109 protein-coding genes, 1 tRNA gene, 2 pseudogenes and 2 riboswitches (2 of these 114 running past the window's edge) are annotated in these 111,965 nt (G+C 64.9%); of the genes and pseudogenes, 63 read left to right on the top strand and 49 right to left on the bottom strand.

What is annotated here, in order from left to right; genetic code table 11:
• Positions 1-661: the 3' portion of a tryptophan 2,3-dioxygenase gene (locus HGO92_RS08545; RefSeq protein WP_169993668.1), read on the top strand. Its footprint begins 197 nt before the window's first position; only the last 661 of its 858 coding nucleotides appear in the window; its start codon lies beyond the left edge, outside the window; the stop codon is at positions 659-661.
• A gap of 78 nt (positions 662-739) precedes the next feature.
• Here HGO92_RS08545 and HGO92_RS08540 read toward each other — a convergent pair whose 3' ends face one another.
• The gene (locus HGO92_RS08540) at positions 740-2,146 is read right to left on the bottom strand and encodes a M15 family metallopeptidase (RefSeq protein ID WP_169993666.1); all 1,407 of its coding nucleotides are present in this window, start codon (positions 2,144-2,146) and stop codon (positions 740-742) included.
• 142 nt (positions 2,147-2,288) lie between these two features.
• Here HGO92_RS08540 and dcd point away from each other — a divergent pair, with 142 nt between their 5' ends.
• Positions 2,289-2,870 carry a dCTP deaminase gene (gene dcd, locus HGO92_RS08535; RefSeq protein ID WP_139004498.1) on the top strand — a complete coding sequence of 194 codons (582 nt, stop codon included), beginning with the start codon at positions 2,289-2,291 and terminating at the stop codon, positions 2,868-2,870.
• Here the strand turns inward: dcd and HGO92_RS08530 are convergent, their stop codons facing one another.
• Positions 2,871-4,250, bottom strand: coding sequence for an MFS transporter (locus HGO92_RS08530; RefSeq protein ID WP_169993664.1), 1,380 nt, complete (start codon positions 4,248-4,250; stop codon positions 2,871-2,873).
• A gap of 206 nt (positions 4,251-4,456) precedes the next feature.
• Here HGO92_RS08530 and HGO92_RS08525 point away from each other — a divergent pair, with 206 nt between their 5' ends.
• The 6 genes and pseudogenes from HGO92_RS08525 to mnhG form a co-directional block, all read left to right on the top strand.
• Positions 4,457-7,459 carry a Na+/H+ antiporter subunit A gene (locus tag HGO92_RS08525; protein WP_169993663.1) on the top strand — a complete coding sequence of 1,001 codons (3,003 nt, stop codon included), beginning with the start codon at positions 4,457-4,459 and terminating at the stop codon, positions 7,457-7,459.
• The gene (locus tag HGO92_RS08520; protein ID WP_169993661.1) at positions 7,456-7,929 is read left to right on the top strand and encodes a Na(+)/H(+) antiporter subunit C; all 474 of its coding nucleotides are present in this window, start codon (positions 7,456-7,458) and stop codon (positions 7,927-7,929) included. The genes HGO92_RS08525 and HGO92_RS08520 overlap by 4 nt, the downstream gene beginning before the upstream one ends.
• Complete coding sequence (locus HGO92_RS08515; RefSeq protein ID WP_169993659.1) at positions 7,926-9,548, top strand: Na+/H+ antiporter subunit D; 1,623 nt, start codon at positions 7,926-7,928, stop codon at positions 9,546-9,548. Before HGO92_RS08520 ends, HGO92_RS08515 begins: the two co-directional genes overlap by 4 nt.
• Positions 9,545-10,111, top strand: a complete 567-nt coding sequence (locus HGO92_RS08510; protein WP_169993657.1) for a Na+/H+ antiporter subunit E — start codon at positions 9,545-9,547, stop codon at positions 10,109-10,111. Before HGO92_RS08515 ends, HGO92_RS08510 begins: the two co-directional genes overlap by 4 nt.
• Positions 10,112-10,122: 11 nt before the next feature.
• Positions 10,123-10,392 (top strand): MrpF/PhaF family protein, encoded by a 270-nt coding sequence (locus HGO92_RS08505; protein ID WP_074703262.1) that lies wholly within the window; start codon positions 10,123-10,125, stop codon positions 10,390-10,392.
• A pseudogene (gene mnhG, locus HGO92_RS23720) lies at positions 10,382-10,759 on the top strand (monovalent cation/H(+) antiporter subunit G); the annotation flags it as partial. The gene HGO92_RS08505 and the pseudogene mnhG, both read left to right, overlap by 11 nt.
• Before the next feature lie 182 nt (positions 10,760-10,941).
• Here the strand turns inward: mnhG and HGO92_RS08495 are convergent.
• Positions 10,942-11,202, bottom strand: a complete 261-nt coding sequence (locus HGO92_RS08495; protein ID WP_169993653.1) for a DUF4235 domain-containing protein — start codon at positions 11,200-11,202, stop codon at positions 10,942-10,944.
• A 109-nt stretch (positions 11,203-11,311) separates the two neighbouring features.
• A riboswitch (TPP riboswitch) is annotated at positions 11,312-11,450 on the top strand.
• A gap of 52 nt (positions 11,451-11,502) precedes the next feature.
• Between HGO92_RS08495 and HGO92_RS08490 the strand changes: the two genes are divergently transcribed.
• From HGO92_RS08490 to HGO92_RS08480, 3 genes are read left to right on the top strand one after another with little or no spacing between them, the layout of a single operon-like run.
• A complete protein-coding gene (locus HGO92_RS08490; RefSeq protein WP_169993651.1) occupies positions 11,503-12,117 on the top strand; it encodes an ECF transporter S component in 615 nt (204 codons plus the stop codon).
• A gap of 3 nt (positions 12,118-12,120) precedes the next feature.
• A complete protein-coding gene (locus tag HGO92_RS08485) occupies positions 12,121-13,683 on the top strand; it encodes an ABC transporter ATP-binding protein (RefSeq protein WP_169993649.1) in 1,563 nt (520 codons plus the stop codon).
• The gene (locus tag HGO92_RS08480; protein WP_169993648.1) at positions 13,680-14,477 is read left to right on the top strand and encodes an energy-coupling factor transporter transmembrane component T family protein; all 798 of its coding nucleotides are present in this window, start codon (positions 13,680-13,682) and stop codon (positions 14,475-14,477) included. Before HGO92_RS08485 ends, HGO92_RS08480 begins: the two co-directional genes overlap by 4 nt.
• Before the next feature lie 37 nt (positions 14,478-14,514).
• Here the strand turns inward: HGO92_RS08480 and HGO92_RS08475 are convergent, their stop codons facing one another.
• The 3 genes from HGO92_RS08475 to HGO92_RS08465 all read right to left on the bottom strand — a co-directional run bounded on the left by HGO92_RS08475 (position 14,515) and on the right by HGO92_RS08465 (position 17,309).
• Positions 14,515-15,759 (bottom strand): O-succinylhomoserine sulfhydrylase, encoded by a 1,245-nt coding sequence (locus HGO92_RS08475; protein WP_169993647.1) that lies wholly within the window; start codon positions 15,757-15,759, stop codon positions 14,515-14,517.
• A 3-nt stretch (positions 15,760-15,762) separates the two neighbouring features.
• Positions 15,763-16,128, bottom strand: coding sequence for a rhodanese-like domain-containing protein (locus HGO92_RS08470; RefSeq protein ID WP_169993645.1), 366 nt, complete (start codon positions 16,126-16,128; stop codon positions 15,763-15,765).
• Positions 16,129-16,188: 60 nt separating this feature from the next.
• Positions 16,189-16,303, bottom strand: a riboswitch (SAM riboswitch).
• Between the two features lie 133 nt (positions 16,304-16,436).
• Positions 16,437-17,309 (bottom strand): aminodeoxychorismate lyase, encoded by an 873-nt coding sequence (locus HGO92_RS08465; protein ID WP_169993643.1) that lies wholly within the window; start codon positions 17,307-17,309, stop codon positions 16,437-16,439.
• Positions 17,310-17,464: 155 nt separating this feature from the next.
• Here HGO92_RS08465 and cls point away from each other — a divergent pair, with 155 nt between their 5' ends.
• Positions 17,465-18,874, top strand: a complete 1,410-nt coding sequence (gene cls / locus HGO92_RS08460) for a cardiolipin synthase (RefSeq protein WP_169993749.1) — start codon at positions 17,465-17,467, stop codon at positions 18,872-18,874.
• A gap of 31 nt (positions 18,875-18,905) precedes the next feature.
• Here the strand turns inward: cls and HGO92_RS08455 are convergent, their stop codons facing one another.
• The 9 genes from HGO92_RS08455 to HGO92_RS08415 all read right to left on the bottom strand — a co-directional run bounded on the left by HGO92_RS08455 (position 18,906) and on the right by HGO92_RS08415 (position 26,291).
• Positions 18,906-20,081: an FAD-dependent oxidoreductase gene (locus HGO92_RS08455; protein WP_169993641.1), complete on the bottom strand. Its 1,176-nt coding sequence runs from the start codon at positions 20,079-20,081 to the stop codon at positions 18,906-18,908.
• Positions 20,078-20,677, bottom strand: coding sequence for a TetR/AcrR family transcriptional regulator (locus HGO92_RS08450; protein ID WP_169993639.1), 600 nt, complete (start codon positions 20,675-20,677; stop codon positions 20,078-20,080). The genes HGO92_RS08455 and HGO92_RS08450 overlap by 4 nt, the downstream gene beginning before the upstream one ends.
• 138 nt (positions 20,678-20,815) lie before the next feature.
• Positions 20,816-22,900 (bottom strand): aminodeoxychorismate synthase component I, encoded by a 2,085-nt coding sequence (pabB, locus tag HGO92_RS08445; protein WP_169993637.1) that lies wholly within the window; start codon positions 22,898-22,900, stop codon positions 20,816-20,818.
• Positions 22,887-23,384: a low molecular weight protein-tyrosine-phosphatase gene (locus HGO92_RS08440; protein WP_169993635.1), complete on the bottom strand. Its 498-nt coding sequence runs from the start codon at positions 23,382-23,384 to the stop codon at positions 22,887-22,889. The genes pabB and HGO92_RS08440 overlap by 14 nt, the downstream gene beginning before the upstream one ends.
• Positions 23,385-23,398: 14 nt before the next feature.
• Positions 23,399-24,019 (bottom strand): LysE family transporter, encoded by a 621-nt coding sequence (locus HGO92_RS08435; protein WP_169993633.1) that lies wholly within the window; start codon positions 24,017-24,019, stop codon positions 23,399-23,401.
• Between the two features lie 30 nt (positions 24,020-24,049).
• Positions 24,050-24,448, bottom strand: a complete 399-nt coding sequence (locus HGO92_RS08430) for a type II toxin-antitoxin system VapC family toxin (protein WP_169993631.1) — start codon at positions 24,446-24,448, stop codon at positions 24,050-24,052.
• Positions 24,424-24,660 (bottom strand): type II toxin-antitoxin system Phd/YefM family antitoxin, encoded by a 237-nt coding sequence (locus HGO92_RS08425; protein ID WP_169993629.1) that lies wholly within the window; start codon positions 24,658-24,660, stop codon positions 24,424-24,426. The genes HGO92_RS08430 and HGO92_RS08425 overlap by 25 nt, the downstream gene beginning before the upstream one ends.
• A gap of 140 nt (positions 24,661-24,800) precedes the next feature.
• Positions 24,801-25,607 carry a class I SAM-dependent methyltransferase gene (locus HGO92_RS08420; RefSeq protein ID WP_169993627.1) on the bottom strand — a complete coding sequence of 269 codons (807 nt, stop codon included), beginning with the start codon at positions 25,605-25,607 and terminating at the stop codon, positions 24,801-24,803.
• 114 nt (positions 25,608-25,721) lie between these two features.
• On the bottom strand, positions 25,722-26,291 hold the full coding sequence (locus tag HGO92_RS08415) for a DapH/DapD/GlmU-related protein (protein WP_169993625.1): 570 nt from the start codon (positions 26,289-26,291) through the stop codon (positions 25,722-25,724).
• A 73-nt stretch (positions 26,292-26,364) separates the two neighbouring features.
• On the opposite strand from HGO92_RS08415, the gene HGO92_RS08410 reads away from it, so the two are divergent.
• The 5 genes from HGO92_RS08410 (at position 26,365) to HGO92_RS08390 (ending at position 32,876) form a co-directional block, all read left to right on the top strand.
• Positions 26,365-28,548: an MMPL family transporter gene (locus tag HGO92_RS08410; protein WP_169993623.1), complete on the top strand. Its 2,184-nt coding sequence runs from the start codon at positions 26,365-26,367 to the stop codon at positions 28,546-28,548.
• A 255-nt stretch (positions 28,549-28,803) separates the two neighbouring features.
• Positions 28,804-30,681 (top strand): molecular chaperone DnaK, encoded by a 1,878-nt coding sequence (gene dnaK, locus HGO92_RS08405; protein ID WP_169993621.1) that lies wholly within the window; start codon positions 28,804-28,806, stop codon positions 30,679-30,681.
• A gap of 2 nt (positions 30,682-30,683) precedes the next feature.
• A complete protein-coding gene (locus HGO92_RS08400; RefSeq protein ID WP_169993619.1) occupies positions 30,684-31,355 on the top strand; it encodes a nucleotide exchange factor GrpE in 672 nt (223 codons plus the stop codon).
• A 96-nt stretch (positions 31,356-31,451) separates the two neighbouring features.
• Positions 31,452-32,429, top strand: coding sequence for a DnaJ C-terminal domain-containing protein (locus tag HGO92_RS08395; protein ID WP_169993617.1), 978 nt, complete (start codon positions 31,452-31,454; stop codon positions 32,427-32,429).
• 21 nt (positions 32,430-32,450) lie between these two features.
• On the top strand, positions 32,451-32,876 hold the full coding sequence (locus tag HGO92_RS08390) for a heat shock protein transcriptional repressor HspR (RefSeq protein WP_169993616.1): 426 nt from the start codon (positions 32,451-32,453) through the stop codon (positions 32,874-32,876).
• On the opposite strand, the gene HGO92_RS24725 is transcribed toward HGO92_RS08390, so the two are convergent.
• Together HGO92_RS24725 and HGO92_RS08385 are read right to left on the bottom strand one after the other, a co-directional pair.
• Entirely contained in the window at positions 32,806-33,141 is a 336-nt protein-coding gene (locus HGO92_RS24725; RefSeq protein WP_440915768.1) for a UPF0758 domain-containing protein, read from the bottom strand. The genes HGO92_RS08390 and HGO92_RS24725 overlap by 71 nt on opposite strands.
• A 373-nt stretch (positions 33,142-33,514) precedes the next feature.
• A complete protein-coding gene (locus tag HGO92_RS08385; RefSeq protein ID WP_169993614.1) occupies positions 33,515-34,060 on the bottom strand; it encodes a COG4315 family predicted lipoprotein in 546 nt (181 codons plus the stop codon).
• A 209-nt stretch (positions 34,061-34,269) separates the two neighbouring features.
• Here HGO92_RS08385 and HGO92_RS08380 point away from each other — a divergent pair, with 209 nt between their 5' ends.
• Positions 34,270-34,761 (top strand): sigma-70 family RNA polymerase sigma factor, encoded by a 492-nt coding sequence (locus HGO92_RS08380; RefSeq protein WP_169993612.1) that lies wholly within the window; start codon positions 34,270-34,272, stop codon positions 34,759-34,761.
• A complete protein-coding gene (locus tag HGO92_RS08375) occupies positions 34,758-35,417 on the top strand; it encodes an anti-sigma factor family protein (RefSeq protein ID WP_169993610.1) in 660 nt (219 codons plus the stop codon). The genes HGO92_RS08380 and HGO92_RS08375 overlap by 4 nt, the downstream gene beginning before the upstream one ends.
• 24 nt (positions 35,418-35,441) lie before the next feature.
• Here the strand turns inward: HGO92_RS08375 and trmB are convergent, their stop codons facing one another.
• Positions 35,442-36,383, bottom strand: a complete 942-nt coding sequence (gene trmB / locus HGO92_RS08370) for a tRNA (guanosine(46)-N7)-methyltransferase TrmB (protein WP_169993608.1) — start codon at positions 36,381-36,383, stop codon at positions 35,442-35,444.
• A gap of 252 nt (positions 36,384-36,635) precedes the next feature.
• On the opposite strand from trmB, the gene HGO92_RS08365 reads away from it, so the two are divergent.
• Positions 36,636-38,279: a DEAD/DEAH box helicase gene (locus tag HGO92_RS08365; protein ID WP_169993606.1), complete on the top strand. Its 1,644-nt coding sequence runs from the start codon at positions 36,636-36,638 to the stop codon at positions 38,277-38,279.
• 118 nt (positions 38,280-38,397) lie between these two features.
• Positions 38,398-38,847, top strand: coding sequence for a YccF domain-containing protein (locus HGO92_RS08360; RefSeq protein WP_169993604.1), 450 nt, complete (start codon positions 38,398-38,400; stop codon positions 38,845-38,847).
• 5 nt (positions 38,848-38,852) lie between these two features.
• On the opposite strand, the gene HGO92_RS08355 is transcribed toward HGO92_RS08360, so the two are convergent.
• Positions 38,853-39,323 (bottom strand): pyridoxamine 5'-phosphate oxidase family protein, encoded by a 471-nt coding sequence (locus HGO92_RS08355; protein ID WP_169993602.1) that lies wholly within the window; start codon positions 39,321-39,323, stop codon positions 38,853-38,855.
• 241 nt (positions 39,324-39,564) lie between these two features.
• Here HGO92_RS08355 and HGO92_RS08350 point away from each other — a divergent pair, with 241 nt between their 5' ends.
• Positions 39,565-40,122, top strand: coding sequence for a YceI family protein (locus HGO92_RS08350; RefSeq protein ID WP_169993600.1), 558 nt, complete (start codon positions 39,565-39,567; stop codon positions 40,120-40,122).
• A 6-nt stretch (positions 40,123-40,128) separates the two neighbouring features.
• Here HGO92_RS08350 and HGO92_RS08345 read toward each other — a convergent pair whose 3' ends face one another.
• Together HGO92_RS08345 and HGO92_RS08340 are read right to left on the bottom strand one after the other, a co-directional pair.
• Complete coding sequence (locus HGO92_RS08345; protein WP_169993598.1) at positions 40,129-40,731, bottom strand: HutD/Ves family protein; 603 nt, start codon at positions 40,729-40,731, stop codon at positions 40,129-40,131.
• A gap of 15 nt (positions 40,732-40,746) precedes the next feature.
• Positions 40,747-41,274, bottom strand: a complete 528-nt coding sequence (locus HGO92_RS08340) for a GNAT family N-acetyltransferase (RefSeq protein WP_169993596.1) — start codon at positions 41,272-41,274, stop codon at positions 40,747-40,749.
• Between the two features lie 241 nt (positions 41,275-41,515).
• Between HGO92_RS08340 and clpB the strand changes: the two genes are divergently transcribed.
• On the top strand, positions 41,516-44,116 hold the full coding sequence (gene clpB, locus HGO92_RS08335) for an ATP-dependent chaperone ClpB (protein ID WP_169993747.1): 2,601 nt from the start codon (positions 41,516-41,518) through the stop codon (positions 44,114-44,116).
• A gap of 60 nt (positions 44,117-44,176) precedes the next feature.
• Here the strand turns inward: clpB and HGO92_RS08330 are convergent, their stop codons facing one another.
• The gene (locus tag HGO92_RS08330; RefSeq protein WP_169993595.1) at positions 44,177-45,409 is read right to left on the bottom strand and encodes a septum formation family protein; all 1,233 of its coding nucleotides are present in this window, start codon (positions 45,407-45,409) and stop codon (positions 44,177-44,179) included.
• Between the two features lie 273 nt (positions 45,410-45,682).
• Here HGO92_RS08330 and HGO92_RS08325 point away from each other — a divergent pair, with 273 nt between their 5' ends.
• A complete protein-coding gene (locus HGO92_RS08325; protein WP_074701078.1) occupies positions 45,683-45,910 on the top strand; it encodes a DUF3073 domain-containing protein in 228 nt (75 codons plus the stop codon).
• 67 nt (positions 45,911-45,977) lie between these two features.
• Here HGO92_RS08325 and HGO92_RS08320 read toward each other — a convergent pair whose 3' ends face one another.
• From HGO92_RS08320 to HGO92_RS08295, 6 genes are all read right to left on the bottom strand, one after another.
• Positions 45,978-46,481: a 2'-5' RNA ligase family protein gene (locus HGO92_RS08320; RefSeq protein WP_169993593.1), complete on the bottom strand. Its 504-nt coding sequence runs from the start codon at positions 46,479-46,481 to the stop codon at positions 45,978-45,980.
• 33 nt (positions 46,482-46,514) lie between these two features.
• Positions 46,515-47,636 (bottom strand): phosphoribosylformylglycinamidine cyclo-ligase, encoded by a 1,122-nt coding sequence (gene purM, locus HGO92_RS08315; RefSeq protein WP_139004538.1) that lies wholly within the window; start codon positions 47,634-47,636, stop codon positions 46,515-46,517.
• Positions 47,633-49,189, bottom strand: a complete 1,557-nt coding sequence (purF, locus tag HGO92_RS08310; protein WP_169993591.1) for an amidophosphoribosyltransferase — start codon at positions 49,187-49,189, stop codon at positions 47,633-47,635. The genes purM and purF overlap by 4 nt, the downstream gene beginning before the upstream one ends.
• A 154-nt stretch (positions 49,190-49,343) precedes the next feature.
• Entirely contained in the window at positions 49,344-49,700 is a 357-nt protein-coding gene (locus tag HGO92_RS08305) for a hypothetical protein (protein WP_240974486.1), read from the bottom strand.
• Between the two features lie 9 nt (positions 49,701-49,709).
• Positions 49,710-50,096 (bottom strand): sterol carrier family protein, encoded by a 387-nt coding sequence (locus tag HGO92_RS08300; protein ID WP_169993589.1) that lies wholly within the window; start codon positions 50,094-50,096, stop codon positions 49,710-49,712.
• 22 nt (positions 50,097-50,118) lie between these two features.
• A complete protein-coding gene (locus HGO92_RS08295; RefSeq protein WP_169993587.1) occupies positions 50,119-51,123 on the bottom strand; it encodes an asparaginase in 1,005 nt (334 codons plus the stop codon).
• A gap of 79 nt (positions 51,124-51,202) precedes the next feature.
• Here HGO92_RS08295 and purD point away from each other — a divergent pair, with 79 nt between their 5' ends.
• Positions 51,203-52,513 (top strand): phosphoribosylamine--glycine ligase, encoded by a 1,311-nt coding sequence (gene purD / locus HGO92_RS08290; RefSeq protein ID WP_169993586.1) that lies wholly within the window; start codon positions 51,203-51,205, stop codon positions 52,511-52,513.
• Complete coding sequence (locus tag HGO92_RS08285; RefSeq protein ID WP_169993584.1) at positions 52,510-53,466, top strand: phosphoribosylaminoimidazolesuccinocarboxamide synthase; 957 nt, start codon at positions 52,510-52,512, stop codon at positions 53,464-53,466. Before purD ends, HGO92_RS08285 begins: the two co-directional genes overlap by 4 nt.
• Here the strand turns inward: HGO92_RS08285 and HGO92_RS08280 are convergent.
• The 5 genes from HGO92_RS08280 to HGO92_RS08260 all read right to left on the bottom strand — a co-directional run bounded on the left by HGO92_RS08280 (position 53,444) and on the right by HGO92_RS08260 (position 58,880).
• Positions 53,444-54,121 (bottom strand): hypothetical protein, encoded by a 678-nt coding sequence (locus HGO92_RS08280; RefSeq protein WP_169993582.1) that lies wholly within the window; start codon positions 54,119-54,121, stop codon positions 53,444-53,446. The genes HGO92_RS08285 and HGO92_RS08280 overlap by 23 nt on opposite strands.
• Positions 54,122-54,181: 60 nt before the next feature.
• Complete coding sequence (locus HGO92_RS08275) at positions 54,182-55,339, bottom strand: FAD-dependent monooxygenase (protein WP_169993580.1); 1,158 nt, start codon at positions 55,337-55,339, stop codon at positions 54,182-54,184.
• A gap of 102 nt (positions 55,340-55,441) precedes the next feature.
• Positions 55,442-55,515 (bottom strand) — tRNA-Pro (locus HGO92_RS08270).
• A 150-nt stretch (positions 55,516-55,665) separates the two neighbouring features.
• Positions 55,666-56,610 carry a metallophosphoesterase gene (locus tag HGO92_RS08265; RefSeq protein ID WP_169993579.1) on the bottom strand — a complete coding sequence of 315 codons (945 nt, stop codon included), beginning with the start codon at positions 56,608-56,610 and terminating at the stop codon, positions 55,666-55,668.
• Between the two features lie 2 nt (positions 56,611-56,612).
• On the bottom strand, positions 56,613-58,880 hold the full coding sequence (locus HGO92_RS08260) for a transglycosylase domain-containing protein (RefSeq protein WP_205834282.1): 2,268 nt from the start codon (positions 58,878-58,880) through the stop codon (positions 56,613-56,615).
• Positions 58,881-58,916: 36 nt separating this feature from the next.
• Between HGO92_RS08260 and sp36 the strand changes: the two genes are divergently transcribed.
• From sp36 to HGO92_RS08245, 3 genes are read left to right on the top strand one after another with little or no spacing between them, the layout of a single operon-like run.
• Positions 58,917-59,072, top strand: a complete 156-nt coding sequence (gene sp36, locus HGO92_RS08255) for a Sp36 family protein (protein ID WP_074701091.1) — start codon at positions 58,917-58,919, stop codon at positions 59,070-59,072.
• A 1-nt stretch (position 59,073) separates the two neighbouring features.
• Positions 59,074-59,568 carry a RidA family protein gene (locus tag HGO92_RS08250; protein WP_169993577.1) on the top strand — a complete coding sequence of 165 codons (495 nt, stop codon included), beginning with the start codon at positions 59,074-59,076 and terminating at the stop codon, positions 59,566-59,568.
• The gene (locus HGO92_RS08245) at positions 59,552-60,487 is read left to right on the top strand and encodes an NUDIX hydrolase (protein WP_169993575.1); all 936 of its coding nucleotides are present in this window, start codon (positions 59,552-59,554) and stop codon (positions 60,485-60,487) included. Before HGO92_RS08250 ends, HGO92_RS08245 begins: the two co-directional genes overlap by 17 nt.
• Positions 60,488-60,649: 162 nt before the next feature.
• Here the strand turns inward: HGO92_RS08245 and HGO92_RS08240 are convergent, their stop codons facing one another.
• Positions 60,650-61,327 carry a Crp/Fnr family transcriptional regulator gene (locus tag HGO92_RS08240; RefSeq protein WP_074701094.1) on the bottom strand — a complete coding sequence of 226 codons (678 nt, stop codon included), beginning with the start codon at positions 61,325-61,327 and terminating at the stop codon, positions 60,650-60,652.
• A gap of 258 nt (positions 61,328-61,585) precedes the next feature.
• Between HGO92_RS08240 and HGO92_RS08235 the strand changes: the two genes are divergently transcribed.
• Positions 61,586-62,773, top strand: a complete 1,188-nt coding sequence (locus HGO92_RS08235; protein ID WP_169993573.1) for a MarP family serine protease — start codon at positions 61,586-61,588, stop codon at positions 62,771-62,773.
• A 28-nt stretch (positions 62,774-62,801) separates the two neighbouring features.
• Here the strand turns inward: HGO92_RS08235 and HGO92_RS08230 are convergent.
• From HGO92_RS08230 to acs, 3 genes and pseudogenes are all read right to left on the bottom strand, one after another.
• Positions 62,802-63,755: pseudogene (locus tag HGO92_RS08230) on the bottom strand (DUF2332 domain-containing protein); the annotation flags it as partial.
• Positions 63,756-63,856: 101 nt separating this feature from the next.
• On the bottom strand, positions 63,857-64,315 hold the full coding sequence (gene aroQ / locus HGO92_RS08225; protein WP_169993571.1) for a type II 3-dehydroquinate dehydratase: 459 nt from the start codon (positions 64,313-64,315) through the stop codon (positions 63,857-63,859).
• A 134-nt stretch (positions 64,316-64,449) separates the two neighbouring features.
• Complete coding sequence (acs, locus tag HGO92_RS08220) at positions 64,450-66,423, bottom strand: acetate--CoA ligase (RefSeq protein ID WP_169993570.1); 1,974 nt, start codon at positions 66,421-66,423, stop codon at positions 64,450-64,452.
• A 277-nt stretch (positions 66,424-66,700) separates the two neighbouring features.
• Between acs and HGO92_RS08215 the strand changes: the two genes are divergently transcribed.
• The 3 genes from HGO92_RS08215 to HGO92_RS08205 are packed head-to-tail and all read left to right on the top strand — an operon-like array spanning position 66,701 to position 69,946.
• Positions 66,701-68,416: a hypothetical protein gene (locus HGO92_RS08215; protein ID WP_169993568.1), complete on the top strand. Its 1,716-nt coding sequence runs from the start codon at positions 66,701-66,703 to the stop codon at positions 68,414-68,416.
• Positions 68,403-69,230, top strand: a complete 828-nt coding sequence (gene nth, locus HGO92_RS08210) for an endonuclease III (RefSeq protein WP_205834281.1) — start codon at positions 68,403-68,405, stop codon at positions 69,228-69,230. Before HGO92_RS08215 ends, nth begins: the two co-directional genes overlap by 14 nt.
• On the top strand, positions 69,227-69,946 hold the full coding sequence (locus HGO92_RS08205; RefSeq protein WP_169993567.1) for an NUDIX hydrolase: 720 nt from the start codon (positions 69,227-69,229) through the stop codon (positions 69,944-69,946). Before nth ends, HGO92_RS08205 begins: the two co-directional genes overlap by 4 nt.
• Before the next feature lie 1,496 nt (positions 69,947-71,442).
• Here HGO92_RS08205 and HGO92_RS08200 read toward each other — a convergent pair.
• Positions 71,443-73,146 (bottom strand): bifunctional 3'-5' exonuclease/DNA polymerase, encoded by a 1,704-nt coding sequence (locus tag HGO92_RS08200; RefSeq protein ID WP_169993565.1) that lies wholly within the window; start codon positions 73,144-73,146, stop codon positions 71,443-71,445.
• A 175-nt stretch (positions 73,147-73,321) separates the two neighbouring features.
• On the opposite strand from HGO92_RS08200, the gene ssd reads away from it, so the two are divergent.
• From ssd to HGO92_RS08165, 7 genes are all read left to right on the top strand, one after another.
• Positions 73,322-74,416, top strand: a complete 1,095-nt coding sequence (gene ssd, locus HGO92_RS08195) for a septum site-determining protein Ssd (protein WP_169993564.1) — start codon at positions 73,322-73,324, stop codon at positions 74,414-74,416.
• Between the two features lie 2 nt (positions 74,417-74,418).
• Complete coding sequence (locus tag HGO92_RS08190; RefSeq protein WP_169993562.1) at positions 74,419-75,630, top strand: TadA family conjugal transfer-associated ATPase; 1,212 nt, start codon at positions 74,419-74,421, stop codon at positions 75,628-75,630.
• Positions 75,627-76,406: a type II secretion system F family protein gene (locus HGO92_RS08185; RefSeq protein ID WP_169993561.1), complete on the top strand. Its 780-nt coding sequence runs from the start codon at positions 75,627-75,629 to the stop codon at positions 76,404-76,406. Before HGO92_RS08190 ends, HGO92_RS08185 begins: the two co-directional genes overlap by 4 nt.
• A 218-nt stretch (positions 76,407-76,624) precedes the next feature.
• Entirely contained in the window at positions 76,625-77,056 is a 432-nt protein-coding gene (locus tag HGO92_RS08180; protein WP_169993560.1) for a type II secretion system F family protein, read from the top strand.
• Between the two features lie 142 nt (positions 77,057-77,198).
• A complete protein-coding gene (locus HGO92_RS08175) occupies positions 77,199-77,501 on the top strand; it encodes a DUF4244 domain-containing protein (RefSeq protein WP_169993558.1) in 303 nt (100 codons plus the stop codon).
• Positions 77,502-77,506: 5 nt separating this feature from the next.
• Positions 77,507-77,965, top strand: coding sequence for a TadE family type IV pilus minor pilin (locus HGO92_RS08170; RefSeq protein WP_169993556.1), 459 nt, complete (start codon positions 77,507-77,509; stop codon positions 77,963-77,965).
• Positions 77,962-78,348 (top strand): Rv3654c family TadE-like protein, encoded by a 387-nt coding sequence (locus tag HGO92_RS08165; protein ID WP_169993554.1) that lies wholly within the window; start codon positions 77,962-77,964, stop codon positions 78,346-78,348. Before HGO92_RS08170 ends, HGO92_RS08165 begins: the two co-directional genes overlap by 4 nt.
• A 4-nt stretch (positions 78,349-78,352) precedes the next feature.
• Here HGO92_RS08165 and HGO92_RS08160 read toward each other — a convergent pair whose 3' ends face one another.
• Both HGO92_RS08160 and HGO92_RS08155 read right to left on the bottom strand, forming a co-directional pair.
• Positions 78,353-80,695 carry a DEAD/DEAH box helicase gene (locus tag HGO92_RS08160; RefSeq protein ID WP_169993552.1) on the bottom strand — a complete coding sequence of 781 codons (2,343 nt, stop codon included), beginning with the start codon at positions 80,693-80,695 and terminating at the stop codon, positions 78,353-78,355.
• Positions 80,696-80,795: 100 nt separating this feature from the next.
• Positions 80,796-81,470 (bottom strand): GNAT family N-acetyltransferase, encoded by a 675-nt coding sequence (locus tag HGO92_RS08155; protein ID WP_169993550.1) that lies wholly within the window; start codon positions 81,468-81,470, stop codon positions 80,796-80,798.
• A gap of 98 nt (positions 81,471-81,568) precedes the next feature.
• Here HGO92_RS08155 and trhO point away from each other — a divergent pair, with 98 nt between their 5' ends.
• Positions 81,569-82,462: an oxygen-dependent tRNA uridine(34) hydroxylase TrhO gene (gene trhO / locus HGO92_RS08150; RefSeq protein WP_169993548.1), complete on the top strand. Its 894-nt coding sequence runs from the start codon at positions 81,569-81,571 to the stop codon at positions 82,460-82,462.
• Positions 82,463-82,526: 64 nt separating this feature from the next.
• On the opposite strand, the gene HGO92_RS08145 is transcribed toward trhO, so the two are convergent.
• Positions 82,527-83,144, bottom strand: coding sequence for a GNAT family N-acetyltransferase (locus HGO92_RS08145; protein WP_169993546.1), 618 nt, complete (start codon positions 83,142-83,144; stop codon positions 82,527-82,529).
• Between the two features lie 88 nt (positions 83,145-83,232).
• Here HGO92_RS08145 and HGO92_RS08140 point away from each other — a divergent pair, with 88 nt between their 5' ends.
• From HGO92_RS08140 to proC, 5 genes are all read left to right on the top strand, one after another.
• Positions 83,233-84,774: a DUF7059 domain-containing protein gene (locus HGO92_RS08140; RefSeq protein WP_169993737.1), complete on the top strand. Its 1,542-nt coding sequence runs from the start codon at positions 83,233-83,235 to the stop codon at positions 84,772-84,774.
• Between the two features lie 74 nt (positions 84,775-84,848).
• Positions 84,849-85,502 (top strand): ArsR/SmtB family transcription factor, encoded by a 654-nt coding sequence (locus tag HGO92_RS08135; RefSeq protein ID WP_169993544.1) that lies wholly within the window; start codon positions 84,849-84,851, stop codon positions 85,500-85,502.
• A 141-nt stretch (positions 85,503-85,643) separates the two neighbouring features.
• Positions 85,644-88,370, top strand: coding sequence for a type I DNA topoisomerase (gene topA, locus HGO92_RS08130; protein ID WP_169993542.1), 2,727 nt, complete (start codon positions 85,644-85,646; stop codon positions 88,368-88,370).
• Between the two features lie 39 nt (positions 88,371-88,409).
• Entirely contained in the window at positions 88,410-89,435 is a 1,026-nt protein-coding gene (locus HGO92_RS08125) for a Ppx/GppA phosphatase family protein (protein ID WP_169993539.1), read from the top strand.
• Positions 89,436-89,681: 246 nt separating this feature from the next.
• The gene (gene proC / locus HGO92_RS08120; protein WP_169993538.1) at positions 89,682-90,536 is read left to right on the top strand and encodes a pyrroline-5-carboxylate reductase; all 855 of its coding nucleotides are present in this window, start codon (positions 89,682-89,684) and stop codon (positions 90,534-90,536) included.
• Positions 90,537-90,539: 3 nt separating this feature from the next.
• Here the strand turns inward: proC and HGO92_RS08115 are convergent, their stop codons facing one another.
• Both HGO92_RS08115 and HGO92_RS08110 read right to left on the bottom strand, forming a co-directional pair.
• On the bottom strand, positions 90,540-91,178 hold the full coding sequence (locus HGO92_RS08115; protein WP_413542043.1) for a potassium channel family protein: 639 nt from the start codon (positions 91,176-91,178) through the stop codon (positions 90,540-90,542).
• Positions 91,179-91,215: 37 nt separating this feature from the next.
• Complete coding sequence (locus HGO92_RS08110; protein ID WP_169993536.1) at positions 91,216-92,628, bottom strand: TrkH family potassium uptake protein; 1,413 nt, start codon at positions 92,626-92,628, stop codon at positions 91,216-91,218.
• 136 nt (positions 92,629-92,764) lie between these two features.
• Here HGO92_RS08110 and HGO92_RS08105 point away from each other — a divergent pair, with 136 nt between their 5' ends.
• The 3 genes from HGO92_RS08105 (at position 92,765) to gdhA (ending at position 96,027) form a co-directional block, all read left to right on the top strand.
• Positions 92,765-93,967 (top strand): acetoin utilization protein AcuC, encoded by a 1,203-nt coding sequence (locus HGO92_RS08105; protein ID WP_240974485.1) that lies wholly within the window; start codon positions 92,765-92,767, stop codon positions 93,965-93,967.
• 80 nt (positions 93,968-94,047) lie between these two features.
• A complete protein-coding gene (locus HGO92_RS08100) occupies positions 94,048-94,512 on the top strand; it encodes an ArsR/SmtB family transcription factor (protein WP_169993534.1) in 465 nt (154 codons plus the stop codon).
• A gap of 174 nt (positions 94,513-94,686) precedes the next feature.
• Positions 94,687-96,027: an NADP-specific glutamate dehydrogenase gene (gdhA, locus tag HGO92_RS08095; RefSeq protein ID WP_169993532.1), complete on the top strand. Its 1,341-nt coding sequence runs from the start codon at positions 94,687-94,689 to the stop codon at positions 96,025-96,027.
• A 98-nt stretch (positions 96,028-96,125) separates the two neighbouring features.
• On the opposite strand, the gene HGO92_RS08090 is transcribed toward gdhA, so the two are convergent.
• Positions 96,126-97,364: an alpha-hydroxy acid oxidase gene (locus HGO92_RS08090; protein WP_169993530.1), complete on the bottom strand. Its 1,239-nt coding sequence runs from the start codon at positions 97,362-97,364 to the stop codon at positions 96,126-96,128.
• Between the two features lie 235 nt (positions 97,365-97,599).
• Between HGO92_RS08090 and HGO92_RS08085 the strand changes: the two genes are divergently transcribed.
• The 4 genes from HGO92_RS08085 to HGO92_RS08070 all read left to right on the top strand — a co-directional run bounded on the left by HGO92_RS08085 (position 97,600) and on the right by HGO92_RS08070 (position 100,487).
• A complete protein-coding gene (locus HGO92_RS08085) occupies positions 97,600-98,517 on the top strand; it encodes an N-acetylglucosamine kinase (protein ID WP_169993528.1) in 918 nt (305 codons plus the stop codon).
• Positions 98,518-98,739: 222 nt separating this feature from the next.
• Positions 98,740-99,852 (top strand): 3-deoxy-7-phosphoheptulonate synthase, encoded by a 1,113-nt coding sequence (locus HGO92_RS08080; RefSeq protein ID WP_169993526.1) that lies wholly within the window; start codon positions 98,740-98,742, stop codon positions 99,850-99,852.
• Between the two features lie 147 nt (positions 99,853-99,999).
• On the top strand, positions 100,000-100,212 hold the full coding sequence (locus HGO92_RS08075) for a helix-turn-helix domain-containing protein (RefSeq protein WP_139004577.1): 213 nt from the start codon (positions 100,000-100,002) through the stop codon (positions 100,210-100,212).
• Positions 100,213-100,388: 176 nt separating this feature from the next.
• Positions 100,389-100,487 carry a 30S ribosomal protein bS22 gene (locus HGO92_RS08070; RefSeq protein WP_003792170.1) on the top strand — a complete coding sequence of 33 codons (99 nt, stop codon included), beginning with the start codon at positions 100,389-100,391 and terminating at the stop codon, positions 100,485-100,487.
• Positions 100,488-100,604: 117 nt separating this feature from the next.
• On the opposite strand, the gene HGO92_RS08065 is transcribed toward HGO92_RS08070, so the two are convergent.
• Positions 100,605-101,423, bottom strand: coding sequence for an HAD family hydrolase (locus tag HGO92_RS08065; RefSeq protein WP_169993524.1), 819 nt, complete (start codon positions 101,421-101,423; stop codon positions 100,605-100,607).
• 105 nt (positions 101,424-101,528) lie between these two features.
• Here HGO92_RS08065 and HGO92_RS08060 point away from each other — a divergent pair, with 105 nt between their 5' ends.
• Both HGO92_RS08060 and HGO92_RS08055 read left to right on the top strand, forming a co-directional pair.
• Positions 101,529-101,792, top strand: a complete 264-nt coding sequence (locus HGO92_RS08060; RefSeq protein ID WP_169993522.1) for a glutaredoxin family protein — start codon at positions 101,529-101,531, stop codon at positions 101,790-101,792.
• A 76-nt stretch (positions 101,793-101,868) separates the two neighbouring features.
• Positions 101,869-102,582 (top strand): redox-sensing transcriptional repressor Rex, encoded by a 714-nt coding sequence (locus HGO92_RS08055; protein ID WP_440915766.1) that lies wholly within the window; start codon positions 101,869-101,871, stop codon positions 102,580-102,582.
• Positions 102,583-102,588: 6 nt separating this feature from the next.
• Here HGO92_RS08055 and HGO92_RS08050 read toward each other — a convergent pair whose 3' ends face one another.
• Entirely contained in the window at positions 102,589-103,389 is an 801-nt protein-coding gene (locus tag HGO92_RS08050; RefSeq protein WP_169993519.1) for a hypothetical protein, read from the bottom strand.
• Positions 103,390-103,581: 192 nt separating this feature from the next.
• Positions 103,582-104,127, bottom strand: a complete 546-nt coding sequence (locus HGO92_RS08045) for a YceI family protein (protein WP_169993517.1) — start codon at positions 104,125-104,127, stop codon at positions 103,582-103,584.
• A gap of 124 nt (positions 104,128-104,251) precedes the next feature.
• Between HGO92_RS08045 and HGO92_RS08040 the strand changes: the two genes are divergently transcribed.
• The 7 genes from HGO92_RS08040 to HGO92_RS08010 all read left to right on the top strand — a co-directional run bounded on the left by HGO92_RS08040 (position 104,252) and on the right by HGO92_RS08010 (position 110,912).
• A complete protein-coding gene (locus HGO92_RS08040) occupies positions 104,252-104,914 on the top strand; it encodes a histidine phosphatase family protein (RefSeq protein WP_169993516.1) in 663 nt (220 codons plus the stop codon).
• Between the two features lie 54 nt (positions 104,915-104,968).
• Positions 104,969-105,583, top strand: coding sequence for a redoxin domain-containing protein (locus HGO92_RS08035; protein ID WP_169993514.1), 615 nt, complete (start codon positions 104,969-104,971; stop codon positions 105,581-105,583).
• An 8-nt stretch (positions 105,584-105,591) separates the two neighbouring features.
• A complete protein-coding gene (locus HGO92_RS08030) occupies positions 105,592-106,374 on the top strand; it encodes a cytochrome c biogenesis CcdA family protein (protein ID WP_440915767.1) in 783 nt (260 codons plus the stop codon).
• A 128-nt stretch (positions 106,375-106,502) separates the two neighbouring features.
• Entirely contained in the window at positions 106,503-108,137 is a 1,635-nt protein-coding gene (gene resB / locus HGO92_RS08025; RefSeq protein WP_169993731.1) for a cytochrome c biogenesis protein ResB, read from the top strand.
• Positions 108,138-108,149: 12 nt separating this feature from the next.
• Positions 108,150-109,187 (top strand): c-type cytochrome biogenesis protein CcsB, encoded by a 1,038-nt coding sequence (gene ccsB / locus HGO92_RS08020; protein ID WP_169993512.1) that lies wholly within the window; start codon positions 108,150-108,152, stop codon positions 109,185-109,187.
• Positions 109,188-109,345: 158 nt separating this feature from the next.
• Complete coding sequence (locus HGO92_RS08015) at positions 109,346-109,837, top strand: hypothetical protein (RefSeq protein WP_169993510.1); 492 nt, start codon at positions 109,346-109,348, stop codon at positions 109,835-109,837.
• Positions 109,838-110,183: 346 nt separating this feature from the next.
• Entirely contained in the window at positions 110,184-110,912 is a 729-nt protein-coding gene (locus HGO92_RS08010; RefSeq protein ID WP_169993509.1) for an AAA family ATPase, read from the top strand.
• Here the strand turns inward: HGO92_RS08010 and HGO92_RS08005 are convergent.
• Both HGO92_RS08005 and HGO92_RS08000 read right to left on the bottom strand, forming a co-directional pair.
• The gene (locus HGO92_RS08005) at positions 110,892-111,263 is read right to left on the bottom strand and encodes a ribosomal maturation YjgA family protein (protein ID WP_346768891.1); all 372 of its coding nucleotides are present in this window, start codon (positions 111,261-111,263) and stop codon (positions 110,892-110,894) included. The two genes, HGO92_RS08010 and HGO92_RS08005, sit on opposite strands and share 21 nt — an antisense overlap.
• A 70-nt stretch (positions 111,264-111,333) precedes the next feature.
• Entirely contained in the window at positions 111,334-111,738 is a 405-nt protein-coding gene (locus HGO92_RS08000; RefSeq protein ID WP_169993507.1) for a PLD nuclease N-terminal domain-containing protein, read from the bottom strand.
• 106 nt (positions 111,739-111,844) lie between these two features.
• Here HGO92_RS08000 and HGO92_RS07995 point away from each other — a divergent pair, with 106 nt between their 5' ends.
• On the top strand, positions 111,845-111,965 hold the 5' portion of the coding sequence (locus HGO92_RS07995) for a DUF4229 domain-containing protein (RefSeq protein ID WP_169993505.1). The gene runs 215 nt beyond the window's last position; 121 of the gene's 336 nt are visible here — the first part of the coding sequence; its start codon is at positions 111,845-111,847; the stop codon falls past the right edge of the window.

The following is a 111,965-nucleotide window of genomic DNA, read 5'->3' as shown; positions in this document are numbered from 1 at the left end:
GCACGAGCTGCGCACCGTGCGGGAGAAACTGCAGGCCGATGACCTGCGGTTTGCGATGAAGGGCATTGCCCGGATCAAACACATCCAGCGCTCGCTGACGGAACAATGGTCCGTGCTCGCTACCCTCACCCCATCCGAGTACGCGGAATTCCGTGGCCAGCTGGGCTCGTCATCTGGCTTCCAGTCCTACCAGTACCGGGCGGTGGAGTTCCTGCTGGGCAACAAGAACCGGAGCATGCTCGACGTCTTCTCGGCGGATCCGAGCGCCCAGGCCCTGCTGGGGGACCTGCTGGGGAAGAGCAGTATCTACGACGAGTTCCTGGCGTTCCTGTCCCGCCGGGGCTACGCGGTGCCGCGGGAACTCCTGGAACGGGACGTCAGCGAAGCCCACGTGTTCAATGCCGAACTGGTGCAGACCTTTAAATATGTGTACGAGAACGCCCGAGAGAACTGGGATGTCTACGAGGCTTGTGAAGAACTGGTGGACCTGGAAGACAATTTCCAGCTCTGGCGTTTCCGCCACCTGAAGACGGTGGAACGCACCATCGGCATGAAACGCGGCACCGGCGGTTCATCCGGCGTCGGTTTTCTGCAAAAGGCCCTGGAGCTGACGTTTTTCCCGGAGCTCTACGCCGTCCGTACCGAGATCGGCCAGCCGTAAGACTGCCCACCTGCGGCCGAGGGAAAGGGCTGCCGGCGGTCGCCGTTCGTCTCGACCGCCGGCAGCGTCTGGGGAGCTCTACCGGAAGACGTTGTAGGAAGCGAAGCCTGTCCCCTCCTGGGTGCGTGTGCCGAAGCGGCCCTTGCTATAGGGGTAGTACTTCAAGGTTCCGTCGGTGAACTTCCCGATGAAGCCGGCGGATCCCGACGCGGTGTAGCCGTAGAGCGGGGTCACGGTCGAGACCTTGTGCCAGCCGCTCTTGCCAACCAGTTGGCGTGCGGAGGTGCTGATGCCGCCGGAGCCGTTTCCCGGGTAGAAGTAGAGCTCGCCGGTGTTTCGGATAGCGATCAGGTCCTGCTTTCCGTCCTGGTTCCAGTCCAACATCGTGGGACGGTAGCGCCCCCAGCCGCTGCTGACTGTCCTGCCAGCGGACAGGTAAGCCGCGGAGACGTTGCGGTAGTACAGCAGGGCGCCGTCCGACCAACGCTTGGCCACGACGCCCGGGTAGGTGTCCGCGGCGGCCCACCGTCCAACGGTGAGGTCGTACTTGGCGAAGCCGCGGCCAACCTCGCGGGGTGCCTGGAAGCCGCCGCCGGACCTGCCCAGGTTCACCAGCAGCCGGCCGTCCTTCATCTGGAGCAGCAGGTCGATGGTCCCGTCCTGGTTCCAGTCAACCGATGTGCCGGTCTTGACGCCGCCGTACGTATGGTCGATTTTCACCCGGGGATGCATCCTGCCTCCGCTGCCCGGGTAACGCCAGAGGTCACCGGCGGAATCGGCAGCCAGCACATCCGAGTAGCTGCGGATACTCGGCTTGCCCAGCACGTAGTAGTGCTCCATGGTCGGGATCTTCTTGGTCCGCATTTCGGTGGCCAAGGTGACGCCGACAAAGCGCAGATGCCAGGGTTCATAGGTGTAGCCGGTGGTGGCTTCGTGGCCCTTCGGATAGCGGATGATGAACCCGTGTTTGTAGGCGTTGGCGGCCACCCACTTGCCCGCCGCGGTATCGCCGAAACAGGCTTCCAGCCCGCAGGATCCACTGGCCAGGCCAACGTCCACCGCCAGTCCGGTCTGGTGTTCGCTATAACCAGGACGGGCGGAAATGCGGTCTGCGTAGGACTTGCCGTAGATCCTCACGTAGTAGTTGTAGAGGTCACGCTGTTCCGCATAGGAACGGTACGCACTGACGACGGCGATCGCATGGCCTGCGCTGTCGGCGCCGGCAAAAAGGCTGGAGAGTTGGGTGCTGACATCCGGCCGCATCCGGTAGCCCGTGCTCTTCCACCGCTCCAGTTTTGGAGTATAGGTAAGCGGGCTCAACGGGTGGGCTTTGTTGACCAGGACCTTGATGTTACTCGGGTCCCGGACAGGTTCGGCGGCTGAGGCGGGAGCGGCGGTTACGAGCGTGAAAAGCAGCGCCACGGCGGAGGCCATGACCATCATCAGCGCGAGCCGTGGGCGTTGCGAAGTGCTTCCGGTTTCCATAATTCCCCTGTTAATGAACTGGCGGCCAGCGCGGCCGTACCCTCTATGTTTCCACTGCGGCGCCGTGGGCAACAGAGCGGCGGCCGGTGGGTCCGCCGTCGGGAATTGAAGGCTCCTGCAGGCCATGCGTTATTTTTAGATGGTGCTGATCTCAGACCGCGATATCCGAGCCGAACTCGATGCCGAGCGAATTGTCCTGGACCCGTTTCTGCCCGAAATGATCCAGCCCTCCAGCGTGGACGTGCGGATTGACCGGTTCTTCCGGCTGTTCGACAACCACAAATATGCCCACATCGACCCGCAGCTGGAGCAGCCCGAACTGACCCGCCTCGTTGAGGTGGACCCCGATGAGCCGTTCATCCTGCACCCCGGCGAGTTCGTGCTGGGTTCCACTTACGAAACGGTGACCCTGCCGGAGGACATCGCCGCCCGGCTGGAAGGCAAGTCTTCGCTGGGCCGGCTGGGTCTGCTCACGCACTCCACGGCGGGCTTCATCGATCCCGGTTTCTCCGGCCATGTGACGCTGGAGCTGTCCAACATGGCCACCCTGCCGATCAAGCTCTGGCCGGGCTCGAAGATCGGCCAGCTGTGCTTCTTCCGCCTGACCTCACCGGCCGAACACGCCTATGGATCCGGCCAGTATGGCAACCGGTACCAGGGCCAGCGGGGCCCGACGGCGTCGCGCAGCTACCTTAACTTCCACCGCACCACGATCGAGCGATAGTCAGGCCGACGGCGTTTGGGCCGTCGGAACCTCGCGCGGCTCCTTGACCGGCAGAAGCGCCAGCAGCCCTGCCAGCAGCACGATGAGGATGCCTAAGATGCCGAAGCGCTGCGTGCCGAAGATGGTAATGCTCAGGCCAAAGAGCGTGGGTGCCAGGAAGCTGACCGCCCGGCCGGTGGTGGCGTAGAGGCCGAAGAACTCTCCCTCCTCGCCTCTGGGGGCCTGCCTCGCCAGATAGGCGCGGCTGGAGGACTGGGCGGGACCGACGAAGAGACACAGCATCAGCCCGAAGACCCAGAAAGTAGTGTCTCCGGTCAGGGTCATGCCGAAGACGCTGTGCGTGTTGGCGCCGAGCGCGAAGACCGTAGCGCCGGAGACGAGCAGCCCGATCAGGGAGCCGACGATGATCTTTTTCGGTCCGATCCGGTCATCAAGGATCCCGCCGGCGACGGCGCCAAGGGCGGCGACGACGTTCCCGGCGATGGCGAAGAAGATGACCTCGGTCAGGGTGAAGCCGAAGGTGCCGGCGGCAATCACACCGCCGAAGGTGAAGACGGCTGCCAGGCCATCCCGGAAGATCGCGCTGGCCAGCAGGAAGAAGATGGTGTGCGGGCTGGTCCGGTAGATGGCCTTGATCCGGCGGAACAACAGCCCGTAGGAGGCGAAGAATCCCAGCCGGGCGGCCTTCGGCTGGCGGGGAATTTCCGGCACGGTAAAAAGCACCGGCAGCGCAAAGATCAGGAACCAGACGGCTGAGAACACCGCGACCAGCCGGATGTTCAGCCCGTTTTCCGCGGTGGCGCCGAACCAGCCGGTCTCGGGGAGGACGAAGCCCATGAGCACCAGCGCCAGGGCAACGATGCCGCCGACATAGCCCATGGCCCAGCCGAAGCCACTGACCTTGCCGACGGTGGACGGCGTGGAGATCTGGCCGAGCATTGCGTAGTAGTTGACGTTGGCGAACTCGAAGAAAATGTTGGCCAGCGCGATCAGCGCGACGCCGACGAAGAGGAACTCGGGGGAGGGGTAGACAAAGAAGCACAGCGCCGTCAGCGCGACGACGGCCATGGTGTTGACCCCCAGCCAGTACCTCCGCCGCCCGCCGGAGTCCGAGCGCTGGCCGGTGATTGGAGCCAGGAGAGCGATGGCAATTCCGGACACGGCCAGACCGTACCCGAGGATCTGCGAGGCATAGTCTTTGCCGCCGAAGGGATCGCTCACCAGATAGACGGTAAAGACGAACGTCGTCATGATCGCGTTGATGGCGGCCGAGCCCCAGTCCCAGGAGGCCCACGCGAGCACGTGCTTCTTGTTGATTCTCTCTTCCGAGGGAGAGCCGGCGTTCGCGGATGGTGCCGGATTTCCTGACCAGTGGCTCATAACCGAATGCTAGCCGCTACGCACTTCATGAACAGCTTAAGCCGCTGACCAGTGGATGAATGCGCAGTAAAACAACGATTGGAGGGGCGCGGGTAAGGACGATTATGACGGGCAACGTCAGAGCCGGACGTATGCCACGGGTAGAATGCAATCAGGCTTTTGAGCCTTTTTACCGCCAATCCCAGAAGGAAGCCCCGGAGAATATAGTGCTTGTTGTGCTCACCCTGCTCTTCGTGGTGGCCTTCATCGCGCCCTGGATCTTCAGGAAACTCGGTCGTTCAACCTTCTACATTCTGGCCGCCGTGCCAGCCGGTTGCTTCATCTGGCTCCTGGTTACTTTCGACCGGTACACGGGGTCGGACCAAACTGTACTCTCCGGCGCACCGAATGCACCGCCGTCGGTCATCATCCCGTGGATTCCGGAGCTGAGGCTGGAGCTGGCCTTCCGGATGGATACCTTGTCCGCTGTGCTGGCGATCCTTATTCTCGGTGTCGGCGCCCTGGTCCTCTTTTACTGCGCACGCTACTTCAAGGCCGATGATCCCAACATCGGACCGTTCGGAGCGCAGCTGCTTGCCTTTGCCGGAGCCATGTTCGGTCTGGTGATCACTGATGACCTGCTCATGCTCTACGTCTTCTGGGAACTGACCACCGTCCTGTCCTACCTGCTGATCGGGTACGCGCGGCACCGTCTGGCGGCGCGGCGTTCGGCCCTGCAGGCCCTGATGGTGACGACGTTCGGCGGCCTGACCATGCTCGTCGGCCTGATCATGGTCGGGCAGACGGCGGGTACTTACCGCATCTCGGAAATCATGGCCGCGGCCCCGGAACTGATCCAGCACGGCATGTTGGTCGACGTGGCCATCCTGCTGATCCTGGTCGGCGCCATCAGCAAATCGGCACTGGTCCCGTTCCACTTCTGGCTGCCTGCCGCCATGGCCGCGCCCACTCCGGTCAGCGCCTACCTCCATGCTGCAGCCATGGTCAAGGCCGGCATCTACCTGGTGGCACGCTTCGCGCCGGGCTTCTCTGACACCCGGTACTGGGAGGGGACCGTGCTGGTCCTGGGCTTGGCGACCATGCTGGTCGGCGGGTGGCTGGCACTCAAACAGTTCGACTTGAAGCTCATCCTGGCCTACGGCACGGTCAGCCAACTGGGCTTCCTCACCATGGTGGTAGGGCTGGGCAGCCGCGACGGCGCGTTGGCAGGACTGGGACTGCTGCTGGCACACGGCTTCTTCAAGGCGACACTCTTCCTGGTGGTGGGTATCATCGACCATCAGTCCGGCACCCGCGACATCCGCCAGCTTTCGGGAATCTACCGGGCGGCGCCTGTCCTATTTACCGTGTCGCTGATCGGCGCCGCGTCCATGGCAGGGGTACCGCCGCTGCTGGGCTTCGTGGCGAAAGAGTCGGTCTACGAGACCTTCGTCCACCATGCTTCCGAAGGAGGCTGGACCGGACCAGTCCTGCTGGCCGGCGTCGTCATCGGTTCCATGTTGACCTTTGCCTACAGTGCACGGTTTGTCTGGGGCGGGTTTGCCTACAAGCCCAACGTCAAGAAGACCGCGTTCAAACGCATTCCCGGGGCGTTTATCGCATCGCCGATGCTGCTGACGGCAGCCACTGTGGTGTTCGGTCTCTGGCCCGCCCCGCTGGACTCGATTATCGCCCCCTATGTTTCACTGTTCCCCTCGGACGGCGAGCCAGACGGGCACCTGGCTCTGTGGCACGGCGTGACCCCGGCGCTCGGACTGACGGTGCTGACGCTGGCCGTGGGCACGCTGCTGTTCCTGTTCCGGACCCGGGTCACCGCGTTCCAGGACCGTTTCTCCGGTGGGCTTACCGGTGAACGCGCCTACCGCGGCGTTATCGGCGTGCTGGATGAGGTGGCCGTCTGGGTCACCGGCCGCACGCAGCGCGGCTCGCTGATTTTTTACCTCGTGGTCATTCTCATCGTTTCGATCGTCACTCCGATGAGCGCGGTGTTCCTGATGGACACGCCCTGGCCCGACAGCTGGATTGCTTTCGACTCTCCCGCGCAACTGCTCGCGGGGCTGGGCATCATCGTGGCGGCCATTCTCGCCATCAGGGCCAACAAGAGGTTCATGGCCGTGCTGATGGTCTCGGTCACCGGTTACGGCATTGCGCTGATCTTTGCGCTGCAGGGCGCGCCGGACCTGGCGTTGACCCAGATGCTGGTGGAGACCATTGTGCTGGTCGCGATTGTGCTGGCACTGCGCTCCCTGCCGGCGCGGCTCTGGCTGCGCACCCCCAGCAGTTTCAAATGGCTGCGGGCTGCGATCGGTGCGGCCTTCGGCCTGGCCATGGTGGTCATTGCCATGACATCCATGGCAGCGCGTACCCAGCTGCCGGTCTCGTTGGAATTCCCGCAGCTAGCGTACGACGGCGGCGGCGGAGCCAACATTGTCAACGTCACCTTGGTGGATATCCGCGCGTGGGACACCTACGGCGAGATCTCCGTCCTGGCCGTCGCTGCCACGGGCGTGGCCAGCCTGATCTTCGTCCGCAGCCGCGGAGACAAGCGCATGCGCGCCTCAAACGTCGCCTCCGGGTCCGTGGACCGCCTCGCCGAACTGCCCGAGCGCACCGGCCGGGATGCCGCCGCGTTGGTTACTGCCCGGCGCTTCGCAACCTCGGCCAGGGATGCTTGGCTGGTTGCCGGGCGGACTCTCGCCCCGGAGCGGCGTTCCATCATCTTCGAGGTCATCACCAGACTCCTGTTCCACTCATTGGTGATCTTCTCGATCTACCTGCTGCTGGCAGGACACAACCTGCCCGGCGGAGGCTTCGCCGGCGGACTTCTGGCAGGCATCGCCCTGGCGATCAGGTACCTGGCGGGCGGACGTGTGGAACTGGCCGAAGCCACCCCTGTCAGCGCCGGCTTCCTGCTCGGCGCCGGCCTGGGGATTGCTTCGTTGACCGCCATGGCACCGCTGTTCTTCGGCGGCGAGGTGTTCCAAAGCGCGATCATCCATTTCAGCCTGCCGGTATTCGGCGACCATAAATTCGTCACGTCAACGTTCTTCGATATCGGCGTTTATCTGGTGGTGGTGGGCCTGGTGCTCGACGTTCTGCGCAGCTTCGGTGCCGAAGTCGATGAGCGCAGCCAGGAGAGGGCACCGAAGCCGGATGAGGGCGTGCCGCAGCCGGCGCCGGACGCCATCGAGGAAGGAGTAGCACGATGACGGTGAACATCACGCTGCTCGTGGTCATGGGAGTTCTCGTGGCGGTGGGCGTCTATCTGATTCTCGAACGCAGCCTGACCCGGGTCATGCTCGGCTTGATGATGCTGGCCAACGGCGCCAACCTTCTGCTGCTGACCACCGGCGGCGCCGCCGGCCTCGCGCCGCTGTACGACGCGGATATTCCTGCAGCGGAATACAACGACCCACTTCCGCAGGCACTGATCCTGACCTCCATTGTGATTTCCTTCGCGGTGACCGCGTTCATGCTCGGCATCATCTACCGTTCGTGGGTGCTGGGACGCCAGGACGAAGTCCAGGACGATATTGAAGACCGTCGCGTCGCCAACCAGCCCAGCTTCGACGCCGAGGACGATACCGCTATCCCGGTAGAGACCACGGAATTCGTCACGCCCGAAGACGCCGATGAACGGCCGGCAGCACCGAAGACCAGAGTTCGGGGACAAGAATGAACGCCGCAAGCCTGGCCCCGCTGGCCGTTGTCCTTCCTTTCCTGGGCGCTGCTTTTGCCTTCATCCTGATCCGCCGGCCGGTTGCACAGCGAACAGTGGCCATCACCACTCTGGCCCTGACACTGTCCGTTGAGCTACTCATGCTGTGGTCGGCCTGGACCCAGGGCGTGCAGGCGGTGTTCCTTGGTGGCTGGGTTCCGCCGTTCGGAATTTCCCTGGTGGTGGACGAGCTTTCAGCCCTGATGCTCGTGATCTCCTCGGCCGTGAGCCTGGCCGTGCTGGTCTACGCCTCCGGCCAGGGCATGGCCGATGGGGACGAAGACGGTCCCATCTCGATTTTCCATCCCACCTACCTGATCCTCGTGGCGGGGGTGTCCAACGCTTTCCTCACCGGGGACCTGTTCAACCTCTACGTAGGTTTCGAGATTCTGTTGACCGCCAGTTATGTCCTGATGACCATGGGCGGGACAGGGCCACGCGTCCGGGCTGGTGTGACGTATGTGGTGGTCAGCGTTATTTCCTCGATGCTGTTCCTGCTATCCATCGCGATGATCTACGCCGCGACCGGCACCATCAACATGGCCGACCTGGCCGTGAAGCTGGGCGAGCTGGATGATTCCACGCAAATGATTCTGCACCTGATGCTGGTGGTGGCGTTCGGCATCAAGGCGGCGGTGTTCCCGCTGTCCTTCTGGCTGCCCGACTCGTATCCGACCGCGCCTGCCCCGGTGACTGCAGTATTTGCCGGCCTGCTGACCAAGGTGGGTGTCTACGCGCTGATCCGGACGGAGACGCTGCTTTTCCCCGGCGACCGCATCAACACTTTCCTGATGATCATCGCGCTGCTGACCATGGTGGTCGGCATCCTGGGGGCGCTGGCCCAGATCGACATCAAACGTATGCTCTCGTTCACGCTGGTCAGCCACATCGGCTACATGGTTTTCGGCTTGGCGATGAGTTCCGTGGTCGGACTGGGATCGACGATGTACTACGTGGCGCACCACATTACCGTCCAGACAAGCCTTTTCCTGGTGGCGGGTCTGATCGAACGCCGCGGCGGCACCTCCAACATGGACCGTCTGGGCGGAATGGCAAAACTCTCGCCATTGCTGGCGATCCTGTACTTTGTGCCGGCCATGAACCTGGCCGGCATCCCGCCCTTCTCCGGCTTCCTCGGCAAGCTCGGCCTGCTGCAAGGCGGCGTCGATCTTGCCACCCCGGTGTCGTACACACTGGTGATCGGCAGCGTTGTTACCTCCCTGCTGACCCTGATGGCCATGGCCCGCGTCTGGAACAGGGCCTTCTGGCGGACCCCGGAGGACGCCGAGCATCCGGATCCGGTGCTGCTGGCCAGCAAACCGGACGGTTCCACTCTGCGCACGTCCAAGTATGTGACGGACAAGCCCACCGGCCGGTTCTCCGGCAGGGGGACCATCCACTTGCTGCCGAAGAGCATGGTCGGAGCCACCACGGGCCTGGTGGCGCTCGGCGTGGCACTGACCGTCTTCGCCGGTCCGCTGTTCCAGCTCAGCGATCAGGGGGCCCGCGCTATGCTCGAGCGCACCCCTTATATCGAGGCCGTTCTTGGTACCGGCGCGGCACAGGGGGTTGAGCAATGACTCGTTCCCGGATCCCGCTGCTCGTCGAAGTTCCGCTGCTGGTCTGGCTGGTCATCCTTTGGGGAGCCCTCTGGCAGGACTTCAGCGCCGGCAACCTGATTTTCGGACTGCTCATCGCCCTCGCCGTCGTCAATATCTTTTACTTGCCGCCGGTAGAACTGGCCGGACGCCTGAATCTTTGGGCGGCAGCCGTGTTCGTGGCGGCGTTCCTGCTGAACGTGGCGAAGGCTAGTTTCGAGGTCTTCTGGATCGCCCTCACCCGGGGACCAAGGACCAAGAACGGAGTGTTAGCCGTGAAGTTGCGCAGCCATTCGGACCTGCTGGTCACCGCCACCGGTCATACAATCTCGCTGATTCCCGGAAGCCTCGTGGTGGACGTGGACCGGTCCACTTCGACGCTGTACCTGCACGTCCTGGACATTCCGGACCCGGATAAGGCGGACCGGTTCCGCGAGCAGGTCCGCAGGATCGAAGCCGGGCTGATCCGGGCGATCGGCAGTAAAGAGGAAGTCGCGATGGTCAAAGCGGAGGCAGCAAACCGACGGAACGGAGGAACCAGTTGAACAGCCCATTCATGGAAGTTGTCCTGGTGATCGTCACCGTCGTCCTGGCCTTCTCCGCCGCCGTCGCAATCTCCCGGATTGTCAAAGGCCCCTCCATTCTGGACCGGGTGATCGCTATCGATGTTTTGCTGGCCATCGTATGCGCGGGCTTGATAGCGGATATGGCCGTCAGGAAGCATCAGGCCAATCTGACCTTGGTAATCATCATCTCTTTGATCGGCTTCATCGGTTCAGTCACGGTGGCCCGCTTCGTCATCGACAGGCGGACCCATGAACACTGATCTTGTGCTGGAAATTGTCGCCGGATTCTGCCTGGTCCTCGGGGCATTGATGTCCTTGGCAGCCGCTATCGGGCTGCTCCGGTTTTCGGACCTGCTCTCGAGGATGCACGCGGCTACCAAGCCCCAGGTTTTCGGGCTGCTGCTGCTGCTGATCGGCCTGGCCCTCCAGCTTCGCAGCTGGGCAGCGGTGCCGGTGCTGATTGTCGCCTGGCTGTTCCAACTGCTGACGGTTCCGGTGTCGGCGCACATGGTGGGCCGTGCCGGTTACCGCACCAAGCACCTGCACCGGGAAACGCTGAGCGTGGATGATCTGGATGCCGTGGTCCAGAAAGCTGCGGCGGAAGAAGCCGAACGCCGGAAGGCGGATGCCGCGGAAGAGGCGGCGCTGGCTGCCGATCCCGAATTGGCGGCGGAACTGGCCGCCGACGGGGACGCTGGAAAAAAGCCCGCCGGAAAGTCCAAGAGCGCGCTGCGTACCAAGGAGCCAAAGGAAGCGGCGGCGAAGGCTTCCGCCAGACGCCGCCGCGAATCCTGAAACTGTTCTTAGGACTAGACCATGTCCCGGGTCCGGTTGAAGCGGTTGACCGCCTGCATGGTTCCGCGCTGGGAAAGCACGCGGATGATGGCGCTGACCGTACCGGAAATCGCGGCGAAGGCAATGGTGGCCCTTAGGCTGTTTTCCATGTCGTCGTCATGCTTGGGGGAGTCTTCGCCGGTGATGGCCTTCCACAGGATGTCGATGAGCTTGGCGCCGGCCAGTCCCGCCCCGATGCTCACCACTGTGCCTAGAAGTTTCAACACAATGTTCACTGCCACTGCCTTTCGTCGGTGATGTCATCTGCCACCCAGCCTAGCGTTTTCCGCCCCGGCTGCCACGCGCCGTCGTCAGTAGTACACTGAAAGTCGCTTGAAAAAGCACCAATGACGACAGGGGAGCGTCCGTCACGGAATCAACGGCAACCAGCCGTACCGGGTCGGGACGCTGAGAGTGCGGACAGCCGCAGACCCTCGAACCTGCTCCGGCTAGTACCGGCGAAGGGAGTCGAGATCTCAGGGTGTGCCCGGAAAAGCCGGGTTGCCCTCCCCTCCTGAACCTCAGGAGGATTTTCCATGAATACCGTTACACCTTCCGCGCAGGCTGCTGCGCGCAAACCCCGTTACACCTGGCGCGTCGTCGATATTGTGGTGGCGTCCGTGATCGGCGTGGCCATCGGGGTCATCTTCTGGGCGTGGTCCGCGGGCTATGCCGGCATCGCGGTGCTGACAGCGGCCTTCCCGCCTGTCGGCGGGCTGTACACCGGCGGCTGGCTCACGGCCGGCGTCCTGGGCGGGCTGCTCATCCGCAAGCCCGGCGCGGCGATCTACTGCGAGGTCCTCGCCGCCGCCGTGTCGAGCCTGCTGGGCACGCAGTTCGGCCTCACGGTGCTTCTCTCCGGCCTGATCCAGGGCGTCGGGGCCGAACTGGTCTTCCTGCTCTTCCTCTACAAGAAGTTCAACCTCGGCGTGTCGCTGCTGGCCGGGCTGGGTGCCGGTTTGGCGCTGGCCATCGGCGAGAACATCATGTGGAACGTGGAATGGGCAACCGACTGGAAGCTCTGGTACACACTCTTCGCAGCCGTTTCCGGCGTGGTCATCGCCGGCCTGCTGCCCTGGTTGGCCATGAGAGGACTGGCAAGGACCGGCGCGCTCTCGTCCTTTGCCGCCGGCCGGACAGCAGACGTATAGACCATGGAAACCATTCAAAGCACGACGGCGGAGCGCGGCCGCCCGGCGGCCGTCACCGCCGAGGGATACGGTTGGCGCCATGCCGGCCGCAAGGATCCCGCGGTCAGCGACGTGAGCTTCAGGATCGAGCCGGGGGAGCGCGTGCTGCTGCTCGGCGCTTCCGGTGCCGGCAAGTCCACGCTGCTGCATGCTATTGCGGGGGTGCTGGGCGACGACGGCGAAGGCGATGAAGCGGGCCGCCTGACTGTCGACGGCATGCACCCGGTCCAGTCCCGCGGCCGGACTGGACTGGTGCTCCAGGATCCGGAGTCCCAGGTGGTCATGGCGCGCGTGGGGGACGAGGTCGCCTTCGGCGCGGAGAACATGGCCCTGCCGCGGGATGAAATCTGGTCCCGGGTGCGCGAAAGCCTAGCGGACGTGGGACTCGAGGTCCCGCTGGACCACCCCACTACGGCGCTCTCCGGCGGGCAGAAGCAGCGGCTTGCGCTGGCGTCGGTCCTGGCCATGCGGCCGGGTGTCCTGTTGCTTGACGAGCCCACGGCGAACCTGGACCCGGACGGTGTGCTGGAGGTCCGGGACGCGGTGGTCGGGGTGCTTGAACGCACCGGCGCCACCCTGATCGTGGTGGAACATCGCGTGGCCGTCTGGGCAGACGTGGTGGACCGGGTCATCGTGCTGGCGGCCAGCGGCGGTGTTCTTGCCGACGGTCCGCCGGCGGAGGTTCTCAATGCCGCAGGGACCAGGGAACGCCTGATCGAAGCCGGTGTCTGGGTCCCCGGTTACACGCCCCGGCTGCACACCTCCTTGCCCACCGGCGGTGGCAACGGCAGCGACGGCGGCCACGGCACGCCGGGGGCGGACCTGCTCCGGGCGGCGGATCTGTCCGTTGCCCGGACCCGCAGGGCCGGACCGGTAGTCAATAAAGTCTCGCTGGAACTGGCGGCGGGCGAGGCGTTGAGCGTTACCGGCCCCAACGGCGCCGGCAAGTCGACCTTGGCGCTGACTCTGGCCGGGCTGCTGACCCCGGCGGGCGGCAGGCTTGAGGCCGCACCGGAGCTCCGGCGGGGTGCTCCCGGCACCGTGCACAAGTGGAAATCGGCTGAGCTGGTCACCCGGATCGGCACCGTCTTCCAGGAACCCGAGCACCAGTTCCTGACCCACCGGGTGATCGACGAACTCGAATTCGGTCCCCGGCGCGTCGCCCGGCTGCCGGAGGACGAGGTGCGGCGCCGCGTTGATGCCATCGCGGAGCGGTTGCGGCTGACCAAACTCCTGCAGGCCAACCCCTTTACCCTTTCGGGCGGGGAGAAGCGCAGGCTGTCCGTGGCAACCATGCTGGCCACTAGCCCGGACATCCTGGTCCTGGACGAACCGACGTTCGGGCAGGACGCGAACACCTGGGCGGAGCTGGTCTCCCTGCTCGGCGGCCTGATCGCCGACGGCCACTGCGTGGTGTCCGTGACACACGACGCCGACTTTACTGCGGCGCTTGGCGGCAACGTCCTGCGCGTGGCGGATGGAACAGCGCAGTTGCAGGCGCCGGTCGCGAGCGGGAGGGCGGCATGAGCCTGGACATCATGACCCCGCGGCTGACTGCCTCGCCGTTTACCCGCGCCAATCCGCTCTCGAAGCTTGCCGCCGTGGCCATGGTCACCGTGGTGGTGATGCTCAGTGTGGATTGGGTGAGCGCCGGCGTGGTGCTGGCCGCGGAACTGCTGTTGATGCCCGTGCTGGGGATCAGCGCCTGGGCGCTGTTCAAGCGCGGCTGGCCGCTGGTGGTGGCGGCACTGGTGGGCGCCTACGGAACGGCGCTGCTGGCGGAGAAAACCGGCGCGGTGGTCTTCGAAGCAGGCCCGTTGCTTTTCACCGAGGATTCCATCAACTCCGGTGTGGCCATCGGGCTGCGTTCCCTGGCAGTGGCACTGCCCGGGATCTTCCTGCTGCTGACCACCGACCCCACGGATCTGGCCGATGCGCTGGCCCAGAAGCTCAAGCTTCCGCACCGGTTTGTGCTCGGGGCCCTGGCCGGCCTCCGGCTGGTGGGCCTGCTGGTCGACGAATGGCGGACTCTGGGACTTGCCCGCCGTGCCCGCGGAGTCGGCGCCGAGAACAAGCCGCTGGCCAAATTCGCGGCGTTCCTTGGCCAGGCGTTCGGGCTGATCGTCCAGGCGATCCGGCGCGCAACCCGCCTGGCCGTGGCCATGGAGGCCCGCGGCTTCGGCGGGTCACAGCGCACCTGGGCCCGGGAATCGACCTTCAGCAGGGTCGATATCTGGGTCTTCCTGGGCGGTGCCCTGGTCTCGGCGGCGGCCGTTACCGCCGCCGTCTCCGCCGGGACCTGGAACTTCATCTTCGGCTAGACCGGCAGCCGTGCCGGACCTCAGCTGGTCCGGCCGGCTACGGCCCGGTCAATGCCCGGTCCAGGTCCTTGAGCAGGTCCTCGGTGGCTTCCAGTCCCACGGACAGCCGGACAAAACCGTCGCCGAGCCCGATTGCGGCCCGTCCGTCCGGTCCCATCGCGCGGTGCGTGGTGGTGGCCGGATGGGTGATCAAGGACTTGGCATCACCGAGGTTGTTCGAGATGTCCACCGTGGTCAGCGAGTTCAGCAGCCGGAACGCGGCGGCCTTGGCGTCCGCGCCGCTGGCAGCGTCAGGCTCGAGCTCGAACGTGACCACGGTTCCGCCGCCGCTCATCTGGCGTCGGGCCAGTTCGTACTGCGGATGCGATTCGAGGAACGGGTAGACCACGCGCCGCACCGCCGGCTGCGTTTGAAGCCAGCGGGCGATCTCCAGTGCGGACGCCGTCGAATAGTTCACGCGCAGGGACATCGTTTCCAGGCCCTTGAGCAGCGTCCAGGCGTTGAACGGGCTCAGCGCGGGCCCGGTGTGGCGCATCAGCTGCTTGACCGGGCCGTTGATGAAATCCGCGCGCCCCAGCACGGCACCGCCAAGGACGCGGCCCTGCCCGTCCATGTGTTTGGTGCCCGAATAAACAACGACGTCGGCGCCCAGTTCCGTAGCTTGCTGCAGCAGCGGGGTGGCGAAGACATTGTCCACCACCACCTGCGCACCCGCGGCGTGCGCCAGTTCCACGACCGCCCGGATGTCCACCAGTTCCTGCAGCGGGTTGGACGGCGATTCGAAGAACACGGCAGCGGCCGGGGTGGCGAGGGCATGCTCCCACTGGGCAAGGTCATGCCCGTCCACGAAGACCGTCTCCACGCCCCAGCGCGGCAGGATCTCGTTGAGAATGACAAAGCAGGAACCGAACAGGCTCCGCGCCGCAACCACCCGGTCACCGGCGGCGAGCAGGGCGCCCAGGGCGGTGAAGACGGCGCTCATGCCGCTGGCGGTGGCGAAGCAGGCCTCGGCGCCCTCGAGCAGCCGGAGCCGTTCCTGGAAGGCGGCGACGGTGGGGTTGCCGTAGCGGGAGTAAACGAAGCGTTCCACCTCGCCGTTGAAGGAGGCCTCGGCGGCTTCGGCGGAATCGAAAACGTAGCCGGAGGTCAGGAACAAGGCTTCGGAGGTTTCCTGGAAGCCCGTGCGGTCAAGGCCGCCGCGGACGGCCCGGGTCTGTGGGGCCCAACCGGCGAGCAGATCCTTCGGATCCGGCCCGGGACCGGCAGGCTCCGTGGGCACCATCGTCTAGCCCCGCTTCCAGGGCAGATCGCTCTGCTGCCAGCCGCCGGCGGCTTCGAAGCCACCCAGCACGTTGTACGCGGTGTGCCCGGCGGCGGTAGCGCTGATGGCGGCATCGATGGAGCGCCGTCCGGAGCGGCACAGCAGCAGCAGTTCCTTGCCGCGCAGCGACTGCAGTTCGTTGAGGAACCCAGTATTGCGGCTGCCGTCAATCCGGTTCCACTCGATGAACCGTGCGGGAGCGCCGTCGTCGTTCGTTACGGGCACGCCCACCTGCTGCCATTCGGGCTCGGTGCGGACATCCACGAGTACGGCACCGCCGCGCAGCTTCTCCACGGCTTCTTCAACCGTGAGGTCTCCGGCGTAGCTCATGCGCTGGTCCTGTCAACGGGAGACTGGACGGGTTGTTCCAAGGGGGGCATAGGGCACTCCTGATCACGCTTGCAAATGAACCAAATGAACACTGCCGAGTAGTCACCTGAGGCACCCCGCCGTGAAGAGGGTTGCCGGCCAGCACAGTCAGGGCTTGACGCTGGACCTCGTTACTCTGCTCAAGAAAGTAGCACGCTGCGGCCCACGGCACCCAAGCCCGGGCGCCGCCGTCGTCATCGTTGGTAACGGTTACGTAGGTTTACGACGGCGGAAGGCCGCCGCCCTCGCAGCCGCGAGAAGCGTTTGGGCTACTCCCGGCTGCCTTTGGCCAGCAGCGCCGTCAGTTCCTCGGTCATCTCATGTGACACCGGAACGGCCTGGCCGTCGATGGACTTGACCGGCGCCAGCAGCCGGATGCTGGAGACCAGCCAGACCGCGTCAGCGGCCAGCAGGTGGTGCGGTTCCAGCGGCCCGTAGCCCAGCTGCCAGCCGGCATCGGCGGCCGCGTTGAACAGGGCGCCCTGGGAGGTGCCGGGGAGGATGCCGTTTTCGAGCAGCGGCGTGGTGAGCTTCCGCACGCCGTCGCGCACGGTCGCCATCAGCACGGTGGAGGTGGGACCCTCCAGCACCAGGCCGTCGGTGGAGGTGAAGATGACATCGTCCGCGCCGTTGGCCTTGGCGTAGCGCAGGGCAGCCATGTTGACGGCGTAGGAGAGGGTCTTGGCGCCCAGCAGCAGCCAGGGCGCGCGCTCGGCGATGTTGCTGTCGTAGCCGCGGTCCAGAAGGAGCACATTGAGGCCCTCCTGCCGCTGCTCCCTGCCGGCGGAACCGGGAAGGGACGCCTGCACCCAAGCGGTGGGGCGCTCCGCACCTTCCACGCCGCGCGTGACCAGCAGCTTGAGCACCAGTTCTTCGGCCGGGGCGTGTTCGGCGACGGCGGTGGCGATGGCGCGCTCCCAGGCATCGGCTGGCGGGATGTCCAGATCCATGATGCGGGCCGAGGACGCCAGCCGGTCCAGGTGCGCCTGCACCTTGCGGGGAACCCCGTCCACGGCGAGGAGCGATTCAAAAATGCCGTCGCCGCGGGTGGCGCCCAGATCGGTTGCCATCAGCTGCGGCTTCGTGGCATCGGCGATGCGCCCATTCTCCAGGGCAGGGTCGAGAAACACCAAAACTGTCATGGGATCAGCATAGATTGCCGCTCGGGCACATTAGGCTGTACAAGGACAGCGCCGTGGACCGGCGGGAAAGGGAGGAGTTCGCTGCCGTGTTGTGGTCGCTTGCGGGTCTGGGCACGTTCCCGGACTGGGTTGTCGTGGTGGCTTCGATACTGGACATGGGAATCCGGATTGCGGCGTTGGGCATTGTGCCGGGCAACCGCCGCCCCACCACCGCCATGGCGTGGCTGTTGGCCATCTTCTTCATTCCGCTGGTCGGCCTGGCCCTGTTCTTCATGTTCGGCAGTTTCCGGCTTTCGGACCGCCGGATCGCCAAGCAGACCGAGATCAACCGGAAAGTCTGGGCAGCCACGCAGGACCTGGCAGAGCCACCCAGCGAACGCGATGCACCCGCCTGGGTCCATTCGGCCGCCGAACTGAACCGTTCGCTCGGATCATTTCCCATGGTGGACAGCAACCACGTGGAGCTGTATCCGGACTACGAGGGCTCCATCGCCGCGATGGCCGCAGCCGTCCGCAAGGCGCAGGAATTCGTCAACATCCAGTTCTACATCATGGCGAAGGACGAGGTCACCGAGGAGCTCTTCGTGGCGCTGGAAGACGCCGCGGCCCGCGGTGTCCGGGTCCGCCTGCTCTTCGACCACCTCGGCACCATGCGGATCAAGGGCTACCGAAAGTTCCGGCGCTGGCTGCAGGGCAGCGGGATTGAGTGGCAGCGCATGCTCCCGCTGCTGCCCGTGCGGGGCCAATGGCGCCGCATCGACCTGCGCAACCACCGCAAGATCCTCGTGGTGGACGGACGCGTTGCCTTCACCGGATCGCAGAACCTGATCGAGCCCGGTTACCACCGTGCCTCCAGCGAGCGCACGGGCCGGCAATGGGTGGAGCTGATGGCCCGCTATGAGGGCCCCATCGTCACCGCGCTCAACGTGGTGTTTGCTACTGACTGGTCCAGCGAAACGGACGATACCCTCGGCAGCGAGCTCTTCACGCCGGCACCGGTCCGCGAACCGGGCCCCATGACGTGCCAGGTGGTTCCGAGCGGGCCGGGCTTTGCCACGGAGAACAATCTGCGCCTGTTCAATACGTTGATCTACGCGGCAGTAGAGCGGTTGTCCATCTGCAGCCCGTACTTCGTGCCGGATGATTCGCTGCTCTATGCGATTACGACGGCGGCACAGCGCGGCGTCGACGTCGAGCTTTTCGTCTCGGAACAGGGGGACCAGTTCCTGGTCCATCATGCCCAGCGTTCCTACTACCAGGCCCTGCTGGAAGCCGGCGTGCGCATCTACCTGTATCCGAAACCCCTGGTGCTGCACGCGAAGCACTTCACCGTGGACGACGAGGTCGGTGTCCTGGGCTCCAGCAACATGGACATGCGCTCCTTCTCGTTGAACCTGGAGGTGTCGGTCATGCACCTCGGCGGCGACATCGTCGGCAAGATGCGCGAAATCCAGCAAAGTTACCGCGAGGTTTCCCGGGAGATCACGTTGGACGAGTGGCGCCAGCGCACCCGGTGGGAGCGGTATGTCGATAACGTGGCCCGCCTGACCGCGACCCTCCAATAGTTCCGGCACTGCTGGAGCTGGGACGGGTTGCTCAGAGTGCAGCCCCGATTTTACCGACGACGGCGCCGCTGACCAGCCTGCTGACGCCCGGCACCTTGATCAGCCGCATCGAGAGCCGCCGCATGAGCAGGGCGCGGCGGTCCGCTGGAACGAACCATTTTGCTGCGGACTCACCGGCTTTCTGCTGCTCGGCGACGTACGGGCGCCAGCGTGCCTCGAAGGCGGCGAGGGCGGCCGGCACCTGGTCATGTTTGGCCAGTTCGTCGGCGAGCACATAGGCGCCGGCCATGCCCAGCGACGCGCCCTGGCCGGCCAGCAACGAGACCGCGGCAGCGGCATCTCCCAGCAGGACCACCCTGCCCCGGTACCAGCGCGGCATCCGGATCTGCGCCACCTGGTCATAGTAGAAGGACTCGGGGCAATGCTCCAACGCCAGCGGACACAGCCACCCCAGAGACCGGTAGCGCTCGCGGAATTCCTGCTGGATATCGCCCGGGCGCTCCTGCCTGTCGGTGCGGTGGACGCCCAGCGCCGAAATGCTGCCGTCACGCAGCCGGTAGAAGAACATGGCCTCGCCGCAGGTGTCCGTAATGGCATACCGGTTGGCCAGAATGTCCTTTACCCGGTTGTCCCGAAACGAATACGCTCCGACGTGGAACCCCAGGAATTTGAAGTAGTCGGCTTCGGGCCCGAAGACCTTGCCGCGGACGTCCGAATGGATCCCGTCTGCCCCGATCAGCAGGTCGGCGGTAAGTCGCCGGCCGTCCGAGAGCTCCACATCCACCTTTCCGCCGGACCCGGTGGCGGCAGCGGACGAGTCATGGATCGAGCTGATCGTGGTGGAATAGAGCAACTCCACCGAGTCCGGCAGCACTTCGCGGATAGCCTGTTCCAGATCGGGGCGCAGGATGCTGCGCAACTGATCGCCGACCACCTTGGTGAAGCTCTCGTAACCCAGATGGGCCGTGCTTCGGCCGCTGCGGTCCACGTAGTCAATCCGGTTAACGTCGTATCCGAGTTCACGGATTCTGCCGATAACGCCCATGTGGGTTGCCGCCTGCCAGCCGGAGCCGAAGAAATCGATCATGTAGCCATCGGGCCGCGGCCCGGCCGAGCGTTCCACGAGGGTGACTTCCCAGCCTTTGGCGCTGAGGAAATTGGCGGCAGATAAACCGGTGATGCCGGCGCCGCAGATTATGGCTTTCATGGGGAACTTCCTTCCGTTGCAGCAGTAATGCCCAAGGCCCTGCGCAGCACCGGGAACGCGACGTCGGCAGTGAGCCCGGGGTCAAGCGCCCGGTGCAGCATCAGCCCGTCGACAGCCGCGGCCAGAACGGCGGCCGTGGCGTCGGCGTCGCCGTCGAAACCCACTCGCTCCAGCCAACGGGCTGTGCGGGTGCGGAAATCCAGGAGCACTTGTGCCAGTTCATCCCGCAGCACCCCGCCGCGCGCCGCCGCCAGGAATGTTTCGACGAACAGCAGATTGACGGGTTCGTCCGGCGCGAACTCGTCCAGCGCGGCGAGGAACATGTGCAGTCCTTCATCAAGACTGATGCCGGACTCCAGTTGGCGGCTCGGAAATTCAAGCGCCTCACGAACGGCGCCCACGGCCGCTTCGGCGAGCAGGGCTTCCAGGGAATCGAAATGGTAGTGGATGATGCCCGGCCGCACACCCGCGTGCCCGGCGAGGACCCGGGCCGTGACCGCGGACCAGCCCAGCCGCGGGATCAGCACGACGGCGGACTCCAGCATCCGGTCCCGGGTCCGGGTACCCTTGGCAGTTTTCAGATGGGCGGTTGTCATTGCAGACCTCGAATCTTTTGGACGCTCGTCCAAATACTTCGATTTCCGGTCTACCACGCGCCACTGTCCAAAAAACAGCCCCGCAGCAGGTTTCTTTGCAGAAGGCGTCGGCTGGCCGGTGCGTGGTTCGCGTCGGCTTTAGTCGGGAAAGACGCTGCCGAGCGCCGAGAGCACGCCGAAGGCTTTGGCCCGGACCTCGTCCCATTCGGCTTCCGGATCGGAGTCGGCGGTGATGGCACCGCCGACGCCCAACGTCAGCTGGTCGCCCTGCCGGACCAGGGTCCGGATCACCACGGACAGGTCAGCGGCACCGTTGAGCGAGAAGTAGCCTACCGCCCCCGAATAGACGCCGCGTGCTCCCGACTCCAACCGGTCCAGGATATCCATCGTGCTGATTTTCGGGGCGCCGGTCATCGAACCGGCGGGGAACGCGGCAGCAATGGCCTCCGCACGGGACGCGTCCGGACGCAAGCTCGCGTCAATGGTGGAAACCATCTGGTGCACCGTGGCATAGCTTTCGATCGCGCATAAGCGGCTGACACGCAGCGAACCGGGCACGGCAAAATGGCTCAGGTCATTGCGCAGCAGATCCACGATCATGATGTTCTCGGCGCGGTCCTTGAGGCTGGTTGCCAGCTCCGCTTTCAGCGCTGCGTCCGCCGCCGGATCCGCGACCCGCCGCCGGGTACCCTTGATCGGTTCGGCACGCAGCGCGCCATCGGCGGCCAAGCTCATGAACCGCTCCGGCGAGGTACTGGCGACGGTCAAACTGCCAAAGTGCAGGTAGTTGGCGAACGGTGCGGGATTACGACGGCGCAGGGACAGGTATGTTTCCAGCGGATCCGACCCTGCGGCAGCGGTGGCGGACAGCTCCGTGGTCAGGCAGATTTCGTAGGAGTTACCTTCGTGGATTTCCGCTTGCGCCTGGCGGACCTTGAGCAGGTACTGGTCCTTGCTGTCCCGCACCGTGAAGGCCGGGCCACCGGATGCCGCCGGAACCGACCCAGCGGTTTCGGAGCAGGGCATCCCATGCGGTCCGGGGGCAGACATGCCGGACGCGGCGGAGCCGTCCCCGGCCGCCGCCACTTCGACGGCGGTCCGGGTCCGGGCGAACCAGTCGCGGGCTTCGTCCCTGGATGCGTCGCTGGCCAAGGCCAGGAGATAGGTGCACCGGCGCGCATGGTCGAGCACGACGCCGCGGCCGGCAAAGATCAAGGCCGCATCGGGGGTGGCAGCCGCGACGTCACTGCCACCGCATTCGCGCTTGAGCTCATAGCCCAGGTACCCCAGCCAGCCCAAGGCGAATCCGCCGGGAACCTCAACCGGGCCGGTGACAGCGGGAGTGCCCCACACTCCATCCAGCCAGCGGAAGAAGGGCGAGCGGATCCGGGTAGTAACAGCGCCGTCGGCCACCGAAGTGACGCCCGAGCGATGTTCGGCATAGCGGCCGAAGGCCCCGGCGTCGTCGGCCATGATGCTGTATTCGTTGCGGTCCGGCACCGCCGTGGCTCCGGCATTGGAGCTGTCCAGCCAGACCGCGCGGTCCGAGGCTGCATAAAGGGCACGGAAGAGATCAGCTCCGTCGGGCAGGGCATCAATCCGCTCGGTCAGCAGTAGAGGAGCAACACCATGGGAACGCTCCACCGAAAGCAGTGCGTCCAACTGCGGGAGCGAGGCCAGGGCCTTCAGCACCCCGGCAGCCGCAGTGGCGCCGGTTTGGCCACGGAGCAGCAGGTCTGCGGCGCGGGGGACATCGTCGCCGTCAAGCCAGGCTTCTTCCTGCGCCGCCCACACGTCCCAGAAGGACTCGTAGCCGGCACCGTCACGGGCAATGGCCCGGGTCCGGCGGTCCACCGCTTCGGCCTGGATCCAGATAGCGACGTCGGTGAGTTCCCGTGCGGCGGCGTGGGCGGCACCAACTCCTTCCACCACGACGATCTCGGCCGGTTCCGTGTAACGGCGCTCGCCGTCGTCGTTCTGCTCCCAGTCCCAAGCCGTCCACGTTGCGCGCTCGCCGCGGGCAAGCGGCTGCAGCACCGTTTCCAGGTAGCGCTGCTGCCCGTCGGCCAGGCCATGCCAGCCCGGATAAATGTCTTCCAGATGGAACAGCGAAACGGTGTGGTGCTCACGCAGGAGGGCGGCCAGCTCCACCGCCAAAGTGGTCTTTCCCGCCCCGGAACGTCCGTCCACGGCGATGATGACCGGTTTGTCAGTGGGTGGCAAGCTGCGCCCTGACGTGTTCCACGATGCCCGGGACCGCTGCGCTGATCAGGTTCCAACTGACATCGAAGTCGGCTTCGTCGCCGAACCACGGGTCGTAGATGCCCTGCTCGGCGGGACCGCCGTCCGCGACTTTGGGATCAAAAGAGCGGAGCATGCGGACCTTGTTCCGGGCGCCATCGTCCGGAGCGTCGTCACGCAGTTGTTCATAGTGGTCCACATCCAGGGCCAGGATCAGGTCCCGGTCCGCATACCAGGCGGGTTCGAACTGCCGGGCACGATGGTCTGCGGTGAGCAGGTGGGCTTGCTTGAGGCGGGCGGCGGCGCGCTCATCGATGGGACGGCCGGTCTCCCACCCGGTAGTGCCTGCCGAGTCCACGGACACCTCGTCGGACAGGCCGGCATCTTCGAAGGCCTTGGTCAGGATGTACTGGGCCATAGGGGAGCGGCAGATATTGCCTGTGCAGACAGTGATTATCCGGTACATAGCCACGAGTCTAACTAGAAGAAGGCCAGCAGCAGGCTGACACCGATGAAGAGGACACCAAAAACGTAACCGAGCATGCGCTGCCCGCGTTCAGTCCTGGTGAACCGGTGGAAGGACCGTGCCGCTGCGGCAAAGAAGAACCACATGACCAGGATGTCGATAATGACAATGGTGCAGGCCAGGACAACGTACTGCGGTGCCAGCGGCTGCTCGGGGCGGATGAAGCCGGGCATGAACGCCAGGAAGAACACGATCGCCTTCGGATTGAGCAGATTGACCCACAGGCCGCGCCGGAACATCGACCAAGCAGGCTCGTTCCGTTGCGCCTGGATAATTTCCTGGTCCGCCGAGGGCTTGGCCAGCAGTTGCCGGATGCCCAGATAAACAAGGTAGGCCGCGCCGGCGTACTTGATGACATAGAAAGCCGTCGGGGAACTGGCTACCAGCAGGCCAACGCCAAGGGCCACGATCAGGATGTGGATGATCAGCGCCGCCTGCTGCCCGAGGATGCCCCACAGGGAACGGCGGAAGCCCGCGTTGAGGGCGTTGCTCATGGTGTTGACGGCACCCGCGCCCGGGGTGAAACTGATGACGGTGCCGGCGCCAACCAGCGCCAGCCACAGGGAAATCTGCACCAGATGATATTACGCGCCGCAGGCCTCGCTTCACCACACTGTCTGAAGGAGCTCGAAATCGTGCAACGCCGTATCCGCGGTGATGACTGCGAGGCCCTCCACGATCGCCTGTGCCGCGATCATCCGGTCGAAGGGGTCACGGTGCGGCCATTCGAGCTGTGCTGCTTCCAGCGCATGCACGCCGCTGAGCGGAATTTCCTCGCTTACCAGTTCAAGAACGTGCCTGCGGTAGCCGACAAAGAGCGCTTCTATGCCGGGTAGTTTGCCCAGTCGGTGTTTGTGGCCGAGTTCGAAGGCGGTGACAGCCGAGACGCAGAGGGTATTGCCTCGGTTACGGATGATGCTTCTGGCCTTTTGCGAGAGCTTCTTGGGCTCGAACAGCGCCCAGAGGAGGACATGGCTGTCTAAAAGGTAAGTGGTTGTTCCCATGCGTCCAGCTCCTCCTTGTCCATCGGTTCGAGGACATCCGGGGGAACGGTCCCTTTGAGGAAACCGAGCCGCCGCTGCGTGGGCGGATCGATTTTGACCAGGCGCGCAACGGGTTTGCCCGCCTTGGCAATCACGACGTCTTCCCCGTGTTGAACCAGGTTCAACAGCTCTGAAAAGCGGGTCTTCGCATCCTGCACGTTGTACTGTCCCATATTGACCAAGTCTAGTTGGTCAACCTCCGCCGTATGGGTCACCGTGGGCCACAAAGTCCGTGCCAGCCGCCCGGTGCGGCGGTAGAAGTCGCCGAAAGCGGAGAAATCCGCAGCGGCCCGGCCCAGCCAAGTGGTTGCTCTTACGGTTTGCGGGCGAGGATTTCGCCGTTGGGAATCAGGAACCAGCCGTCCGCGGCCATCGCCCACTCCCGCCAGCCCTGCGCAATGCGGTCCAAACCTGCCTGGTCGGTGATGCCGCGTTCGAGCGCTTGTTCCGCGTAGGCCGAATGCAGCACCCGCTCCGACCAGACGTTGCCCTGCCATGCGCGCTGCTCGTCCGTAGCGTAGAGCCAGTTGGATGAGTACGGCGTGATATCGCGGAACCCGGCGGCCATGGCCCAGGAAATCAGATGCCTGCCGGCGTTCGGCTCCGCGTGGTTCCCGCGGGCGATCTGCTGGTACGTGTCCATCCAGTCATCCAGCTCCGGCAGCTGCGGGAACCAGCTCATGCCGTGGAAGTCCGCGTCCCGCACGGCCACAAGTCCGCCGGGTTTGGTGACGCGACGCATCTCGTACAGGGCCGCAACCGGATCCGTCAGGTGCTGGAGGACCTGGTGGGCGTGGACCACATCGAACGTGTCGTCGTCGTAATCAAGGTCGTAAATGTTGCCGCTGACGAAGGTGACGTTCTCCAGCCCCCGCAGCGCGGCCAGCTCGGCGGCCTGTGTGAGCACGTCATCCGAGCGGTCAAGCCCGATGACCTCGCCCGGGGCCACCAGCTCGGCCAGGTCTGCGGTGATACTGCCGGGGCCGCAGCCGACGTCGAGCAGTTTCAGGCCGGGCTTGAGATGGGGGAGCAGATAGGCTGCGCAGTCCTCGGCGGTGCGGACTGCGTGCGCGTTGACAACGCTCTGGTGGTGGCCGTGGGAGTACACCTCATCCTTCATAGTGGGCAGACTACTCTGAATCGGCCTCCTCGAGACAGCGACGTGCCAGTTCTATTGCGCAAGGTGTCGCCGTCCGTGATCTGCCCGATCCAATTGAGGCTGAAACAGTGCGGTTCAGTTGGGAACTGAGCGCACCACGCGTGCAGGCGAGCCCACAACAATGGACTTTGCCGGTACGTCCTTCGTAACCACGGATGCGGCCGCTACGACGGCATCATCACCGATGGTCACGCCCGGCAGGATGGTGGCGTTGGAGCCGATCCAGACATTGCGGCCGACGACGATGGGGGACGGGTGCATGTCCGCGCGGCGGCTCGGCGCGAGGTCGTGGTTGAGCGTGGCAAACACCGTGTTGTGCCCGATCAGGCAGTCGTCCCCGATGACCACACCGCCCTGGTCCTGAAACTTGCACCCGGAATTGATGAAGATCCGCTCCCCAAGGGTGATGTTCTTCCCGAAGTCGGAGTAGAAGGGCGGAAATACCGTCACCGTTTCATCAACTGGCTTGCCGGTCAGCTGGGCTAGCAGCTCCCGCACCCGTGCCGGTTCCTGGTAACCGCCGTTGAGTTCACCGGTGATGCGCAAGGCATCCTGGCTGACGCGGTGCATGACCTCGTGCAGCGGCGAATCCCCGGTAATGGTCTGTCCCGCGTTCAGTGCATCAAGGAGGTCGTCGAGTTCCATGCCCTCCTTTCTACCAAAGCCGGGCGGTCCGCCCCGCTGGGAGCCAAGTGGGAACGAACGAACTATCTCGATCATGGAAATAGTTTATAGTGGAGAGGACTTTTCCTCCCCTCAAAGGAACGAATTGAAGCGCTGGCTTAGAACCTTGTTCCCTGTGTTGATCGTCCTCGTTTGGCTGGCCGCGGCGGGCGCCGGCGGACCTGCTTTCGGCAAGCTCTCGGATGTCTCCACCAATGATCAGGCCGGGTTTCTGCCGCAAAGTGCCGAGTCCACCGAAGCCGGCGAGTGGCAGGAGAGGTTTCTCGATTCCGACGCCGTGCCCGCCGTCGTCGTTATTGAGTTCGACCAGGCAATCGAGCCTCAGGAGCTCCGGAGCTATGTCCCGCTGGCTGACAAACTCGGCGAGGCGGCAGGGGTGACCGCGGCGTCTGAGAGCCAGGTTGCCGGCCCGATTCCCGCAGAAGACTTCAAAGCGATCGAGTTCATTGTCCCGATCGCGGGAGACGCGGGAGAAGCGGTCGAGGAACTGCGGACAGTGCTCCAGGCTGAACTGCCTGCGGAGGCCACCGCGTACGTCACCGGACCGGCAGGGTTCATCGCCGATCTGGTTGAGGCCTTCGCCGGAATCGACGGCCTGCTGCTCGGAGTGGCGCTGCTGGCGGTCTTCGTCATTCTCCTGATTGTCTACCGGGCGCTGCTGTTGCCCTTCCTGGTCCTGCTGACATCCGTCTTCGCCCTTTGCGGCGCGATCTTGGTGATCTATTGGTTTGCGCTGATGGACTGGATCCAGTTGAGCGGGCAGAGCCAAGGCATCCTGTTCATCCTGGTGATCGGCGCCGCGACGGATTATGCCCTCCTGTTGGTTTCCCGGTTCCGCGAGGCGCTGGGGGAGCAGGACTCCAAGTGGGCTGCAATGAAGACGGCGTACCGGGGCTCGCTGGAACCGATTGCGGCTTCCGGCGCCACCGTGGTCCTGGCGCTGCTGTGCCTGTTGTTCTCGGATCTTAACTCCAATCGCAGTCTCGGCCCCATCGCAGCCATCGGGATTGTTTTCTCCGTCCTTGCCTCGCTCTCCCTGCTGCCGGCTCTGCTGCTGATCTTCGGCCGCGCTGCCTTTTGGCCGATTGTCCCGCGGCCTGGACAACACGCGCACCGTGGGGAAATCGGAACGGTGCCGGCCGGCGCGGAGGGTCTGCGCGGTACCTGGCGCCTTGTAGCCAGGCTGATTGCCAAGCGTCCCCGGGCCACCTGGCTCGTCTCGCTGTTCGTCCTCGTGGCGGGATCCCTGGGCGTCCTGCAGTTGCAGGCACACGGCGTTCCACAGTCCGAACTGGTGATGGTGCAGACGGACTCGGCGGACGGGCAGGAGGCGCTCGCCCGCCATTTCGACGCCGGCTCCGGCTCTCCGGCCGTGATTGTGGCCGATAGTTCGGCACGGGACGATGTGCTCGACGCCGTGCGTGAACATGATGGCGTTGCCGAAGCCGATTTCTTCAGCGAAGACGGCGAAGTTGTTGAACTGGACGGGCGCGTGATGGTCAACGCGACGCTGGAGAAGGCCGCCGACTCGGAAGGCGCGGAGAACGATGTTGCCGATCTCCGGGCGGACCTGGACGCCGTGGATGAAACCGCGCTGGTAGGCGGGGTCACCGCCGTCGCGCTGGATACCAACGTGACCGCCCAGGCTGACCTGCTCAAGATCACGCCCATCGTGCTGCTGGTCATCCTGGTCATCCTGATGCTGCTCCTGCGCGCCGTGGTGGCGCCGGTGCTGCTGATCCTGAGTGTTGTCCTGTCCTACCTGACGGCACTCGGCGTTTCCGCGCTGGTGTTCAACCACATCTTCGGCTTCCCCGGCGCCGATGCTTCCGTGCCCCTCTACGGTTTTGTCTTCCTGGTGGCACTCGGCGTGGATTACAACATTTTCCTCATGACCCGGGTGCGGGAAGAATCCCTGAAAATCGGCACCCGCCCCGGGGTCCTGCGCGGACTGGGGGCCACCGGTGGCGTCATCACCTCGGCCGGCATCGTCCTGGCGGCTACCTTTGCGGCTCTGGGAGTCATTCCGATCCTGTTCCTGGGGCAGCTGGCCTTCATCGTGGCCTTCGGAGTCCTGCTGGATACGGTGCTGGTGCGCTCGCTGCTGGTACCCGCGCTGTCGTACGATCTGGGGCGGCGCATCTGGTGGCCAGGCAAGCTCTCGCGGACTTCGCCGAGCGCTGAATCCGCGGCACATATGGTGGAGGCCAACGTCTGAGGTTCAGGCCGGACACCGCGCGCTGGCGGTCTTCCGCCTGAACTATGATGCTTGTCCCTTTGGGGCAAACCTGAGTCGGCTTGGCTCAAGTTGAATTGACATCGTTTCGAGTCTGAGTAAACTTGAGTGCAGAACGCTCAATATGGTTCAGGTCCTGCAATGCCAGGGCTCCGCCGGTCCGGTCCTCAGGGACACGGCCGGCAGCGGGACCACTATTTCGGGCCGGTATTCGGTTCATCATGAAAGGACAAGCGTATGTCTCGTGCAGTAGGTATTGACCTCGGTACCACCAACTCCGTGGTTTCCGTGCTGGAAGGTGGCGAGCCCACCGTCATCGCGAACGCCGAGGGTGGCCGCACCACCCCGTCGGTCGTGGCATTCTCCAAGTCCGGCGAGGTCCTCGTCGGCGAAATCGCCAAGCGCCAGGCCGTCAACAACATCGAGCGCACCATCGCTTCGGTCAAGCGCCACATGGGCACCGACTGGAAGGTCGAGGTCGACGGCAAGAACTACACCGCGCAGGAAATCTCCGCCCGCGTGCTGCAGAAGCTCAAGCACGACGCCGAGTCCTACCTGGGCGAGAAGGTCACCGACGCTGTGATCACCGTGCCGGCATACTTCAACGATGCCGAGCGCCAGTCCACCAAGGAAGCCGGCGAAATTGCCGGCCTGAACGTCCTGCGTATTGTCAACGAGCCGACGGCTGCCGCACTGGCCTACGGCCTTGACAAGGGCAAGGAAGACGAACTCATCCTGGTCTTCGACCTTGGCGGCGGCACCTTCGACGTCTCGTTGCTCGAAGTTGGCAAGGATGAAGATGACTTCTCCACCATCCAGGTCCGTTCCACCTCGGGCGACAACCGCCTCGGCGGCGACGATTGGGACCAGCGCGTTGTGGACTTCCTGCTCCAGCAGGCCAAGTCCAAGGGCGCGGACCTGTCCAAGGACAAGATTGCCCTGCAGCGTCTGAAGGAAGCTGCCGAGCAGGCCAAGAAGGAACTGTCCTCGGCTTCCTCCACCAACATCTCGCTGCAGTACCTCTCGGTGACCCCGGAAGGGCCGGTCCACCTGGACGAGCACCTCAGCCGTGCCAAGTTCCAGGAACTGACCAAGGACCTGCTGGACCGGACCAAGAAGCCGTTCCACGACGTCATCAAGGAAGCCGGCATCAAGGTTTCCGACATCGACCACATCGTTCTGGTCGGCGGTTCCACGCGTATGCCCGCAGTGGTCGACCTGGTCAAGGAAATGGCCGGCGGCAAGGAGCCGAACAAGGGCGTGAACCCGGACGAGGTCGTCGCCGTGGGCGCTGCACTGCAGGCCGGTGTGCTGAAGGGTGAGCGTAAGGACGTGCTGCTCATCGACGTCACCCCGCTGTCCCTCGGCATCGAGACCAAGGGCGGCATCATGACGCACCTGATCGAGCGCAACACCGCGATCCCGACCAAACGGAGCGAGACCTTCACCACGGCGGATGACAACCAGCCGTCGGTGGCCATCCAGGTCTTCCAGGGCGAGCGCGAGTTCACCCGGGACAATAAGCCGCTGGGCACCTTCGAGCTGACCGGCATCGCGCCGGCTCCGCGCGGCGTGCCTCAGGTCGAGGTCACCTTCGACATCGACGCCAACGGTATCGTCCACGTGTCCGCCAAGGACAAGGGCACCGGCGCCGAGCAGTCCATGACCATCACGGGCGGTACCGCGCTGTCCAAGGATGACATCGACCGCATGGTGCGCGAGGCCGAGGAACACGCGGCCGAGGACAAGAAGCGCCGCGAGGCCGCAGACGTCCGAAACTCGGCCGAACAGCTGGCCTACTCCGTGGACAAGCTGCTCGCCGACAACGACGACAAGCTGCCCGAAGAGGTCAAGACCGAGGTCAAGGCCGACGTCGATGCCCTGAAGTCCGCACTGGAGAAGCAGGACAACGACGACGAGGTGAAGTCCGCGTTCGAGAAGCTGCAGGCTTCCCAGACGAAGCTCGGCGAGGCCATCTACTCGCAGGCCCAGGCCTCCGGCGCAGCCGGCGAGGGTGCACCCGGAGCAGACGGCGCTGATGGACAAGGCTCTGCCAACGCTGACGAGGACATCGTCGACGCCGAGGTTGTCGACGAGGAAGAAGAGAAGAAGTAACTATGCCCCACCACGGTAACGAGCACGAGCACGAGTCAGAGCCGGTGAGCTTCCGCGACAACCGTAAGATTGACCCGGAGACGGGCAAGGTCCGTGGCCAGGAAGCACCTGCCGATGCGGAGGCAGCCGAGGAGGTTGCCGCCGCGGAGGCACCCGCATCGGAGGATGTTGAGGGTGACGCTCTGTCCCAGGCCGAGGCTATCTTGAACAGCACCGACGTTCCCGCCGGGGAATCGGTAGCCCAAGGTGCGGACTCGGAACAGGCGGCAGAGCTGAGGAATGACCTGCTGCGCCTTCAGGCGGAGTACGTCAATTACCGCAAGCGGGTGGAACGGGACCGCGCGGTGGCTGGCCAGATGGCCATCATCGGCGTTCTCAACTCACTGCTTCCGGTACTTGACGACATCGATGCCGCACGCCAGCACGGCGACCTCGAGGACGGACCCTTCGCCGCAATCGCGGCGAAGCTGGAAAACGTCCTGAAGGTCTACGGTCTGGAACCGATCTCCGAGACGGACGTGGAGTTCGATCCGAATATCCACGAAGCGCTGATGCAGCAGCAAAGCGCGGATGTCCAGGTCGATTCGGTCAGCCAGATCCTGCGGACTGGATACAAGTCCGGGGAGCGTGTCCTGCGCGCTGCCCAGGTGATCGTGGCTGTACCGGCTGAGTAGCCCCGAACGAGGCCGGGGACGTCGTGAAGGCGTCCCCGGCTCTCATGGGCTCTCGGGCCACCATAGACTTTGAACTACATGAAGGGAGGCGCCTGAATGGCTAGCCAGGATTGGGTCGAGAAGGACTTCTACAAGATCCTTGGTGTCTCCAAGGACGCGTCGGATGCCGACATCAAGAAGGCATACCGCAAACTTGCCCGGAAGTACCATCCGGACACGAACTCCTCTGACGCCACGGCTGAAAAGATGTTCAAGGACGTCTCCGAAGCATATTCGGTGCTCTCCGATCCGGAAGAGCGCCAGCAGTACGACGCCATCCGGGCGATGGGCAGTGGAGCCCGCTTTACCGCTGGCGGAGCGGGCACACCCGGCGGCGGCGGGTTTGAGGACATCTTCGGCAATATGTTCGGCCAGGGCACGCGCAGCCGTTCAGCCGGCGGATTCGGCAACGGGAATATCCCGCCCGAGTTTGCCGACCTATTCGGCGGCGGGTTCGGGGGCGGGTTCCAGCCGCCGCAGGCGCCCCCGCGCAAAGGTGCGGACCGGACCGCCTCCACCAGCATTTCCTTTGCCGGTTCCATCAAGGGAACCACCATCGGGCTGCGCGAGCCTTCCGGCGAAGTCATTGACGTCCGTATTCCCGCCGGTATTAAGGACGGTCAAAAGGTCCGCGTCCGCGGCAAAGGCCAGCCCGGCCCTGCCGGCAGCGGCGACCTGATGGTTACCGTGAATGTCCAGCCCCATAGCTTCTACACACGCGACGGTGACAATCTTCGGATCCATGTCCCGGTGACCTTCGACGAAGCGGCGTTGGGCGCGCAGATCGAGGTTCCGACCATGAACGGCGAAGCGGTGAAGGTAAAGGTGCCTGCCGGCACGCCATCAGGACGGACGCTGCGGGTCAAGGGACGCGGTGTTAAGACGGCCAAGGCGACGGGGGATCTGCTGGTAACGATCGACGTCGTTGTTCCACAAAACCTGAACAAAGAAGCTGAAGAAGCCGTCAAGGCATTCGCCGCGGCCACTGGGGATGCGAATCCCCGCGCCAACCTGGCAACCAAGGCCAGGCTTTAGGCGGCAGATATGGAGAGAGCAATGGGTATTGACCGCAACGCGCCTATCTTTGTGATCTCCGTAGCTGCAGAGCTCGCGGAGATGCATCCGCAAACCCTGCGCCAGTACGACAGGCTGGGCCTGGTCTCACCGTCCCGGCAGCGTGGCCGCCAGCGGCGCTATTCGCAACGCGACGTGGACACCCTGCGGGAAGTCCAGCGGTTGTCGCAGGAAGGCGTGTCGCTTGAGGGCATTAAGCGGATCCTGGAGCTGGAGAACCAGGTGAACGCCCTGCGCTCCCGGGTGCAGGAACTGACCGCCGAGCTTGAAAGCACGCGGCGGCAGAGCGGAACGGAAGCCAGGCGGGTGTTCGCCGCCGGGCTGGCCGGAGACGTTGTTACCCTGGCCCGTGGGAAGCGTCCGCGGCCGCGGAGCCAGGCCTTGGTGGTCTGGCGCCCGCACTCCTAAGGGCTGCCCGCCGCGCCAACTCCATGGCACCGGCGATCCGTGCCGCCAGAGCAGCGCCGACTCCAGGCACTTCCTGAAGTTCCCCGGGCTCGGCGAGCTGCAGCCCGGCCGGACCACCGAGCCTCTTCAGGATCGACTGCGCCAGTTCCAAGCTGCTCGCATCCCGCGTCCCGGATCCGATGACCAGCGCCAGCACCTCCGCATCCCTCAGCCTCCGGACTCCCATCCGTACCATGCGCTCCCGGGGCCGGTCTTCCGCCTTCATCTGTGCGATCGCGAGATGGTTCCTGTGACTTGTGTTCATGCGGCCAACGGTAGGCGCAGGCAAGACTGATCCGAAGGCGGCGCCGAGGCCATGTGGACAGCGCACGTGCGGAACGGCCCCTGTGGAGATGGGGCCAGGCCGTAGCGAATCACTTGGCCGCACTTTCACTTGCAACCAGGGCGCTGTTGCGGGTGCCGCACGGGGGCCCCAGCCACGCGGAGAGTACTGCGCAGGTGGACGCTCGCCTCTTTGGCCTCGTCCACCCGCGCGTCGGACCCTCTACTTGTCTTGCGGAGGAGCAGGGCCTCGTTCCTATCGATCATGCCCTGCCACGTCTTGTTTCAACTATGAACCAAGACTAATCTCCGTTCTTTCAGCGGATCATTTCCCCGTCCGGGGCCACTACATACCAGACATCGTTGACGCCCTGGCCGTCGACGTCTCCCGGCGCCTTGTCGTTCTGCCAGTAGTAGATCGGCAGGCCGTCGATGGTCACCTGCTTCTTGCCGTCGGGCGTATCGATCGTTCCGACTTCCGCAGTGACGCCTTCAACTTCCGGGGCATCGCCTTCGGTCAGGACAGGCGGCCACGCGACCAGGCAGTCGCCGGTGCAGTTGCTGACACCGGAATCCTTTTCGTCCTTGGTGAAGTAGTAGACGGTCATTCCCTCGCTATCGACCACAATCTCACCGAGGTCGGTTTCGGCAGTCATGAGCTGGGAACCAGCCATCGCCCCGGCTTCACCGGAGGCCGGGGCACTTGCCCCGCCCGGTGCCGATTCGGTGGTCTCGGGCATGGCGGTTGTTTCTTCGGCCGGCGGCGGGGCTTCCGTCCCTGATTCATCGCCGCCGCCGCATCCGGTGAGGCCGAGAAGGGCTGCGGTCATAAGGGCAGCAGCACCACTGAGTTTGATTTTCATGAGGAATTCCTAACGATCAACCGGGTTGTGCTCGGTCCCGGCCCGCCGGTTGCGGGCCGCTATTGGCAAAGACGTACTGCCGGGCGAAAATGGTTCAACGCCTGGGGGATGTTCTTCTTCCTTGCCGGTGAACCATTCCGCTGTTGGGCACGTCTTCCTGATTGCGGACGGCTCCGGAACCCGGGCCGCCCGGTCAGGAGGGAACGTCGATGTCGATGGAAGAAGAAGCGGTCGCGCTGTTGTACCGTGACCATGCGGCGGCACTTCGACGGTTCGTGCTGGCCGCCACATCAGACCCGGATCAGGCCGAGGACGTGGTACAGGAGACGATCCTGCGCGTATGGAAACTTGGCCCGGAGGTCGAGAACATGCGCGGCTACCTGTACCGGACCGCGCGGCACGTCATTATCGACAACTACCGGCGCCGCAACAGCCGTCCTCAGGAAACAAGCCTGCCGGAAGAAGAGCTGGCAACAGCCGACCAGGTGGACCGGCTATTGCTCAAAGTGATTATGGAGGAAGCCCTGACGCGGCTCAGCGTGGACCACAGGAACGTCATTCTGGCGCTGCACTACCAGCGGTTGACCGCCGCTGAAGCAGCCGAGGAACTGCACCTGCCGCTGGGAACGGTCAAGTCACGCGCCTTTTACGGCGTGAAAGCGCTACGGTCTGTACTCGATGAGATGGGAGTCAAGCGATGAAAGGCGACCATGAGCAGCTGCGGGAACTGCTCGGGCTTTACATCCTCGGCGGTCTCCGGCGGGATGAGGCGAGGGCATTCGAAGCGCACCTCAATGATTGTCCGGTCTGCCGTCAGGAAGCCGCCGAGCTGGAGAGCCTCCCGGGCATGCTGGACGCCGTGCCGCGGGACGAAGCGTTGGAGCTGGCGCAACCGCCCATCGAAGAAATCGAGCAGAATACCAAGCGGCTGCTGAACGAATTGGCAGTGCGCCGCCGCAAAGCACGACGCCGGGTGGCTGGCTTGGTCGCCGCCGTCGCCGCGGCATCGCTGATCATCGGCGCGGTCGTGGGACCGGTTGTCACGGCGCCGGAGCAGGAGATGGACAGTTATACGATGGCTTCCTCCCGCGGCCTGCAGGTAGATCTGGACCTGGTGTACAAGCGGTGGGGCACCGAGCTGGCTGTGGACGGCGAGCAACTGCCCAACAGCGGCGTACTCTCCCTCTGGGTCACCGATTCCACAGGCAAGGCCAGCCAGGTGGCGACGTGGAAAGCAACACCCGCAGGCCGGGCACGGCTCACGGCAGCTACCGACGTGGGAACTGAAGATATTGTCAGGGTCGAGATCAAGAATGATGCCGCTGTTCCGGTCGCCTCGGTAGTCACGCGCGACTGAACGGCCGCGGCCAGCAGCCAGCGACTACGGCTGCTTGCGGCGGTAAGTCAGGTCGAAAATCTCCCGGCCTGCCTCATGCGCTTTCTGCTCGAAGCTGGTCAAGGCCCGGCCCTCGAACCGCGGCGCCCAGCCGCCGATGTCGTCCATGCCTTCACCCTCGCTTGCGTTGCCGGTGCTGACAGGCAACTTGCCCTCGCGGACCGGGGCTCCGCCGACCACTTTTTCGACGCCGCTTTCCCAGACCTTGGTCAGCGGACTGTCGGCGCCGAAACGTTCGCCGGCGTGGACATTGTCAAAGTCTTTCGCGGCATCGCCCACGTCGCGCATCTGGATGGCGTAGGACGACCAGTCCGTGGCCAACCGCCACAAGCCTCCCGGCTCCAGCACGCGCGCCGCCAGCCCGGCGAAACTTTCCTGCACGAGGCGACGCTTATGGTGCCGGGTCTTATGCCACGGGTCGGGGAAAAAAACCCACAGTTCGTTGACCGAACCGGCTGGCAGCATTGTGGCGAGTACCTCCGGGGCGTTCGCCTGGACCACCCGGACATTGCGCAAACCCTTTTGCCCCACCCGCAGCAAGGTTTGCGCCAGACCGGGCTTGTAGACCTCCAGCGCCAGGAAATTGCGCGCGGGGTCCTGCTCGGCGGCATGACAGACGGCTTCGCCGAGTCCGGATCCGATTTCGACGACGAGCGGAGCTTCGCGGTCGAAGGCGGCGGCTACGTCGAGGACGAAATCCGGATGCACGGACGTGTCGGTTCTGTCCCGCGGGACGTCGATCACGTACTTTTCGGCATAGTCGTTCCAGGCCTGCTGCCGGCGTCCCTGCAGCCGGTTGCCGCGGCGGACAAAGCTGACGGTACGGGTCAGGAACGGCTCCGCCGCAGGCGCGGTTTCGGCGTCGCCGTCAGCGTTGCCGGTGCTGCCGGATGAAGGTGTGTGCGAAGAACTGGTCTCGTGAGTCATCTACTTCAGAATAGCCGTGGTCGGGACGATGCCGTGGGGCTGGTAAACTTGACCTACTTGGAGCGTGCATTGCTGTACGTTCCCTGCGTCGATGAACGCTTTCACATTTCTCCCGCAGTTCCATCGCTTCTCCAGAAGTCCTGACCAACAGGTAAGAAGCCGAGCGGTTGACTCTGTCTGATGATTTTCTTCGGCGAAACCCTGGGCCATACCGGTGCCGGGGACACTGACCGAAAGTAACTGATTACTCTCATGACTACCTCTACTGCCGTGCGCTCTTTTAGGCAGCTCGGAGTTCCCTCGCCGCTCGTCACCTCGCTGACCGGCAGCGGCATCACCGAACCGTTTCCGATCCAGGTGGAAACCCTCCCGGATACGCTGGCCGGACGTGACGTCCTGGGCCGCGGCCGCACCGGATCCGGAAAGACGCTCGCTTTTGCCCTGCCCCTGGTTGCCCGCCTGGCAGACCAGGAAGCAGCCTACCGCCGCAAGCCGGGTCGCCCGCTGGGACTGGTGCTGGCTCCCACCCGCGAGCTTGCCACACAGCTAAACGCGACTATCGAGCCGCTGGCCCGCGAAATGGGCCTGAACACCACCGTGATCTACGGCGGCGTCTCCCAGCAGCGCCAGGAAAAAGCACTGCGCGCCGGTGTCGATATTGTGGTCGCCTGCCCCGGGCGTCTCGAGGACCTGATGAAGCAGAAGATCCTCACGCTGGAGTCGGTGGAAATCACCGTCCTCGATGAGGCGGACCATATGGCGGACCTGGGCTTCCTTCCCGTGGTCCAGCGCCTGCTTGATACCACTCCCACACAGGGGCAGCGGATGCTGTTCTCCGCCACCCTGGACAACGGTGTTGACAAGCTCGTCAAGCGCTACCTGTCCAACCCCCTTACCCACTCCGTGGACAATCCGCAGGCCGCCGTCAGCACCATGGAACACCATGTGCTCGTCTCGCCGGACCAGACCGTGAAGAAGCAGCTGGTGAAGGCGCTGGCGTCCGGCACCGGCCGCCGTATCCTGTTCACCCGGACCAAGCACCACGCGCGCAAGCTGGCCAAGACGCTGAGCGATGCAGGCATTCCCGCGGTGGATCTGCACGGAAACCTTTCGCAGAATGCCCGCGACCGGAACCTGGCCGAGTTCTCCTCGGGCGGTGTCCGCGTTCTGGTGGCCACCGATGTGGCCGCCCGGGGCGTGCACGTTGATGAGATCGAACTCGTCGTGCATGTGGACCCGCCCACAGAACACAAGGCTTACCTCCACCGTTCCGGCCGTACCGCCCGGGCCGGCACCGACGGCACCGTTGTCACCATCGTGATTCCGGACCAGAAGCTCGAAGTCGGCAAGCTCATGAAGGCTGCCGGTGTTGACGTAGCCTTTGAATCTGTCACCGCTTCCTCTCCGCTAGTGGCCAAACTTGTCGGCGACGTCGCGGCACCCGTGGACCCGGTAGCCCGCCGTGCTGCGGTGGATGCCAAAGCCGTCCACCGTGGTGCTGCCCCCAAGCAAGGCAAGTCGACCGGAGCCAATGCCCAGCGCAAGCGCGCTGCCCGGTCCCAGGGCGGCCGGGGCCGAACTGCGGGTGTATCCGCTGGCGGAACGGGCCGCACAACTGCGGCAGACGGAGCCGGCCGCGGGCCCGCAGCGCGCAATACTGCCGCCCCGGGTGGCCGCCGTGCTGACGCCGATGTAGCTCAGCCGGGCCGCTCGCGCCGTCCGGCCACAGGACAGCGTGCCACCGGACAGCGGGCCGCAGGATCTGCCGGCGGACAGCAGTCCTCCAGTGCACGTGGAGAGGGCCGCGGCCTCGGTCAGGCGCCCTCGTCGTCCGCTCCCCGCCGTGGCAACCGCCGCGCCTCGGCGCCGGCCAGCAACGCCCGCCGCAGCCGCTAGTTCCTCAGCGGCTCCCAACGAGCCCCGCAAGGTCAAGGCCCTGACCGACCCTGATTGAGGGGTTGGTCAGGGCCTTACCTGATGGCGCATATTGGTTCCAGCCGCCAGAATGGGTGGTATGAGGGCAATACTAAATATCATCTGGCTGCTGCTGGGCGGCATTTGGTTGGCGGCTGGGTATTTCCTGGCCGGCATCATCTGCTGCGCGCTGATCATTACCATTCCCTTCGGCATCGCGTCCTTCCGCATTGCGGGGTATGCGCTGTGGCCGTTCGGCAGGAAGGTGGTTGACAAAGGCGGCCGTACCTATGTCATGTCGACGCTGGGCAATATCATCTGGATCCTGGTGGCCGGGATCTGGATCGCCATCGGGCACGTGGCAACGGCCATCGCCCAGGCGGCGACGATCATCGGCATTCCAATGGCAATCGCCAACCTGAAGATGATTCCGGTATCCCTGACCCCGCTGGGAAAGGAAATTGTGCCCACGGACCGACCGTTCATTGGCTATGACAAGCAGTACCCGGTCATCGGTTACGACAGGAAGTACCCGGGGTACGGGCGCTAGAGCGACTATTCGACGTTGAGTCGGCGTGCATCGCTAAGTCCGGGATCGCGGCGTGCGGCGGACTGCACGCGGAAGCGCCGCCCTGTGATGTCAGCGGGGACAACGCGGACAAAGTTGTTCTTCTCGCCGCCCTGCCAGGGGAACAGCGGCAGCATGGACGAGGCCAGGACGTCTTCAATGCTGCTCAAGCGCTCAGCGGGTCCCTTGATGATCACGCTCCAAGCCACATTGGTCGCCGGGTTGTAGCCATCCGTTTCAAACGCGACGTTCACTCCGGACAGTGCACCATCCAGCTTCGTGCCTTGCGCTGTGCGGAATACCAGGGAGCCATGATCCACAACGTAGTTGATCGGAAAAATCTCCGGGTGCCCTTCCACGACTACTGCGAGCCGACCGAAATCAGTACTACGGAACATTTCCCAGCACTGGCTGGATGAAAGATTCTCAATGCCCTGGGATGCGTCTAGTGCCGTCATGACAACAGTCTATTTGAGCTGGCGGCCAGGAAGATAGCCCCGGTCAGCGCCATCTTGCCATCCCCCGCAGGGGCGCAGAAACAGTGCCCTCGTGAGCATCAGTCATTGTGGAAAACAGATGCATTCTGGCTGTGGATGTGCTGGAATTACCTGCATAGCCGTTGAGGCTATCTACTCATGGGCCGGACACATTCAGCTGCCTGGGGAGGCAGTGCCTGTGCCCAATATTCAGGAGGCAGCAATGTCTGAGCTCACGGCCGACTTGTCCGGAGAGTGGCGGTTTGATCCGGCACACACCCGCATTGGATTTTCCACCCGACATGCCATGGTCACCAAAGTACGTGGTGCCTTTAATGAGTTCGAAGGGGTCATCCATGCCGATGTCGAGAACCCGTCCAATTCGTCCGTTAAGCTCGCCATCAAAGTGGCCAGCATAGATACGCGGAGCGAACAGCGGGACGGACACCTGCGGACCAACGACTTCTTCGATGCACCGAACTACCCGGAGATCACCTTCGTCAGCACCCAGATCGACCAGGTGGAAGAGCGCAATTTCATCGTCAACGGAGATCTGACCATCCGCGGCATAACCAAGCAGATTTCCATTCCCCTTGAATTCGTCGGCGTCGAACGGGACCCGGGCGGGCAGTTGCGCGCCGGTTTCGAGGGCTCACGCCGGATCAACCGCCAGGATTTCGGCGTCAAATGGAACACCGCGATGGACTCCGGCGGCGTGCTGGTGTCGGACCGGATCCTGCTCGAATTCGAGGTCTCCGCGGTCAAAGTCGAAAACAGTTGACGTCAGCTAAAGGGCGAAGACCGAAACCAGTGCGGCGAAACCTCGGCCGCTGATTTCGGGCGGAGGCGGAACATCGTCTTGCGGCCCGCCCGGTACTGCCGTGGCGGCTTCATCCTGCGGAGCGCTGCCGGCGACGGTGTCGAACGGTGCCAGGGCCCGCGTAGAGATTCCGTCCAAAACTTGCGCCTGTCCCTGCAGCAGCACGAGGAACTGGTCTGGCTGGAGGGGCAGAGGTTGCTTCTTGGATAGCTCTGCAATGAGGACGCCGGCACCGAAGGAATCCTTGCGGGTCATGACGTTCAGGGCGCGGCAGGCGCCCGTGGGAAGCGCACATGAGGTGGTGCTGCCGCCATCGAATCGAAAGGGGCGGAAACGCTCTAGCCGGCGCGCAAAGCCGTCCACCGTCAGCTCAACAACGTCACCCTCGATCACGGTGAAGGTGCGCTCCATCCCGGGGAAAGCGGAGAAGCCGCCAGCCGTCGTGACGTCGGCGATACTCAGCCGCCACACTGGTTCCGTTGCCATGCCACCCAACGCAATTTCACGCGTAACGCCCCCGCCATTGCGCCAGGGCTGTGGTTTCAACGACGCGAATTCAATGATGCGCATGTTTTCCTTTATCGGTCAGAGCTGTCTGTCCCAGTTCAGCACATAGACGTCCTCATACTCGTCATCGGCAGCCAAGTCCAGCCCGGGTGCGGGTATGAAACCCAGACCCGCAACAATTTTTGTGGAGGCGACATTCCGAGGCTTGACCCGGGCCATGATGGGCGGCAGTTCCAACAACTCGTTCACATGAACGACGACGGCGCGGACTGCTTCCGTCCCATAGCCTTTTCCCCAGGAGCAGTGCTCCAACCGGTAGTACAGATTGAGGACAGGACGGTCATCGAGCAGTACATGTTTGACGCCGGCAAAACCTATCGGGTCCTGGCGTTCGGGCAGCCGGACGGCAAAGTAGCCCACTCCGTGGTGGTCCCACTGGTCCTCCCAATGGGCAAACAGGCCTTCTGCTTCCTCGCGCCAGCCCAGAGCGTCACCCGGGTTGTGCCGTGTTGTCCGCTGGTCGGAGAGCATGCGGAACATGGCGTCCACGTCCTCGCCCCGGGGTCGGTTGAGGATCAGGCGCTCAGTCTGCAGTGTTGTTTCCATCGACTTCCCGTCGTGGCCCTGCCGCCGGAATTCCTACCATGACACCAGAGTAGTACCGCGACGCGAGGAGCCGCACACGCTATCCAGCCGGTTCCCTTCACGTACCTGTTTTCGGATGCCACGATAAGAGTGGGTGCCCCCGAAGGGGCTGTGGATAAGTTTACTTCCAAAGTTGAGCGTAGTACACTCAACTTAGTTGAGTTGAAGTTATGCATTAACCGCCGATGGAAGGGAGCTCGTGTTGGACGCCAAATTCACTACCAAGAGCCAGGAGGCTCTCTCCTCCGCTGCCATGAACGCCTCAACGGCGGGAAACCCACAGATTGAGCCTGCGCACCTGCTTAAGGCGCTGATGGACCAGCGCGAAGGTGTCGCCGTCGCACTTCTAAAAGCCACGGGCTCTGATCCTGATGCGGTCAGCGTCCAGGCCAGTTCGGCCATCAAGGCCCTGCCGGCATCGTCCGGGTCTTCGGTGGCGCAGGCACAGTACTCGCGCGCCATTCTGCAGGTCATCAACGTGGCGCAGCAGGAGGCCGAAAAGCTGGGTGACTCCTACGTGTCTACCGAGCACCTGCTGTTGGGGCTGGCGGCTGATTCGGCTGCCACCGGCAAAATCCTGCGCGACGCCGGCGCTTCACACGAAGCTCTGCAGGCGGCGCTGCCCGGTGTGCGCGGTGACCGCAGGGTGGACAGCGCGGATCCGGAAAACACGTTTCAAGCGCTGGAGAAATTTGGTGTGGATCTGACCGCCATTGCACGCTCCGGCAAGTTGGATCCGGTCATCGGGCGCGACTCCGAGATCCGGCGCGTTGTCCAGGTTCTCTCCCGGCGCACCAAGAACAACCCTGTACTGATCGGTGAGCCGGGCGTCGGCAAGACCGCTGTTGTGGAGGGGCTGGCGCAGCGCATGGTTGCCGGGGACGTCCCGGAGTCGCTGCGGGGCAAGACGCTGATCAGCCTCGACCTCGGCTCCATGGTGGCCGGTGCCAAATACCGCGGTGAATTCGAGGAGCGGCTCAAGGCCGTGCTGGAGGAAATCAAGAACTCGGACGGTCAGATCGTCACCTTTATCGACGAGCTCCACACCGTTGTCGGCGCCGGCGCCTCCGAAGGGTCCATGGATGCGGGCAACATGCTCAAACCGATGCTGGCCCGCGGTGAACTGCGGCTGATCGGCGCCACCACGCTGGATGAATACCGCGAGAACGTGGAGAAGGATCCGGCGTTGGAGCGCCGCTTCCAGCAGGTATACGTGGGGGAACCCAGCGTGGATGACACCATCGGCATCCTGCGCGGCCTGAAGGAACGTTACGAAGCGCACCACAAGGTTTCCATTGCCGACTCGGCTTTGGTCGCCGCGGCTACCCTATCCAACCGGTACATCGCCGGCCGGCAACTGCCGGACAAGGCGATCGACCTGGTGGACGAAGCCGCCTCCCGGCTGCGGATGGAAATCGACTCGGCTCCCGAGGAGATCGACCAGCTCCGCCGTGCCGTGGACCGGCTGACTATGGAGGAACTGGCCCTCGCCGATGAAACGGATGTGGCATCACAGGAGCGGCTCGAGGCTTTGCGCGCTGACATGGCTGACAAGAAGGAGCAACTGGCTGCCCTCAATGCCCGCTGGGAAGCCGAGAAGGCCGGCTTGAACCGGGTGGGTGATCTGAAGGCCAAACTCGATGAGCTGCGCAGCCTGGCGGACAAGGCCCAGCGTGACGGCGACCTGGCCGAGGCTTCCCGTATTCTCTATGGTGAAATCCCTGCCTTGCAGAAGGACTTGGATGCTGCCCAGGCAGCCGAAACCCAGACGGAAGCACCGGAATTGATGGTGTCCGAGGATGTTGGAGCGGACGACATCGCCGAGGTCATCTCGGCGTGGACGGGCATTCCTGCCGGGCGGATGCTGCAGGGGGAGTCGCAGAAGCTGCTCCAGATGGAACAGTTCATCGGGGGACGGCTGATCGGCCAGTCCAAGGCGGTAACGTCCGTGTCCGACGCTGTCCGGCGGGCCCGGGCCGGGATCAGCGATCCGGACCGCCCCACCGGCTCCTTCCTCTTCTTGGGACCCACGGGCGTCGGTAAGACCGAGCTGGCCAAGGCACTGGCGGACTTCTTGTTCGACGACGAGCGCGCTATGGTCCGGATCGATATGAGCGAGTACTCGGAGAAGCATTCCGTGTCCCGCCTCGTGGGTGCCCCTCCTGGATATGTCGGTTACGAAGAAGGCGGCCAGCTGACCGAAGCAGTCCGCCGCCGGCCGTACTCGGTAGTGCTGCTGGACGAGGTTGAGAAGGCGCATCCGGAAGTGTTCGACATCCTGCTCCAGGTGCTCGACGACGGACGGCTCACTGACGGCCAAGGCCGCACGGTGGACTTCCGCAACGTGATCCTGGTGCTGACCTCCAACCTGGGCTCCCAGTTCCTGGTTGACCCGATGTTGGACGACGGGCAGAAGCGCGAAGCGGTCATGAAGGTGGTCAACGCGAGCTTCAAGCCGGAATTCCTGAACCGCTTGGACGACGTGATCATGTTTGATCCGCTGAGCATCGAAGAGCTGTCCCGGATCGTGGACCTGCAGGTGCAGTCGCTCGCGGCCAGGCTCAATGAGCGCCGGCTCACCTTGGAGGTAACCGACGGCGCACGCGAGTGGCTGGCGTTGACCGGCTTTGATCCTGCGTACGGCGCCCGTCCGCTGCGCCGCCTGGTACAGCGGGAGATCGGCGACCGGTTGGCCCGCGGCCTGCTCTCCGGTGACATTTCGGACGGTGACACCGTCCTGGTGGACGTCTCCGATGTCTCCCTCGAGGGCGGTGCCGAAGGCCTGACTGTCCGGACGAAGTAGCACCCGCCCCGCGTAAAGCAGCAGAGCCTGCCCCGCTATGGGGCAGGCTCTGCTGCTTTTTTATTCGCCGATGAGGGACGCCGAGATGTTGTTGCCTTCGTCGGAAATGACAAAGCAGTCGATGCGGCGGTCACCTTCCTGCCAGGTGCCTTCCGACGGCATGCCGTAAGAGTTGCGCAGGTTCTCGTACTCGTCGGCATTGTCGTTCAGCTCGATGGCGGAACAGAATTCCTCGGCCTGTACGTTGAGTTCGTCCTTGCCCGGGAATTCGTCGGCCTCCTCGTAGAAATACGTGCCGACAAGCTGGGCAGCGTGCGGGGTCTCGCAGCTGACGACGGTGGCATTCTGCGTGGCCGCTTCGAAGTCGATGAAGCACTGGCCCTCTTCGAAGTCGAACGGCGAAACGTCTTCGGCGATGATCCCGTCCGCGCCCGGCGACTCCTTCGCAACGGCCGGCGACGAGCTCGCGGCGGTACCGGTTGGTTCGCCGCTCCTGTTGAGGAGGCTGATGATGATCACCACGATAATCACGATGGCGGCGACAATGCCGAGGCCAATGAACAGCAGGGCTTTGCCCCGGGGCCTGTCTGTGGCACCAGCGGCTGCTGCCGGCTTCTTTCCGGCGGGCGGCTGGCCGACCGAATACCAGGTGTTCGGCGGTGTCTCGCCGTCGGAATTCCCTGGAGCAGGAGTCCATTCCGACGGAGGTACGGTGCCGGGGTCTTCGGCGGGCGGGGGAGTGGCTGCGCCGGGCTGCGGCTCGGGATCGCCCTCCGCCGGGGCAGGTGAACCGGCATCGGTGGCTGTTTCCTCGGGGGCGGGGGTGCCGCCGTCTGGCTGTTGCGCAACGGCGGAAATCTGGACCGCGTCGAAGATCCGGTCCCACTGCTTGTCATCCGTAGCCTCCGGAGCCCATTGCGGCTGCGGCGACGCCGCTTCCAAGCTGAGGCCTGCATCGGTCTCTTCGCCGGATGCGGCTGCTGTATCGCCGGCCGCCGCGCCGACAGGTGCCGTCCCTGCCGCGGTCACCGGAACGTCCGTGCTCCGGCCACGGCCGAGTTGCTGACCCGCCACTTCGGCCTCTTTGGCGGCAGCCTCGGTTTCGGCGGCAACGACATCAAGTTCGGCTTCGCGCGCGGCATCGTTGCCAATTTGGGCCTGCTCAAGCTTGGGTTCCGAAAACTCCAGCTCCTCGGGGTTCGTCTCCAGCTCCGGCTCCGCGACGGGCGCGGCATCAGCCTCCGGTTCGGCCGCCGCGGCGGCGTCGTCTGGCTTTTTGCCTTGTTCGCTCATGGGGAAAATTGCCTTCCTGATACCTGCCCCGCGCTCTGCGGAAATGTCCGTTACTCCCGACTTTAGCCAACTCTCAGGCGCCAATGCAGGTTATCGCGACCGGACCGGGCTGTGACGACCCGGATTTTGCGAACTTCGGTGCCTGTGCTGCGGCAACGGGACCCGAAGAAAGCATGTACCCTAGATATACGACAGAATTGATCAAACATTCCGGGGCCTCGCTCGTCGCCCGAGCGACCACCTCCGGATCGAGGCGATAAAGGGGGTCACGCCATGGGGCGCGGCCGTCAAAAGGCAAAAGCAACCAAGCAGGCTCGGGAGATGAAGTACTTCACCCCGAACACTGACTACACGGCGCTCCAGCGTGAGCTGGCGGCGTCTAAGAGTAGTGCCTCCAGCCGGTATCCGGAGGAACCGGCTGAGCCGGACTATTCGGCGTATGAGGACAAATACGCAGATCAATTCGACGATGAGGACGAGGAAACTCGCCGCATCGGCTGAATGTCGCCGGCCAGTTGCCGGCTCTTTCAGCATTGAATCTCATCTTAGCGGCGTGCCTGGCACGCCGCTAAGAGGCGTTTAAGGGCAGGCTTCCACTGGCCTCCGCGTCGCTATCCCAAACGCCCAGCACCCTGCGGAACCGGCTGTCGGAGTCCGGCCGCATGTCTACCAACGCCGCCTGCCGCACCGCAACGTCATCGCCCGGCTGAAGCCGGCCCACCGTGTGGCTGACATGTGGCCGGAAATGTTTGCCGGTGTGGTGAGGGCTCAGGAGATGGGCATCCGGGCCGACAGCCTGCAGGCATTCCCCATGTAGACGCTGCAGGCGGGGCTCCGGTTCCACCAGCGAGACGTGCACCGTGCCGTTGCGGCCGAAAAAGTCGTCCCCGCCGATCCGCACGCGGAAGCCCAAGTGCCGGGTCAGCGCCGGACCGAGGCGGTTCATAACGACGTCGGCGTTTTCTTTCGTGTCAAAGCGCGCCAAAGTTATGTGCAACGGCCATTGTGAACGCTCGAACGTGAGACCGGTAGCAACCGGCTGCACAAAAACAACGACGACGAATGCTCCCATGTGCCCAGTCTGGCACCCGGGACACGGGTGGGGCTATGCGTAGTTGCCGACGAGGTGCACGGCTCCGCCGTCGACACCCTTGGCACCCTGGACGAAGTCCGGCCCGGACAGCGAACCATCAACAGCGCCGACGGTGCCCATGGCCCACGCGGTCATACCGCGCTCGTTCAGCCGTGCCAGGGCAGCATCGGCACCCGCAGCGTCCACGATGGCAACCATGCCTACGCCGAGGTTCAGGGTGCGTTCCAGGTCGGCCTGCGGAACATTGCCGAGCTGGGCGACAAGCTTGAAGATGGCCGGCAGTTCCCAGGTGGAACGGTCCACGGTGGCCATCAGGCCCTGCGGCAGCACGCGCGCCAGATTGGCAGCGAGACCGCCGCCGGTCACGTGGCTGAAGCCGTGCACGCCGGCCGCCTCGTAGCGTGCGAGATCGAGGCAGTCCGCTGCGTAGACCTTGGTTGGCTCGAGGAGCTCTTCGCCAAGGGTCCGGCCGAGCTCGGAGACCTGGCGGTCAAGGGCCCAGCCGGCGTGGTTGATCACGCGGCGGACCAGCGAGTAGCCGTTGGAATGGATGCCGGAGGAGGCCATGGCGATGACCACGTCCCCGTCCTTGACCCGGTCCGGGCCCAGCAGGTTGTCTGCTTCCACCACGCCGGTGGCTGCGCCCGCGACGTCGTACTCGTGTTCACCCAGCAGGCCGGGGTGCTCGGCCGTTTCGCCGCCGACCAAGGCAGTACCGGCGACCTCACACGCCGCCGCGATGCCGCGGACGATGTCGGCGATGCGTTCGGGGACAACCTTGCCGCAGGCGATGTAGTCCGTCATGAACAGCGGCTCGGCGCCGACCACGACGATGTCGTCGACGACCATGCCGACCAGGTCAAAGCCGATCGTGTCATGGATGTCCATGGCCTGCGCGATGGCGACCTTGGTGCCGACGCCGTCGGTGGAGGTGGCCAGCAGGGGCTTGCGGTACTTCAGGAGTGCGGAGACATCGTAGAGCCCGGCGAAACCGCCCACCCCGCCGATGACATTAGAGTTGTGGGTGGCCTTGATGGCCCCCTTCATCAGCTCAACGGCTTTGTCGCCGGCTTCAACGTCAACGCCGGCGCTGGCATAGGTGATCTGGCTGGCGCCCAGGTCAGGGGAGGTCATACTCGCTCTTTCTTGTCATCGTCAGTCAGGAGGCTTTCCAAATCCGAGTCCGGGCCCGGGTCGCAGGAACCGTGCTCCTGTTCCTCGGCATTCGGCTGTTCGAGCAGGTTCTTGCCGCGGCGGCTGGCATCCGGCAGCTCGATCGGGTATTCGCCGGTGAAGCAGGCCGTGCACAGCTTCCCGCGGGGCTGCTCGGTGGCTTCGATCATGCCGTTTTCGGAGATGTAGCCAAGCGAATCGGCGCCAAGCGAGGCGCGGACTTCCGCCACACCGATTCCGTTGGCGATCAATTCTGCCCGGCTGGCGAAGTCAATGCCGTAGAAGCACGGCCATTTGATGGGCGGCGAGGAGATCCGGACGTGGACCTCGGCCGCGCCGGCCTCACGGAGCATGCGTACCAGCGCCCGCTGGGTGTTTCCGCGGACAATCGAGTCGTCGATGACGACCAGGCGCTTGCCCTGCACCACGCTGCGGAGCGGGTTCAGCTTCAGCCGGATGCCCAGTTGGCGGATGGTCTGGCTCGGCTGGATGAAGGTCCGGCCGACGTAGGCGTTCTTGACCAGGCCCTGTCCGTAGGGGATGCCAGATTCCTCGGCATAGCCGATGGCCGCCGGGGTGCCGGATTCCGGCGTCGGAATGACCAAGTCGGCGTCAACGGGGTGTTCCTTGGCCAGGCGGCGGCCCATCTCCACGCGCGCGGCGTGGATGCTGCGGCCGTTGATGGAGGTGTCCGGGCGGGCCAGATAGACGTATTCGAAGACGCAGCCCGCGGGCTTCTTCTCGGCGAAGCGCTGTGAGCGCAGGCCGTTCTCGTCGATGGCGATGAACTCACCGGGCTCGACTTCGCGCACAAACGAGGCACCGACAATGTCGAGGGCTGCGGTTTCGGACGCGACAACCCAGCCGCGTTCCAGCCGGCCGAGGACCAGCGGGCGGACACCTGACTCATCCCGTGCCGCATAGAGGGTTCCTTCGTCCATGTAGGTGAAGCAGAAGGCGCCGCGCAGTTTCGGCAGCAACTCCATCGAGCGCTCTTCAAGGCTTTGGCCGGGTTCACCTGCCATCAGGGCTGTCACCAGAGCGGTGTCCGTGGTGTTGCCCTGGGCCAGCTCGCCGCGGGCCTGCTTGCCGAATTTCTCGATGACCTTCTCGTAGAGGTCGGCGGAGTTGGTCAGGTTGCCGTTGTGCGCCAGCGCCACGGTGCCCGTGGCGGTTGCGCCGAGGGTCGGCTGCGCGTTTGCCCAGGTTGAGCCGCCCGTAGTGGAGTAGCGGCAATGGCCGACGGCGATGTGGCCGTTCAGTGTGTTCAGCGTCGTCTCGTCGAAGACCTGGGACACCAGCCCCATGTCCTTGTAGACATTGATGCGCTTGCCGTCGCTCGTGGCGATACCCGCGGACTCCTGTCCGCGGTGCTGCAGAGCGTACAGCCCGTAGTAGGTAAGTTTTGCTACTTCTTCGCCTGGGGCCCAGACTCCGAAGACGCCACAGGCATCCTGGGGTCCCTTTTCGCCGGGGAGAAGATCATGGGAAAGTTTTCCGTCACCGCGTGCCACCCCAATATTGTCTCACGCTAATAACGGACCCGGGCAACGGATTACGGCAACTAAGACCAGCCGGGCGCGCCGTCCTTGGGGCCGGAGGGATCCAGCGTGAGCAACGGCACTGCCGCTGAACCGCGGAACCGTCCGGCAGCACGCTAAATCCGGCTCAGCGCTCTTCTTGTTCCGGGTCGGTCTGTTCCGGGGTTTCCACGGCCATCATTTTCTCGCTGCGCTTGATGCTGATCCGGTCCAGGATCAGGACCACCAGGGCGCCGAGGAGCATGCCGGCGATGCCGAAGAGTACGGCCAGGAAACCGAAAATGGAGCTGCGGGTGAATTCCGCGTTTTCCGGACCTGTGTAGGCGGAGATGGCGGCTACGATGACACCGAGGACAATTCCCAGGCCCATGAACGGACCGAATTTGGGCGCGCGGCGCAACCGCACTTCGCGACGGTTAGGGGTACCTGGTCCAGCCGGCTCGCGGGGCTCGGCTGGTTCAGCGGGAACGTGCTCGGAACTCATGGTTCAAGCCTACCGGCTGCCGGTGGCGCCGTGGTCCGGAGCGAAGAGGGGCAGGAGATCCGCCAGTTCCGCCCGCAGCCCCGAGGCGGAGACCTTTCCACTTTCGACGGCGGTGCTCCAGTTTTCGGTGCCGGTCACCAGCGCCAGCCAGGTGGCACCGTCGCATTCCACTACGTTGGGCGGGGTGCCGCGGGTGTGCCGCGGACCCTCGATGCATTGGGTGACACCGAACGGCGGTACCCGCACTTCCACGCTGTTGCCCGGCGCCCTCTCCGCCAGTTCCTCGAGCGAAAACCGCACGGCCGTTGCGGTGGTTTTGCGGTCCGTCGCCCCGCCCAGCCATGCGCTTAAGGCGGCGTGGCCGTCGGCGGCCGCGATCCGCCGTCGTAATGCCATGTTTTCTTCTCTTCCCGGCCGGTCAGTCCAGCAGTGCCATCACCGGAGCAGCGAGCCGGATCCGGCCCACCGGGTCGCCGCCGCCGAGCACGGGTTTGACCACTTTCTCCAGCACCGGGCCGACTTTCTCCGCGTCGAGCGCGCCGGCGGCCGCCAGCAGCGTGAGCCCCACCAGCGACGCCGACCGGGCCCCGCCGTCGAGAATCTTCACCGCAACGGAGACACCCGTATCCGTGCCCATCACCATCACGCCCTCGGCGCCGAGCTTGGCGATGATCTCCAGGTCCTCCATGACCACAGTGTTTTCCTCGCCGTGGCCCTGGACCGCCCAGGGATAGTCCACCATCGCGGTGGCGATCGTGGCCGCGCGGGCATCCGCGTTCTTGTCCGAGGGGGCTTTGGCGAGCTTGCCGACGGCGCGCGCCAGCCCGGTCAGTGACACGGCGGGCACCGGGGCGCCGCAGCCGTCCGTGGCCAGATGGGAGATCCGCTCGCCGGTGTACTCCTCGATAATCTCCATCACGCGGCGCTGCAGCGGGTGGTTCGGATCCAGGTACGTCTTGGTGTCCCAGCCGTTTTCTGCACAGGCCCACAAGAACCCGGCGTGCTTGCCTGAGCAGTTGAACGCCACGCGCTGCCGGCCGCGGTCGGTGCGGACCAGCCAGCCCCGCGCCGTCTCGTCCTGCGGCCAGGCCTCCGGGCACTGCAGGTCTTCGTCGGTGAGGTCGGCGGCCTTGAGCATGCCGTTGACCACATCCATGTGCTCCAGCGAGCCGGTGTGGCTGGCGCAGGCCAGTGCTACCTGGACGCCGCGCAGCGGGACGCCGGACTGCATCGAGGCCAGGGCCTGGAACGGCTTGAGCGCGGACCGCGGGAAGATCGGGGCGCTGATGTCGCCGAGTTCGGTGACCACGGAACCGTCCGCGGCCATCACGACGGCCGAGCCCAGGTGGCGGGACTCGATGAAGCCATTGCGTTCCACGACTGCCAGTTCGACGGCGTCGGCAGCTTTAAAGGTTTCGGGCATGCCCCTAAGTCTAGGTGGCGGCTTAGGTCTGCTGAAACACTTCGGGCACCGCGCTCTAAGCCCAGTACGCTTAGACGTTGTGAAGGTACTTGTGATTGGCCCCGGCGGCCGCGAGCACGCAATTGTCCGAGCCCTGCTGAGCGACCCCTACGTGACCGAGGTGCATGCAGCGCCCGGAAACGCGGGCATCGCGCAGATAGTGCCCACCTACGACATTAACGCCAACGACGCGGCAGCAGTGCTGGCGCTCGCGCAACGGCTGGAGTCCGACCTGGTGGTCATCGGGCCGGAGGCCCCGCTGGCTGCGGGCGTGGCGGATCCGCTGCGGGAAGCGGGCATCGCGGTTTTCGGGCCGAGTAAGGAAGCTGCCCGTCTTGAAGGCTCCAAAGCCTTCGCCAAGCAGATCATGGCCGCGGCCAACGTGCCCACGGCGATGGCCAGGGTGGCCGTCAACGCGGAGGAAGCCGCCGCGGCGCTGGACACTTTCGGCGCCCCCTACGTGGTTAAGGACGACGGTCTGGCCGCGGGCAAGGGCGTGGTGGTCACCGAGGACCGCGACGAGGCCCTGGCCCACGCACAGTCCTGCTTCGATGCCGGCGGGGAAGTGGTGATCGAGGAATACCTGGATGGCCCGGAGGTCTCCCTCTTTGTGATTTCCGACGGCGAGCGGGCCGTTCCGCTGGTGCCGGCGCAGGACTTCAAACGGATTTACGACGGCGACGAAGGCCCGAACACCGGCGGCATGGGCGCCTACACGCCGCTGGAGTGGCTGCCGCGGGGCTTCGTGGACGAGGTCATGGCCCGCGTGGCGATGCCGACGATCACCGAAATGGCCAACCGCGGCACGCCCTTTGTCGGCGTCCTGTTCTGCGGTCTGGCCCTGACCAGCCGCGGCCTGCGCGTGATCGAATTCAACGCACGCTTCGGTGACCCCGAGACGCAGGCGGTGCTGGCGCGCCTGCGTACACCGCTGGGCGGGCTGCTGCTCGCCGCGGCCAAGGGCGAGCTGGACCCGTCCGAACAGCTCAACTGGTCCAGGCGCAGCGCCGTGACCGTGGTTGTCGCTTCGGAGAACTACCCGGGCAAGCCCCGGACCGGGGACCGGGTGCGCGGCCTGAAGAAGGCCAACGCCCTCGAGGACGTACACGTGATCCACGCGGGCACGGCCCTGGACGAGCACCGCAAGGTGGTCAGCGCCGGTGGGCGGGTGCTCGCCGTCGTCGCCCTGGGTGAAGACCTGGTGGAGGCAAGGGAAAAGGCCTACGACGGCGTGGAACTCATCCACCTGGACGGCTCACAGCACCGCACGGACATCGGACTTAAGGCTGCCAATGGCGAGATCGTCCTGCCCGGCCAGCGAAACGAATCAGCAGCAAAGGATCTGGCATGAACTTCAACCCCGAACACCTGGAGCTGCCCGGCTGGACGCACGTGTACTCCGGCAAGGTACGCGACCTTTATATTCCCGCGCAGCCGGCCGAGACCTCCGCACAGTCCAACAATAAGTCTGCGGCGCGGCACCGGCTGCCGGATCCGATGGATGATGCGCAGACCGTGCTGGTAGTGGCCAGCGACCGGATCAGCGCGTACGACCATGTGCTGAGCACGCCGATTCCTGACAAGGGACGGGTCCTGACCCAGCTGAGCCTGTGGTGGTTCGAGCAGCTTCAGGGTGTGGCCAACCACGTGGTGTCCACCGATGTCCCCGAGGCCGTTGCCGGCCGCGCGATGGTCTGCAAGAAGCTGGACATGTTCCCGGTGGAATGCATCGCCCGCGGCTACCTCACCGGCTCCGGCTTGGCCGAGTACCGCGAGTCCCGCACAGTGTGCGCCATCCCGCTGCCCGAGGGACTGGTAGACGGTTCCCGCCTGGAGCCGGCTATCTTCACCCCCTCGGCTAAAGCCGAAGTGGGCCAACACGATGAGAACATTACGTACGACGCCGTGGTGTCCATGGTGGGCGACGATATCGCCGCCCAGCTGAGCAAGAAAACACTGGAGATCTACCGCCGGGCCGAGGAGATCGCCCGTGAACGGGGCATCATCCTGGCCGATACCAAGGTGGAGTTCGGGATGGATCCGGAAACTGGGGAAATCACTCTGGGCGACGAGGTCCTGACGCCGGATTCTTCCCGCTTCTGGGACGCGGCCACTTATGCGCCGGGCCAGGCCCAGCCGTCCTTCGACAAGCAGTTTGTCCGGGACTGGCTCACCTCGGACGAATCCGGCTGGGACAAGTCATCGGATACGCCGCCGCCTGCCCTGCCGGAGGAAATCGTGGAGAAGACCAGGGCCCGCTATGTGGAGGCGTACGAGCGGCTCACTGGCCGGCAGTTCTCCTGACTGCAGGCATAACACGGCCGGTAGGGCCGGGTTCGCCGACGGGGCGGGCAATGAAGTGTGCCGCCTCGTGAGCCGGTAGCCCGGCCTCCCGTTCGGCGGCGGCGAGCAGCCGCCCGAATTCGGTGACGGCCCCGGCATAGGCCGCCAGCTCCTCGCTGCCACGGCTGAATCCGCCCTTTCCGTGCTGCCCTCTGTCAGGCCGCAGCAGTTCGGCGCGCCGCATTCCGCGCAGCATGGCCGCAGTTGCAGGGTTGGCCGCATCGCTCAGGGCCGGGGCAGCGGCAGCGGCGGCTGGATCCAGCTCGTACTGCAGCCACCGCTTGATCAGCGCATCGTGCTGCGCGGACAACGGTGCTGCGGCATTCGTATCCGCGGACTGGCTGCCCCTCAGCCACCGGCGGCGCAGGTGCAGGCCTGCCGGAACCAGCGTAAGCAGCAGCAGCGCCATCAGGACCGACGCCGCGGTGGCGCTGAGGGCCGAGGCCAGGAAGACGAGCGTCAGGGCGCAGGACAGGCCCGCAAAGCCGTACCAGAAGGTATTGTCCAGGTCATCCGGACGGTCGATTCCCCGCCCGGCAGCCCATGTGGTCGCAGCGATAATGGCGACGACGCCAAAACCGGCGAGCAGCAGCTGACCGTAGTCCGTGAGGTTCATGGCCGGGACCTCCTAACTGCACAGCCCTTTAAGCCATTGCAGTACGGACCGGCACGTAAGTCAATGCCCCTCGTAGCCCACCACGGCGTCCAGACGGCGGAGTCTGAGGGCTTTGGGCAGCAGCCGCATGGTGGTATTGCGCGCCTTGCGCAGCGGCGCGGAGTCCAGCTGGGCCAGGCGCGACATGGTCCGTGAGCGTTCCACTATTTCGTTGGCCCGCGGCGCGCGGATCGATTCGTATTCCACCAATCCGTCTGCAATCGAATCCTTACCCGCCAGCGCGTCTGCCAGCGCGACGGCGTCTTCCAGCGCCTGGCAGGCGCCCTGTCCCAGGAAGGGGAGCATGGGATGGGCCGCGTCGCCGACCAGCGTGGCCGAACGCCCGGACCAGACCGGCTCGGGTTTCCGGTCGAAGAGCTCGTGCGCGATGATGGCGCTTTCCTCGGTCTTGACGAGGACGGATTCGATACCCGGGTGCCAGTGGGCGAAGTTCTCGATCGCTGTCATCTTCCACCCGTCCTGGCCGGCGCCTGCCAGCTCTTCTTTGGGCGCCGTGGCGTACCAGTAGATGCGGTTTCCGGAGAGGGGAGTGGCGCCGAAGACGCCGCCGTCTCCCCACATTTCGCCCCACGGGACGGAGTCGAGGTCCAGCCCGGCCGCGTCGCACACGCCGCGGAAGGCTGTGGTGCCAGAGCTGCGCGGTTTGTCCCGGCCGATCAGGGCGGGGCGGACCACCGAGTAGAGCCCCTCCGCACCGACCACGAGTTCAGCGCTCTGCCGGCCGCCGTTGTCGAGTTCGACGGTACTTCTGGGAAAGCCGGGTTGGAAGCCGACGGCGTTGAGGCCCAGGTGCACGGTGTTGACCGCCAGCGGCTTGGCCAGGATGGCCGTGAGGTCCGCGCGGTGGATCATCTGGATGGGCAGGCCGTAACGGCGCCGGACGTCCAGCTGCTCCAGCAGCATGATCGGGTTGCCGTCCATGTCCAGCACGTCGCCGCGGACGGGAACTGCAGCCGCCAGCACCTCGTCCAGCACGCCAAGCCGTTCCAGCGCGGCCAGGGCGTTGGGCCAGAGGGACAGGCCGGTGCCGGAAGGTGACAAGGTGCCGGAGCGTTCCAGTACGTGGACCTTCCAGCCCGTGTTCTGCAAGGCCAAGGCCGTAGACAGCCCGCCGATTCCGGCTCCGATGATGATTGCCTTGCGCTCAGTTGCACCCATGCAACCAATACTTTGTGTATTTGGCTGAAAGATCAAGCTGGCAAGAAGAAAGGCCCCCGGCCTGGCATTGCTGCCGGCCGGAGGCCTTTCCTGCTGGTTTCGTCGGGGTGACAGGATTTGAACCTGCGACCTCGTCGTCCCGAACGACGCGCGCTACCAAGCTGCGCCACACCCCGAAACCATTGCTCCGCCGTCGTTGTCCACAGCAGCAAAAGCAACTGTTCAAGAATAGCGGAGAAAGGGCGGAAAGCTGAAATCGGGGACCAGGTGACGCTGGACACACGGCCTGATGTCGTCCCGCCGCGCCTGAACCGACCCCGGAATCGTCAGGGGGAGCGGGGCGTGAGGGTCAGCAGAACCGCCTCGGGGCGGCAGGCAAAGCGCACCGGGGCCTTCCGGGACGTGCCCAGCCCGGCGGAGACGTTCAACGGCACGCTGCGGCCCGCGTGCTCCCAGTACGTCAGGCCCTTGGCCCGCCACGTGGGCAGGTCGCAGTTGGTCACTAATGCGCCGTAGCCCGGGATGCAGACCTGGCCGCCGTGGGTGTGTCCGGCCAGGATGAGGTCCGGGTCATCGGCGGTGAAGTAGTCCAGCACGCGTTGGTAAGGGGCGTGTGCTACGGCGATGCGCACATGGTCCGCTGCCTCGGAGGTCGAAGAACCGTGCGGATAGCCCGTGTACCGGTCGCGCTCCAGATGCGGGTCATCGACGCCGGTAAAGTCCAGACGCAGCCCGTGGAGCACCATGGATTGGTGACGGTTGGTCAGATCCATCCAGCCCGAGGTGCTGAAGGTGGCGTGCATGTGGCGCCAGGGCAGCTCCCGGTCCGCGTAGTCGTTGGGCTGGTCGGACGGGCCGGTGAAGTAGCCGAAAGGATTCTTCAGTACCGGCGCGTAGTAATCGTTGGAGCCCGGTACAAAGACGCCGGGGAACTCGCGCAGGGGAGCGAGGGCTTCGAGCAGCGGTTCCACGGCCTGGCGGTGGCTGAGGTTGTCCCCGGTATTGACCACCAGGTCCGGCTCCAAGCCTGCCAGGGAACGCAGCCACTGCTGCTTGCGCTTCTGGCCGGGGGTCATGTGGATGTCCGAAAGATGCAGGATCCTCAGCGGACGGCGTCCGGGCGGCAGGATGGCAAGGGTTTCCTCACGGACGCCGAAGAGGTTGCGCTCAATCAGGCTGCCGTAGGCAAAGGCGGCGCTGCCGGCCGCCGTGACACCAAGTGCCACACGGCCGGCCGTGCGAAGCTGCTTGCGCAGGTGCTCAACGTCCATGGTTAGTCGTCATCATTTCCGCCGCCGTTACCGTTGCCGTTTCCGTTTCCATTTCCACCGTTGCCACGGCCGTTGTTGCCGTTGCCGCGGTCGTCGGAGCCGCCGTCGTTGTTTGATCCTCCACCGTTGTCCGAACTGCCCCCGTTGTTCTGGGACTGCCGGGGCTGGGACTGCGCCGGGTTCACGATGCTGTTCGGCGGATTGTCGAACGCAGCCGTCTCGTAGAGCGGTGCAACGTCCATCATGTATTCAGTCCACTGGGCGCCGGCGATGGTGGCGCCGTCCACGTAGTCGCGGGTAACGCCGTTGATGGGAATGTTGTTGAGCGAATCGTACGAGGTCCAGTTGCCCACCCAGGATGCCGTAGCCAGGCCGGTGGTGTAGCCGACCGTCCAGGTCTGCTCGGACACGTCCGTGGTGCCGGTCTTGGCAGCGGCCGGGAAGCCCATGGGCCGCATGTATCCCGGGCTGTCCGACACGAGGTTCTCCAGCGGGATGGTCACGGCGTTGGCAACATCTTTGGAGATGGCCCGCTCGCAGGATTCCTTGGGCACTTCGTATTCTTTGCCCTGCGCATCCTTGACTGACGTCAGCGCTATGGGCTTGCAGTAGATACCGCCGCTGGCGAACGTGGCGAAGGAAGCTGCCATGGTGATCGGCGCGACTTCCTGTCCGCCGATCACGAAGGAGGGGTTGTTGACCTCGAACGGCTCGCCGTCGACGGCGCGGTGCACGCCCATCCGGGTGGCGGCATCGCGGATATCGCAGAGGTCCAGGATGGCGGCCTGCGCGGCGGTGGCGGAGTTGATCGACTTGGTCAGGCCTTCGCTGACTGTCATGGTCCGCTCCCAGCCGGAGATTGCGTTCTTGAAGTCCCACTCGCCGAACCAGGCGCCGGCGGGCAGGCAGCTGGCTTTCCAGTCGTAGCCGGCCGGATACTTGGTGCGGCTGGCGTCGATCCGATCGTTCAGCTTCCGGCCGGACTCCAGCCATGCCACCGTGGTGAACGGCTTGATGGTCGAGCCGGGCTGGAACCCGTAGGCAGTGCCGCCCATGTCGGCATCCACGTTGAAGTTCAGCTCTGTGTTCTTGGCGTCCTGTTCCGGACTGTAATTGGTGTTCTGGGCCATCGACAGGATCTTGCCGGTACCGGGCTCCACGCTCACCATGGCCGAACCCGCTCCGGACTCGTCGCCCATGGGAACCTGCTCTTCAACGTTTTCCTGCGCGGACTTCTGCAGGCGGGAATCCAGGGTGGTCTGGATGTTCAGGCCACCGCGTGCCAGCAGCTTGGAGCGCTCCGTGGCGTCGGCACCGAAGGCGTCTGACTGCATGATGACGTGCTGCACATAGCTGCAGAAGTAGTCCGCGAAGTTCGCGGCAACACAGCCGGAACGAACCGGCTGCAGGTCGATGCCGAGGTCCGAGGCCACCGCCTTGTCATACTCTTCCTGCGTGATTTTCTGGTTGCTCAGCATCGCGGCGAGAACCGTGTTGCGGCGTTCAACGGTCGCTTCCGGATTGGACACAGGATTGAAGTAGTTGGGGGACTGCACCATGCCGGCCAGCATGGCGGACTGCGCGATGTTCAGCTTGGCTGCCGGCACCCCGAAGAAGGTCTGCGCCGCGGCCTCAATGCCGTAGGTCTGGCCGCTGAAGAGCACGATGTTCAGGTAGCCCTGCAGGATCTCTTCCTTGGAGTATTCCTTTTCGACAGCGATGGCGAGCTTGGCTTCGCGCAGCTTGTCGCCGATCGACTTGGTGCCGCTGATCGTCAGTTCGTCGGCGCTCTTGCCGGCGGAAGCACCGGCGTCGATGAGCACGTTGTTCACGTACTGCATGGTCAGGGTGGACGCACCCTGCAGGTCGCCTCCTGCGATGTTGCTCATAGCCGCACGCATGATGCCCTGCGGATCCACGCCGCCATGCTCGTAGTAGCGCACATCTTCAATGGAGATGATGGCGTTCTGCATGTGTTCGGAGACCTTGTCCAGCGTCACGGGGACGCGGTTCTCGGCGTAGAAGGTGGCAATCAGCTTGCCGTCCGCCGAGTAGATCTTGGAGGGCTGGGAGAGCGGGCTGGTCTGCAGCTCATCCGGCAGCTGGTCGAAATAGTCGATGGACGAGGTCGCCCCCACACCGGCTACGGCCGCTGCGGGCACCAGCAATCCGGCAGCGAGCACGCCGCAGAGCGCACTGATACCTAGGAACGCCATGATTTTGCCCAGCGTGGTAGCAGTGTCAAAAAAAGGGGATTTACGAGCCGGCATGGGCTCTAGTTTACAAGCACGCGTTACGGTTGACTTATGACCAAATGGGAATACGCCACAGTTCCGCTTATTATTCACGCCACGAAGCAGATTCTGGACCAATGGGGAGAGGACGGCTGGGAGCTCGTGCAGGTAGTGCCTGGGCCCGATTCGACCAACCTCGTTGCCTACCTGAAGAGAGAGAAGCAGTAACATGACGCAGCCGCAGCAGTCCCGCATTTCCGCTGTAGAAGAGCGCCTGGCTGAACTTGGCCTGACCCTGCCCGAGGTGGTCGCTCCCGTGGCCGCCTACGTGCCCGCCGTCGTGTCCGGCGACTATGTCTACACCTCCGGCCAGCTGCCGATGGTTAACGGTGAATTGGCAGCCAAGGGAAAAGTGGGCAACGTCTCAAGTTCCGTCTCGGCTGAACAGGCGAAAGAGCTCGCTGCCACGTGCGCCGTCAACGCACTGGCCGCCGTCAAGAGCGTCATCGGGGACCTGGACCGTGTCACACGGATCGTCAAAGTAGTCGGGTTCGTGGCCTCGGAGACGGACTTCACAGGCCAGCCCGGTGTTATCAACGGCGCTTCCGAGCTGCTCGGCAAGGTTTTCGGCGAAGCAGGTGCACATGCCCGTTCCGCCGTCGGCGTTGCCGTTCTGCCGCTCGACTCTCCGGTTGAGGTGGAACTGATTGCCGAGTTCAGCTAGTCCGCTCCGGCAGACCAAGCGGCTGTTCCGGCTGCCGCCGGATCAACTGGAGGCTGCACGCAGCTGGTTTGACCATGGCGAGCGCACGCCGCGCAAACCGCGGTACGCGTCGTCCGTGGTCCTCATCCGCGACAGCCCGGAGGGTACCCAGACTTACCTTGGGTACCGCTCCGGCAGTTCGCCGCTGGGCGCCATCGCGTTCCCCGGGGGCACCATCGATGACGAGGCGGACCTCGAGCCCGTGCCCTGGTACGGGCCGTCGGCGGCCAAATGGGCGCAAATGATGGGTCTGGAAGATCATCAGCAAGCCCGGGCCTTCGTGGTTGCCGCCATCAGGGAACTGTTCGAAGAGACCGGTATCCTGCTGGCCGGGCAGGACGAGTCATCCCTGGTCGAGGGCGGCGACAGCGAGGAATGGATGCGCGCCCGTATGGCGGTCGCGGAGCAGGAAAAGAGCTTTCCCCAGCTGCTGGACCGCTGGGGACTGGGGCTGCGCACGGACCTGTTGAAGCCGCTCTCGCGGTGGCTCAGCCCGGACTTCGCCCACCGCCGGTTCGACACGAGGTACTTCGCCGCGGCGCAGCCGGTCAGCCAGCAGCCCAGTCTGCTCAGCGGCAAGGGTGTCTGGGCGTCCTGGGTCGGCGCAGGCAAAGTGATCGCCGAGCGGAGTACCTCCGCACTCGGGGATTTGGCCGACCAGGATGACACCCGCGGGCTGAACCTCAGCGAGGTCTCCTCACCTGCGGTGGAAACAATTCTCGAAAAGATTGCTTCCGCGCGCGGGTGCATTGCCTACCTGTCCCATAAGCGGCCGCTGCGCGTCTACCATCCGGAACTGGTTTTGGTGGAGGGTGAGCCGATGCTCGAAGTCGAAACCCTCACCGCCCCCGAAGGCGGTTCGCTCCAGCGCGGACGGTAATTTCCCGCGGTACAAATACCGACGGCGACGGTCACCTTCCAAGGTGACCGTCGCCGTCGTTATTAATCCGTTTTGCTATTTATCCGCTCCTGCTGCGTTTTGGGTTTCTGCCGACGGATCGCCCCGTAAGCAGAAACCCAAATCGAAGCGGGATGAAAGGACTTAGCGGGAGCGCTGGCGCAGCCGCTGGATGTCGAGAATGACCACCGCGCGCGCTTCCAGGCGCAGCCAGCCGCGCTGGACGAACTCGGCCAGGGCCTTGTTGACGGTTTCACGCGAAGCGCCGACCAACTGGGCCAGCTCTTCCTGGGTCAGCTCGTGGGCCACCAGGACGCCGTCCGTGGCCGGACGTCCGAAGCGGTCGGCGAGGTCCAGCAGGGCCTTGGCCACGCGGCCGGGAACGTCCGAGAAGACCAAGTCTGCCAGCGAGTCATTGGTGCGGCGCAGGCGGCGGGCCAGTGCCTGCAGCAGCTGGGCGGAGACCTCGGGACGGGTTTCGAGCAGGCCGCGGAGGTTTTCGTTCTTCAGGCCGGCCAGGCGGGTCTCGGAGACTGCGGTGGCCGAGGTGCTGCGCGGGCTGGGATCGAACAGCGCCATTTCGCCGAAGAGCTCGCCCGGGCCGAGGATGGCCACCAGGTTTTCGCGGCCGTCGGCAGCGGTACGGCCGAGCTTGATCTTGCCGGAGACGATGAAATACAGCTGATCGCCCTGATCGCCTTCACGGAACACTGAGGCGCCACGGGAGAGATCCACCTCGGTCAGCTCATCGGTCAGTGCGGCAAACACATCATCGTCGAGGGATGCGAAAAGCGGTGCGCGGCGTAGTATCTCAATGTCCATGGAGTCTCCTGTTTCGGTCTTGCGGCGGTCAGCCGGCTGCTCGTCAGCTAGGCACTGCCTCCCATTTTGCCGTATGTAAAGCACTTGTGACATCTTCCACAGGCGCGTTTCGCTTAGGGGTGAGGAAAATAGTGGTCAGTGAAATGGGAGACAGCGTTGTCTGAGGGTGCCGTGGCGCAGAACGACGCATAGGCCCGGCATATTCCCAGCCTCGGATACTAGACTAATGCCTAAACTTCCGGCCCCGATGGAGACAGCTTGCTTTTTGGCCTGACGATCCTGGACATAGTCCTGATCCTGATCCTGCTCGCCTACTTGGTCGGGGGGTTGCGCAAAGGCTTCCTGGTGACGCTGGGTGGCATTGTCGGGTTTGTCCTGGGCGCCATCGCCGCGTTCCTGTCGGTTCCTTTTGTGAGCATGTGGGTGCCGGACCCCGGTTGGCGCCTGACCGCGATCATCGCCGCCGCGGTCCTGCTGGTGATCCTGGGCCACGCCATGGGTTCGGGCATTGGCCGGGCAATCCGGCGAAGGCTCGACTTTCCCCCGGTGAGACCCGTGGACCGGCTGCTGGGCGGAGCCGCCAACGTGGCCGTCGCTGCCCTGGTGATGTCGATGCTGGCCTTCAGTATCAGCGCTTTGGGTGTGCCGTTTGTCTCGCAGCAGATCGCCAGTTCGAAGGTCATCCAGACCATTGACTCCCTGACGCCTGCCCCGGTGAAGTCCTTGCTGGCACAGGCCCGCTCCATCGCCGTGCAGGACGGCATTCCCCAAGTGATCGACGGCGTGGCGCCCGCCGAGCCGGTGCCGGTGCCGGACGCAGGCGCGGACACGGCCGCGCTGAACGAGGCCGCCGAGTCCGTGGTGAAGATTGCCGGCACCGCATTCCAGTGCGGGCAGAACCAGACGGGCTCGGGATTCGTGATTGCGCCGGACCGCGTGATGACCAACGCGCACGTGGTTGCGTCGGTGAATGAGCCGGTCGTGGAGATCCCGGACGGCCGGGTCCTGCCGGGCCGTGTGGTGTATTTCGACCCGGTTCACGATATCGCCGTGCTTGCCGTGGAGGGCCTGGACGTGCGCCCGCTTCCGATCGGGGCGGAGCTGGCCGACGGTACGCTGGCCGCCTTCCAGGGCTACCCGGCCGGCGGCCCGTTCCAGAGCCAGCCCGCCACGGTGCAGGGCCTGTCCACCGTGTTGGTGCAGAACATCTATGGCGCGGACCCGGAGGAGCTGGAGGTCTACACGTTGGCCGCCGACGTGGAACAGGGGAACTCGGGCGGCCCGCTGTTGGACCAGGACGGGCGCATTGCTGGTCTCGTTTTCGCCAAAGCCACCGATGACGTGCCGGTAGGCTACGCGCTGTCGCTGGAGGAAATCCAGCCGGTCATCGACAACGCCATGGTTTACCAGGAGACAGTTTCCGCCGGGCAGTGCATTCGGAAGTAGCGGCAGGCCCCCGAGCTTCCGGTCGGTGTCAGAGCCAGTCCAGCGACTGGCCGTGCGGGCCGGTGAGCGCAACCGGACGGCCGTTGTGCCGGAGCACGAACCTGCCGCGGACATGGTCGGCGTCGATGCCTTCGGTCCCGTCGCCGGGCTGCGGCAGCACCTGCGTACCTTCGTTGGACAACCAGTTCACGCCGAGCTCCCGCACCGTCTGCGCGAACTTCCGCCGCTCGGGCGGAGCCAGGTAGGCCAGCACCGCTGAATGAAGTACGACGACGGCCGCTTCCGCAGGTGCCTCGGCAACCACTTCCGCAAGGCGCTGGTTGAGATCGCCGGCCACCAGCCGCGGTGGATCCTCCCGGGCTATCTCCAGGGCCGCCCGCAGCCGCTGCCGTCTGAACTCCTGTTCCGGCCAGATCAGCGCATGGAGCCACGCGACGTCGTCGTCGTTTGTGCTGTCCAGCGGGTTCAGATCAATACCGGCCCGCCAGCTGATCGTCGGCAGCTCGGACGGAAGCGGTGCAGGCCCGGTGACGGCACAGGGCAGGATCGGCGCGTCCGGGGCAGAGGCCGGCCCCGCAAGGATCGGCCCGCCGTTGTATTGGTAGCGGTAGCGGTCCGGAAATAACACCAGCCCCGCCGAGGCGCCGACCTCCAGCAACGCGAGCGGTTTGCCTTCGGCCGCGGCGATGCAGGCCAGGGAGGGCAGGAAAACGGCGCAGCGGCCCGGTTCATTCGTCTGCGTGGAACGGGTCAGGATGACCTGGCGTACCTGTGGCCAGCGGGAGAACAGGAACCGCCGGAATTCCGCATAGGGCGTGTTGCCGGCACCGAGGAACCTGGCTGCGGCGAGGACGAGGTTCGGCTGGCGTTTGGCATAAGGCAGCGTGTCGATCAGGGCCAGTAGCTGCGGATCCTCACTGATGGCCAGCGCCCACTCCTCATAGCAGACAGACTGGCCTCGGGCTTCATGCAGCCCGAAATTGCGGTACCAGTCCGCCGTGCCCGAAACCGTTCCCGGATCCGCGCCGCTGCCGGCGCTCCTGCTACGGTCCGGGGCCGGCGCCGTTGACCGTGTCCATCGGGCTAGAGGGCTTCGGCGAGCAGGTCGATAGCGAACTTGTAGCCGCTGATGCCCGCGCCGGCGATGACGGCCTGGGCGACACCGGAGATGTAGGAGTGGTGGCGGAACTCCTCGCGGCGGTGGATGTTGCTGATGTGCACTTCCACCACGGGAAGCTCGACGCCGGAGAGCGCATCCCGCAGTGCGACGGAGGTATGGGTGTAGGCGCCGGGGTTGATCACGATGCCGGCTGCGGTGCCGCGGGCGCCGTGGATGGCATCGATGAGCTCGCCCTCATGGTTGGACTGGAAGCATGTGGTGCCCAGTCCGTGGACCTTGGCTGTGTGCGCGGCGAGCTGCTCCACGTCTGCCAGCGTGGCCGAGCCGTAGATAGCCGGCTCGCGGGTGCCCAGCAGGTTCAGATTGGGGCCGTTGAGAACCAGGATCGTCTTGTCTGCCGTGCCGGCGGGTTGCGAAGTCATGGCTTAACTATGCCTCAGCGGCAGACGCGCTCCCGAGCCGCGTTACGTCCTTCCGGACGGACCTTCCCTGAAACGAAGGGCGGCCGCCGGCAGGGTGTCCTGCCGGCGGCCGCCGCATCTGCTGCGGAACGGTGTCAGCCCTTGAGCGAGGAAGTGATCTGCTGCATCACCGTGTTGTCCGCCAGGGTACTGGCATCGCCGGCTTCGCGGCCTTCGGCGATGTCCTTGAGCAGGCGGCGCATGATCTTGCCGGAGCGGGTCTTAGGCAGTTCCGGCACCACCAGGATCTGGCGCGGTTTGGCGATCGGACCGATCTCCTTGCCCACATGGTTACGCAGGGTGGTAACGATCTCCGGGTCTTCGACTGCGTTGCCCCGCAGAATCACGAACGCCACGACTGCTTCACCCGTGGTCTCGTCCGCTGCGCCGACGACGGCGGCTTCGGCCACCGAGGGATGGCTCACCAGGGCGGATTCGATCTCGGTGGTGGACAGGCGGTGCCCGGAGACGTTCATGACGTCGTCGACGCGGCCGAGGAGCCAGAAGTCGCCGTCGTTGTCCTTCTTGGCGCCGTCGCCGGCAAAGTACATGTTGTCGAAGCGGGACCAGTAGGTCTCCTTGTAACGTTCCGGGTCGCCCCAGATACCGCGGAGCATGGCCGGCCACGGCTTGCGGATGACCAGGTAGCCGCCGTGCCCGTTGGGCACCGACTGGCCCATCTCGTCAACGACGTCGACGGCGATGCCGGGCACCGGGGTCTGGGCCGAACCCGGTTTGGTTTCGGTGATGCCGGGCATCGGGGCGATCATGTGCGCGCCGGTTTCGGTCTGCCACCAGGTGTCCACGATCGGGGCCTTGTCGCCGCCGATGACCCGGCGGTACCACATCCAGGCTTCCGGGTTGATCGGCTCGCCCACGGAGCCGAGGACCCGGATGGAGGACAGGTCGAACTTCGCTGGAATGTCTTCGCCCCACTTCATCATGGTGCGGATCGCCGTGGGCGCCGTGTACATGATGGAGACCTTGTACTTCTCCACCAGTTCCCACCAGCGGCCCTGGTGCGGGGTGTCCGGCGTGCCTTCGTACATCAGCTGCGTGGCGCCGTTGATCAGGGGCGCGTAGGTCACGTAGGTGTGGCCGGTGACCCAGCCGATGTCCGCGGTGCACCAGTACACGTCGGTGTCGGCGTGCAGGTCGAAGGTGGCCTTGTGCGTGAACGCGCTCTGGGCCAGGAACCCGCCGGTGGTGTGCAGAATGCCCTTGGGCTTGCCTGTGGTACCCGAGGTGTACAGGATGAACAGCGGGTGCTCGGCGTCATGCGGCACCGGTGTGTGGTCAGCGGACGCGGATTCCACCACGTCATGCCACCAGCGGTCGCGGCCCTCGTGCCAGTCCACGGGCTCGCCGTTGCGCTTGACGACGACGACGCTGCTGACGGAATGACCCTCTGCTTCCAGGGCGGAGTCCACGGCCGGCTTCAGCGGGCTGGGCTTGCCGCGGCGGTACGTGCCGTCCGAGGTGACCACGAGCTTGGCCTCGGCATCATCGATGCGGCTGCGCAGGGCGTCCGCGGAAAAACCGCCGAAGACCACCGAGTGGATGGCGCCGATGCGCGCGCAGGCGAGCATGGTGATGACCGCTTCCGGGATCATCGGCAGGTAGACGGCAACCCGGTCTCCCTTGGCCACCCCGAGGGACTCGAATGCGTTGGCCGCCTTCTTCACCTCGTCGGTCAACTGGGCATACGTGTAGGTGCGGGTGTCGCCCGGCTCGCCCTCGAAGTAGATGGCCACCCGGTCGCCGAGTCCGTTCTCCACGTGGCGGTCCAGGGCGTTGTATGCCGCGTTCAGTGTGCCGCCGACAAACCATTTGGCAAACGGCGCGTCCGACCAGTCCAGGGTCTGGGTGAAGTCTTCGTTCCAGGACAACAGTTCCCGCGCCTGCTTCGCCCAGAAGGCTTCATGATCAGCGTCGGCCTCTTCATAGATGCCGGGCTTGACCACCGCGTTCGCGGCGAATTCCTCGCTGGGCGCGAACTTCCGGTTCTCCTGCAGCAGGTTTTCCAGAGCATCGCTCGTGGCGCGCTGGGTTCCGTTGGCTTCAGACATAAGAAGACCCTTTCGTGGTGTTGCGGCTGTGCGTGGCACATCCCGGAGGACGGGCGGCCACTCGTGCTGATCATCACATTAGTCCCTGCGTCTGGACATCGTGGCACGGGTCACAGGTTCGGATGTAAAAGGACGTAATTCTGCGATGAGCGGTGAAAAAGCGTGTCGAACGGCTCCTGCTGACACCGCGATTCGGCTAGTGATGGCTTCCTTCCTTGACTACGCTGAGACCAGCGCAAGCTCTGCCAAGGCCTGCTTTGGCCGCGACGATCGGAGAATGACCATGACAGATCATGCAGTAACCACTTCGGACGGCGTCAGCGAGGCAGTAGCCGGGCCGTTCACTGTGCGGGACGTCGCCGTGGGACTGTCCGTGGTACTGCTGTTCCTGGCATCAGTACTCCCGACCGCCGTCATTCAGGGAATCGGGTTGAACCAGTGGAATTCCGCCAATCTCTTCCGTCTCGGTCTGAGTATCCTGCTGCCGGCCATGGTGCTGGTGCTGTTCATCATCCGTCGGCTGGCACCCAAGACCAAGCTGCGCATCGGATCCCTGTCGGTGGATCAGTTCGCCTCGGTAGTGGCCTCGTTTACTGTCGGCTATTTCTTCCTGACGCTGGTCAGCGCGTTCAGCCTTAGCGCTGCGATCGGCTTTATCGGCAGTCTCGGTCTGCTTGCAGCGACCGTTTGCGCACGATGGATTCCGCAGTTCCGGGCCGATTTCGCCGGCCGGCTCGAAATCCCGGCACATCCGATTGCCCGGGATGCGGTTCCGCCTCGGGCCAAAGCACCCAAACCGGTGACGGAAGAAGCCGGCGCGGGACAGCAGCATGCGACGAATGGCTCAGCGGTAAAGGCGGGCGCAGCAGGTTCTTCGACGACGGGGGCGAAGGCAACCACTGCAGCAGGGGTTGCAGGTACAACCGGTGGCGCGTCCGGGGCGGCTGCCAGCCTGTCCGGCCCCGGCACGCACGGAGCATTCGCCACGGCGTCCAACGCAGGGGCCAATGCTGCAGGCAAGGACAAGGGAGCCCGCGAGCAGGGCCGTTCCGGCGTTACAGCGCAGGACCGCTCGCATGACGCTACAGGGCAGACGGACGCTTCGGATGAGGCGGCGAGGACCGGCGCCCATGCCCATGGTTCCGCCGGTGCCGCATCACGGTCCGGTTCCGCCGCCCAGTTCGCCGCGCCCGCAGGAACAGGCGCCGCGGGAGTGGCCGGTGTGGCCGCTGCAGCGGAAGCGGGCAAGGCAGACCCAAAGAAGGACACTGTCCCCGCGCGGCACGGTGAAGCAGCCGGCGACGAGGATCTCACGGCCCCCGGCGCCGCCGATGGCGAGGCCGTAGGCATTCCGATGTCCGACGACGAGGCATCGGCTGCAGCCGATGCCAAGCAGTCGGCTAAGGAGTCGAGTGCAGCTGCATCGGCCCGGGCCGCACAGGAAGCGGCGCGGCCGCAGGACCGTGGGGAAGTGACCGAGGCAGACAGCATTGCCGGTGCGGGATCCAGAGGACCGGATGCGGACAAGGGGCAGCCGGATGCTGCGGTAGCTGCTTCCGGTGACTCCACCGGCGAGCAGACGAGTGCCTCGCAGACGGCCCCTGCCGCCCAGACGGTCGAGACCGGACGCTCCGAAGACCGGACCGAAGACCGCTCCGCAGACCACATCGAGTCCGAAATGCCGAAAACTACGGCCATGGGTTCGGTTGCGGGCGCAAGCTCGGAAGGGACCAGGCGGGACGCCGCTGAACCGATCAGCGCCACCCGTGAACATGTCGAGGAATCCGACGAGGATGTCACCTATGAGGCCTTCTGGTTCGCCGTCGGCCGCACCCGGCCGACATACGACGAAAACACCGGTGAAGTCGCCTTCATGCTGGAACCGGGCGCATGGATCCTGGCGCTGCAGGACCGCGGGGACGAGTTCCTCGTGCAGCACACCGACGGCCGGGTTGGCGTGCTCAGGGATCTGACCAACATTGAACGCGCTTAAGGGCCAGCGGCCCGTGGCGCGCAGCAAAATCAGCCCGGATGAGTCCCCGCTGGCGCTCAAACGCCGTGCACGCCGCATCAACAAGACACTGGCCGAGCAGTACCCCTACGCAGTTGCGGAACTGGATTTCCGCAACCCCTTCGAACTGCTCATCGCCACTGTGCTCTCGGCCCAGACGACGGACGTCCGCATCAACGCCACGACGCCCGCGTTGTTCGCCCGCTATCCGGACGCCCGGGCCATGGCCGAAGCCGATGAAGCCGAGCTGCAGGAAATGCTCCGGCCCACAGGATTTTTCCGGGCCAAGACCGCAAGCGTGCTGGCGTTGTCCAACAGGATCGTCGACGAGTTCGATGGCGAAGTCCCTGGCCGGCTGGAAGACCTGGTCACGCTTCCGGGCGTGGGGAGGAAGACTGCAAACGTGGTGCTGGCCAATGCCTTCGGCGTTCCCGGCATCAGCGTGGACACCCACTTCGGCCGGCTGGCCCGCCGTTTCGGCTGGACCGATGCGACCGACGCGGTCAAGGTCGAGTTCGATGTTGCAGAGCTTTTCGAACCCAAAGACTGGACGATGGTCTCGCACCGGGTCATATTCCACGGGCGGCGGATCTGCCATGCCCGGAAGCCGGCCTGCGGTGTCTGCCCGGTAGCAGCACTTTGTCCGTCTTTCGGGGAAGGCGAAGTCGACCCGGAGAAAGCAACCAAGCTGCTCAAATATGAACTTGCCCCCGGACGCGAGGAGCTGCTGGCCAGGATGCGGGCCGGCGAGAGCCGTGCCGAACTGCGAGCGGCCGGCTTTAAGCTGGACGCATGAGCGCGAAGTCCGACCTGCAGCAGCTTCTGAGCGTTCCCATGGAGGAGCGGTTGTCCGTACGGGACCGTGAGGGCTGGTACAACGTAGAGCTCGACGACGAGGACTCCCGGGCGGCAGCAGTCCTGCTGTTGTTCGGGGCGCTGGACAGCACACCGTCTCAATTCCATGAGTCGGCTGTCCCTGATGACTTGGACGTACTGTTCGTGGAACGGGCGGCCACGTTGTCCTCCCACCCCGGACAGGTGGCGTTTCCCGGCGGCGGAATTGACCCCGACGACGACGGGCCGGTTGCGGCGGCCTTGCGTGAAGCAGTGGAGGAAACAGGGCTCGATGCCACCGGAGTGGAAGTGCTTGGCACGCTGCCGGAGATCCCACTGTCGGTCAGCAACTTTCTGGTCACCCCCGTCGTTGCCTGGTGGTCCGCGCCGTCGCCGGTCGCCGTGGTCGACTTCGCCGAATCTGCCCAGGTCTTCCGGGTCCCGGTGGCCGACCTGCTGAATCCCGCCAACCGGCGGATGACAGTTGTCCGGCGGGAAGGACAGGTCTTCAAAAGCCCCGGCTTCCTGGTCCACAACGTGATCGTCTGGGGCTTCACCGCGATACTGCTAGGCCATCTTTTCGACGATCTGGGCTGGACAATCCCCTGGGACCAGTCCCAAGAAATCCCGGCGCCGCTGCGCGCGGTTGCTCCAGTTGAGGACCCGTCCCAAGCTTGAACTTCAGCGACGCCGGAAACCGGACGTTGACAGGGTCTACCCGTGCCGGTCCGGAGCGGTGGCGTGAGGAACCCAGCCAGCCCTCTTTCTCGAAGACTGTCACTGCGTTATTCACGCGGGAATACCAGCCGTAGGCGGAATAGGCACCCAGGACCACCGGCGAGACGAGGTCGGGATTGAGCATACGGACGCCGGCGCGCCCGGCCACCGGGCGGACTTGCTTTGCCACCATCCCCGCAGCGCCTTGGGCTTCCTTCCTGACAACTCCCGCTAGTGCCCCCGGCAGCAACGCTTCCGGCCCGCTGGCGGCAACACTGAGCAGCCTGTCGCCGTGCTTCGCGGCAAAGCTCCGGACAGCGGCCGCGGGTGCGGACTGGAGCGCCGAGCGGGCGAACGTGCCCATGGCGGCCGTCTGCATGCCTAGCGGCCCGGGCAACGAGCGCTGTGAAAGTTCCGTCAGCCTTCCAGCGCCGGCCAGGCTCCGGGAGATGTCGAAGGTTCTGCCAATCAGCTGTGTCACCTGGGTACTGAGCCTGCCGGTGGCTGCAAGGAAGGCCGCTACGGCCTGGCCAACTCTGGAGGCAGTGAGGCCGGTGGTAATGATGAGTCCACCGCCCGCGGTCAACCAGGCTGTCACTGCTCCCACGCCGATCAGCACGGCGATCTGCATGGCGAAGTCCCGGGCTTCCTGAACCAGGGTGGCATGCGCTTCCTCAACCGCGCTTGCCAGCTCATCGCAGTCCCGCCCCAGGGCATCACATCCTTCGGCGATGGCAATGGCACTGCTGTACAGCTCCTCCTGATGCGACTCGAGCAGCGCGATGTCGGCGCTTCGCTGCCCGGCCAATGGGGCTGTGGTGGTCCGCAGGGCTTCGCTGCCGAGCGCCCGGAGATCCGCGCCAACCATTCGCCACGCACCAGCGGTCGCCCGCATTGCTTCGGCGTCGCCCGAAGGCCACCTTTGACCGGCGGCGTCGGCAGTGAACTGTCCGAACTCGGGAAGGATCGGGATCCTGCCGCCGACTGCCGTGACCGGCAGTTGCCGGCACAGCCCGGGCGCCGCCGGCTCCTGCGGCGCAGCATAGGAAGTGTCCTTCCCGCTGGCCAGTTGCTCCGTGAAGCGGTAGAGCTGGGCCGCAGCCCGGGTGTGGAACCCTGCGGACGCGTAGGCCGAACCGAGCCGCTCAAGTGAGGTGAGGATCTGGACAGCCGCGTCGTCGTAGGCCCTGCCCCATTCCATCGCTTCGGTCTCCCAGCCAGACATTCCCGCTGCCCCGGCAGTCCGCCCGACGGCGTCGATCCGCAAGGCGGCGGCTCTGGTTGCTGCCCCTTCCGCCGCAGCAGCGGAGACGAGCATCGCCTCCGTATCGATGGTCAAGACGGCCACCCGCACCCCCTGTCAGCTGCCGGACTGGGCCGGTCGAACAATGTTGGTACGAGGCTAAGGGGACCGCAGGTGTCAGTGCCATGGCCCCCCTGTCACTTGTGGATAACAGCTACTTCGCGTCGGCGTAGGAATCCACCACGGCGATACTGACGGCGAACTCGATCGGAATCGGACCGAACATCAGCCGCGTCGCTTCCGCCGCCGATTCTTCAACAATCCGGCACACCAGCTGGATCTGGTCCGCGTTCGCGTGGAGCACCACTTCGTCGTGCAGGAAGAACACGAGTTCCCCCACGTAGGTGCCCTCCGCCGCAGCGGCGCGCAGCCGCCGTCGTAATTCTGCGAGCCAGCACAAGGCCCATTCCGCTGCCGTTGACTGGACGATGAAATTACGCGTGAAGCGTCCCCGGGTGCGGGCGATGCTGTCCGCACGGCGCTGCTCCTCCGCCGTGGTGGTGCGCTGCGACTCCACCCAGCGTTCCGAGGGAGCGGCGCAGCTTCGGCCCAGATAACTGCTGACGACACCGCCGGCTTCGCCCGTCCGCGCGGCCCGTTCGAGGATGCCGATGGCACGCGGGTAGGTCCGGGTCAGCTGCGGCACCAGCCGGCCGGATTCGCCCGTGGTGGCGCCGTACATGGCGCCCAGTATGGCGACTTTCGCTTTGGCCCGATCGCCACCGAATCCGACGTCGGCAATGCCCTGGTACAGGTCCTTGCCCCGGGCTGCCGTGGCGAGCGCGGAGTCCTGGGCTAACGCGGCCAGCACCCGCGGCTCGAGCTGGGCGGCATCGGCCACCACCAGCTTGTGTCCTGGATCCGGGCGGGCCGCGTCGCGGATCTGCTGCGGAATCTGCAGCGCCCCGCCGCCGCGTGATGCCCAGCGTCCCGTCACCACCCCGCCCACGATGTATTCGGGCCGGAACCGGCCGTTTCGCACCCAGGTATCCAGCCAGGTCCAGCCATTGGCCGAATGCAGCCGCGAGAGCTTCTTGTATTCGAGCAGCGGGGCAATGGCCGGATGGTCGTGTTCCTGCAGTTCCCACGATCTGGTGCTCTTGACCTCGATTCCGGCGCGGTGCAGGGCGCGCAGCAGCTCCTGGGCGGAGTCCGGATTGAAGCGCGGGTTATCCAGCAGCTCGCGCAGCCGGGCGGCGAGCCTTTCCAGCTCAACGGGGCGCTCGCCGTTGCGCGGACGCGGACCGAGGAATCCTGCCAGAATCTGCTCGTGGATGTCTTCGCGCCAGGGCACGCCGGCGTATTCCATCTCGACGGCGATGAGCGCGCCCGCGGATTCGGCGGCCACCAGCAACTGGAGCCGTGCGCGCCGGGATGACCCGACGACAGCTGCCAGCTGGTCCTGCAGCTCCTGGACCAGTTCCTGCACGCTTCTACCGCGGGGCTGCGGCGAATCGAAAAGGGTGAACTGGTCCGGCGAGTCAGGAACGGGCAGGACCTGCCGGGGCAAGCCGTCACGTTCTTCGTCCGCCACCGCGGCCTGCCGCAAGGACCGGACATAATCGCTTCCCGGCACAAACTCGGACAGTGACAGGATGCTGCGGGTCAGGGCCAGATCGTGGCAACGCTCCACGCTCGCTCCCGCCTTGAGCATCGGCAGGTAACTGCTCCGCGTCGTGTCCCAGACCCAACGGACATGTCCTTGCTCGGCATGGCGGACGGCGTCCGGCAGGTCCGCAAGGCTTACGACGGCGGCGGGGCCGTTGGGTGCGCCCGTTGCGTCCGCGGGTTGGAGACAGAAGGCCTGCCCGTCCGGCGAAGCAGCGCCGGGCGCGGCAGGGGCAAGGACCATGTACATGTCTCCAGTTTCTCCTGTTTTGCCAGCTTCCTCTGCCCGGTGGCCGTGGGGTGCCTGCAGACCGCGGATGGAAACTGTCCGCAGTTCTCCTCCACAGCGGCGGAAGGCTCTCGCGGTTTGCACAATCCCGCGCGGGCAGGTTTCGGGGGCACGCAGGGACCGCCAGTCTCGGAACATGCAGGAGCAGATTTCAACAGTCCAGCCGTGGACACCGGAGCACGGGATGTCCGAGGTGCTGCTGGTCACCGAGGCCGCCAGACTGCGCGATGAAGTAGCCAGGATCGCCGCCGCAGCCGGAGTGGGCCTGCGGATTGTAGCCGTGCAGGATCTGGGCCGGGTTCCGGACGGGAGCGTCCTGGTACTGGGTAGCGATGCGGCCTCCCGGCTGCCCCGGCTGGGGGCGGATGTCATTGTGGCCGGGTTCCCGGAGGAATCCGTGCTGCTCTGGGAACAGGCCGCGATGGTTGCCGCTCACAGGGTTGCCGTGCTGCCGGAAGGGGCCGCCTGGTTGGCGGAGTACTTGACCAGGAACAGACAGCGGGACGGCGTGGGGACGGTGGTGGCCGTGCTAGGCGCCACCGGCGGCATCGGCTGTTCCACGCTGGCCTGCTGGCTCGCCGCGGAGGCGGCGGCACAAGGGATTTCCACGCTGTTGGTGGATACCGACCAGCTCGGTGGCGGGCTCGACATCGGGCTGGCACCCGAGCCGCTGACAGGGTTGCGCTGGCCGGATCTCGCCGGGGTGAAGGGAGCCGTCAATCCGGCCCAGTTGCGGGCCTCCTTGCCGGTCACCAAGGGGTTCTCCGTGCTGTCCTGGGGAGGCGGCGAAACCTCTTCGCCGACGTTGGACGTGCCGGCACATGCTATTGGCGGAGTCATGGCTGCGGCGTCGGAAGGCTTTTCGCTTGTGGTGATTGACGCCGGACGGGTCCAGCAGGGACTGGACCGCTGGCTGGATACCGCTGATCAGGCCTTGCTGTTGATGCCTTCCGGCACCCGCGGTGTTCTTGCAGCCCGGGCCGCGGCGGAAATCCTGCACCCGCTGACAGTCAGCGCGGTGGTCCGCGGACCGTTGCCGGCGGGACTGGACGAAGAATTGGCGGCGGCTTCGGCCGGCCTTGAACTCGCGGGGTATGTTCCTCGGCTTCGCGGGATGGGGCTGGTGCAGGAAACCGGAAGGCTGTTGGAAAGAGGCCGGAACCGCAGGATCCGGCGACTGGTCAGACGGCTGGCACAACAGATCACACATCTTCCAAGCAAGGAGCGGTGACGATGGCTTTAGCAGCTGGCTCCCGCGGCCGGCGTGCCGCAACCGGGCCTGTAGACTCCCCGGTCAACCTGGCACCGTTCCGGGATGCCGTATTGTCCGACCCGTCGCCAGTCACCGGAGCCCGCGTGGCAGCGGCCGTGCAGTCGAGCGGCCAGCTTCTGGGCACCGACGGTGTGCTGGAGGCCGTGGAGAACCTGACGGCCGACCTGCGGGGGCTGGGGCCGCTGCAGCGGCTGGCGCTGGAAGGGACCGTCACAGACATCCTGGTCAACGGGCCCTCCGAGGTATGGACCGACGGGGAACGGGGCCTGCAGCGAAGCCAGGTCACCTTCGGCAACGATGCAGAGGTCCGCGCCTTGGCTACCCGGCTGGTGACCGCCGGCGGCCGCCGGCTCGACGACGGCAACCCGTGTGTGGACGTGCGCCTGGACGGGTACCGGGTTCATGCGGTGCTGCCGCCGGTTTCGACCCAGGGAACGCTGCTGTCAATCCGCATCCGCAGGCCACGCGTGTTTACCCTCGCCGAACTGGTCGGGCCTTCCTCCGGTTGGCTGCCGTACCTGGAAGCAGTGGTGGCCGGACGGTTGAACTTCCTGATCAGCGGTGCCACCGGTTCAGGCAAGACCACCCTGCTGTCCGCGATGCTCGGGCTCTCCGCGTCCTTTGAACGGCTGGTCTTGGTCGAAGACGCGGCCGAGCTCAATCCCGACCATCCGCACGTTGTAGGCCTGCAAAGCCGGCATAGCAACCTGGAAGGCAGCGGCAGCGTGGATCTGGGCGAGCTGGTCCGTCAAGCCCTGCGGATGCGTCCGGACCGGCTGATTGTGGGGGAGTGCCGGGGCGCGGAGGTGCGCGAGTTTCTCGCTGCCATGAACACCGGCCATGCTGGGGCGGGCGGCACCGTGCACGCCAATTCGGCGGCCGGTGTGCCGGCCAGGCTGGCGGCGATGGGCGCGCTCGCCGGTTTGGAACCCCAGGCGCTGGCCCTGCAGGCCAGTACGGCACTGGATGTGATCATTCATTTGGACCGGACAGCTGCCGGCAGGCAGATCAGGGAGCTGGCGCTGCTGCGGGCCACCCCGGCGGGAAATCTCGAAACGGTACCGGCCCTGGCTGCCCGCGGCAGCATGATGGAATTCGGGCCCGGCTGGCAGGAACTGGAGCCCAGATTGTTTGAGTCGGGAACGGACCCAGCGGGAACAGCCGGATCATGACGGCACTGCTGGTGATGTTGCTGTGCCTGGCAGCCGTCGTGGTCCTGGGCTGCGGGAAGCGTCGGCTGGCTCCGTTCAGCGCCGATCTGCGCCGGCCGCAGCCCCGCCGACGTTCGGGCAATAGCGGCCGGGACAGCGCCGATGAACTGCCCATGTTCGTGCGGCAGGTGGCTTCCTTGCTGCGCTCGGGACGTACTCCGGCCCAGATGTGGGCAGACATTCTCCGGGTCTACGGACCTGACGAGTTCCAACCGGAAGCAGGCCGGCATTCACCCGGGGCGGAGCGGGCGGACGGCCCGGGGGAGGGCCTCCCCGCCCTGCTTGTGCCTGGCATGCGGTCGGCCGGACAAGCGGCCGAGCTTGGATTAAGCGTCGGCTCCGCCCTGCGCCAGGCCAACGTATCAGTAGGGACTCGGTCGCCGGCTGCCGCAATGGCCAAGCGCATGTGGCAGGACATGGCGGCGTGCTGGGACGCTGCCGAACAGACCGGGGCCCCGCTGGCGGTCCTGCTGGAGAATTACGCCGGTCATTTGCAGCACTCCCTGGACGGGGCAGCTGCCCGGCGTACTGCATTGGCCGGCCCACGTGCCACGACCACGTTGCTGACGTGGCTTCCGATCTTCGGCCTTGGCCTCGGCATTGCCATGGGTGCCGATCCTCTTGGCATCCTTCTGGGGACCCCGGCGGGCTGGGTCATCCTGGCGGTGGGGTTGGGGCTGCTGGCAGCGGGTCGGCTCTGGTCCCAGCATCTGGTCAGCCGCGCTGCCGACGGATAAGTCCGTATGTGCCGAGGGAGAGGACCGACATGGCTGGGTTGATTATCCCGCTGCTCATCTTTGGAGCGCTGTGGCTGCTCGTGGGACCTTGGCCACGTCTCCGGAAACGCAGGCGGGATCGCGGCCCGGCCGGGACGTCACACCGGTTCCGTGCTGTGAAGCGGCAGTCGTCGGATGCCGGAGCCAGCCACACAGGGGCCGCCAGTGGCAGCGTTGGGGTGAGCGCACCCGACACGGCGCTGATGCTGGATCTGCTCGGGGCCATGATCCAATCCGGTACCTCGCTGCCTGCCGCGGTGGCTACGCTTGCCCAGGTCGCCGAAGCCGGCAGCAGGGAACGGCTGGATAAAGTCGCCTCGGCCCTGCAGCTCGGAACGGAGTGGCACACGGCCTGGGGCCTCGTCGGCAGGGACACTCGACTGGACGAGATACAGGAGGCGCTGCGGTTCGGAGCGGCCACCGGCGCGCCGTCCGCGGCGATCCTGTATGCCCAGGCGGACCAGTTGCGCCGCCGCCGCAGGCAGGAAGCCGAGCGGCGTGCGGCCACCTTGGGAACGCGGCTTGTCCTGCCCCTGGGCTTGTGTGCGCTGCCGTCCTTCATCAGCCTTGGCATCGTGCCGGTGCTGATCTCGTTGCTCCCTGACCTGTGAAAAAGTGCCGGAGTCAGTCATCCTCCACACACTCTCTTCCACATGGGCTTGTGCACTTGAGGGAAAACGTCGCTGTTACGTCGGCCGGCTCGGCGGCAGGCTCGTAAGTACCGCAACATTGCGGCTCAACCAGGAGGTAGAAATGTCATTGTCACGATCAACCCAGTTCTCCCGTTCTTTCGACGGCTCCGCCGCGGCAGAAGCTTCCGCTGAATCGGAGGAGCTTGCCGAGGTCATTCAGCTGCCGCTCCCGCATGTCGACGAAACCACCAGCCGCGGTTGGCGCAGGCTGACCGGCTCGGAAGCGGGAATGGCGACGGCCGAATACGCGATCGCCACGCTCGCCGCAGTGGGCTTTGCCGGGCTGCTGGTGCTCATCCTGCGCAGCGGGGAGGTGCGGGGGCTCTTGACGGGCCTCGTGGAAATGGCACTGACCGCGGTGTGAGACCTGTGCTCAAGCGACGCGATTCCTGCTGCCGCGGAAGGCATACGCCCGGCGCGGCAGCAGGAAAGACCACGGGGTCGCGCCACCGGGACGGTGACCGCGGGTCGGTCACCGCGGAGACCGCCATCGTGCTGCCGGCAATCGTGGCGGTCCTGGCCATGCTGTTGGCCGGCGCCGCCGCCGGGTCAACACAATTGCAATTGGAGAAGGCCGCACAGACAGCCGCCCGGCAGTTGGCCCGGGGCGAAACAGCCGCGGTGGCGGCCTCCGCCGTCCGCAGGATTGCGGGCAGCGGGGCCACGTTGGCAAGCGGAAACGCCGGAGGCTGGATCACCGTGAGAACCACTGCCGCGGTACCAGTTCCCTGGGCCGGCGCCGGCGGCTGGACCCTGGCCGCCGAAGCGACGGCACCGGCCGAGCAACACGCGGTTTCGTCGGCGGCGGTCACGGGAGCGGGGAAATGACGCGAGACGCCATCGCGCTGCGCGAACGCGGTTCCGGCACCGTGATGGCGGCCGCAGCGGCACTGGTGATGTGCTTTCTGGCGGCGGCACTGGCGGCGGGAATGCAAGCCAGTACCGCCGTCGCCCGTGCGTCCAAGGCTGCGGACCTTGCTGCCCTGGCAGCCGCCGATGCAGCCCGTGGACTGCTGGACGGGGACCCGTGCGGCTTGGCCGGAGAAGTTGCACGCGAGCATGGCGGCGAGCTGGCGAATTGCCGTCGGCACGGAGCGGCAGGAGCCGTAGTCGACATCGATGTCGCTGTTCCGTTACCGCAGCTGTTCGGTATGGTGCATGCGCCATGGAAGGAGGCAGAGGGACGGGCAAGGGCCGGGCCGCCACCCTGATCGGTTAGCGCGCTGCTTCCGCCGCGGGCACATCGGCCGCGGCGAGCAGCGCGTCGATCAGCATTACGGCACCGGACTTATCCAAAGGGTTGTTCTTGTTGCCGCACTTGGGGGACTGCACACAGGACGGGCAGCCAGACTCGCATTCGCAGGCGTGGATGGCGTCCCGGGTGGCGGTGAGCCAGGTCCGGGCGGCGTCGTAACCCCGTTCGGCGAAACCAGCTCCGCCCGGATGACCGTCGTAGACGAAGATGGTCGGTTTCCCGGTGTCGGCATGCAAGGCCGTGGAGACTCCGCCGATGTCCCACCGATCGCTGGACGCTACCAACGGCAGCAGCCCGATGCCGGCGTGCTCGGCGGCATGCAGCGCTCCGGGAATCCTGGCCGTAACCAGGCCGGCCGCAGCCAGGTCGGCCTCGTCGATGGTGAACCAGACTGCCTTGGTAAACAGCTCCCGCGCACCCAATTCGAGCGGTTCTTCACCTAGGATCTCGTTGGAGATGAAGGCCTTGCGCTGGAAGGAGACCACCTTCGTCGTGACTTTGACTTCCCCGAAGGAAGCACGAACCCTTCCCCAATCTGCACCGCGCAGTTCCTCCAGAACCTCGATCTGGGTAATGTCCCGTGCCTGCGTGTAGTAATCGGGATTGGACCGGGTGACCATCGCACAATGGTCCTGTTCATTGAGCTCGTCAACGACGTAGGTAGTGCCCTGATGGACGTAGATGGCTCCGGTGTGCGCCTGGTAATGGGACTGCGGCGAGTCCATGGTGCCCAGCAGCATGCCCGATTCCGATTCGACGATGTTGATGGGCCCACCGCCGTCACCCCGGAGGTTCACCAGGGACGCTGCGCTTTCGGCGTGGGTCCAGTACCAGCCCGCGGGACGACGCCGCAGATAACCGTCGGCCGTGAGACTGTCCAGCAGGGACTCGGCTGTGGGGCCGAAGAGATCCAGCTCTGCCGGAGTCAGCGGCAGCTCCTGGGCCGCCGCACAGAGGTGCGGACCGAGGACATAGGGGTTTGACGGGTCAAACACGGTGGCTTCGACGGAGACGTCGAAAACCGCCTCCGGATGGTGCACGAGATAAGTGTCGAGTGGATCATCACTTGCCACGAACGCCGCCACTGCATCCTGCCCGGCCCTGCCGGCCCGACCGATCTGTTGGAACAGCGAGGCCCGGGTGCCGGGCCAGCCTGCGACCAGTACCGCATCCAGGCCGGAAATATCGATGCCCAGCTCCAGGGCGGAAGTACTCGAAACGCCGAGCAACTGACCGGACCGGAGCTTGTTTTCAAGCTCCCTGCGTTCCTCGGGCAGGTAGCCGGAGCGGTAGGCTGCGATCCGTCCGGGCAGCGAGGGATGGACCTCTTCCAAGAGCCGCTTGGTAATACTGGAGATGGTTTCCGCCCCGCGCCGTGACTTGATGAAGGCGATGGTCCGGACGCGTGCGGAGACAAGGTTGGCCAGCAGATCCGCGGTCTCGGCTACTACGGTCCGTCGTTCGCGGGCGCCGTTTTCGCCCTTGAGCTCCGTCAGCTGGGGCTCCCAGAACGCTACGGTGGTGGCGCCGTGGGGCGAACAGTCCGTCGTCACGGCGTTGGCGTCGGCACCGATCAGCCGGCCAAAGGAAGAGGCCGGATCGGACGACGTGGCGGACGCGCCGATGAAGACAGGGTCGGAGCCGTAGCTGGCGCAGATCCGCCGCAGGCGGCGCATCAAATTGGCCACATGGGAACCGAAAACGCCGCGGTAGCTGTGGGCTTCATCGACGATGACGTACTTGAGCCGGCGGAAGAACCGGGCCCACCAGGTGTGGTTGGGCAGAATGCCAAAATGGAGCATATCCGGATTCGCCAGGACGAAATTGGCGTGGTCGCGGATCCAGCGGCGGGCACCCGGGTCCGTGTCGCCGTCGTACGTTTCGGCACGCACCGTCGGCAGTTTGAGGGATTTGATGGCGGACAGCTGGTCAGCGGCGAGGGCTTTGGTCGGAGCCAGATACAACGCGACGGATCCCGTGGGTTCCAGCCTGGCCTGGTCCTCCAGCGATGTGCGGTGGATTGAGTCCAGTGCCGGGAGCTGGTAAGCCAGCGACTTCCCCGAAGCGGTACCCGTGGCAATGATCGTGTGGCGGCCGGTGTGGGCCGATTCGGCGGCGAGGACCTGGTGCCGCCATGGCTGGTGCATGCCCAAGGTGGCGTAGGCATCGACGACATCGGGGTGCGCCCAATCCGGCCAGGGTTCGTGGACGGCATCCCGTGCGGGCAGTTCGCGGACGTGCATGAGCTGTCCGGGGTCCGGACCGGAGCCGAGCAGGGGGATCAGGGAATCATGCAGTGCCACCCGAATATTGTGTCACCTGCCGGAAGCAGACGACGCCGCTGCCACCTGGGGCAGCGGCAGGCAGCAGGCAGGAACGCGGGGGCGCCTGCCATCAGTACGCTTAAGCGGCGTCCGAGGGCTTGAGGATCAGGACATCGCATACCGTGTCCCAGCCCAGGTGCTGGTAGAGCATGCGGCCGTCGTGCGAGGCGATCAGCAGGCCTGTTTCCACAAGGTGCTCGAACGCTGAAGCTGCCAGGGCCCGCATGATATGCGTGGCCAAGCCCCGGCGACGGAAGTTCTCACCGGTCTCGATGTGGTCGAAGACTGCAACGCCGTCCACTACGGCCATCACGCCGTGGGCGGCTTCCTCCTCGCCGTACATGACACGGGCGCGGTGCACGCTGCCGTCCCGGTCGATGAAGGTCTTGAAATCTGTGTCCCGGTACCAGGGATCCTCGGCGTCCTGGTCCGACATGTCGGTAACCATCATGGACTGGTCGCTGTGATGGACCCTCAGGCCGTGCTGCGGCGCGAGCATGTGGTACCGCTGCGGATCACGGGTCAGCACGGTAAGCATGCGCTTGGGGGATTCCAGTGTGTTCCTGGCCAGATCCGCGAACTCCTCGTCACCGGGTTCGTAGGCAAAGAACTCCCAGTCGCCGGTCTTGTCGGAGAGCACGATGGCCGGATGTCCGGCTTCGCGAGCCGGGGAATAGCCGCGGCAGGCTGACCATCCGGCAACCCATGCCGGGAGCAAGTTATCAGGTACGTCTGCGGTGAAATCGAGGCCCATAGGTAGACAGTACCGAACCAACAGCGTGGGCGGCATCCGAAGTAGATGACAACAAGGTCACAATAACCGGTTTGCCATCTGCGCTTACTCTTAAATACGTGGCTGTAAACCGAATTGTGCTTTATTACGCGTTCACCCCCTTGCCGGACCCCGAAGCGGTACGGCTGTGGCAGCGCGCCCTTTGCGAAAAACTGGGACTGCGGGGCAGGATCCTCATATCCGCAGACGGCATCAACGGCACCGTCGGCGGGGAAATCGGTGCTGTTAAGCAGTATGTGAAGGCCACCCGCGAGTATCCGGCGTTCAAGAAAATGGACATCAAATGGTCGGAAGGCGGTGCCGAGGACTTCCCCCGGCTGAGCATAAAGGTTCGTGACGAAATCGTGTCCTTCGGCGCACCAGGCGAGCTCAAGGTCGACGAGAACGGTGTGGTCGGCGGCGGGACCCACCTGAGGCCGGAAGAACTGCACGAACTGGTGGAGGCCAAGAAGCAGGCTGGCGAGGACGTGGTCTTCTTTGACGGCCGCAATGCGTTCGAGGCACAGATCGGCAAGTTCAAGGACGCCATAGTCCCGGACGTCGCCACCACCCACGACTTCATCAAAGAGCTGGAATCCGGCAAGTACGATGACCTCAAGGACAAGCCCGTGGTGACGTACTGCACCGGCGGCATCCGGTGCGAAGTGCTCTCTTCGCTCATGGTCAACCGCGGTTTCCAGGAGGTCTACCAAATGAAGGGCGGCATTGTCCGCTACGGTGAGACGTTCGGGGACGAGGGCCTGTGGGAAGGCTCGCTCTATGTCTTCGACAAGCGCATGCACATGGAGTTCACTCCGGAAGCGAAGACCATCGGTGAATGCGTCCGCTGCCAGGGGGCGACGAACAAGTTCGAGAACTGTTCGAATCCGAGTTGCCGCAACCTCACCCTGTACTGCACCGGGTGCGCGTCGAACCCCGAGACCCTCCGCTGCCCGGACGGCTGCGCCGCCTAAGAAGGGCCTCCGGGCGCACCGCCGGTACCAGCTCCATGCCAGGACCGGCTTGAGCGTCCGGCTGCTATGCCTCCACGGATAGCACGCGGGCGGAACCGGTGGATTCCATTGGCCCTGCCTCGGGCCACAGCCCGGCCGAGGCATCCTGCGGCTCGATGACCTCTTCCTCGGTCTTGAAGATCCGCAGGCCGCGCGCCTGGTAGTTGGCCAGGGCTGACGGTCCGTCCAGCGAGCAGGTGTGGACCCATACTCTGCTGACCGGCGCAAAGCGCTCCCACCGGCTGTCCAGTTGCCACGCCTGCTGGATCCCTTCGGTCAGCAACGCGCCGCCGAAACCTCGCCCGATGAACTCCGGGAAGAGCCCGAAGTACACGATCTCCACTTCGGTTCCCGCGGCGCCCGGACGCCCCATCAGTTCCACATAGCCGGCGGGCGAGCCTTCCACCCACAGGACCCAGGTTTCGGATCCGGGGGTACGCAGCACTTCGTCCCACTGGGCGCGGGTCAACGCCAGGCGGTCCGACCAGTTCCATCCGCTGCCGACACACTGGTAGAGGAACTTGCTGAACTCGGGACTGATGCTGCGGACCTGCTCGATCCGGGCATCCGGCGGCAGCGGGCGCGATCCCGGAACCAGCTGCTCGGACGAGGTCTGTTCCAGATGGGTAGTGATAACAAGCATGGGCCCATTTAACCATTCCTGCACCGCGCCTAGACTTTGATGCGTGACTGAGTTCAATAGCGGCAATATCCGGGACGCCCCGCAGAGTATGGACCTGCAGCTGATGGCGGCTCTGGCCCGGGATCTGACGGCACTGGATTACACGGTGGACGGGGTCCAGCAACTGCTGGGCGACGAAGCCTACGAGGCCTTGGGCCGGGACCAGCTGGTTCCGGCCCAGCTGGTAACCGATCGCGAACTTGCCGCTGCCGGACCCAAGCCGTTGGCCGCCGTCGTACGTTTGTGGCTGCTGGGCGGCACGCTGGACCGGGACCAGCTGGCATCGGCCTTTCCCACAGTCACGCCCGAAGGGCTGCTGGCGCTGGGGCTGATGAACAACGACGGCGGACGCTTCCGTCCCGCTGTTGACCTCCGGCCATACGCGTTCGACGAAACGCAGCTGTGGGTGGCCAGCGACCTGGGCGCGCATCAGGCGCCCGGCGTGCTGCGGCGCGACCACGTCCTCGGGATCGGGCAAGCCTCGCTGACGCTGGCGCAACTGACCGTCCGCGCTCCGGTGGAACGTGCACTGGATCTGGGTACCGGCTGCGGTATCCAGCTCTTCCACCTGCTGGGCCATGCGCGGCATGTCACGGCTACGGACATTTCGGAACGTGCGTTGGCCTTCGCCCGGTTCAACCTGCTGCTCAACGCCGGGGCACTGGACCTGGACCCGCGGAACCTGGCGGCGCGGGTCAGCCTCCGGCTGGGCAGCCTGCTCGACCCGGTGGCCGGCGAGCAGTTCGGGCTGGTGGTGAGCAATCCGCCGTTCGTCATCACACCGCGGACCGAGGAGACGGCCGATGAGGAGCAGTTCACGTACCGCGACGGCGGACTGCCCGGTGACGATATTGTCTCCACGCTGGTCCGCCGGCTGCCCTCGGCACTGGAGGCAGGCGGGGTGGCGCAGCTGCTGGGAAACTGGGAGATTCCCGCCGGTGCGGGTTCCTGGCATGACCGGCTCGAAGTCTGGCTCGATCCGAAAACCGAGGCCTGGGTGATCCAGCGCGAACAGCTCACCCCGTCGTCGTACGCACAGACCTGGCTGCGGGACGCTTCGGAAAACCGCGATCCGGATCTCTACGGGCGTTCCTACGCGGCGTATCTGGAGGATTTCGCTTCCCGCGATGTGGTGAGCGTGGGGTTCGGGATGATCTGGCTGCGGCGTACCGAAAGCGCTGCGCGGCTGCGCAGGTTCGAGGAAATCGGGTACGCCATTGAGCAGCCCATCGGCGCGCATCTGGCCGCCGCCGTTGAGCGGCACGATTGGCTCCAGGCACATGCGGGGGACTTCGCGGACCAGCGGCTGCAGCCGGCCGAGGATGTGACGGAGGAACGCCATCAGCGCCCCGGGGCGGAACATCCGGGAGTGATCCTGCTGCGGCAGGGAGCCGGCTTCCGCCGCACCAATTTGATGAGTTCAGAGCTGGCGGGCTTCGTCTCCGCCAGCGACGGCGAACTGACCGTCGGCCAACTCGTGGCTGCGCTCGCAGCCCTGCTGGAGAGGCCGGACACGGAGTTCGCCGAGCAGCTGACCTCCGAGGTGCGCAACCTCGTGGCGGACGGCTTCCTCGTTCCTGCCGAAGGATAGGTGCCTTAATCGTTGCCGTTTCGCAAGTGAACCGGCTCACGGCCGCGCTCTGAAGGGCATTAGACTTACCTTCCATGACCAAAGGTGCAGCGCCATTTACCGACCCAGCGCCCGGCGAAATTTCCGGAGCCGGGGCGCAGGCGGGCTCGGGGGACCGGGTCAACATTTCAGATGCGAGGGCCATCCGTGCGCTCGCCCATGCGGTGCGCCTGAAAGTGATCGAGGAACTCTTCGATACGCAGCAGCCGGCCACCGCGACGGAACTGGCGCAGCGGCACGGGCTCACGCCGAGTGCCATGAGCTACCACTTGCGGGCCTTGGAAAAGTGGGGCTTCGTCAAGCGCAGCGCCAACCAGGGCGACGGCCGCGAGCGGCACTGGCAGGCAGCCGCGGGACGGCTGGACGTAACCTCGGTGGCGGACAGCCGGGCGGCAACCCTCGGCGTCGTCGATGTTGAGCTCAATGACCTGCGCCAGCGCCTCTCCAAGTACGTCAAGCGGGACAGGCAGGCACCGAACCCGGACACCTGGCGCCAAGAGGGCCACCTCGCCGCCCTGAGCACCGGGCGGTTCTACCTGACCGAGGAGCAGCGCGCGGATCTGGGCCGGCGGATCGGCGAGATCCTGCTCGAGTTCAGCCCCACCACAAATCCCGAAAACCGGGGCGAAGACGCCCAAAAGCTGTACTACGTATTCTCTTTCCTGCCCGGGGATATCGACGACGCGTAGACCTCCTGCTGGCCCGGTGCCTCTACCCGATTTTCTTCGTTGTGCCATTCTTGGGGCTAACCTAGAGCTGGCAGCTGTCCCGGATACTTGAGGGACAGGATGCATCTGCCGCACCGACACAGCAATTGACGTAGGAGAATCGTGCCACCCAAGGCCCGCGAAAAAACCGGTATGAAACTCGTCATTGTCGAGTCTCCTGCCAAGGGCAAGACTATTGCCGGGTATCTCGGCGAGGGTTTTGAGGTCACGGCCTCGATGGGCCACATCCGGGACCTGCCGCAGCCGTCGGACCTGCCGGCCGAACTGAAGAAAACGTCGGTGGGCAAATTCGCCGTCGATGTCGAGAAAAACTTCGAGCCTTACTACGTCGTCTCTGCGGACAAGAAGAAGAAGGTCGCCGAGCTCAAGAGCCTGCTCAAAGACGCCGACGAGCTCTATCTCGCAACTGACGGTGACCGCGAGGGCGAGGCCATCGCGTGGCACCTGCTTGAGGTGCTCAAGCCCAAGGTCCCGGTCCACCGGCTGACCTTCCCCGAAATTACCCGCGAAGCCATCCAGCGCGCCCTGCTGGAAATGCGCGATGTGGACACGGACCTGGTGGACGCCCAGGAAACGCGCCGCATTGTCGACCGGCTCTTCGGCTATGAGCTGTCCCCGGTGCTGTGGCGCAAGGTCAAGGCGGGGCTGTCAGCCGGCCGCGTGCAGTCGGTCGCCACCCGCTTGGTGGTCGAGCGCGAACGTGAGCGCATGGCCTTCCGTTCCGCGGCCTACTGGGATCTGCTGGCCACGGTCGAGCCCGAGGATGCAGCCAAGGGCGGCGCATTCAAGGCCAAGCTCGTTTCGCTTGACGGCTCCCGTGTGGCCACCGGCAAAGACTTCAACGACACCGGTGTGCTCACCGCCAAGTCCGCTGTGCACCTCGATGAGGCTGCTGCTACGTCCCTCGCCGATGGCTTGCGCACGGCTGAGTTCGCTGTCCGTTCGGTGGAGAACAAGCCGTATACCCGCCGTCCGGCCGCGCCGTTCACTACCTCGACGCTGCAGCAGGAATCCGCCCGCAAGCTCCGCTTCTCCGCCCGGATCACCATGCAGGTGGCCCAGCGGCTGTACGAAAACGGCTACATCACCTATATGCGTACCGACTCGCCGGCGCTGAGCGACCAGGCTGTCAACGCCGCCCGCCGCCAGGCCTCGGAACTCTACGGCCCGGAGTACGTGCCGGACGCCCGCCGCGTCTACAAGGGCAAGGACAAGAACGCCCAGGAAGCCCACGAGGCAATCCGTCCCGCCGGTGACTCCTTCCGCACGCCGGGCCAGGTCCGCAGCCAGCTCAGCAGCGACGAATACAAGCTCTACGAACTGATCTGGAAGCGCACGGTCGCCTCCCAGATGGCCGATGCCAAGGGCTCGACCTCCACCGTTCGTCTGGGCGCGGTTGCTCCGGACGGCCGGGACGCAGTGTTCTCGGCTTCCGGCACGGTCATCACCTTCCCCGGCTTCATGGCCGCCTATGAGGAAGGCAAGGACGCCGCACGCGATGAGGACGACGACGCCGCCACCGGCCGCCTGCCCCGGCTCGCGGAAAAGGATGCGCTGAAGGCCCAGGACGTTGCCGCCGTCGGACACGAAACATCCGCTCCGCCGCGCTACACCGAAGCCTCGCTGATCAAGACCCTGGAAGAGCGTGGCATCGGCCGGCCGTCCACCTACGCGGCGACCATTTCCACCATCATGGACCGCGGCTATGTCAGCACCCGCGGCTCGGCCCTGGTGCCCAGCTGGATCGCGTTCTCCGTGGTCCGCTTGCTCGAAGAGCACTTCCGCGACTACGTGGACTATGACTTCACGGCAGCGCTCGAAGAAGACCTGGACCGCATTGCCCGCGGCGAGGCGAAGCGGGTGGACTGGCTCGACGGGTTCTACTACGGGGACCGCAAAGAAACGGGCCTGAATACCATCGTCAACGACCTGGGCGAAATCGACCCGCGGGAGATCAACTCGATCCAGATCGCCGAGGGCATCACCCTGCGCGTGGGCAAGTTCGGGCCCTACCTGGAACGGGCGGCCGTGCTCGATCCGGAAACCGGCGAACTGGCCGACCCGCAGCGCGCGAATGTTCCGGATGATCTGGCGCCGGACGAACTGACCGCGGAAAAGGCCGTGGAACTGATGGAGAACCAGGGCCCCGGCGAACGCGAACTGGGGCAGGACCCGGAGACCGGCCGCACCATCGTGGCCAGGGAGGGCCGCTACGGTGCGTACGTCACCGAGATCATTCCTGAGCTCACGGCCGAGGAACTGGCGAACCAGCCCGTGGAGTACTACAAGAACGGCAAGCCCAAGCCGCCGAAGAAACCGGTCAAGGTCAAGCCGCGTACCGGTTCCCTCTTCAAGTCCATGACCGTGGAGACGGTCACGCTGGAAGACGCACTGAAGCTGATGAGCCTGCCCAGGGTGCTGGGCGCAGATGCCGAGGGCAACGAAATCACCGTGCAGAACGGCCGCTTCGGCCCGTACTTGAAGAAGGGCACGGACTCCCGCTCTATCGGTTCCGAGGAGGAGATCTTCACCATCACGCTGGAGCAGGCGCTGGAGATCTACTCCCAGCCGAAGCAGCGCGGTGGCCGGACCGCGGCGCCGCCGCTGGCCGAGTTCGGCACTGATCCCGTCTCGGAGAAGAACATCGTGGTCAAGGACGGCCGCTTCGGCCCGTACATTACCGACGGCGCGACCAATATTACGGTGCCCCGTTCGATGAGCATCGAGGAACTGACCCGCGAACAGGCCATTGAACTGCTGGCCGAAAAGCGCGCCAAGGGCCCGGCCAAAAAGCCAGCCACCCGGCGCAAGGCCACGGCCAAGAAGTAAGGCACAACCAGCCGTGCTGTCAGCCGACATAATAAGAGCATGCGTCTAGGCGTTCTCGATATCGGTTCGAACACCGTCCACCTGTTATTGGTCGATGCCCATCCGGGTGCCCGGCCCGTTCCGTTCGCCTCGCACAAGCGCCCGCTGTCGCTGGTGGCTTATCTGGACGGCGACGGGAACATCAGTGAAGCCGGCCAGCAGGAGCTGATCGGGTTTATCCGGGAAGCGTGGGCTTTCGCCGGCCAGCACAGCGCCGAGGACATGTTGGCGTTCTGTACCTCTGCTATCCGCGAGGCGGCCAACGGCGACGCCGTGCTTGCCCGCGTGCAGGCCGAAACCAATGTCGCCTTGCAGGAACTGACCGGTCCGCAGGAAGCGGCGATGACGCTGGTAGCGGTCAGGCGTTGGTACGGCTGGGGCGCCGGCACCATTCTGGACATGGACATCGGCGGTGGCTCATTCGAAATGGCCATCGGGCAGGATGAACAACCGGAGGTGGCGGCATCGGTTCCGCTGGGCGCCGGACGGTTGACCCGCGACTGGCTGCCTTTGGATCCGCCCAGCGCCGGCAGCGTTAAGGACCTCCGGCACTACATCAGGGAAACTCTTGCGCCGGCCGTTAAAGAGTTCGACGGCGCGGGGTTGCCGGATCTCGTCGCCGGCACTTCCAAGACGTTCAGGTCCTTGGCCCGCATCACGGGAGCGGCTCCGTCCGCTGCCGGTCCATATATCCGCCGCGAGTTGCGCCGCGAGGATCTCTCCCTGTGGACCCAGCGGCTGTCCGCCATGCCGGCCAGCGACCGGGCCAACCTGCCCGGTGTGTCGCTGGTGCGGGCGCCGCAGTTGCTGGCCGGAGCACTGGTTGCGGAGGCGGCGATGGAAATGTTCAACGTCAGCTCGATGTTGATCTGCCCGTGGGCCTTGCGCGAAGGACTCATCCTCAAACGTTTCGACCATCTGCTGTACGACAGCGATGCACCTGTTCGCCCAGTGGGGACCGCCCTCGTCCAGAAGGCGCTGGAACCAGCTCCGACTGTCGAAAGGCTGGGCAGCGCGATACCTTAGCCAGTTGCTGGTTAAAGAGGTTAAAGAGAAGGTGCCGGCACAACCTGCGGACGGTTGGGGGAGACATCCGCGGGGTTGCCGGCACCGGACCAGGAGACCCGATCCATAATCACTCGCACCTTTATGAGGTACTCATTACGGTAGGTTTCCTTGTTGGGACCTCGCCTTTAAGAGGCTGGGAAAAGACTGTGAATCAGGGCCGACACAGAACATGCCGGGCCAATGAGTGCGTGATTCAATGGCAACATGACAGCGCAGATTACTGAAACCACCGGCCGGATCGTCTTTCTGGGATGCGGTTCCATGAACGAAGCGGTGCTCGCGGGCCTGTTGGCCACCGGCACTGCTGCAGCGAACGTGACGGCCACGGTCCGCCGGAGCGAGCGGGCGGAGGAACTGCGCAGCCGATACGAGGGTTTGACCGTGCTGGCCGAAAACGAGGACGCGCACGCCAACATCAAGGCGGTGGAGGGGGCCGCGCTGGTCGTGCTGGGGGTTAAGCCGGTCGGCATTGTGGACTTGTGCCGCAGCATTGCGTCCGCGCTGTCGCCGCAGACCGTGGTCCTCAGCGTTGCGGCCGCAGTCACGATCGCCACCATGGAGGCTGTGCTGCCCGAGGGCCAGCCGCTCGTGCGTACCATGCCCAACACACCGCTCAAGGTTGGCCGCGGCGCCGTCGGGCTCTCGGCCGGCAGCAATGTTACCGAGGAACAACTGGCGGCGGCAGCCGCGGTGTTCTCCGGCGCAGGCACCACAGTCGTCGTTCCGGAAGAGAACCTCGACGCAGTCTCAGCTATCAGCGGTTCTGGCCCGGCCTATGCCTTCTACCTTGCCGAAGCGATGGCGCAAGCCGGCGTGAAGCTCGGCCTCGATCCGGAGCTGGCCATGGTGCTCGCCCGCGATACGGTTGCCGGCGCCGGCGCCATGCTGGCCCAGGACAGAGCAGACCCCGCGGCGCTGCGCAAGGCGGTCACCAGCCCCAATGGAACCACCGAGCGCGCTATTGCCGCCTTCGACGAGGCTGGGTTGCCCGACATCATCGCCGCTGGTGCGCGTGCGGCCGCCGAGCGTGCTGCGGAGATCTCCCGCGAACTCGCCTGAGCGTTACGGCCGCGCCGCGAATCGCTCCAGGAGGTCCACATGGCCCGACACGATCAGCATGTCGCGGCTGGACACCTTGGTCTCGGGCCGTGCGTAAGTGAAATCCTCGCCGGGCGACTTCACGCCGACCACGGTGATGCCGTACTTCGAGCGGACCCCCGACTCGCCGAGGGTGAACCCCTGGGTCTCCTTCGGCGGGTACATCTTCACGATCGCGAAACCGTCGTCGAACTCGATGAAATCCAGCATCCGGCCGCCCACCAGGTGCGCAGCGCGGCGGCCGGCGTCGGCTTCCGGGTAGATCACGTGGTTGGCACCGATGCGGGTGAGTATCTTGCCGTGCGAGGCCGTAATGGCCTTGACCCACAGGTGCTCGATGCCCAGATCCACCAGGTTGACCGTGATCAGCACGGAAGACTCGATCGAGGTACCCACACCGACGACGGCGGACGTAAAGTCCTGTGCGCCGAGCTGGCGCAGCGCGTCGATGTTGGTGGCGTCGGCTTCGACGATATGGGTCAGCTGGCCGGACCATTTCTGGACCAGGGCAGGGTCGCGCTCGATGGCCAGGACTTCCCGGCCCTGTTTCACCAGCTGCTCGGCGGTGGCCGCGCCGAAGCGGCCCAGGCCCACCACCAGCACCGGAGCGTTATGCGCCGGACGGTTGCTGTTCGACTTGTCAGCCAATGATCGGCCTCTCTTCCGGGTAATGGAACAATTGTCGGCTTTCACGCAAGGCTAGCGCGGAGGCCAGCGTGATAGTACCTACCCTGCCGGCGAACATCAGGGCCGAGAGGATGTACTTCCCCTCGGGGGGCAGTTCGGCGCTGAGGTTGGTGCTCAGCCCGCAGGTAGCGAAAGCCGAGATCACTTCGAACAGGACGCGGTCCAGATCCTCATCGGTCATTGACAGCAGCATGCCTGAAGCCACGGCCACGAACGTTGCCCCCATAACAATGACGGAGATCGCCACGCGCATGGCACCCTCGGGAACTGTCCGGCCGTAGGCGTTGACGTCCCTGTTGCCGCGCGCCTCGGCGGCAATGGCAAGGAAGACGATGGCGATGGTGGTCACCTTGATGCCGCCGGCGGTCGAGGCCGAGCCGCCGCCGGCAAACATCAGCGCATCGGACAGCAACATCGTGCTCGGTTCAATATTGTTCATATCCACCAGGTTGAACCCCAGGGAACGGGTCATGACCGACGCGAAGACCGAGTGCAGGACTTTGTCCCAAACCGTCATGCCGGCGAGCGTGTCGGGACTGTTCCATTCCAAAGCTCCCCAGCCCACGGCACCAATGACCAGCAGGACCAGCGAGACCTGGATAGTGAGCTTGGTGTGCAGGTTCCACCTGCTGAACCGCCAGCCGCGTTCCAGCAGGACCATGACAACGGGGAAGCCGAGGCTGCCGAGGAAACCTCCGGCCATCAGCGGCAGCAGGATCCATTCATCCGTCTCATAGGGGACCAGGCCATCCGAGTGCGGCGTGAAGCCGGCGTTGTTGAACGCCGAGATGGAGTAGAAGACGCCGTGCCAGACGGCCTCGCCGAACGACTCACCCAGGATGATGAACCGGGGGATGAGCATCAGGGCCAGCGCGAGTTCGATGAGCACAGAGGTGGTGATGACGATCCGCAGCAACGTGCCGACTTCGCCGAGCCGGCCGGCATTGTTCATGGCCTGCTGGGCGATCAGCTTGCCCCGGACGCCCAGCCGTTTGCTCACCATCAGTGCCAGCATGGACGCCAGCGTCAGGGTGCCCAACCCGCCAATGAAGATACCGAGCAAAATAATCGCCTGACCGAAGAAGGTCCAGTGGGCGGCCGTGGAGACTACCGTCAGTCCGGTCACGCACACGGCCGAAACGGCGGTGAAGAAGGCGTCGTGCAGCGGCGTGATGTTTCCGTCCGCAGCGGCGCTGGGCAGTGACAACAGGCCCGTGAAGACCAAGACAACGCCGGCGTAGACAATAAGGGCCAGCCGCGCCGGAGAACTGTTGGCGACGTTGTCGACAAAATCGCGGATGCTCAGCAGGAAGGAGAGCTTCCCTTGCTTCCGATCCGGCCGGCTGTACGGCTGGTTAATTGTCATACGGTTCGCTTCTGACGGGCTGAGTGGTTTTCGGCGGGTTTGGGGACTTGGTCCTTGCAGTAGTAAATCATCTATCTGTCGTCATCGGGGACGCTAATCATGCACCCCGGCCACCGTTTCGCGTAGCCTGTCCCTGATGCAAGCGAACCCAGCGGCCAGTGTTCCAACTCACGTGATGTGGGATGAGTCGATGCTTGCTTACAACTTTGGGCCGCAACATCCGATGTCGCCGATCAGGTTGGACCTGACTGCACGGCTGTCGGCAGACTTCGGCCTTTTCGAGCGGAACAACGTCTCGGTCGTGGCACCCGAGGTCGCGACGGATGAACAGTTGGAGGCCGTGCACGACGCGGAGTATGTCGCGGCAGTGCATGCCGTCAGCGCCAATCCGGACGAGCCGGATGAGTCCCGGGGGCTGGGTACCGAGGACGACCCGGCTTTTGCCGGGATGCACGAGGCCAGTGCCCGCCTGGCGGGTGGGACATTGCAAGCGGCGGAAGCCCTGCTGAGTTCGGAGGCGGTGCATGCGGTCAATTTCGGTGGCGGAATGCACCATGCCGCGCGCGACAAAGCCAGCGGCTTCTGCATCTACAACGATTGCGCGCTGGGGATTCAGCGCCTGCTCGACGGCGGGGTCCAGCGCGTCCTGTATATCGACGTCGATGCGCACCACGGCGACGGCACCCAGAACCTTTTCTGGAACGATCCGCGGGTGCTCACCGTCTCCATCCATGAAACGGGCATGTCGTTGTTCCCCGGTACAGGCTTTGCCAATGAGATCGGCGGTCCGGACGCGTTGGGCAGCGCCGTGAACGTGGCGGTCCCGCCGCGCACCGGGGATGCCGCCTGGATGCGGGCCTTCCATGCGGTGGTCCCGCAACTGGCACATGCCTTCAGGCCAGAGGTCATCGTCAGCCAGCACGGCTGCGACAGCCATGCCCGGGACATCCTCAGCAGCGTCCGCCTCAGCATCGACGCTCAACGGCAGATGATGCTGGACATTGCGGAACTGGCTCGTGAGGTGACTGATGACCGCTGGATTGCCACCGGCGGCGGGGGCTACGACATTTTTAATGTGGTGCCGCGTTCGTGGAGCCATCTGGTGGCAATTGTTTCCGGCCAGCCCGTTCCGTTGCGGGCGGAAGTACCGCAACGGTGGCGGGACTACGTGCTGGAACGCTACGGGCAGACCGCTCCATTCCTGATGAACGACGACGCCCAGCTCTGGTGGCGCTCCTGGGAAGTCGGTTACGACCCCAACGACGCGGTTGACCGTACGGTCATAGCAACCCGCAAGGAAGTGTTCCCGTATCACGGGCTGGACCCTTGGTTTGACTGAGCATAACGATTTCCATGCGGTTGCCCGCCACGGACGCTGCGGGGGATGCCGCACCGCGTATATGTGGCTAGGGTAATGGAATGGTCATCGATGATGTTTTCGCCGTAATCGCAGAGGGGACGCGCCGCGAAATACTCGGCTCCCTGCGTGAGGGCGACAAATCCGTGGGCGAGCTGGTCGAGGAACTCGAGGTCAGCCAGCCTACCGTCTCAAAACATCTCAAGGTGCTGCGCGAGGCCGGGTTGGTCTCGATGCGGGCCCAGGGGCAGAAGCGTTTTTACGCTCTGCAGACGGACCCGCTGCACGACGTAGCGGACTGGGTTGCCGGCTTCGGACTGGCGTCGGTCAACCTGCCCGTGGAGGAACCGCTGGCGCCTGCCGTGTCGCTGGTCTCGGCCTCCGCCGCGGAGCTGGACGGCGACGGAGAGAACCAGATACCGCCGCAGCTGGGCCGGTCCCTGGGCCATGCGGCCAACCAAGCTGCCAAGCAGGCAGCGGACCTTTTTGCGCACCTGCCGAAGCTGCGGCGCAGCCGCCGCGGTTAGCGGCGGAGGGCCGGATTCATTACGCCGCTGCCGGGCGTTATTTCGTTCCCGTTATCATCTTGCCCACCGGGTATGTTTCGATTTGAAGGTTGCGCAGCTGCGTCTTTCAGTCACGAGTTTTTTCCGTACAGGCACCTGCCCGCACTCCGATAGCTATTGAAGGGACCCACCCCCATGGATGCGAATCTGCTCGAAATCCGGGACGAAGTCTTTCGCCGCAATCCCGGCGAACTTGAATTCCACCAGGCCGTAAACGAGGTTTTTGAAAGCCTGGTCCCCCTCTCGAACAAGCACCCTGAGTATGCAGATGCCGCTATACTTCAGCGTATCTGCGAGCCCGAACGCCAGATCATTTTCCGCGTACCGTGGGTTGACGATTCCGGGCAGGTGCAGATCAACCGCGGTTTCCGGGTGGAGTTCAACTCCGCGCTTGGCCCGTACAAGGGCGGACTGCGTTTCCATCCGTCGGTCTACCTCGGCATCGTCAAGTTCCTGGGTTTCGAACAGATCTTCAAGAATGCCCTGACCGGAATGCCGATCGGCGGCGGCAAGGGCGGAGCGGACTTTGACCCGCGCGGCAAGTCCGACGGCGAGGTCATGCGCTTCTGCCAGTCCTTCATGACCGAGCTGTACCGCCACATCGGCGAGTACACGGACGTTCCCGCCGGTGACATCGGCGTTGGCGGGCGTGAAATCGGCTACCTGTTCGGCCAGTACAAGCGCATCACCAACCGTTATGAGTCAGGCGTGCTGACCGGCAAGGGCATCGGCTGGGGCGGCTCCCTGGTCCGGCCGGAAGCCACCGGTTACGGCGCCGTGCTCTTCACCGAGGAAATGCTCAAGACCAAGGGCATGTCCTTCGACGGACAGCGGGTTTCCGTGTCCGGTTCGGGCAACGTGGCCATCAACGCCATCGAGAAGGCGCAATCACTGGGCGCAACCGCCATCACGGCCTCCGACTCCGGCGGCTACATTGTGGACGAGGCCGGCATCGACGTCGAACTCCTTCGCCAGATCAAGGAAGTCGAGCGCGGCCGTATCTCCGAGTACGCCGAACGCCGCGGCGGTTCCGTCAGCTACGTCGAGGACGGCTCGGTCTGGGATGTCGACGCCTCCGTGGCACTGCCCTGCGCCACGCAGAACGAACTCGACGACAAGGCGGCGGCGAAGCTGGTCAATTCCGGTCTGGTGGCGGTGGCCGAAGGGGCCAACATGCCCTGCACCGCCGAGGCCACGGCACTGTTCCAGGAAGCCGGTATTCTGTTCGGTCCGGGCAAGGCGGCCAACGCCGGCGGCGTGGCAACCTCTGCCCTCGAGATGCAGCAGAACGCCAGCCGCGACGCCTGGAGCTTCGAGCACACAGAGGAACGTCTCGGTGCCATCATGGTGGGGATCCATGAAAGCTGTGCCGCAACGGCCGACGAATACGGCATGCCCGGCAACTACGTTGCCGGCGCCAACATAAGCGGCTTCCGCCGTGTTGCGGACGCCATGCTGGCCTTGGGCGTCATCTAAGGGAAATTACAGCGAACGACGGCGGGGCTCACCAAAAGGTGAGCCCCGCCGTCGTTCTTTGCAGCAGCGTTCGAAACAGAGGCTCTCCCTCCGGTGGGTCAGAGGCCGGCCGGGAGTTTCACGTGATCCGGGTTCAGGTCTTCGACCTTGTTGACACCGAGCAGGCGCATGGTGCGGGCCATCTCGCCGGAGAGGATCTCCAGGGCACGGTCCACGCCCATTCGTCCACCGGCCATGAGCCCGTATAAGTAGGCCCGGCCGATGAGGGTGAAATCGGCTCCCAGCGCGATCGCTGCCACGATGTCGCCGCCGCTCATGACGCCGGTGTCCAGCATGATGGACGTCTTGCCTTTCAGCTCCCGCGCCACCTGGCTGAGCAAGTGCAGGGGGATGGGCGCGCGGTCCAGCTGGCGGCCGCCATGGTTGGAGAGCACGATCCCGTCAGCGCCGTAGTCGACTACTTTCCTGGTGTCTTCCAGCGTCTGCAGCCCCTTGACCACCAGCTTGCCCTTCCACGTGTCACGCAGCCAGGCGAGGTCGTCGAAGCTCAGGGTTGGGTCGAACATGGAGTCGATCAGCTCGGACACGGTCCCCGAGTAGCGCGAGAGCGAGGCGAAGGACAGTGGCTCGTGGGTGAGGAAGTTGAACCACCAGGCGGGCCGGTAGGAAGCGTCCAGCACGGTCTTCGCGGTCAGCGCCGGCGGGATCGTCATGCCGTTGCGGACATCGCGCAGCCGGGCCCCGCCCACGGGAGTATCCACCGTGACCATCAACGTATCCATCCCCGCCTTGGCCGCGCGGTCGATCAGCGCCAGGGACTTATCGCGGTCGGTCCAGAGGTAGAGCTGGAACCAGTTGCGGCCGTGCGGCGCGGCAGCGGCGACATCCTCGATGGATGCGGTGCCCATCGTGGAAAGCGTGTAGGGGATGCCCGCCGCGGCCGCGGCGCGGGAACCGGCGTACTCGCCCTCGGACTGCATCATCCGGGTAAAGCCGGTGGGAGCGATTCCGACGGGAAGCGCCGACCGCTTGCCCAGCACCTCGGTGCTCAAGTCCACGGTCTGGACGTTGCGCAGGATCCCGGGCCGGAACTCCAGGTCCAGGAATGCCTGGCGTGCCCGGTTCAGGGTGATCTCGGCTTCCGCGGCCCCGTCGGTGTAGTCGAAGGGCGCCTTGGGCGTGCGCCGCTTGGCCATAGCACGCAGCTCCCAGATGGTGTTGGCGCGCTGCAACCGGGCGGCGCTGCCGAAGGTAGGCCGCTTGAACTGCATCAGCGGGGCGAGATCTGCAACTTTGGGGATCCGGCGTTTGAGGGCCGGGGGCAATTCTTCATGCATGGCTTAGCTCCCTCGTGGGTGGAAACCTGTGTGGTCCAACCACAGCCTAAGGCATATGGTAGGACCACGGCAAGGGCTAGTGCCACGGGAACTGCGGGAGTCCCTGCAGCGCTACAGCCTTGCGCAGCGGTCACGCTGAGGATGCTGGCGGGATCATCCGCCGCCACTTTGAAGGCTACTATGCCGAAGCCGGCATAAACTTCGGATACCCAGGGCCGCAGTAAGCTCTATCGCTATGGCGCACATTCTGATCGGGCTGGACATCGGCGGCACCAAAACCCATGCCATCCGGCTGGAGGACGGCGCCGTCACGGCCGAAGCCATCGCAGGCAGTGCCAACGTGCAGAACGTTTCCCGCGAGGCGGCGTCCACCGCGTTGGCCGAAGTTTTCTCGGCGCTGGGCAGCGATGCGGACAAGGTGGTCGCCGGTGCCGGCGGGATAGATACAGCGAACGATGCCAGCGGCCTTGCCGGGCTCATCTCGCCTTTTGCTCCGCACGCGGAGATCCGCGCCGTGCACGATTCGCGCCTGGTGCTCGCCGCGGGGCGCGCCCGCCGGGGCATTGCGGTTATCGCCGGCACCGGGTCGGCGGTCTGGGGCACCGACGGCGCCGGGCGCGAAGCCCGGGCAGGAGGCTGGGGTTACCTGTTGGGGGACGAGGGCAGCGGCTACTGGCTGGGCCGGGAACTGGTCCGGCACGCGCTGCGCCGCCTCGACCAAGGCCTGGAGCCCGATGCGCTGACCCGTGCACTGCTGGCCGACTGCTCGCTGGCGGACACGGTGGAACTGATCGCACATTTCCACGGTCCCACCGGCCGCCGCTACTGGGCGCAGCGCTCGCGGTTGGTGGTCGAGGCCGCCGCGGACGATCCGGTGGCCGCGGAGCTGCTGGCCGTTGCCGTCAATGATCTCGCGCGGCTCATCCTGCAGGTCGCCGGCCGGCTGGACATCTCCGGGCCTGTGATCCTCGGCGGCGGGCTGGGGGCAAACGTGCCTCAACTGGCCGCCGGCATAGCCGCAGCCCTGGCCCCGCATGGCTTCGACGACGTGCGCCAGCTGGACCGGGAACCGGTCTATGGCGTGGACCTGCTCGATGATCCCGCCGGACGCCAAAACCCCGCCGCGTCGGATACGCCACGGCCGAAGTCATAAACGTCATAATTGCCGCAGCATGGAAACCGTCGCTTATGCTCGTGGACATGACAACCCGTTGGTATGCGTATTTTCCGTTGGCTCTGGAGGGGCCTAACGTGACTGCCTAGCGGCGTGCGCAACCGACACCTTCAGAGCCAACAGGGCAGAGATCATTCTCTGCCCTTCGCCATTTCCACGGCGGGTTCTGATCGGTTCCCGCCACCATAGGACGGGAAAACCATGAATCCGGTACTGAACGCAGACAAGATCCAGACCAGCAATCTGCGGGTTACCTCCTTCAGTGCGCTGCCGACGCCGCAGGAGATCATCGAAGAGCTGCCGGCAACTGCCGAACAGTCCGCCGTCGTCGAACGCGGCCGCGCCGAGATCCGTGCGGTCATGGACGGCGTCGATGACCGGCTGCTGGTGATCGTCGGCCCATGCTCCATCCACGATCCGGAAGCAGGGCTGGAATACGCCCGGCGCCTGGCCGTGGTGGCCCGGCAGCATAGCTCTGAACTGCTCATCGTCATGCGTGCGTACTTCGAAAAGCCACGCACCACCGTGGGCTGGAAGGGCCTGATTAACGACCCACGCCTGGACGGCTCCCATGACGTTGCCACCGGACTGCGGACGGCGCGCCGGTTCCTGCTCGACGTAGCCGACCTCGGGCTCCCTGTGGCTACCGAGTTCCTCGAGCCGATCAGCCCGCAGTACGTGGCGGATCTGGTCAGCTGGGGAGCGATCGGTGCGCGCACCACGGAAAGCCAGATCCACCGCCAGCTCGCCTCGGGACTGTCCATGCCGATCGGCTTCAAGAACGGGACCGACGGCGGGCTGCAGGTCGCGCTCGATGCTTGCGCCGCCGCCTCGGCTGCCCAGACTTTCCTCGGCATCGACGAAGCCGGCCGGGCCTCCATGGTCTCGACGGCGGGAAACGCCGATGCTCACCTGATTTTGCGCGGCGGCAATGCAGGCCCAAATTACGACGCTACCAATGTTGTCCGCGCCTCGGAGCTGCTGGCGGAAGCGGGGCTGAACCCGCGCCTAATCGTAGACGCCAGCCACGCCAACAGCGGTAAGAGCCACCACCGTCAAGCTGAGGTGGCGCTGGACGTCGCGGCCCAACTGGAGGGGGCAGGCCACAGCGCCTCCGCCATTGCCGGAATCATGCTGGAAAGCTTCCTCGTTGCGGGCGCGCAGAAACTCGATGTCGCTGACCAAGCCGCAGGCGACGCCGAACTGGTTTACGGGCAGAGCGTGACTGACGCCTGCATGGACTGGGAGATGACGGTTTACACCCTCGCCCAGCTGGCCCTGAGCAGTGTTCAACGCGCCGGAGTGTCCCGCTGAAAAATCGGCGTCAATCATGTAACGCTTAATCAACATGGCAACTTTCACTTTGGTCACTTGGCCCTCTAGAGTGTCTAGCTAGACGGTAATTACCCGCAGGGCAAGGCGGCATGCCGTTCGGCCCGACCGGAGTAAAGGATTTTGGAAATGGCTGAGGAGAAGAACTTCTCGAACGTCCGCTTCTTGACGGTGTCGGAAGTGGCCGAAGTGATGCGTGTTTCCAAGATGACCGTTTACCGGTTGATCCACTCCGGAGAGATGCCTGCTGTGCGTTTCGGCCGCTCCTACCGGGTGCCGGAATCGGCCGTGGAGCAGTATCTTCGCGGTGCCGTTGTGGAGGGCCAGTCGGATACCGCGTAGGCGGTTTTGGGCCTGGCAACGGGCCCGCCGCCAACGGCCGGTAAATTGTCGCCTGATTTAGGCGGTACCCTGTTAAGGAACGTTTTACGTCATCGTAAGAATCCGCCGGCCACTGCTGTTCTCAAGGGCAAACTGTGGCAGTCGGGTGTTAATCGAAGTGAATTTGTGAGGAACTCGTGGGTTCAGTTATTAAGAAGCGCCGCAAGCGTATGGCCAAGAAGAAGCACCGTAAACTGCTTCGTAAGACACGCCACCAGCGTCGCAATAAGAAGTAGAGCTTCAGCTTTACAGCATGCTTCTCGGTCCGCCAGGTAACTGGCGGGCCGTTTGCGTTAATCCGTGCCGGACGGACCCGGACCGTGCCGTGGCGAGGACGCCCCAGCGCCGCTTGTTCAGCCGCGCGGACCGCGGAACTTGTGCACCCCGCGCCAGAGCCCGTACACGGCGCCGGCACCGGTGGCGGCTTTGAGGCCAAGGGTTGCAGCCTTGCGGCCGCTGCGGAAGTCATAGATCGGCCAGTTGCGGTCCCGGGCATGCCTGCGCAGCCTCGCGTCCGGATTGATAGCCACCGGATTACCCACCAGCGACAGCAGTGGAACATCGTTGTAGGAGTCGCTGTAGGCCCAGCAGTTCTCCAACTCGAGCCCTTCCAGCTTGGCGAGCTCGGCGACGGCGTAGGCTTTGGCCGGCCCATGCAGGATTTCACCGACCAGGGCACCGGTGTAAGCGCCGTCGGAAATTTCGGCCACGGTCCCCAAAGCCCCGTCCAGGCCCAGCCGGTCCGCGATGACTTCCGCGACCGTCAGGGGAGTGGCGGTCACCAGCCACACTTTGCGTCCGGCCCGCAGGTGCTGGTCCGCCAGGGCGCGTGTACCGGGCCAGATCTTGGACGCGATGATCTCGTCATAGACCTCCTCGCCCAGGGCCTTCACATCCGTCACCATCAGCCCCGCGCCGAGCGCCATCGCGGTATCGCGAACAGATTGGATGTCCTTCAGGTTTTCCCCGCGCCACAGGAACTTCCCCTGCTTGATGGCGAACCCGGCAACGTCCCGCATCCGGAAGGCGCCGCGTTGGTACATCTTGCGCCCCACATGGAACAGGCTTGCCCCTCGCATCAATGTATTGTCGACGTCGAAAAACGCGGCCCCGGTTTCTGCGCCGGCGGGATCAGGCTTTCGGTGGGCAGGACCTGTGGCGGCTGAGGGCATGCCTCGAGTCTAACGAGCCGGAGGCATCCATGCCGAGCGGCCCTGCGTGGGGCAGTGTGGTGTCCGGTTATTGACTCCTGCCCCGGTGGGGCTACGTTGTTAGCTATGACGGACTCAGCTGCTCCCCGCCCCAATCATGAACTGGTGCTGCTCACCAAGCCGGACTGCCATCTTTGTGAAGCGGCACGGGAAACTGTGTCGGCAGTTGCCGACGACCTTGGGTTGGAGTGGCAGGAGAAGTCCATTCTGGAGGATCCGGAGCTGGAACGGCGGTTCGCCGAGGAGATTCCGGTGGTCATGATCGACGGCGTACAGCGCGATTTCTGGCGCATCGATCCGGAGCGGCTGCGGCGCCTGTTGACGTCCTGAGCGCGCGGAGCCAATTGGTTGCCGTTTTGCCCAGCGCCTAAAGTGGGACTACAGCTAAGCAATGGAGAGCCACATCGTGACCACGCAGGATCTTCCCAGTACCGCTGGGAGTCCCGAAAGTTCGGGCCGCACTATTCCGCCGGCGTCCGTTGCGCGGCTGACGATCTACCTGCGCGCCCTGAACTCCCTGCTTGCCGAGGGCGTGGAACGGGCGTCATCCGAGGAACTTGCGGAAGCCGCCGGGGTGAAATCCCCCATGCTCCGCAAGGATCTGTCCTACCTCGGTTCCTACGGCACGCGCGGTGTCGGCTACGACGTGCAGCTGCTGACGCGGACTATTTCCGCCCGACTGGGGCTGACCCAGGAGTGGCGCGTCGCCATCATTGGCGCCGGTAACCTCGGCCGGGCCCTGGCCGGCTATTCGGGTTTCACCACGCGTGGATTCGAAGTTGCGGCCATTTTCGACGCCGACCCGTCAATCATCGGAACCGAGATCGGTGGCCTGAAAATCCACAACACGGCCGATTTGGAAACCGTGCTGCACCGGACCGGCGCGAACATGGTGGTGCTGGCCGTGCCGGGCCGCGTGGCGCAGGAACTCTGCGACAAGCTCGTCGCTGCCGGAATCACCAGCATCCTCAGTTTCGCCCCCGTGGTGCTGCAGGTGCCGCCGCATGTGCAGGTGCGGAAGGTCGACATGGCCACCGAACTGCAGATCCTGGCCTACCACGCACAACGGGCGCAGGAATCGGAGTTGGACTCCGAAACCCGCGCCCGCAAGGCGCAGTAGGAAACGTCAGCGGCCGTAGATGCCGAACTTGCGTGCGGCCACTGCCTTGAAGAAGTTGTTCGACGGCGGCATGAACAGCAGCACGATGGCGGCGATGCCGAGCAGGATCGTCAGGGTGTGCAGTCCGAACGGAATGATGCCCAGCAGCGACAGCGCGGCGAAGACGGTTCCGGTGATCCGGGCCCAGTTCTTGCCGGCCTTCACGCCAAAGGCAACCATCAGGTAGAGCCCGATGCCGATAAGCCCGACGACGACCATCACCACGCCCGCCATGCCGCTGGCCATGTCGATGAATTCCTGTTCGCTGATCTGGCCACCGGTCTGCGCCACGGCGTCCCGGACAGCCGGATCGTCCGCCAGCTCGGCCAGTACGGTATCCATGGTGGCCAAAGAAATGATGATCTCAATAGCCGTCAGCGCGGCCGCGGCGATGATCAGCCAGAAGGCGATCATCACTTCTTTGGGAGCTTCGGGCTTCCCGGTGCCGCCTTGCGGCTGGCTGCTCGGATAGCTGTACTGGCCGGGCTGTGCGTTCTGGTAGCCGTACGGTGACGGGGCGTTCTGGCCATAGGGCTGTTGTCCGTACGGGTGGTTCTGGCCATAGGGGGAATTCTGGCCGTAAGGGCTGGCCTGGCCCGGCTGTCCGGATTGCTGGCCGTAGGGGGAGTTCTGGCCGTACTGCGGCTGGTTCTGACCGTAGGGCGCGTTCTGCCCGTAGCGGGGTGCGACGTCGCCGTTCTGGCCGGACTGTCCCGGTTGCTGGTCCGGTTTCTCGGACGGATTCGGATTGTTTTCGGGAGTGGACATGGTCGCATCCTTCTTCTGTCGATCGACACTGCAGATAGCCGCCGGTACCGCGTGTGACAAGGCAGGACGGGACAGCTCCTACTGCAACCCTACAGCGCAGGCATGCCGGTAGTGACTAGCTCTGAAGGATGATTTTGCCCGGCCGGAACAGCTGTCCCGGCCGGGCAAAATCCATGCATCGGATCGGGCGGTTCAGGCCTGCTTGACCAGCGCCGCATCCAGATTGATCTTCACCTTGTCGCTGACCAAGACGCCGCCGGCCTCGAGCGCGGCGTTCCAGGTCAGGCCGAACTCCTTGCGGCTGATTTCGGTTTCACCGGTGAATCCGGCCCTGGTCGCCCCGAACGGGTCGACAGCCACGCCGGTGAATTCCACTTCGACTTCCACGGGCTTTGTCACGCCGCGGATCGTCAGGTCGCCGGTAACCGTGTAGTCCTCGCCGTCGCCTTCGACACCGGTGGCGACGAAGGTCATCTCAGGGAACTGCTCGACGTCGAAGAAATCGGGACCCTTGACATGGGCATCGCGGTTGGCGTCGCCGGATTCGAAACTGGCTGTATTGACCGTAGCGTGCAGAGTGGACTCCGCGAGTGACTGGCCAACACGTGCCTCGGCCGAGGCATCAGTGAATCGGCCGCGGACCTTGCTGATTCCGGCGTGGCGGACGGTGAAGCCGATTTCACTATGCGCCAGGTCAAGAGTCCAGACGCCTTGAGCCAGACCTTGTGGCAATGTCATAACGATCTCCTTACGTGGGGAAAAACGGTTCCATCAGGGCTGAGCAGCAGATCTTCACTCACCGCCCATTCTTGCCACGCCCCCGGCTTTGGGCAATCCCCTTGACTTTGAGAGAATTAAGACCATGCCCCTATCCACTGTGCATTTACTCCGCCACGGCGAGGTCCATAACCCGGACCGCGTCCTCTACGGCCGGCTGCCTAATTTCCGTCTCTCCGAGCTTGGACGTGAGATGGCCCAGCGGGCGGCGGACTACTTTGCCCAACGGGCCGAAGACGGCGCCAAGATCAGCTACCTGGTGGCCTCGCCCCTTACCCGCGCGCAGGAGACGGCGCAGCCAACCGCCGTCGCCCTGGGGCTCGAAATCGTGACCGATGAGCGGATCATCGAGGCAGAGAACCGTTTCGAGGGACTCTCGGACGTTAAGCGGCATCTGCGGGATCCGCGGCACTGGAGGTATTTGCGCAACCCGATGCTGCCGTCCTGGGGCGAGCCCTATGCCGGGCAGGTCGCCCGGGTCATGGAAGCGGTCGAGGATGCCCGGCGCGCCGCCGTCGAACGCGGCGGAGAAGGTGCCGAAGCAGTGTTGGTGAGCCATCAGTTGCCCATCTGGGTGACGCGATTGGCAGCGGAACAACGCAGGCTGTGGCATGACCCCCGCCGTCGGCAATGTACTTTGACCTCGGTCACCAGCCTGAAGTTCGACGGCGAACGCCTCGTCGGGGTTGAATATTGCGAGCCCAGCGCCGATCTTTTGCCCGGTGCGGCGAATATCCCGGGAGCGTAATAGAATTACTACGCGTTGTAGAAGTGGGATACTTCCCAGCCCACGAAGAAAAGTGTGATTGTGACTGCCCAAACCCCCCAGCCGTTCAACCGCCGTTCCCTGCTCAAGCTTGGTGCGGGACTGGTCTTTGCCCTGCCCCTGGCCGCCTGCACCGTGGAGGATTCGCTGGCCCAGCAGGCCAATGCCGGCGACAACAAAAACTACATCGCCGGGGACGGCTCGGTGACCGAATATGATGCCGCCACCCGCGGTGAACCGGTCCAGCTCTCCGGGAAGCTCTTCGACGGCACCGCCGTGGAGGCCGCCGATTTCGCCGGCCAGGTCACGGTGCTGAACTTCTGGTACGCCGCCTGCGCACCGTGCCGGCTGGAAGCCCCGGACCTGCAGGCGCTGAGCGAGGAGTTCACCGACGAGGCGCAGTTCTACGGCGTGAACATCCGCGACGAACGGGCAACGGCGGAAGCCTTTGAGCGCAATTTCGGCGTGACCTACCCCAGCTTTAATGACAAAGACGGCGGCATCCTGCTGGCAATGACCAACTACGTCCCGCCGCAGGCCGTCCCCACCACGCTCGTGCTCGACAAGAAAGGTCGGGTTGCGGCCCGCATCCTGGGCGTCGCGGACAAGGGCACGCTGAAAGCGCTGATCAGAGACACAGCGGCCGCCTGACCGTGGAACTGACTGCGGCCTACGTCCCCCTGAGCATCGGCAGCGCCTTCGGCGATACTGTCCTGAACGGCTCCGTCCTGCTCGCCATCCCGGTGGCCATGCTGGCAGGGCTGGTGTCTTTCCTTTCCCCCTGCGTCCTGCCCCTGGTGCCGGGCTACCTCGGCTACGTCACCGGCCTGACCGGCGTGGACCTGGAACGCCAGCGGCGCGGCCGGATGCTTGCCGGCATCGGCCTGTTTGTGCTGGGCTTCTCCATTGTCTTCGTGGCCATCGGGGCGGTATTCGGGCAACTGGGAGCGTGGCTGAAGGGATCCGAAGCCGCGTGGGTCACGCAGGCGCTCGGCGTCGTCGTTATTGCGATGGGCGTGATCTTCATGGGCGGTCTGGCCTGGTTCCAGCGCGACCGCAAGATCCACTCCCGCCCGCCGGCCGGGCTCTGGGGCGCTCCGGTCCTAGGGATGACCTTCGGCCTGGGCTGGGCGCCGTGCATCGGCCCTACATTCTCCGCCGTCCAGGCGCTGGCGTATTCCGGCGGCGCCGATGCGACCAAGGGCGCCTTCCTGGCCTTTGTGTACTGCCTGGGGCTCGGCATACCGTTCCTGCTGATCGCGCTTGGCGTGCGGCGGGGCATGGGCGCCATGGCCTTCTTCCGCAAGCACCGCCTGTTCCTGCAGCGGGCAGGCGGGGCGCTGCTGGTGGTTCTCGGTGTGCTGATGGCCACCGGGATGTGGGGGATCTGGGTAACGCAATTGCAGGACTGGTTCGCAAATGAAGTGAGGCTCCCCATCTGATGAGCGAAACACCTAAGACTCCCGAGACGCCCGCGTCCGACGCGCCCCAGACGCCGGGCGTGGAGCAGGCAGGCCCGGCCGGCAAGGCGGATGCCGCCCGCGGTTGGGGCCCGGCGAAGAAGGACAAAATGCCTTCGGCGAAGAACGACGTCGCCCTGCCCGCCTTGGGTTTCGTCGGCACCTTGCGCTGGATCTGGACGCAGCTGACGAGCATGCGCACTGCGCTGTTTTTGCTGCTGCTGCTGGCCGTCGCCGCCGTGCCGGGCTCGCTGTTCCCGCAGCGGCCGGCGAACCCCGCCGTCGTCACCCAATACCTCACGGACAACCCGGAAACCGGCCCCTGGCTGGACCGTTTCCAGCTGTTCGACGTCTACTCGTCGGTCTGGTTCTCGGCAATCTACCTGCTGTTGTTCATCTCGCTGATCGGCTGTGTGGTCCCGCGCGCCATCCAGCACTGGAAGGCCATGCGTTCCCAGCCGCCGCGGACCCCGCGCCGGCTCTCCCGGCTGCCGGAATACGGTTCGATGGCACTGCCGTCCAGCTTGGAGGTCACGCGGGAATCCGCCGTCGACGACGCCGCCCGCCTGCTCAAACGCCGCGGCTACCGGGTGGAAGTGCGCGGCAAGGACGGCGCGATGCCTTCCGTCGGTGCCGAGCGCGGCTTCCTGAAGGAAATCGGCAACCTGGTCTTCCACGTCTCGCTGATCGGCGTCCTGGTCTCCGTGGCCGTCGGCGGGTTGTTCGGCTACCGCGGCCAGAAGATCATCGTCGAGGGTGAATCCTTCGTCAACACTTTGGTGGGCTACGACAACTTCTCCCCGGGCAGCAATTTCCACGAGGACCAGCTGGAGCCGTATTCGCTGCAGCTGGACAGCTTCGATGTGGTCTTCGACCGTGAATCGGACACGCACTACGGCCAGCCGCTGGACTTCACCGCCGTCCTGACCACCAAGGAATCGCCCGAAGCGGAACCTGAGCAGCAGACCCTGAAGGTCAACGAGCCGCTGTCCATCGGCGGAACGAGCGTGTATCTGGTCGGCAACGGCTATGCCCCGGTCGTGACGATCCGCGATGGCGACGGCAACATCGCGCTGCAGGGGCCCGTGGTGTCGGTGCCGAACGACGGCGCCTATACCTCCACCATGGTCATCAAGGTCCCGGACGCCCAGCCGGAACAGCTGGGCTTTGTGGGTTTCTTCCTGCCCACCGCGGTGGAAGGTTCCGACGGCGTGGCCGTAGGCAGCGACCCGGATCCGTTCAACCCCCGGCTGTACCTGAACGGTTACTACGGCGACCTGGGCCTGGACGAAGGCGACCCGAAGAACGTCTACGTGTTGGACACCTCCACCCTGACATCCATGAGCGACGGCGAGGACGAGGCCGGCGAATTCTCCCTCGGCGCCTACGAAAGCTACGAGTTGCCGAACGGACTGGGCAGCGTCAAGTTCGACGGACTGAAGCGCTACGTTGCCCTGGATATCGACCACGACCCGGGCCAGGCCGGCGCGCTGGTGTTCTCGACGCTCGCCATCATCGGCCTGAGCGCCTCCCTGTTCATCGGCCGCCGCCGCGTCTGGGTCCGTGCCGGTACCCACGAGGACGGCCGGACCATGGTTGAGTGGGGGCTGCTGGCCCGCGGCGAAGACCCCAGGCTGGAAGGCGAATCCGCGGCCCTGCGCAAACTCTTCGAGAAGGAATGGCTGGCCAACCAGGACCAGCAGGCAGACAATAACAAAAGCGCCGTCGGCGTAAAAAACTCCTAAGGATCCACTCCAATGCCCTCCATTGACGAGACGCTCGGCCAGTACAGCGAGCTGTTCATCCTGCTGGCTGCCATGGCATACACCGTGGCGTTCATAGCCTTCTGCTGGGACCTGGCAACCTCCAGCAAGACCATCCGGTCGGTCGAATCCCGCCTGGCCCGCGAGCAGTCCGAGCAGAAGGTCCTGGCCGGAGCGGGCGCCGGGACATCAGCAACCGGTTCCGCTGGAAAAGCAGGGGCCGGCGCGTCCGTCGAAACGGCAGACGAAGCCATGGTCTACACCAAGGAACGTCGCGTCGCCGCTCGAATTGGCGTCGCCATAACCATCGTGGCTGCCCTCGTCCACGCGGCCGGCGTGATCTCCCGGGCCATCGCGGCGCATCGGGTGCCGTGGGGCAACATGTACGAGTTCTGCACCACCGGCGGCCTGGTTGTCGCCGTCGTATTCCTGGTGGTCCTCACCCGCAAGGACGTACGCTTTCTGGGCTCGTTTGTTATTGGCCTGGTTGTCATCATGCTGTGCGCGGCTGCGATCGGCTTCCCGACGCCGGTGGCCCACCTGGTGCCGGCCCTGCAGAGCTACTGGCTGATCATCCACGTCTCGATCGCCGTGATCGCCTCCGCTTTGTTCACCCTGACTTTCGCTATGTCCGTGCTGCAACTGCTGCAGGCAAACCGAGAAGCCCGCGCCCGCGCCGGGCAGCCGGAGCGCATGGGCTTCCTGCGCCTCGTGCCGTCGGCCTTGTCGCTGGAGAACTTCGCGTACCGGGTGAATGCCATCGCCTTCGTGCTGTGGACCTTTACCTTGATGGCAGGCGCCATCTGGGCAGAGAAGGCGTGGGGCCGCTACTGGGGCTGGGACACCAAGGAAGTCTGGACCTTCGTGATCTGGGTGGTCTACGCCGGCTACCTGCACGCCCGCGCCACCCGCGGCTGGACCGGAACCCGGGCCGCCTGGCTTTCCATCGTCGGCTACCTCTGCGTGGTCTTTAACTTCACCATTGTGAACGTCTTCTTCTCCGGGCTGCACAGCTACTCCGGAATTCAATAAACGGATCGCACCGCTAATTTCCGAACGGGACCTGCGCACTGGACAACCGGTGCGCAGGTCCCGTTTTTGTCCGCCGGTTCACCACAAGGAGCCGCCTTACAGCGCTGGATCGGGACGGGCGAACTAGGCTGAGGGGAATCGTTTCGACGGGGGGCTGCGTGGAGCAAGTAAGGGACTTCCTCATCGGTACTGGCCTGCTGACCTGGTTGTGGCTAACATCTACGTTCCTGAATCTGCTGTCGATCCTGCTCTTCGGCCATCGTCAATGGGCGGCATGGCTGATTCCGCTGGCCCTAGGCCTGGTGTCGGTCCTGCTGGCGTGGGCGCTGGGGATTGGCCATCTTGGCGGCTTCGTCCTGCTGGCCGTTATCCTCTACGGACTATGCCGCTGGCTGGGCCGCCGTGATGCGGGCACCGGCAGAATCGCCGTACGGCACGCCACGAAACGTGATTGGTCCATTGGCGCGGTCCTGGTCCTGCTCTTCGCGGCCGCTGTAGCACCGGGAGCCCAGGAGATGCTGGCCATTGCCGGCCCGCCGCCGTTCATCCAGGTTCTCGTTTTGACCGCCTTGCAGGATGGTTGTGTTCGTTGGGTTTGCCCACGGGATCATCGAGTCCTGGTGGATCGGAGGTGCCTTGGCGGCAGCTGATCTCGTCGACGCGCTGGTCGCCCTCGACGGCCCACCGCTGCACCTTGGCGGGAATCTCATCTTCGCTGTCGCGTTGGCGGGCCTCTACGTGTATGGCCACGAGAAGTGGAGACAGGCGCTCAGGGACCAATTGTCCGTTCGGCGTCAGCCTCACGGGCCGCCCAAGCCTGCTTGATCCCTGCACGGACAGGACGCGGGCCGCAACTACCGACTGCATGACGGGCAGATACCCTTGCTTCGAGACAGTCGCAGGCGGTGCTGCCAGCAACAACGCATCCGGAGGACCTAGGATCTGTACTTGGGCGCAAAAAGGGGAGGGTGCTGGACTCATGGATATTGGTCATAGATGAGCGGAACAGCCTCCAACGACCGCCGGATCGTGCGGGAAATCCGCGCCAGAGGCGATGCGGCCATCGAGCCGGATGCATGGCCGGCAAACATCCCGGCAGTCGCCAGTGTGCTGGAGTCGGGATTGGAACTGCCGGAAGGCGTGACCTTCCTGGTGGGGGAGAACGGCAGCGGGAAGTCGACGCTCGTCGAAGCAATCGCCGCCGCTTACGGGTTGGGGCCCGAGGGAGGCAGCGTTAATTCCTCGCACGCCACGTACGACTCCGAATCACCGCTGAGCGATTGGCTCTCACTGGTCAAAACCCCGGGAATCCCAAAATGGGGATTCTTCCTGCGCGCGGAAACCATGCACGGCTACTACTCCTTCCAGCGCGGGTTGGAAGGCGGACACGACTTCCACCGGATGAGCCACGGAGAGTCATTCCTCGCGGTTGCCGAGACTTATCTCGCAATGCCCGGCTTCTACTGTCTGGACGAGCCGGAAGCGGCACTGTCCTTCAGCTCGACGCTCGCCATGATCGGAGTCCTCTCCGACCTCGCAGCGAACGGGTCGCAGGTACTGTGTGCCACGCATTCGCCGGTGCTCGCGTCACTGCCCGGAGCCACTATCTATGAGACCGGCGAGCACGGCATTGGGCGCAAGGACTGGGATGAGCTGGATCTGGTCATCAACTGGAAGTCCTATCTGGACGCGCCGGAACGCTACCTACGGCACATTCTGACCTGAGGTTTCTGCGGGGGCGGCGCCGCCGTGACTCCGGCTGCCAGGACGCTGGACGCGGAGCCGGCGGCGCAGCACGCCGTCCAGCAGGCCCGCTGCCAGCACACCCGTTCCGTAGGAAACCAGGTCCAGCATGCCGAACGTGGTGCCGAAAACCAGGCGCGCCGGCGGGAAGATTTCGCCGAGTGCGGCGGGCAGGGGCGAAAGCTGGAGGAGTTCGACGGCGGTGCACACCGCCAATGCGGCGGCCGCGGTCAGCACGCTTGGGATCCGCGGAGCCACGGCGGCCACCAGAAGGTAGACCAGCGCCGCGTAGAGTGCGTCGCCGGTGTGGTTGGTCCAGGTGCCGCTGCCCACGAACCGGACCAGCAGCCCGGCAGCGATGGTCAGCGCTGCGCTGGTGAGGAGGGCCCGCCGTCGTAATCCGTCAGCGCGGGGTGTTCGGATTTTCCGGATCCTCTTCGCTGACCTGGTTCGTGCCGCTGCGGCCCTTGTCCTTGGCCTGCCTCTTGAGTTCCTCTTCGCGCTTCTTCAGCGCTTCCTCGCGCTGGCGTTGCCGGCGCTGCACGTCCAGGTTGCGCAAGAACGCGACGTCCTCATCGGGCGCCATGGGCCGGCGCGGGGCCGCCTGCTGGGCCTGTTTTGAAGCGCGCGGCCGCCCGAAGGCAAACCAGAGCAGGGCGCCGATCAGCGGGACCAGGATGATGGTGAGGATCCAGCCCGGTTTTGAGATGCTGCGGACTTCCTGCGGCCGCGAGCGGATGCACTCGATCAGCGCATAAATGATGATTGCGACTGCGAGTACAACGAGCATTATGTAGACACGGGCCATGCATTAAGTGTAGTTGAGCCGGGGCGTCGCCACTGCGCGCGTAGCAGGCTTTCCGCTCTGAGCGCGACCGGAGGCCCGGCTGGCGCCGACAGCGTAAACTTGTGTGGTGGCTTTCTGGAAATTTACCGCTCTGCGGCTAGGTATTGTTGCCGTAATCTTCGTCATCTGCATGTGGTTGGGCGTTGGCCTGATCTTCTCCGCCCTCGTGGCTGCCGTGGCTGGGTGGT

Origin of the sequence: Crystallibacter degradans, from assembly GCF_012952295.1 — a bacterium.
GTDB lineage: Bacteria > Actinomycetota > Actinomycetes > Actinomycetales > Micrococcaceae > Crystallibacter > Crystallibacter degradans.
Note: the sequence above shows the minus strand (reverse complement) of the source record. Positions and strands in the feature narration are given on the sequence as shown.

Bases quoted from the DNA above. Each gene is read 5' to 3' on its own strand.
- HGO92_RS08075 (WP_139004577.1), top strand. From the start codon at position 100,000: ATGGCTGAGGAGAAGAACTTCTCGAACGTCCGCTTCTTGACGGTGTCG.
- HGO92_RS08430 (WP_169993631.1), bottom strand. From the start codon at position 24,448: ATGGGAACAACCACTTACCTTTTAGACAGCCATGTCCTCCTCTGGGCG.
- HGO92_RS08400 (WP_169993619.1), top strand. From the start codon at position 30,684: ATGCCCCACCACGGTAACGAGCACGAGCACGAGTCAGAGCCGGTGAGC.
- HGO92_RS08480 (WP_169993648.1), top strand. From the start codon at position 13,680: ATGAGCCTGGACATCATGACCCCGCGGCTGACTGCCTCGCCGTTTACC.
- HGO92_RS08395 (WP_169993617.1), top strand. From the start codon at position 31,452: ATGGCTAGCCAGGATTGGGTCGAGAAGGACTTCTACAAGATCCTTGGT.
- HGO92_RS24725 (WP_440915768.1), bottom strand. From the start codon at position 33,141: ATGAAGGCGGAAGACCGGCCCCGGGAGCGCATGGTACGGATGGGAGTC.
- HGO92_RS08215 (WP_169993568.1), top strand. From the start codon at position 66,701: ATGACCATGACAGATCATGCAGTAACCACTTCGGACGGCGTCAGCGAG.
- HGO92_RS08470 (WP_169993645.1), bottom strand. From the start codon at position 16,128: ATGAGCTACGCCGGAGACCTCACGGTTGAAGAAGCCGTGGAGAAGCTG.
- ccsB (WP_169993512.1), top strand. From the start codon at position 108,150: ATGCCCTCCATTGACGAGACGCTCGGCCAGTACAGCGAGCTGTTCATC.
- HGO92_RS08190 (WP_169993562.1), top strand. From the start codon at position 74,419: ATGGCTTTAGCAGCTGGCTCCCGCGGCCGGCGTGCCGCAACCGGGCCT.
- proC (WP_169993538.1), top strand. From the start codon at position 89,682: ATGACAGCGCAGATTACTGAAACCACCGGCCGGATCGTCTTTCTGGGA.
- HGO92_RS08350 (WP_169993600.1), top strand. From the start codon at position 39,565: ATGTCTGAGCTCACGGCCGACTTGTCCGGAGAGTGGCGGTTTGATCCG.
- HGO92_RS08415 (WP_169993625.1), bottom strand. From the start codon at position 26,291: ATGGAACTCGACGACCTCCTTGATGCACTGAACGCGGGACAGACCATT.
- gdhA (WP_169993532.1), top strand. From the start codon at position 94,687: ATGGATGCGAATCTGCTCGAAATCCGGGACGAAGTCTTTCGCCGCAAT.
- HGO92_RS08080 (WP_169993526.1), top strand. From the start codon at position 98,740: ATGAATCCGGTACTGAACGCAGACAAGATCCAGACCAGCAATCTGCGG.
- resB (WP_169993731.1), top strand. From the start codon at position 106,503: ATGCCTTCGGCGAAGAACGACGTCGCCCTGCCCGCCTTGGGTTTCGTC.
- HGO92_RS08340 (WP_169993596.1), bottom strand. From the start codon at position 41,274: ATGGAAACAACACTGCAGACTGAGCGCCTGATCCTCAACCGACCCCGG.
- HGO92_RS08520 (WP_169993661.1), top strand. From the start codon at position 7,456: ATGACGGTGAACATCACGCTGCTCGTGGTCATGGGAGTTCTCGTGGCG.
- ssd (WP_169993564.1), top strand. From the start codon at position 73,322: ATGCAGGAGCAGATTTCAACAGTCCAGCCGTGGACACCGGAGCACGGG.
- HGO92_RS08505 (WP_074703262.1), top strand. From the start codon at position 10,123: ATGGAAGTTGTCCTGGTGATCGTCACCGTCGTCCTGGCCTTCTCCGCC.
- HGO92_RS08275 (WP_169993580.1), bottom strand. From the start codon at position 55,339: ATGGGTGCAACTGAGCGCAAGGCAATCATCATCGGAGCCGGAATCGGC.
- purM (WP_139004538.1), bottom strand. From the start codon at position 47,636: ATGACCTCCCCTGACCTGGGCGCCAGCCAGATCACCTATGCCAGCGCC.
- HGO92_RS08330 (WP_169993595.1), bottom strand. From the start codon at position 45,409: ATGAGCGAACAAGGCAAAAAGCCAGACGACGCCGCCGCGGCGGCCGAA.
- HGO92_RS08265 (WP_169993579.1), bottom strand. From the start codon at position 56,610: ATGGACGTTGAGCACCTGCGCAAGCAGCTTCGCACGGCCGGCCGTGTG.
- HGO92_RS08110 (WP_169993536.1), bottom strand. From the start codon at position 92,628: ATGACAATTAACCAGCCGTACAGCCGGCCGGATCGGAAGCAAGGGAAG.
- HGO92_RS08410 (WP_169993623.1), top strand. From the start codon at position 26,365: ATGGAAATAGTTTATAGTGGAGAGGACTTTTCCTCCCCTCAAAGGAAC.
- HGO92_RS08240 (WP_074701094.1), bottom strand. From the start codon at position 61,327: ATGGACATTGAGATACTACGCCGCGCACCGCTTTTCGCATCCCTCGAC.
- sp36 (WP_074701091.1), top strand. From the start codon at position 58,917: ATGACCAAATGGGAATACGCCACAGTTCCGCTTATTATTCACGCCACG.
- HGO92_RS08450 (WP_169993639.1), bottom strand. From the start codon at position 20,677: ATGACAACCGCCCATCTGAAAACTGCCAAGGGTACCCGGACCCGGGAC.
- HGO92_RS08485 (WP_169993649.1), top strand. From the start codon at position 12,121: ATGGAAACCATTCAAAGCACGACGGCGGAGCGCGGCCGCCCGGCGGCC.
- HGO92_RS08420 (WP_169993627.1), bottom strand. From the start codon at position 25,607: ATGAAGGATGAGGTGTACTCCCACGGCCACCACCAGAGCGTTGTCAAC.
- HGO92_RS08045 (WP_169993517.1), bottom strand. From the start codon at position 104,127: ATGACATTGCCACAAGGTCTGGCTCAAGGCGTCTGGACTCTTGACCTG.
- HGO92_RS08440 (WP_169993635.1), bottom strand. From the start codon at position 23,384: ATGTACCGGATAATCACTGTCTGCACAGGCAATATCTGCCGCTCCCCT.
- HGO92_RS08345 (WP_169993598.1), bottom strand. From the start codon at position 40,731: ATGCGCATCATTGAATTCGCGTCGTTGAAACCACAGCCCTGGCGCAAT.
- HGO92_RS08090 (WP_169993530.1), bottom strand. From the start codon at position 97,364: ATGCATGAAGAATTGCCCCCGGCCCTCAAACGCCGGATCCCCAAAGTT.
- HGO92_RS08280 (WP_169993582.1), bottom strand. From the start codon at position 54,121: ATGAACCTCACGGACTACGGTCAGCTGCTGCTCGCCGGTTTTGGCGTC.
- HGO92_RS08530 (WP_169993664.1), bottom strand. From the start codon at position 4,250: ATGAGCCACTGGTCAGGAAATCCGGCACCATCCGCGAACGCCGGCTCT.
- HGO92_RS08200 (WP_169993565.1), bottom strand. From the start codon at position 73,146: ATGTACATGGTCCTTGCCCCTGCCGCGCCCGGCGCTGCTTCGCCGGAC.
- HGO92_RS08365 (WP_169993606.1), top strand. From the start codon at position 36,636: ATGACTACCTCTACTGCCGTGCGCTCTTTTAGGCAGCTCGGAGTTCCC.
- cls (WP_169993749.1), top strand. From the start codon at position 17,465: ATGGGAATCCGGATTGCGGCGTTGGGCATTGTGCCGGGCAACCGCCGC.
- HGO92_RS08145 (WP_169993546.1), bottom strand. From the start codon at position 83,144: ATGCTTGTTATCACTACCCATCTGGAACAGACCTCGTCCGAGCAGCTG.
- HGO92_RS08060 (WP_169993522.1), top strand. From the start codon at position 101,529: ATGACGGACTCAGCTGCTCCCCGCCCCAATCATGAACTGGTGCTGCTC.
- HGO92_RS08100 (WP_169993534.1), top strand. From the start codon at position 94,048: ATGGTCATCGATGATGTTTTCGCCGTAATCGCAGAGGGGACGCGCCGC.
- acs (WP_169993570.1), bottom strand. From the start codon at position 66,423: ATGTCTGAAGCCAACGGAACCCAGCGCGCCACGAGCGATGCTCTGGAA.
- HGO92_RS08135 (WP_169993544.1), top strand. From the start codon at position 84,849: ATGACCAAAGGTGCAGCGCCATTTACCGACCCAGCGCCCGGCGAAATT.
- HGO92_RS08325 (WP_074701078.1), top strand. From the start codon at position 45,683: ATGGGGCGCGGCCGTCAAAAGGCAAAAGCAACCAAGCAGGCTCGGGAG.
- HGO92_RS08300 (WP_169993589.1), bottom strand. From the start codon at position 50,096: ATGGCATTACGACGGCGGATCGCGGCCGCCGACGGCCACGCCGCCTTA.
- trmB (WP_169993608.1), bottom strand. From the start codon at position 36,383: ATGACTCACGAGACCAGTTCTTCGCACACACCTTCATCCGGCAGCACC.
- HGO92_RS08355 (WP_169993602.1), bottom strand. From the start codon at position 39,323: ATGACGGCACTAGACGCATCCCAGGGCATTGAGAATCTTTCATCCAGC.
- HGO92_RS08140 (WP_169993737.1), top strand. From the start codon at position 83,233: ATGGACCTGCAGCTGATGGCGGCTCTGGCCCGGGATCTGACGGCACTG.
- HGO92_RS08175 (WP_169993558.1), top strand. From the start codon at position 77,199: ATGTCATTGTCACGATCAACCCAGTTCTCCCGTTCTTTCGACGGCTCC.
- HGO92_RS08040 (WP_169993516.1), top strand. From the start codon at position 104,252: ATGCCCCTATCCACTGTGCATTTACTCCGCCACGGCGAGGTCCATAAC.
- dnaK (WP_169993621.1), top strand. From the start codon at position 28,804: ATGTCTCGTGCAGTAGGTATTGACCTCGGTACCACCAACTCCGTGGTT.
- HGO92_RS08065 (WP_169993524.1), bottom strand. From the start codon at position 101,423: ATGCCCTCAGCCGCCACAGGTCCTGCCCACCGAAAGCCTGATCCCGCC.
- HGO92_RS08490 (WP_169993651.1), top strand. From the start codon at position 11,503: ATGAATACCGTTACACCTTCCGCGCAGGCTGCTGCGCGCAAACCCCGT.
- HGO92_RS08380 (WP_169993612.1), top strand. From the start codon at position 34,270: ATGTCGATGGAAGAAGAAGCGGTCGCGCTGTTGTACCGTGACCATGCG.
- HGO92_RS08320 (WP_169993593.1), bottom strand. From the start codon at position 46,481: ATGGGAGCATTCGTCGTCGTTGTTTTTGTGCAGCCGGTTGCTACCGGT.
- HGO92_RS08385 (WP_169993614.1), bottom strand. From the start codon at position 34,060: ATGAAAATCAAACTCAGTGGTGCTGCTGCCCTTATGACCGCAGCCCTT.
- HGO92_RS08510 (WP_169993657.1), top strand. From the start codon at position 9,545: ATGACTCGTTCCCGGATCCCGCTGCTCGTCGAAGTTCCGCTGCTGGTC.
- HGO92_RS08360 (WP_169993604.1), top strand. From the start codon at position 38,398: ATGAGGGCAATACTAAATATCATCTGGCTGCTGCTGGGCGGCATTTGG.
- HGO92_RS08375 (WP_169993610.1), top strand. From the start codon at position 34,758: ATGAAAGGCGACCATGAGCAGCTGCGGGAACTGCTCGGGCTTTACATC.
- HGO92_RS08010 (WP_169993509.1), top strand. From the start codon at position 110,184: ATGAGCGGAACAGCCTCCAACGACCGCCGGATCGTGCGGGAAATCCGC.
- HGO92_RS08285 (WP_169993584.1), top strand. From the start codon at position 52,510: ATGAACTTCAACCCCGAACACCTGGAGCTGCCCGGCTGGACGCACGTG.
- HGO92_RS08260 (WP_205834282.1), bottom strand. From the start codon at position 58,880: ATGCCGGCTCGTAAATCCCCTTTTTTTGACACTGCTACCACGCTGGGC.
- HGO92_RS08125 (WP_169993539.1), top strand. From the start codon at position 88,410: ATGCGTCTAGGCGTTCTCGATATCGGTTCGAACACCGTCCACCTGTTA.
- HGO92_RS08515 (WP_169993659.1), top strand. From the start codon at position 7,926: ATGAACGCCGCAAGCCTGGCCCCGCTGGCCGTTGTCCTTCCTTTCCTG.
- HGO92_RS08155 (WP_169993550.1), bottom strand. From the start codon at position 81,470: ATGGGCCTCGATTTCACCGCAGACGTACCTGATAACTTGCTCCCGGCA.
- HGO92_RS08475 (WP_169993647.1), bottom strand. From the start codon at position 15,759: ATGGTGCCCACGGAGCCTGCCGGTCCCGGGCCGGATCCGAAGGATCTG.
- HGO92_RS08540 (WP_169993666.1), bottom strand. From the start codon at position 2,146: ATGGAAACCGGAAGCACTTCGCAACGCCCACGGCTCGCGCTGATGATG.
- HGO92_RS08165 (WP_169993554.1), top strand. From the start codon at position 77,962: ATGACGCGAGACGCCATCGCGCTGCGCGAACGCGGTTCCGGCACCGTG.
- HGO92_RS08465 (WP_169993643.1), bottom strand. From the start codon at position 17,309: ATGACAGTTTTGGTGTTTCTCGACCCTGCCCTGGAGAATGGGCGCATC.
- HGO92_RS08250 (WP_169993577.1), top strand. From the start codon at position 59,074: ATGACGCAGCCGCAGCAGTCCCGCATTTCCGCTGTAGAAGAGCGCCTG.
- HGO92_RS08185 (WP_169993561.1), top strand. From the start codon at position 75,627: ATGACGGCACTGCTGGTGATGTTGCTGTGCCTGGCAGCCGTCGTGGTC.
- HGO92_RS08105 (WP_240974485.1), top strand. From the start codon at position 92,765: ATGCAAGCGAACCCAGCGGCCAGTGTTCCAACTCACGTGATGTGGGAT.
- HGO92_RS08000 (WP_169993507.1), bottom strand. From the start codon at position 111,738: ATGGCCCGTGTCTACATAATGCTCGTTGTACTCGCAGTCGCAATCATC.
- aroQ (WP_169993571.1), bottom strand. From the start codon at position 64,315: ATGACTTCGCAACCCGCCGGCACGGCAGACAAGACGATCCTGGTTCTC.
- HGO92_RS08205 (WP_169993567.1), top strand. From the start codon at position 69,227: ATGAGCGCGAAGTCCGACCTGCAGCAGCTTCTGAGCGTTCCCATGGAG.
- HGO92_RS08295 (WP_169993587.1), bottom strand. From the start codon at position 51,123: ATGCCCGAAACCTTTAAAGCTGCCGACGCCGTCGAACTGGCAGTCGTG.
- HGO92_RS08085 (WP_169993528.1), top strand. From the start codon at position 97,600: ATGGCGCACATTCTGATCGGGCTGGACATCGGCGGCACCAAAACCCAT.
- HGO92_RS08455 (WP_169993641.1), bottom strand. From the start codon at position 20,081: ATGAAAGCCATAATCTGCGGCGCCGGCATCACCGGTTTATCTGCCGCC.
- HGO92_RS08050 (WP_169993519.1), bottom strand. From the start codon at position 103,389: ATGTCCACTCCCGAAAACAATCCGAATCCGTCCGAGAAACCGGACCAG.
- HGO92_RS08305 (WP_240974486.1), bottom strand. From the start codon at position 49,700: ATGAGTTCCGAGCACGTTCCCGCTGAACCAGCCGAGCCCCGCGAGCCG.
- HGO92_RS08390 (WP_169993616.1), top strand. From the start codon at position 32,451: ATGGGTATTGACCGCAACGCGCCTATCTTTGTGATCTCCGTAGCTGCA.
- HGO92_RS08425 (WP_169993629.1), bottom strand. From the start codon at position 24,660: ATGGGACAGTACAACGTGCAGGATGCGAAGACCCGCTTTTCAGAGCTG.